Source organism: Bacillus sp. SD088 (genome assembly GCF_017355205.1).
In the GTDB taxonomy this organism is placed as follows: domain Bacteria; phylum Bacillota; class Bacilli; order Bacillales; family Bacillaceae_C; genus Lederbergia.
This window is the reverse complement of sequence record NZ_JADIJK010000003.1, coordinates 173014-268788: the sequence shown is the minus strand read 5'-3', so window position 1 is coordinate 268788 and position 95775 is coordinate 173014. Positions and strand designations below refer to the sequence as shown.

The following is a 95775-nucleotide window of genomic DNA, read 5'->3' as shown; positions in this document are numbered from 1 at the left end:
ACCCATAACTCATGGAAGAAACCCATAACTCATGGAAGAAACCCATAACTCATGGAAGAAACTCATAACTCAGAGGAGATTAGATCTTCCGAAGCAAGATTGGAATTAAAACGGGGACATTAGTATTACACTAGGCGGAGTGATATTCATGGATGTACGCAGAGTTGAAAAGACGGGGATCCATCAAGTTCAAAAGAAGATAGAACAAGCAACGGAGTCTGTTCGTTTTTCTGAGATGATGACGAAGGGACGAGAACAAATTGTCTATGAGCGGATGGATCAGATGCGCCAAGATATTGAGGCGCAAGGGCAGAAACTTGCCAAATCACAAACCATCGAGGATTTTAAAAAGTATAAACAACTTGTGAAATCATTCATGGAGGATGCAGTAAACAATGGACTGCAGCTAAAGGAGCAGCGTGGGCTTGACTGGCGCGGCCGGACAAAAGTCTATAAAATTGTTAAAGACGTGGACAAGAAGCTGATCGATTTGGCAAATACTGTCCTTGATAAGGAAAAATCCGGGCTTAATATTCTAAGTCTTGTCGGAGAAATTGAAGGGTTATTAATCAATATCTACACTTAAATTAGGAAGTGACGTACGAATGTCGTCTCAGACACTCATTGAATCTATGGAAAATTTGCTTGCTCTCCATCGACAGCTACTGACGTTGACGATCGAGAAGACTGAGGTTTTGCAAAAAAATGATATAGAAGCATTATCACAAATGCTCCGTGAAGAACAAAAGATTCTAACGGCCATTCAAGTTGCAGATCAAAAAAGGGAAAAGGCGTCCTTGCTAATAACCAATCAAAAAGAGACAACCGTTTCCGAGATTTTAAAAGAACTAGATGATGCGGATCAGGAAAAATTGTCTGAATTACAAAGCACACTTATTGATGTGTTAGGTGAGCTCCAAAATGTGAATAGTTTAAACCAGCAACTCCTGCAATACTCTTTACAGTTTTTGAATATGAATCTGGATATGCTGGCACCGGAACAAGAAGTTCCCAACTACACAAAAGAGCAAGGAAAAGCCAATCCCTATTCAGAAAGCAATCGATCAATGTTTGATTCCCAAGCATAATGAAACTATTATGAACAATTTCTATCTAAAGGAGGAGCTTCCATGCGTTCTACTTTTATGGGGCTGGAAACAGCCAAAAGTGGTATGTATTCGCAACAAAGCGCCATATATGTCACCGGCCATAATATTGCGAATAAGAACACACCTGGTTATTCACGGCAACGTGTTAATTTTGAACAAACGACGCCATATCCAGCTGGATCGATGAATCGACCACAAATCCCTGGACAATTAGGGACAGGTGTACAAGATGGTTCAATTCAGCGGATTCGCGATACATTTATTGATAGTCAATATCGAGGTGAGAGAAATCAATTAGGTTTCTATGAGTCGATGTCTAATTCCATCAAGCAAATGGAAGATATTATGAATGAGCCTAGTGATAATGGTCTTTCGGCCGCAATGACACAGTTTTGGCAATCCCTGCAAGACTTGAGTACTAATGCAGAAAATGAAGGGGCGAGAAGGGTTGTTTTGCAACGGGCTCGCTCTGTGGCGGAAACCTTTCGATATTTACATTCTTCCCTGACGACGGTGCGGAACGATATTAAAAAAGAGATGGACTTAACAGTTACGAGAGTTAATGCACTTACACGAGATATTGCGGCCATCAATGAGCAAATCAGTGAGGTAGAACCGCATGGTTATTTACCAAATGATTTATATGATGCCAGAGATCAATTATTAGATGAACTCGCAAGCTATCTACCTATCTCAACTGAAACGGTGGCAAATGGCGGAAATACATTGGCCATTGCTGAGGGAGGAAAGAAAGTCTACGCTATGATTAATGGTGAAAAGACACTTCTTGTTGATGAACAAGGGGCCCGTTCAATGGAATGGAAAGAAGGAACGGGAGAACTCTATTTAGGTGAAAAAGAACTTTCCTACAACACACTTGGTGAAGGTAATGGAGAACTAGCTGCTTTATTCAAAGCATATAATGATGACTATCCCGAAATGCTCGAAAATCTTGATAAATATGCCTTTACCTTTGCGAAAGTGTTTAATGAAGTACATAAAGGTGGAGTCGACCTAAACGAGGAGACAGGGGAAGACTTTTTTGCTGTAGGTGATACATATGAAGGTGCAGCTGCCGCAATCAGTGTCCTTTTAAAAGATCCCGATAAAGTGGCCGCTGCTTTAGCTGGTAAGGAGAGCGGAAACGGTGAAAATGCCTTAAGGCTAGCGGATATGAAAAATTGGGTGATTCGTGAAGGCAGTATGGAAGAGTTGCCCGAACTGACCGATTTAGATATTAAATCAGGCACACTCCAATCTTTTTATGAAGGAGTAATTGGAGAGATGGCGGTAAAAGGTCAGCAAGCGAATCGCATGGAATACAATACGACTGTGCTCCTCCAATCGATTGATAAAAATCGCCGTTCGGTCAGTGAGGTATCTTTAGACGAAGAGTTCTCAAATTTGATTCAATTTCAACATGCCTACTCAGCCTCTGCGAGAATGATCTCGGCGATTGACGAAATGCTGGATAAAATTATTAATGGCATGGGTATGGTAGGGAGATAAGGGGGGATATTGAATGCGTGTAACAGAAGGCATGATTGCCAATAATGTTATGTACAACATTAATCAAAGCTATTCGCGATTAGATAAATTATTTGAACAAGCGCAAACACAGAAGAAGATTTCCCGCCCATCTGATGATCCAGTTGTGGCGATGAAGGGGATGTTCTATCGGACAAATGTGACCGAGATTGAGCAGTTCAAACGCAATTTTACAGAAGCACGGAACTGGGTAGAGACAACGGATTCTGCGATCGGAGAAGCGAGCAAAGCAATGGAGCGGATCCGTGAATTAACCGTTCAAGTCAGCAACGATACGTATGATGAAAGTCAACTTAAGTCTGTAGCTGAGGAAGTTGCCCAGTTAAAAGAACATATCAAAACCATCGCTAATTCCAAAGTTGGTGATAAGTATATTTTTAATGGAACAGACACTTTAACTGCACCTGTGGACGGGGACACAATTGAATTTAATTCAGATGATGTCGAGTTTGAATTAGCAAAGGGGATTAAAGTACCTGTCAATATGCAAGGGGAAGCTGTATTTGGGACTGGAGAGACAAGCGTATTTGCTGTGCTTGATCGTTTGGAAACAGCTTTAAAAGAGGGCGAAACTGATTTAAATGGTTTTTTGGATGATCTAGATGCAAGTAGTGATAAAATGCTATCTGGGAGAGCGGAATTAGGAGCCCGGACGAATCGACTTGATTTTATGGAGGATCGGATTGATAATCAAGAGGTTATCGCTAACCGTATTATGTCTGATAATGAAGATGTTGAATTCGAAAAAGTTGTCATGGACTTTAAAGCCCAAGAGGCAGTCCATCGGGCAGCCATGTCGATTGGCGCACGGATTATTCAACCGACCTTGATGGACTTTTTAAGATAATAAGAAAGGGTCAAGCGTCCGTTTAGCGACGTACAAAATTGGATAATAGAGTTCAAAGGCTAAAGACGCGCCGTCCTGGCGCAGCGCCTTTGTGACCAACCTCCTGTTGGCCTGAGATAAAGGAAACACAGTGAGCCTGAGGCGAGCTGATGTTGACTTATCGTAGGAAGGCACCAAAAGGGCGCTGGAACTAGATCCGTTATAGGTAGTTTAGAGGAAAAGGGATGGTCTTTATAAGGACATCCCTTTTTCATAGAAAGGGGAAACGGTATGCGAATCCCACAGATTCAACTGGAATCACACCAAGCAAAAATTGCGATTCAGACGGTGACGGCAAGACAATCAATCCAACAGCCAAAAGCGGATTTACAGATTGAGCAACCACGAGCTGATCTGAAAATGCGAACCACCCCAGGAAAGTTAACGATTGATCAGTCGCAAGCTTGGGAAGAAATGAATCTAAAGAGTACGTTTAAAGCAGTAAAGGAAAATGCGGTGAAGGGAAATCAAAAAGTAATGGAAGGCATTGCCCGGGTAGCCCAGGAAGGCGATGAAATGATTGCGATTCAGAATGGGCAAAACGCTTATGTGGAGCAAGCGAGACGCCAAGCGAATCCACCTATGCCAGAGGTGAATATTACGTGGATCCCATCCCCTTTTGCGGTTAAAACGCATTATCAACCTGGACGTGTAGATATTCAATTCCAACCAAGAAAACCAAGGATTGATGCAACGATCCGAAAACCTATCATGAACTATTCACCGGGAGATGTACAAATTCAGTTAGCACAAAGAAACCACTTGAAAATTGATCTTGTAAAATAGGAGTGTGAAAGATGAACATCCAAACGAAATACCATGGCGAAATCGACATCCAGAAAGAATCAATTCTTATTTTTGAAAAAGGGATCCCCGGTTTCCAAGATGAAAAACAATTCACTTTATTGCCATTACCAGAGATGGACTCGGTTTCAGTCTTGCAATCAGTAAAAACACCAGAACTAGCCTTTGTTATTGCTGATCCATATAGCTTTTTTAAAGATTATACTTTTTCATTAGATGAGAACACCATTGAACTGTTGAATATTGAAAGTGATCAAGATGTCAGTGCCTTTGTAATCTTAACGGTGCAAGATCCATTTGAAAAAACAACTGCTAATTTACAAGCGCCAATTATTATGAATGTGAAGACTAGTCATGCTAAGCAAGTGATTCTCAATCAAGAAAACTACAAAACCAAAACGCCACTCTTCGGCGAAGTGGTAGAGGGGTGATTCGATGCTCGTACTAACAAGAAAAAAAGGCGAATCCATTCAAATCGGTGATGACATCGAAATCACCATCACTCAAGTCAAAGGCGACCAAGTCAAAATTGGTATCAACGCTCCAAAAAATGTGGAAATTCACCGGAAGGAAATTTGGGCAGAAATCCAGCAGGAGAATGCAGCAGCATCCGCTGGTGTGGGAAATCTGTTTGGTGTCTTGGCGAAGGCGAAAAAAGAATAGTACATGAAATGAAACTGTTAATGGTGTTCATTGGCAGTTTTTTTGTTGCCTATAAAAAATTCTACAAAGAACAGCTATCGACTCCCAAAAAATTACAAAAAAAGATAGAAAAATTAACAAAAACCATTAAACTTTCCCGAATCATGACGATATTATAAGTGAAGCGGATGAGAGGAGCGCGGCCGATCCTCAACTCCGTGAAAACACAAGAACAACCATCCACAAGGACGTGGCTGGCACATTCAAGGAGGAAAATATACTATGATTATCAATCACAATATCGCAGCGTTGAACACGCATCGTCAATTGGGTGCTGCTTCAAACGCACAATCTAAATCAATGGAGAAATTGGCTTCTGGTATGCGTATCAACCGTGCTGGTGATGATGCTGCTGGGCTAGCAATTTCAGAGAAAATGAGAGCACAAGTTAAGGGACTGGATATGGCTTCTAAAAATGCTCAGGACGGTATTTCTTTGATTCAAACGGCTGAAGGTGCATTGAATGAAACACATTCAATTCTTCAACGTATGCGTGAATTGGCGGTGCAATCTGCGAACGATACGAATACAAATTCAGATCGTGCGGAATTACAGAAAGAACTGTCACAATTAAATGAAGAAATTGACCGTATTTCTAATCAAACTGAGTTTAATACCCAAAAACTTCTTGATGGCTCTGTCGAAGAAGGATTCACTTTCCATATTGGAGCTAACAAGGGGCAAAACATTAATCTTGAAATTGGTAAGATGGATGCTGCAACACTTGAGGTTAGTGAACTAGACATTAGCACACAAGAGGGTGCTGACATGGCAATTGAAAGTCTCCAAGCAGCAATTGATAAGGTTTCTGGTGAGCGTTCTAAACTTGGGGCTGTTCAAAACCGACTTGAGCATACAATTAACAATTTAAACACTTCTTCTGAAAACCTAACTGCAGCGGAATCCCGTATTAGAGACGTCGATATGGCGAAGGAGATGATGGAACAAACTAAGAATTCCATCCTCGCACAAGCATCTCAAGCTATGCTCGCACAAGCGAATCAAGCTCCACAGGGAGTATTACAACTACTTCGATAATTTTGCCAAATCTGGTTATTCGATTCCGAATAACTGGATTTTTTCTTTTCACACTATTCTTTCCTAACTTATAAAAACTTTTCAAATATAATACCCATTTTTCCGACCCTACTACTCCAAATTTTTTATATTTCTCCGATATTATAGGTGGATATACCTCAACTTAAAGCAAAGTAAAATTAGCAATTACCGAAAACAATTATAAAAAGCAAGGAGCATTAAAAAATGAGAGATATACTAGACAGGAAGCATACTCAAACACTTAATATAATTGATACCTTAATTGAGGCAACAGAACATTTTTCAGTTTTAATAAGAAAAAAGGAAACAAATCAAGGTATATTTATATTTAGCTCCATTGTAGAAGGGTTTGAAGCTATAAAAAAGATCGTATTAAATGATACTGAATTGAATGCAAGTAACCACTTGGAAAATATAGAGAGTACAATACTTTTAGTTGCCAAAACACTAGAAAAAGGAAATTTACTGAAAGTCTCTGAGATAATACAGTTTACGTTAATGCCACAATTTAAGAGCTTGAAAAGTTGTTTTTTAACAAATCAAGATAGCGAACAAGTACAAAAAAGTATAAGGATAGGGGTTTATCTATGTGAGACCAATCCACGAAATGGATATCCGGAAGCAAGAATCAACGCTTTGATTAAACAAAGCGTGCAACAAGAAGTAAAACTGTACTTTTTTTCTTCTGGCGATGTAGATTTTGAAAAGGAAGAGATAACGGCCGATACATTTAATAATGAAGAATGGGAAAGAGAGAATATTCCTTTCCCCGATGTAATTCATAATATAGGCATAAGATCCCGCGCACAGCAATCACAAGTAGAAAGAAAGCTGAGAAAGATTCTTCCATTTACCAGTTTTGGTCTTGGTAATAAATTTTCTCTACCGAAAAAGTTAGTGAAATCAGGCAGATACGCTGAATTATTAGTTCCTTTTAAAGTAATAACAGATAGATCTATCGTCGATGAGTTTCTAAAAGAAAATAAAAAGGTTGTATTTAAGCCATTATTAGGTAGGCAAGGTCGAAATATTTATTTCTTAGAAATAAAAAATAATAGATATACCCTTTTAGAACATAAAAAAAAGCAAGTTCTAACCCAAGAAGAATTCGATGTATGGGTTAAAGAGAGAATATTAAAGGAAAGGAATAGCTATTTACTTCAGCCTTATGTAGAATGTCGTACCAAGAATGGTGAACCCTACGATATTAGAGCTCATGTGCAAAAAAACGGAGAAGGAAAATGGACATTGACCAAAATTTATCCTCGTGTTGGTAACAAAAAGAGTATTCTTAGTAATATTAGCCGAGGAGGTAGAACTCAGGATCTAAAAGCATTTTTTGAAAATGAGTTTGGTCAAAATAGTAAGAAGTATGAAGAAAATATCAAACAGCTGGCGATGGACCTTACTTTTCATCTTGATAAATTACACGGATTGGCCCTTGACGAATTAGGTTTAGATTTAGCTATTGATAAAAATGATCGGATTTGGCTACATGAAGTAAATAACGGTCCTCAAACTACTTATCATGAAGAAGAAAGAGCTGTTAATACCATTGCTTATGCAAAATATATTGCTGAAAATGGAATATATTTAACTAATGAATCACAGAAAGTAAGAAGAGACAATGGACATTTTGAAGCTCAACACACAAATTTAGTTCATGCAAAATTAGATCAACGTTACCGTATTGCTATGCTAGTGGATGAAAATGAAATCAATGATCTAACCGTCGCATGTGCTTATGTAGCTAAATTTGAAAATGTCCATTTTTATTACTTTACTCCAAAAGACATTGATTATGATGAAATGCGTATTAGAGGATACTTTTATGAAAATAAACAATGGGTTCCTAGAGTTGTTGAATATCCCGATGTTATTTATGATCGCTTACGCTTAAGAGGCATTAAAGGGTACAAGACAATTTACGAGGAACTAGAAGGAATTCCATTTACAAATGAATTTTTTGGCAATTCCATTAGTAAACTGGAAGTATATGATAAATTGTCATCTACAAATTTACTAGAGGATGCTATAATCCCATATCAAAGAGTAGATCGTGTAAAAGACATCTTTCATTATATTCAACATTATGGCAGGGTGATACTTAAACCAGAAGTTGGATCCTTTGCAAGTGGAGTTCATTATATTGAGAAAAAAAATGCTTTGGATTACTTTGTGGCGATTGGTGAAAAAGAGACACACTTTAATGAACTTACTCTTGGGCAGTATCTAAGGGAATTAATTAAAAAAGGACCTTTTATTGTACAACAATATATCGAGACACGAACAATGGATGATCAACCGTTTGATATAAGAGTTCATATGATGAAGGATGGAAACGGTGAATGGTCATTTGTTAATATATACCCTCGTATTGGAATTCATAATGCAGTTATATCTAGTACTGGAAACGGTGGGTATATTGGCGAGATTTTAGGTTTTTTAAAAAGAAATTTTAAAGAAGTAGATGCAGGAAAGTTAAAAGAAAAAATAGAAAAAATATCGCTTGAAATCTGTACACTAGTTGAAAATTCATATGATATAAATAACAGTGAGCTTGGTTTGGATATAGCAATTAATAGGGAAAATTCTAAACCTTATATTATAGAAGTAAATGTAAATAAGCCCGGCATCATTTACTATGAATTTGAAGTAGCAAATCATGCAATTCCCTATGCAATTCATTTAGCAAAAAGTAGTGAAATGGAAAGATCTCATTTTGAAAGATAATAGTTTTTATCTAAGTGAAATTTCGGCAAAGATTTTAAATTTAGAACTAAGTTAGAAGTTGTGTAGGTCCTGTACCCACACAATTGTCGAGACCTGTTTCACTTACATTGTTGCTACTGAAAGCGGAAGCTGATTTAGATCATTATGGATTTTCTTTGATGCAAAAGTGAGAGAAGGAAACAATGAACATAAATGCGGTTACATATAAAATAATGACTGAGGAATTTAAATCCAAGTCAGTGAAAGTCTATCCAAACAACTTTTCCCGGTAAAATAACAGTCAGCCGTTATTTTACCGGGATTTTTTTTCAGAGTGTATGACGCTAAGGAAGGATTTGTTGTAAAGGTTGGTGTACGGTCTTATAAGTCTGTAGTATTTCAATCTGAGTGTTCTAAATATATAGCGGAATCAACAGGACTTCCCTTACTTTTGTCGAAAATAACTACAGTAATGTATTAACGTAATTGAAGTTTTCAACAAAGAAAAGGAGGTTAGTAGTTTGGAACACCGTTGGTTTCGCTTTGATTACAAGAAAAATAAGCATCATTCCATGAATTATCATTCACATCGTGAATTTGAAATTTTTTATTTTCATGAAGGGAAGGCGAAAATCATTATTCAGCATCGTATTTTTGACTTACAACCTGGCGACATTGTATTACTAAATGGATTAACGCCCCATCATACATGTACGATGCCACCCCATCCTTATGTACGAACAACAGTAGAATTTTTACCAGAATTTATTGCTTTGATCTTAAAATCGATGAAATCGATCGAATTATTTGATATATTTTCAGTGTTGAATAATTCGATTATTCGAATGAAGGACCAAGCGGATTTAGTCTATTTTCAGGATTGTATTGCAAGGCTAAATCATTTGATCAGCCGCAAAGATAACAATCAACTTAATCATTCACTAGTTGAAGGACAAGTGAAAAATACGATTATCGATCTTTTATTTGAAATCAATCATTTAGCTCAAACACCGCTTGCTGAAATTATATTAAACAAAAGTGAAAAGGATACATTAATGGAAAAAATGGTAGCGTGGATTACGAAAAATCATATGAAGCAGCTAACGTTGGATCGCTTATCCAAAGAGTTCCATATATCGAAACGTCATATTACCCAGCTATTTAAAGATATTCTAGGAATAACTGTTATGGAATATGTCATGCGTTGCCGAATTGATCATGCGAAAATTTTGCTTGAAATAGAACCAAATAAACAAATATCTGATATTGCATTAGATGTTGGGTTTAAAAATAGTGCTCACTTTAGTCGCTACTTCAGTGAAAAAACGGGCGTGCCCCCATCTCAGTTTAGACGTGAAAGAATCTCTCCACAATACAACAATTAATATATTGGATTACTTCCTTTATAGACAGATACTTGTTTCATCATCTCCATTACAGACAAGAAGTTATCGGAATATTATAATATAATAATACTAGAACATACAAAAAGTCGGTTAAAAATAAAAGGGGGGAGAATAACGGTTGAAAAGAGAGCGCTTACTTGTTATTTTAGGTCTTTTATTAAGTATAATGCTATTAGCTGCATGTTCTAATTCGTCAGAACCAGGAAGCTCGAATAACACAGATAATGCAAGTGAAAATCATTCGTCGGGTGAAGGAAATAACGCAGAGGATGAACCAAAAGAAGATATCACGATGCGTTTCTGGTATCCAGGTGAGCCTGAAGCAGTTGAAAAACGTTTGAAAGAAGTTTTCCCACATATTACATTCGAATGGGAGAATATCCAAGTAGTAAATGCGTATAAGGAGACAATTGAAGAGGAAATTTCAAAACAAAAGCTTCCAGATATTATGGTCTTAACAGACTATAGTTTAAGTATTTTAAAAGGATACGAAATGCTGTTTGATTTAACGTCATTAATTGAAAAACATCAATTAGATATGAGTGATTGGCCAGAATATCGAATAAAAGCGATGCATGCACATAAACCTGATGATGATGGAATTTATTCATTACCTGGTCAGTTAACATACCACGGATTGGCATATAATAAGGATGTATTTGATAAGTTCGGTGTACCCTATCCGACAGATGATATGACATGGCAAGAAGTGATTGATCTTGCTCGTAAAGTAACAGGTGAACGAGATGGAACACAGTACCGTGGATTAGACATTGCGTTAGATCCGCAAATGGTAGGGATGCTTGATGATTGGCTTGTTGATGCAGATGATGAAGTGCATTTTGAAAACCGTGAAGATGTAAAAACGGTACTTTCTTTAATAAAAGAAGTTGCGTCTATTCCTGGGAATATCCCAGATAATGGGAAAGAGGATTTCTTTGATCCATGGAGCTATGGGATTTATAATGAGCGAAATGTGGCGATGGCACTTCATGCACGTTATATTGCTCAAGGGTTAGCAGAGTCGGCTGAGGAAAGTGATATTAACTTTGACTTTGTAAGCTGGCCACTTTTAGATGAAAATAATCCAACTCAACCATATACGGACGGTACTTTCTATGCAATTTCACCATATTCTGAATATCCTGATGAGGCATTTAAAGTGATTGAATATTTAATTTCAGACGAATGGATTCATGACACCGATCCACTTGATTACAATTTGGACATTCTTAAGGACAAGAATATAGAAGCCTTTACGCGTCATCCATTAAATGTTCCTGAAAATAGAGCTTCTGAGCATCAAGTAACGGGTAGATGGTTATTTGGTAAGAGTGCCAATAGGATTATTTATGAAGGTGTTGATATAAACACCGCGATTCGAGAGGCTCAAGAAGAGGCTGAAACATTGATTAAAGAGGCAAAAGGTTCTGATTAAAAAAAGTGAAAGTACTGGCCGTATTTTGCGCCATTGCTTTTTTCAAAGCTATAAAAATACACCTCAATTGTTAAATTGATTAACAATTGAGGTGCAATGGGTGTTTAATATGGAAACCATCTAGGATTCCGTCCTTACACAAAATGCTTAAACGTCCTCTTTCCCGGCTATTCCATTGATTGAATAGCTAACGGACATATCTACATTTAAAGAATGGGCAACGGAACAATATTTATCCTTTGATAATTGAATGGCCCTTGCGACCTTACTGTCAGGTAATTCTCCTTCTAAGGAGTAATGGATATGAATATGGGTATAACGTTTTGGTACTTCTTCCGCACGATCTCCATTCACATCCATACTAAATGAAGTTGGTTCTATGCGCATTTTTTTCAGAATGGAAATGATATCAATTCCCGTACAGCCTGCTACAGAGAACAAAAGCAGTTCCATCGGTCTAGCCCCAGAATTTTGGCCACCTATCTCTTCAGCAGCATCCAAGCGAATTTCATGTCCTGAAGCAGTTTGACCAGAAAAGGCCATATTGCCTTGCCAATTTATTGTCGACTTCATCGTTATCTCCTTTCATCTCGATATTTTAGTTTTCCTGTTGGGAAGTCTTTTGATTCGGATCAATTGCGTTTTTCGCTTCCCACTTATCTAACATTACCGCATTTGCCGTATTTCCTACAACATTTAACAATGTTCTAAAACCATCAGTTAGACGGTCAACACCAGCAACAAGTGCAATACCTGCAAGTGGAAGGTCTGCAGCTGTTAACACAGTGGACATCATGATAATCCCAGCGCCTGGTACACCAGCTGTACTAAATGAAACAACGAGTGCACTAATAATAATCGCAACAATTTGTGTAGCCGTTAATTGGACATCAAATAACTGTGCTACAAACAATGCGTTAAAAGTTTGCAAAATACAAGCACCGTCACGTTTTAAAGCTGTTCCTAAAGGAATAGCAAAACCTGCAATCTCCTCTTGCATTTTAAATGAAGTTTTTCCATTATCGATGGCGACAGGTAATGCTGCATTCGAACTGGCAGTACCAAAGGCGATGCCAAATGTTGGTTGAAAACTTTTCCAAAAAACGGATGGGTGAAATCTTTATTAGACTCAAGATTAAAGCATAGGCGATGATCATAATAACGATGGCGATGATTAATCCCAGGATATACATAAGCAATTTTTGCACGATATCAAAGCCCTGGGTTGCAATAACCGAACTAATTAACGCAAAAATCCCTATTGGTGAGAACTTCAGGGCAATTAAAGTAATTTTTTCTACAACTCCATGGAAGCTCTCAATAAATGAGAGAAACGGTTTGGATCGATCGCCAGCCATCCGAATTCCAATCACAAAGAGAATCGCTGTAAAAATAATTTGCAACAAATTCCCAGTTGAAAAAGAAGCGAATGGATTGGTAGGGATAATCGAAACGAGCCAATCAATAATACTTTGTCCTTCCGCAGCCTCTTGAGCTGCTACATCACCTAAATCACCAACTGATTTTCCAGGTTTTAAGATGTAGGCAGTCACAAAACCAATAACAAGCGCAAGAATGTTGGTAATAATATATAAAAATATAATTTTCCACGTCAATCGGCCTACTTTTTCAGAATTGCCAATACTGGAAAAACCAACAATCAATGAAGTAAATACGATTGGTACAACAACAAATTGAATAACATTTAAAAAGGCCGTGCCTACTGGCGACAGCACATATCGATCGAGTTTTGGTACAATTTGTGGGAAAAAGAGATTTATAATAACGCCAAAAATAATCCCCAAAACCAAACCAGCTGTGATTTTCGTTGATAATTTCATCTTCGTTCCTCCATAATTCCTATCAAAAAGATAGGAATAATATATTAAATTCTGATAGACTTGTCAAGTATAACCGCTAAACCAAAATCTGAGCTTTTTGTCCCCCGATATTTTCGATATACATCAAGATGTTAAATTTAGACACCTGTAATCTTCCTACTAACATATAAAAATAAGTACACTGCGAAAAATGATTATTGTTTTTCTTCTTGTCCACGTATCGTGCATTGTGAATGGGGATCCTCTTCAAAAAGGGCTTTTTCCTCTTTTAAATGGGTTTCTTCAGTGCATAATGGGTTTGCATGGGGAAAAATGGGTTTCTTCCGCGTATAATGGGTTTCTCCATACTTGAAAAAGGCCTTTTCCCTTTTCGAATGGCTTCTCAACTTTTACAAAAAATTTAGCATAATAAAAGAGCTTTGGTGAGATAAATCACATTAATTTATCTCTAGATAGGTTATGGTAAACTATAACTGTATAAGGAGGAGTAGAAGTGACAGAACCCCGTTTACAAACGTTATATAACCAAATTGGTGCAGATATGATCGATCGATTAGTGCAGACCTTTTATCCAAAGGTTTATGCGAATCCTGTAATTAGTCCGCTTTTCGAAGGGGACATGGAGGAAATTATGGAGAAACAGCGGATGTTTCTAACTCAGTTTCTTGGTGGACCTCCTTTATATAGCCAAGTCTATGGTCCGCCTGCGATGAGGAGACGGCATCTCCCATTTGAAATTACCCCAATCCGTGCTGAAAATTGGTTATTATGTATGAAAGAAGCTTTTGATGAAGCGGGATTAAGTGATCATCCAGCAGGGGAGTTTTTCTTTCAGCGTCTTACACAGGTGGCAGCCATTATGGTAAATAGTGAAGAAACAGAGAATTCTCAGGAGTAAAGGGAAAATCTTAATATTTGTAAGGGAAGAGGAGTACTAATTGAATACCGTTTATACAATACTTGTTTTTATACATATCTTCTCGGCGATTCTTGGAATGGGACCTGGTTTTGTCTTGAGTTTCATTCCAAAATCGGCCAAGACGATGACAGAACTGCGCCATGCTTATAAGATAAAACATCACTTGCATATTTTAGTCATGATCGGTGGTACATTATTGCTTATTACTGGTTTACTTATGGGGATGATGCATCCCTATCTTTTTCGGATGGGCTGGTATATTGTAAGCTTGATCTTGTTTTTTATTGCCCTTGCGATGGGACCATTCGTTTTAAAACCTTTTGCGATTCCTGTAAAAGAAATTGTCAACCAGCATCAAGGAGAAGAAATACCAAAAGAATACTTTCGCTTATCTAAGAAGCTCAACCGCTATGAAAATCTCGAAAATCTACTCTTTTTGATCATTATTGCTTTGATGATCCTCAAACCCTTTTAACGATCCCTCTCTATTAGGATCGTTATTTTTTTGAAAAGAGACCAGAGCACACTCATAAAGGAATAGTTTCAAAGCCAAGAAGGAAAAGTTCACTTGGATGGTGAAGTGATACATAGGAAAAATAAAAAGGGGAGCAAAAGAGATGAATAAAAGTTTAACGTTTCGAGATGATGGTACATTTACGATCGTCCAATTTACCGATGTCGAGTTTATTGATGAATTTGATTATGATCCTGATTCGCCTAAGCTGGATAAGGAAACACAAAGCTTAATGGAGATGGTGATTCGCGAGGAACGCCCTGATCTAATTGTCTTCACGGGGGATCTCATTGCGAGTGCAAGAACAAAAGATCCCATCCAATCATTCCGCCGTGCAGTAGCAGTGGCGGAGGATTATCAAGTTCCGTGGGCTGCTGTTTTTGGAAACCATGATTCAGAAGGAAGTGCGACAAGGAAGCAACTACATAAGGTTCAATTGGAGCATAAATATTGCGTGGCTAAGGAGGATCCACCAGGGGTAAGTGGTGCCGGAAATTATGCATTGACGATTATGAATGATCAACAAGAGGTAGCCGCTGCGCTTTATTTTTTGGATAGTGGTGATTATTCCCCGTTTGGTGGATATGATTGGATTCGGAGAGATCAGATTAACTGGTATGTTGAAACATCTCAGGCTTTTACAGAAAAAAATGGGGGGAACCCTTTACCAGCACTTGCCTTTTTCCATATACCATTACCGGAATACAATGAAGCTTGGGAGAATCAAGTTTGTTACGGCCATCGATTAGATGGAAAATGCCATACGCCACTGGTGAATTCAGGGCTTTTTTCGGCAATAGTAGAAATGGGTGATGTGATGGGGACGTTCGTTGGTCATGATCACGCGAATGACTTTTGTAGTACACTCCATGGTATCCGCCTTTGTTATGGCCGAGCAACGAAGTATGTGAGTTACATTGACAATGAACGGAATGACTATTTTCCAACAGGAGCACGTGTGATCCAATTGAAGGCAGGGAAACGTGAATTTGATACGTGGATACGCGAAAATGATGGATCTATCGTGCGTGAGCAACCAGTACACGATCCAGAAAAAAAGGTCAAATGAACTACCCCCCTTTTAAAATAGTTCGCCTAAAGAAATCTTCTTTTTAGTCGATATATTCATTAGAATAATCATTCCGAGTAGTAGAAAGGAGGAATGAGATTGGATATTGCGGGTCTATCAATGGCATTAAATCAGACTCAGCTTAAGCAACAGGCGTCCGTTTTGGTAACAAAAAAAACGATGGAAATGATGGGGCAACAAGGAGAAGCGTTGAAAACATTGTTACAATCATCAAATGTTTCAGCGATTCAGCATGCAGCTCAACCTCATTTAGGTGGGAATATTGACCTTACACGCTGAAAACTAGTTAAATAAATCGAGGGGATTAGTAGATATCTACTAGTCTCCTCGATTTTTTGCAGATAGAGATAATGGATATCGATTGAAAAGGAAGGATACTTGTCGTATGATGTTTATTATTGGAAAAATATGTATATTGAAAGATTGTTTGTTCGAACTTATGGACATAGGGGTGAAACATGACATTGCAAGAGCGATCAAGATTTGATGTATTACAATCACAATTTAAAGTCGATGATTTAGGAATTCCGTCAAAAAAACAAGAATCATTGGATAGAATGTTTCATTTTTTATATGAATATTCAGATCTTCTATATTTATCGTTTATTCGTGAGGAAGTACTTATTCAATATTTACATTATCATGCAAAAAAACATTTCAAAATCCTTCCATTTTGCGAAGTCATCAAAGATATCAAATTCTTTACTTGGTTTTTGAAAAACAGAAAAGAGATTAACTGTGTGGTAAATTTGGATCTTACTTTACTTCATGTCGACTTGTGGAAAGAATTATAACCACTATACAAAGTTGATGGCTGTGCTCATATTTTTCTTTTGATAAAACTTCATCGTGTCGAACGTAGCAATCCACTCCAACACTTCAAGAAAGGTCATCTAGTAAATGGGCAATCAACCAATTTGAAGTTAGACAAACACGTTCTTTGCTAAAAAATTATTACCTATCCTATTGTTTAAATGGAGATGGCCGAATGTCCCCTTATTAATTCCCTTATAACGCGTTAAGTTTGGAAGCAACTGGAATTCATCACCAGTTGTTTTTTCCTCGGATTTATTCCACTCAATTTCTCCTGTTGAAAAAGCAAAATGACTAAATAAATGTTACAAATATAGAAGGGAGAAGAAAATGTTAGCTAGAAAAATAATAACGGCAACAATATCTGGAACTTTATTTGCCCTATTATTAGGATTTATTTCTCCCAATCCCTTTGGAGACTCAGGACAAAATTATTTTTACACCACAATTACGGTTGTAAATGTGTATTTATTGTATAGCTTTCCTGTTATTTTGTTTTATGGTGTGCTCACTTCTATAGCCAGTGATAAGATAGCGGAGTTCCTAGTGAAAAAGAGCGGAAACAACAAGAAGGAAATGTTGCTTTCAGGCATTTTACACATTATCTTCGGGCTTGTTCTTCTGCCATTTAGTTTAGGTGCAGCTATTTTGTTTTTTGTTACCGATAGACTTCTACAAAAACGTAAGAAAAGCTTTCATTGGTTGCAAACTTTGAAAAGTTTTGCTATTCCAGCTTTCGTTTGGATCGCTTCACTTGGAGTAGATTGGATCGCTCACCTTATTACCGAGTTGATGTTTCAAGGGTAAAAAATTTCCCGGAAGCATATTATCAAATAGGAATGAATGGAGTTTGTTGTGGTATAGAAAGAATACAGTAGAAGAAAGGAGAGGTGCATGCTGTTTAAAAAATTGTTCGAAAAACGGGATAGGGTGACGCTGATGCAGGGTGGAGTGTTTCCTATAGAAGAAGCACCTGACCCCGTTTTTAGTCAGAAAATGACTGGGGTTATGTTAGTTTGGAAACGGTTTCCTTGAACGGTGACAGTAGAAACGGTTATTTTAACAAACACGGAATTATAAAAAATTACTTATAGGAGAATCTATCGATATGAGGAGGTTATGGATATGATGAAATTTCTGCAAAACCTTGGACGATCCCTGATGTTACCAGTTGCTGTTTTGCCGGCAGCCGCCGTCTTAATGGGGATTGGCTTTTGGATTGATCCTAGCGGGGGAGCTGAAAATGTCGCTGCTGCCTTTTTGGTCAAAGCAGGAGGATCCATTATTGATAATATTCCCATTCTTTTTGCTGTTGGTGTGGCGTTAGGGATGTCAAAAGAAAGGGATGGTTCTGCCGCATTAAGTGGATTAGTTGCATTTCTCGTTGTAACAACCTTACTATCTCCTGAATCGGTTGCATTGTTCCAGGGAATAGAAGAAGAAGCTGTCGATCCTGCCTTTGAAAAAATTGGTAATGCCTTTATTGGAATTCTTTCGGGGATTATGGCTTCTCTGATGTATAATCGCTTTAGTCAGGTGAAGTTACCTGATGCTCTTGCTTTTTTCAGTGGAAAACGATCTGTTCCGATTATGACCTCTGTTGTGATGTTAATCGCCGCAGTGGCATTGTTTTTCATCTGGCCGGTTGTGTATTCATGGTTAGTTACGTTCGGAACCGCCATTAGTAAGTTAGGATTTGTCGGTGCCGGTTTATATGGATTTTTCAATCGATTATTAATTCCAACTGGACTTCATCATGCTTTAAACGCCGTTTTCTGGTTCGACACCATCGGGATTGACGATATTGGTAAATTCAGAGATGGTACAGGAATTAAAGGGATTACCGGCATGTATCAAGCGGGATTTTTCCCGATTATGATGTTTGGTCTGCCGGCCGCAGCACTTGCCATGTATCATACAGCTAAATCAAAGAGAAAGAAACAAGCCGCTTCGCTTATGCTGGCCGCTGGTTTTGCTTCATTTTTTACAGGGGTTTCGGAACCGCTTGAATTTTCATTTATGTTTTTAGCGCCAGCCCTTTATGTGGTCCATGCGGTTTTAACGGGATTATCCCTCGGAATTGCGGCCTTTTTCCATTGGACATCAGGATTTGGTTTCAGTGCAGGGTTTGTCGATTATGTCTTAAGCTTACGGATCCCGCTCGCCAATCAGCCTTATATGTTACTGTTACAGGGATTGGTCTTTGGCGTAATCTACTATTTCCTATTCCGCTTCTTAATTCTCAAATTTAATTTAAAAACACCGGGAAGAGAAGATGAAACAGCAGTTGCTCCTAAAGACGAAACGGATTCCAACAAAGGAGAAGACCGCTTTTCCAAAATGGCCACCGTGATTTATGAGGGACTTGGTGGAGATGAAAACGTGACAGCCGTTGAAAATTGTACGACGCGTTTACGTGTTGAAGTAAAAGATATGGACGCTGTCGACCAAGCCAAAATAAAATCAACTGGTGTTCCTGGTATTAACGTCGTGGGTGCCCATAATATTCAGGTTATCGTTGGCACGCAAGTACAATTCGTTGCAGACGAAGTAGAAAAACTTCGAAAAAAAGATTAGATCACGATTTTCCTTGTGCGCCATCCCTAAGTCCCCCACTGATGGCGTCTCGCTTTATAATGAAAAACTACCCTTCCATTTTGAAAAGGGTAGTTTTTCATGTATTGGAGAGTCAAAAGAGTGAAAGGACCATAGATGTCTAGAAAATTTGCTTTGAATGATTTACACTTAAAGAGGATGTTCAAAAAGTCCGGTAAAAATGACACTTCGAGATAAAGGATCTTCGACTAAGTGCAGACACGTCCTATGTCGAACATCGAAGTCACCACACACGCGCAAGTTCGTTGGCTGGCCTCTCCGCTACTCAAGGCTGCGCGGCCTTACAGGATGTACTAGTGTCGGCCGTTTGCGATTGACGTCAGCGCTCTTAGCCGACTTGGTCCTTTTTATCCTCCCTTTTGAACAGCACTTAAAGAAAAGCATGATGAGGTGACAATGTGATTTATCAATTTAAAGTACAATTGCTTGGCTTCCGACCGCCAATTTGGCGGCGATTACAGGTTGAATCCAATATGACTTTTTTAGATTTTCACCAAGTTTTACAACTTGCCTTTGAATGGGAAGATTATCATTTACATACGTATAGGATGACAAAATCCAATGGAAAAAGCATCGAACCATTGGAAATTGGTCCTGAGGACGAATATGGTCTTTTTTCACCTTCGTACGATGAAGCAGAAATCGTACTCGCAGATTTCTTTAAAAAGGAGAAAGACCGAGCAGTCTATACCTATGATTTTGGTGACGATTGGAACCATGAAATTATTTTGGAAAAAGTGCTGGCACCCGAAAAAGGAGTGGCTTATCCTTTTTGTGTCAAGGCGATGAGAGAGGCACCAGAAGAGGATAGTCGAGGTATGTACGTAGATGATGTTTCTCCTGAAGAGACCATGACTACCGATGATTTAACAGATTATGTCAATGAAGCGTTAGCCAGCTTTTATTTAGAACAAAATAAACCCGATTTTGATTGGACTCGTCTATTGCTTGCGGCAAAAGAGTTTAACAAGCTAGCCCCTTGGACCATAGTAGAGGGGGATGATATTTATATTATTACGGACCCCCTCACAAAAGATCAGGTGTTTTGCAGTGTGCTTGGGAATGCCCATGAACTGTATGGACTTGCCATCTATATTGGGAAAGAAGGCTTTGAATCTTTATTACAAATCTTGAATCAAGGTGCGGAGAGTGCATTTGAACTTTCTCAGAAACAACGAGCTGTTTTAGTTTCATTTGTGAATCGGAATGAACTTGAAAAAGCGGATTATGAGCTGATTAAAGAAGCTGATGTTTCTTTTAGAGGGAAAAATCAGTGGCCTGAATTTCGTAGTTACCAGCCAGGTTTTTTTCCATGGATGATTGATCATGAAGAAGCGAGACTCCTTTTATTGGCGCTAGAGCAATTACCCTATTTAGTGGAAGATATAAAAAAACAGCATCCTCGTTTAGAAGAAACAGCGCAAGGAGCATGGTTAGCAAGGATTCCAAAAGAAAATTCACAAGGAGAAATACGATGGACATCTGAATATGTCACATCCTCTATCTTTAACTGGGATGTCACCAGTGAGGAGGAATATCCATCCTATCTTTCAGAGTTGGAAATAAAACGTTTATCCAAGTATAAACAAGATCAGGGAACCGTCGAATTTGATTTCTTTCCTGTCAATATGCCAATTCAGGAACAGGAAGGAGAGCGTCCGTATTTTCCTAATTTAAGTGTAGCGATCGATCAAGACAGTGGCATGGTTCTATTTCAAGAAATGCAAGCCGGTGGAAACAGGGTGCAACAATGCCAACAAGCTTTTTTAAAGTTTTTGCAAAATCGAAATGCAGTTCCGAATAAAATTTTTGTTTCAGAGACCATTTATGAGATGTTACTTCCACTAAAATTCCTCTATGCATCAAATCTTATAGAGAGTGAAGAATTATCTAGTGTGGAAGAATTTAAACGAATGTTAGAACAAATGCAGAAGTAAAAAAGAGGCCGGGACAAAGGTGTTTTACCAAAGAAAAAACCGAATATCGTGCATATCACCCGCTCCGGAAATATACTTCGCTAAGCTAATGCATTGTTCGTCTTTGGAGCTTAACATATGAGTTTTGTCCCAGCCTCTAATCGCTTTATCCCATATGAAGCTTCACTTTATGCACGATCAAGATAATCCTTAATGGCTTTTCGATGACTACCGACCATATTTTCTGGTAATGGATGTAATGGCAAAAACTTTATTTGCAGGGACTCATCGTCATGGACTTGCGGTTTTCCTTGAACAATATCCTTTGTCACATATACAATTGTCACGACATAAAATTCATCGCCATTTTGTGCTTTGACATAATGACTTTTCCCAGAGGAAACGTTGATCAGCTCTAACTCCCCAATCGTGAGTCCTGTTTCTTCCCAAACCTCTCTCCGCGCACATTCTTCTGTAGATTCGCCTAATTCCATTAACCCGCCAGGCAATCCCCAAACACCATATGGATATTTGCGCTGTTGTAAAAGCACTTTATTTTGCTTATTCAACACGATCACAACAGAGCCTGTGAGTATTAATGGCCTATGCCCTACTAATTTTCTCAAATCCTCGACATACCCCATATCTATTTCATTCCTTTCGAAGCATTAACCCTATTCTTATTATATCGCTTCCTTCGTCAACTTTCCTTAGGTGTATGGCTGATTCTTAAGAATAGCATAAGTGTTCGAAACAGGAAGTGGTTGTTGGTAAACTTCGATGGGGCTTACTTCGGGATAAAAGTACATAATTTTCTTAATCAAATTTCTACTTTATTTTGTAAGGATTTTACAGAGTCACGATAGACAATATTAGCCTTGATTTGCACTCTTCCACCAATATCTGGCTTGCCCTTTATTTTTTCATGGATAAATGTCACAGCCGTCTGTGCCATTTCCTTAATATCGACTTCAATGGTGGTAAGTTTAGGGTCAGTGATCGTAGCAAAAATATCATTATCAAAGCCAACAACTGAAAAATCGCTTGGTATTTGGTAACCTAAGTTTTTTAATTTACCTACCAATAGATGGGCGACTTGATCGCAGTTGCAGACAAATGCTGTGGGAAGCTTACCTTCAGGAAGTTGAATTTCTGTAAGGGTTCCGTGTTCATCCCGATCACTTAAGATAAAAGTGTCATCTAATTTTATTCCATGTTCTAATAACGATTTGTAATAACCGAGAAACCGATCTTGGATACTACTTGTCGAGTAAATATTACCGACAAAGGCAATATCTCGATGACCGTGATGAAAGAGATAGTTTGTTATCTCATAGGCACCGAAAAAATTGTCAGTTGTAACAGCAGTGATATCGGAATGCTCATCATAAAAATCCATAAAGACAATGGGGAGCTCTATCGTTTTCAATTTTTTTATATAGGGTTTGTGAATCTGTCCGAGAACGATATATCCATCAATTTTTTGTTCCATATATGTTCTTGGGAGATTTTGACTTTCTTCATCCTGTGCCGACAGAATATGTAAAATTCCATAATAACCTGCATTTTCTAGAGCTTTTGAGATGGATTGGTAAAAATGCATATAAAAAGACTGAACAACATTTGTATAGCGTTCAGGAATAATAACTCCAATATTATAGGAGAGCCCATCTTTAATCGATCTCGCGGCTGTATTAAATCGATAACCCATTTCCTTTGCTACTTTCTTAATTGTAGTCTTGAGCTCCTCACTAACACCTTCCTTATCATTTAATGCCTTTGAAACTGTGACACTACTAACACCAACCTCTTTGGCAATTTCCTTCATGGTTACATTATTTTTCATGCGGCATCACTCTCCATTTCGTATTCTCTCTATTCAGATAAAAGCTATGACAATCGTTATAAGCTAATCGATAAGTTCATTTTTTAATGATATCAAGGTTTGTTATACAAATCAATTTTGGTATTCTCAGAATATAAATAACTTTACTATTACTTTTTTGTGCATAATATATTAAACTATACCTAATAGGAATAAAGGAGGGGTTAAAGGTTGCGAACAGAACAAAAGGATGAAGTGACTGTAGTAGTAACGGATGGAAATTTAAATGAAAATGAGTGGGTCGAAATATCGTTCACGCTATCGAAGACGGGATATTATAAGTTAGTTATAAAGCAAAAAGCTATGCAAGGATATTCGCGAAATAATTTATTTATTAATGGTGATAGTTATGGTGAAATTGAGTCTCGATTGTCGCCAGGGCAGATTGGCGATATGGATATTATGACTTTGAAACTTGGTAAAGGAATTCATTCCATTCAGTTTGGCAAAGATTGGGGCGGCATTGATATTCAAAGTATTACACTTATCCCGAGTGAAGCTCCTGCAAAACTAAAGCCGTCGTTCACATTAACGAATCCATCTGCATCCAAGGAATGTAAAGCGTTAATGAATTATTTTAAAAAGATATATGGAAAGAAAATTATCACAGGTCAACATACAGCCTATGCACGTGGCCCGGAGTTGGACTATATTGAAAAAATCACGGGCAAACTTCCTGCTTTAAGAGGATTTGATCTTCTTAGTTACTCCTTACATACAGAGACCGAAAATCCGACAGAAGATAAGATCGTCGAAATCAATGAGAATAAGGGCTCCATTGAAGAAGCGATTGAATGGGGAGCAAAACATCGAGGACTTGTGACATTCTGTTGGCACTGGTATGCGCCTCTAGGAGGTAAGGATAAGGCTTTTTACACAGAGCATACAGATTTTGATCTTGAGCAGGCATTGATTTCTGGAACGAAAGAATATGAGGCCCTTTTAGCGGATATGGACGAAATTGCTGAACAGCTAAAAAGATTGCAAGCAAAAAATATTCCCGTTCTTTGGAGACCGCTTCATGAAGCAGATGGGAAGTGGTTCTGGTGGGGAGCGAAAGGCCCTGAAGTGTATAAGAAATTATATGTTTGGATGTATGACCACTTTACAAACGATCATCACCTAAACAACTTAATTTGGGTTTGGAACGCGCCAGACGCTGAATGGTATCCGGGTGACGAATATGTAGATATAGCAAGCGTCGATATTTATGTTCCTGATGGAAACTATGGCCCTTTAAAACTAGCGTTTGAACAGGCAGTTAATCTTGTTCAATATAAAAAGCCTGTAACCTTATCAGAAAATGGTCCAATACCAGATCCGGATAAGCTAATAGAAAGTGAAACCTCGTGGCTATGGTATATGCCATGGTATGGAGACTTCGTAACAGGTGGTAAAAGTACGACAGATAAGCAGTTGAAAAAAATATACAGTCATTCCTATTGCGTCACATTGGATGCGCTTTCTAATATAGAAAAAGAGGATTAGACCAAACATAGAGGAGAAAATATAATAACGATTCAATTCAACCAATCGCTAATCCTTCCTCGTTAAAAGCTTTCGAGGTTCTAAAAATTGTGAAAAGTAGTGTTATATGGTGATAATTGGTCAGGGAATTAGACATTTGTGCATCTTCTAGTCAATAAAATGCCGGGCATTGTCTTTGCCTGGTATTTTCTTACTAAAAGAAAATCTTGGCGGAGTCCATGGACATGACCTTCATTCACAGCCAAATATAAGCTTATAATCAGAACTAGATAGAATGATATAATATCGTGGTTCTTCTGATGACATCAAGATGAATGTGGGTGATATCAATGAATCTCTTTCCAACCAGGAAGAGGATAAATGACATGAAGTTAAGAAATAAGCTATTTTTCTCCTTTGTGTTGGTTGTATTTGTTCCAGTCATGATCGTAGGAGGGTTTTTAACCAATGAGTTAAGGCAATTTGCGCTTTCAGATGCGGTCAAACAAGAAACGGCTAATATTGATCGGGTGAAAAAAAGAACTTTAGAAATGTTAAAGATCCCCATCTATTTATCAAATAATATTCTCTTTGATCAGCGATTTAAAGAAATTGTCAATACTCAATATGAAACGAATTATGATGTGGTGGCAGCTTATACCGATTACAATACTTTTTATCATTATATCAATACGTATCAACAAGAAATAAATAGCATTCGGTTTTACATGGACAATCCTACCCTACTGAATAATTGGCAAATTATACCTGCTTCTGAACAGACGAAAGTATCTTCATGGTATACCAGTGCAAGAAAAGGAAAGGGATTAGCTAGCTGGATGTATATAGAAGACGAAACAAGACATCATGAAAAATATATAAGTTTAGTTCGACGAGTTGATTTTATAGATTTAAGGACGTATGGTGTGTTAGTCATTAGTCTAAATACAGAGCAAATGAATTTAATCTTGTCTCAGGAGTCATCGCCGATGCTGATCATTGATGATAAAAATAATATTATTGCGACGAATCAGCCGGAGTATACGACAAAACAATTGAATAAAATAATTGATCCCAAACAAATAAGCGGTGAGCAAACAGGAACATTCCGTGGAAAAGTAAATGGGGAAGAATCACATATCTTTATGGAGAATATTTCGATAGAGGATAGCTTGAATGGTCTTAGAATTGTATCTATTATTCCAAACGATGAGATTGTAGAAAATGCGAAACGATTTGGCAAAATGGGATTGTTAGTGGTATTGATCAGTGTGTGTATTGCATTATGTTTGATCTACTATTTTTCAAGATTGTTATCAAATCGAATATTGTCACTAAGTGAACAGATCAATGAAGTCGGAAGGGGAAACTTCGATACGCCGATTTTCGTGGATGGAAAAGATGAAATTGGTCAACTTTCCAAGCAATTAAATGTAATGGTGATCAATACAAAGCAACTTCTGCATGAAGTGGAAGAATCAAATAAACAAACAAGATTGATGGAACAGAAACAAAACCATATTAAGTTTAAAATGATGGCTAGTCAAATCAATCCGCATTTTTTATTTAATGCGCTTGAGTCGATTCGGATGAGAGCGAATTTAAATGGAGAAAAGGAAATTGCACAAGTTGTAAAATTATTAGGAAAACTGATGCGCAATAGTATTGAAGTTGGGACAAGTAAGGTCAAGCTTAGGAGCGAAATGGGAGTAATCCAATCCTATTTGGAAATTCAAAAATTCCGCTATAGAGAGCGGATCCATTATGACTTACATATTGATCCTTTGACGAATGAATTGGAAATTCCCCCACTTATTATTCAGCCGCTAGTAGAAAATGCGGTGATTCATGGAATAGAGAATGAAACAGGGGGAGGGGTAGTGACTGTTCATACAAGAAGAACAGAGAGAGGCGTCTATGTTGAAGTAACTGATAGTGGCCAGGGGATTAGTGCGATCAAATTGGAAGAAATTCACCAAATGTTAGCTGAGAATGAAGAAAAAGAAGGCATTCGTATCGGCTTACGCAATGTACATCAAAGACTACTACTTACTTATGGGGAGTCTAGCGGTTTGAAGATTGAAAGTGAGTTAGGGAAAGGAACGAAAATATCCTTTTTAATACCTATACGAGAGAGGGATACAGATGTTTAAGGTATTGATTGTCGATGATGAACCAACCATTCGCGAAGGTTTAGCAGCGCTTATACCATGGGAAGAATACGGATTTAACCAGGTGGAAACAGCTGGAAATGGGGGGGAAGCAATCAAAAAGCATGAACAGCTGTTACCGAGTCTGATGATTGTGGATATCAAAATGCCGGGAATGTCAGGAATTGAACTAATAGAGGAAATAAGGAAAAGGGATTCATTTGTTCATTTCATTATATTAAGTGGCTATGCTGAATTTGAATATGCCAAAAAGGCGATCTCCTTTGGTGTGGAAGGATATTTATTAAAACCGATTGTTGAGGAGGAATTAATAAGCTATTTGGAATCGCTTAGATCAAAAATGAAAGCAGAAAAGGTAGCGCAACAGTATGAAGTAAAAGTGAGGGAAGAAACAAAAGAATGGATGATTCAGACTGTTTTAAGTGGGAAGGTCGAAAAGGAAGCGGTAAATTATTTTGAGCAGCTAGAGTGGAAGAAATATCGTCTGTTATTATTGAGTTTAGATGAGTCATTGGATGGGATGAAATGTAAACAGAAACTGAAAGAAAAGTTCGAAGAGCGGGAGAAGACAGGGATCGTATTTACCTATAAACGATATTTAGGTGTCATCATGAATGGTCAGCTTGCTTTCCATAATAGCGAACATTTATATGAGCAGTTAAAATTATGTATTTCGAGTGAACAGGGGAGTTTTACGGCTGCTTTTACTGATACAGCAGTACAGCTAAAAGAATTAGCAAATGCTTATCAAACTAGCGCTTTACTGATCTCAAGAAAATTCTTTTATGATGAAGATACCATTTTAACTCCACAATCAAAGCCCGTTTTACCCACTCAAAGGAATGGTGATACGAAACAGAAGTCTTGCCAATCAAATGCGACACTTGATAAACTATTTTACACAATTGAACTAGCTGATTTAGAAGAGGTAGAAAATATTTGTCTGGAGATAGCGAGTCAATTGATTCAGGAAAATCCATCAGAAGAATGGATTAAACAGAAATTTGTGCACCTTATTTCTATTTTAGTCAATAGGTTTTTACATGAATATCAGGAAATATCAGGAACCTTAACAAGTATTGTCTCAAACATTATTGAAATTGAAAAACAACCAACCATTGGTCAATTATTGTCATGTGTAAATGCCTTATTAGCGGAAATAGTCGAGCAAATGGATGGCGAACGTTCCGATATGATTGTTAAAAAGATGATGCGGCTGATTGAACGCCATTATCACTCCAATATTAAACTTGATACTTTAGCAGAAACGCTTAATTATCATCGGGCTTATTTAGGAAAATTATTTAAAGAACAAACCGGCGAGTATTTTAATACCTACTTAGATAAAGTAAGAATTGAAAATGGAAAAAGACTCTTATTGCAAGATTTAAAGATCTATCAAGTGGCCGAAAGAATAGGCTATGCTAATGTTGATTATTTTCATAGTAAATTTAAAAAGTATGTTGGAATGCCGCCTACTGAATATAGAAAAAATAAAATGAAAGAGAAATCACCATAATTTTTATGGAGATTTCTCTTTTTTTAGGCCTACAGGAAGCAGGTCAGAACAGCATTGCGCCAGGACGGCGCGAAATTAGGCCCACAGGATGTGGGTCAGAACGGCGTTGCGCCAGGACGGCGCGAAATTAGCCGTTCATCCTTATTGAATTAAAGCGCTTTCTTGCATTTTGATATGATTTTTGTCTTCATTATCGTGGTATTTTTACCTTTGCATAAGCGTTAAAATAAAGTTATCGATAAGGAGGGGGGATGAAATGGAGACGGTAAAAAAGAAACCGCATCCAATAATGGATACAAAGAATAAAAAAATAAAAACACATAGTTTCTGGAAGACCTTTTTCTCCCAAAAAGTGTTGTATATGATGTCACTTCCTTTTGTTTTATGGGTTTTTGTATTTAATTATCTCCCTGTTTGGGGATGGACAATGGCGTTTCAAAATTTTAGGCCTGGAAGAGCTTTTTTTGAACAAGAATGGGTAGGTTTACAGCATTTTATTACCTTATTAAGTGATGAACGCTTTTATTTAACTCTTAGGAATACATTGGCAATGAGTTTACTAGGCTTGACGATTGGCTTTGTTGTCCCGATTATCTTTGCCGTGTTACTAAATGAAGTTCGTCATAGTTTATTAAAGCGAACTGTACAAACGATTACGTATTTACCCCATTTTGTTTCATGGGTGGTTGTAGCTGGGATTGTGACCAAAATGTTATCAACTGATGGTGGGATTGTGAATGATCTCCTTGTAAATTTCGGCATCATCGATAAGCCCTTTCAATTTATGGCACAGGGATCATGGTTTTGGGGGATTGTAACAGCTGCAGACTTATGGAAGGAAATGGGGTGGAATGCGATTATCTTTTTAGCAGCCATTGCCGGCCTTGATTCCCAACTTTATGAAGCAGCAAAAGTAGATGGGGCTGGACGGTTAAGACAAATGTGGCATATCACATTACCGGGTATTCGACCAACCATTTTGGTTGTATTGATTTTAAATATTGGCCATTTAGTCAGTATTGGATTTGAAAAACAAATGCTATTAGGGAATTCTCTCGTTGTGGATTATTCCGAGGTATTAGAATTATATGCGCTTAATTATGGGATTGGTTTAGGGCAATTTTCTTATGGTACTGCGCTCGGAATCTTTAATTCAGTTGTAAGTATCTTCCTATTATTCCTTGCAAACGGAATATTTAAGCGTTATTCAAATCAGAGTGTGATGTAAGGTGGGATGATGTATGGCAACGAAAAGTGTGTTAAATAAATCAACATATAAAGATTATCTATTCGACATTTTGAATTATACCTTTTTACTCATTGTAATGATTGTGACACTTTATCCTTTTTTAAACGTCTTGGCCATTTCTTTAAATGAATCAACGGATACGGTTCGAGGTGGAATTTATTTATGGCCACGCGAATTTACATTCAATAATTATCTAGAAATTGCCAAATACGATAACTTAATAACTGGTTTTACAAACTCCGTTTTACGAACCGTTATCGGGACCCTTTTAGGTGTTTTTATTCAAGCGATGGTGGCCTTTACGTTAAGCCGAAGCGATTTTCAAGGCAGAAGATTTGTTTCAACTGCCATCGTGTTAACGATGTATTTTTCAGGAGGCTTAATTCCAGGATATATGCTGATTAGAGATTTACACCTAATGAATACTTTCTGGGTATATATTTTACCAGGATTAGTCAGTGCTTTTAATATTATCATTATACGATCATTTATGGATGGGCTTCCATATTCGCTTCAGGAATCGGCGAAGATGGATGGTGCCAATGATTTTACTATTTTTTACCGGATTATCTTACCACTTTGTAAGCCGGTGCTAGCAACGATTGCACTATTTGTTGCGGTTGGCCAATGGAATAACTGGTTTGATAACTATCTATATAACAGTATGAATGAAAATTTAACGACCTTACAGTATGAACTTATGAAGATTCTAGAAAATACGACTGCGGGAGGAAACGTAGATGCTAATCAAATGCGGCCAAACGCGGCGCAACAATCACAAATGGTATCTCCTGAATCGATTAAAATGGCGATCACGATGGTAACAGTTGTACCAATTGTTTTAGTTTATCCTTTTCTACAAAAATACTTTATCCAAGGTATGACTTTGGGAGCAGTGAAGCAATAATCATTTCTGGTAAAGACAGGATTACCTGTTTGCACAATATATATATAAGGGGAGAAAAAAGGGATGAAATCTTTTAAAAAGATCTTTAGTTTGGTTTTTATTGCTGCTTTAATCACTTTCACCGCTGCATGCCAAAATTCAGAGAATGGAGCTTCCAAAGAAACGAATAGCTCATCTGGAGATGACAATGCAGAGATTACCTTAACTGTGTTTGATTCCGATGCTAATGCAGATTGGGAAAAAATGGAGAGCCCAATTGGCCAAAAGGTTAAAGAGGATACGGGGATAACACTGAAACCGGAGTTTGATATCGATGGCGGGCAGCAAAAGATCGCCTTAATGGCTGCTAGTGGAGAATATCCTGATATGATTTTGCCGAAGGGTGAAGCTGGAACATTGGTAGATGCTGGTGCATTAATAGATCTTACCGACCTTATTGAAGAGCATGCCCCAAACCTGAAGAAAATGATTGGTGATAATATGAATCGCTTGAAATGGAGTAAAGATGATCCGTCCATTTATATTATCCCGAATGCTAGTGTGGATAATCAAGCTATGTATCCTGGCTACGGTGCACTTGTTCAACATGCTGTCGTGAAAGAATTAGGTTATCCAGAGATGAAAACGCTTGAAGACTTAGAAAATGTACTTCGTGAATACTACAAAGCACATCCAGAAATTGATGGACAACCAACCATTCCATTCACACTTCAATCAGATGGTTGGCGTTTCCAAGCTTCTACTCTAAATAGTGGATTTATGATGACGGGTGCTGGGGATGATGGTGAATATTATGTAGATCCCGACACTTATGAAGCCACACTACATTATCGTCGTCCAGTTGAAAAGGATGTATTCCGTTGGTACAACCATATGAATGATGAAGGATTGTTAGATCCAGAATCATTTGTGCAAAAACAGGAGCAATGGTTATCCAAGCTTTCTACAGGCCGAGCATTGGCAACAATTGCTCCAGATTATATGGTCGGGGAAGCTCAAAATGCCCTACGTGATGCAGGTAAGTTTGAGAGAATGTATGGAATGTATCCCATTACATTAAGTGAGGAGTATCAGTCCCATGTTTATCAAAGCCCTGGTTTCCAAGCGGGATGGGGAATTGGTATAACAGTTGATTGTGAAGATCCTGTTCGTGCGATTAAATTTCTTGATTACTTAGTATCAGAAGAAACGCAAATCATGTTGAACTGGGGTCTTGAAGGCGAACATTATGAAATAGTGGATGGCAAACGTGAAATTCCAGAAGATGTATGGGAATACCGTAATAATAATAAAGACTTTGCTAAGGAAACAGGAATTGGGTATAACTTTCAACGTTTCGCTCCACGATATGGTGATGGTGTGTTGGATTCCACTGGACAAACGTTCACGGTTGCTACTCGGGAACAACAAATTGAAAATCAAACTGACATGGAAAAAGAAGTTCTAGAAGCATATAGTGTTGAATTATGGAAAGATTTATATCCGCAAATGGATGAATTCGAAGTGAAGCCATGGGGAGCGGCCTACAATCTTGCCATTCCAGGTGGTTCTGATCTTGAGGTGAAGAATCAAAGAATGCTAGATGTGACATTTAAACGGATCCCAGAAGCTATTCTTGCAGATCCCGCTGATTATGATGATGTTTGGGATACATTTATGAAGGATCTAGATAAAGTTGGGGTCGAAGATGCAGAAGATGAATATACAAAAATTATTCAAGATACAGTAGAATTATGGAGTAAATAAGAGATTTTTAGAATAAAAACTAAGAAAGAGGTCCAATTTTACTGGGCCTCTTTCCGTAATTTTTAACAAGGTGGAGATTGTTCATGAAAATTAAAACTAAGAATTTAAATGAATGGAAGTTCAAGCAAAGGGATCCTCATGGGGAATACTACTTCCAACGTATGAAAGAGATCGATCTTGCTGAACCGACGATCACGATAGAAGAAGTGAATGGAAGTAATGGACCCGAATTTATCTTAAATACGGATTATCTCGCCAAAAATGTTTGGCTTGATGCCCAAGAAGAGGGGATTTTCAGCGATAATTACTTTGATTTAATTCCAGGTATCCCAAAAAAGGTTAACTTTTTTGCCCACTCTGATCAAGATCAACCATTTGTACTCGCAAGTCCGAATCAATTGACAGCACGCTCTATGGCTCAATTTATAAAGTGATTAAAAAAACAGAGTGAATGGGCTAGCCGAATAATATAAAAAACGAGAAAAGAATGAAATCGCTTTTCATAAAGTGAAACTTCAATCAGCGGGGGATTACTGCCCGTTAATGCGGGATAAATCAATTCATAAAGGGAATCATATTCATATCACCCAATGATTGGAGGGATTTTTTGAAAAAGCAACTGGTATTTGTTCTTATTGCGTTTGTTGTCATTCTTGCCATTTCTACCCCAACTGCTGCCGCTGAGCAAGGAAAGACGATTTTAGAATACAAGCATGATGTGACAGGGGATGGAAAACTGGACGATATTATCGTCTATGGTATTCCATTTAAAGGCGACTCTCCTTATTACCAAAAGATCTGGGCTGAAATTAAGACTTTCGAAGGCAAAAAATTAAAAATTGATTATGAGGGTGGTTATGAGCCAAAGCTTGATTTTGCAGATCTAAACCATGACGGAGTAGATGATATTTTATATTCCAGCGCAACCGGGGGAAGTGGCGGGCTTTATAATTACGCTTTGCATACGGCTAAAGGGGGAGAGATAAAAGAAATTCCTCTTCCAACTCCGCTAGCGGTCCAAGGTCATTTTGACCAAGACTTTGTCGCTGTGATCGAGATTCCAGGATTAGGGAAGCCGATTATTCTCGATTTATGGGATCGTAGAAAGGATTATATTTCGATTGGCTTATATCAAAAAAATGGGCAGCTGAATGAACCGACAGAATTAATGATTGATCCTATCGCCTTTTTTGAAGTGGTTAAAATAAAGGGAAAAGATGGCTATGGATTGAAAGGCTATCGACAGATTAGTGGTGCTTATCACGCGGATCAACTTGGAGTTGTTGAAACAGATTGGTATTTTGAAAATGGTGACTGGCAGCCTGTTCATATCGAATGGAAACCATCTGAAAAATCAAACTTGAGAAAAAGGCGCTAATCAAACAAAAAGAAGCTAATTTCCTTCATACTAGTTGGTCATTAGCTTCTTTTTTACTGACTAACACTTTAATTCATTATTTTCTCAAATCAAGCCACTGAATCTCGTCTTCTGTTAGACGGATATCTGCAGCCTGACGACAGGAAACCATTTCTTGCTTGTTTTGTGGTCCAATAATAGCAGCTGTCGGGAATGCTTGATTTAATACATAGGCAAGACTGATTTGAATCGTTTCCACGCCTTTTTCCTTTGCGAGCTGTTCAGCCCGGCGATAACGCTCCCAATTTTCATCATTATAGAAAACACGGACTAAATCTTCATTTGAGCGGTCTTCTGGTGTAAAACGCCCAGTGAAAAATCCACGTGCCTGCGAAGACCATGAAAATAGCGGCATATGGTTATTTTCGTGCCAAGACATAATTGGATCATCGACAGAAACACAGCCAGCCCAATAAGGTTCCTGCGCTTTAGCTAAACTAAGATTAGGACTACTGTAACTAAAGCCAATTAACCCATGTTTTTCAGCATAATCATTCGCTTCTTGTAAACGCTCAAAAGACCAGTTCGATCCACCGAATGCACCAATACGACCTGCTTCTACATGCTCGTTAAGAATTTCTAAGATCTCCCCAACAGGTACATTTGGGTCATCACGATGGAGGGCATACAATTCCACATAATCTGTACGCAATCTCTCTAAACTAATTTTTAATTCATTATCAATGGCTTGTTTATTAATTTGTGGTCCTTTCGCATTAGGGTGACCACCCTTTGTTAGAATGATAACATCATCGCGACGTTTATTTTCTTCCATCCAAATGCCAATCGCTTCTTCACTTCTTCCACCGGCATAGATAAAAGCGGTATCAATTGTGTTGCCACCGATTTCAAGATAGTCATTTAAAACCTCAGTAACTTTTTCCATTTTATCGGGTGTGAAATAATCTGACCCCATTACTAGACTAGATATTTCCTTTTCAATCCCTTTGACACGAATATTTTTCATAGAGCTGTCTCCCTTTCTATTAAAAAGTCAATCTGTCACTCTTTCAGCATAATTTAGTACAGTCTTACCAGATTTTATTCCCTTGATAAGATTTTATACCAAAGGCAATTGTTTTTTCACATCCTCTTTACCGCTTTATGTAAATGGTTGGGAGATGGAATGTAAACGACATCAATTTCTAGAACTTGCAATTATCACGACTTCATTCAGAATAAGCCGTTCTCATAACTCCCAAACGTCCTTTTTTTCAAAATCAACTCCTTTGCTATTTTTAATGTTTAGTATAGCACATCATCTATTGAGTAACAGTAGAGAAGTGCGTGTTTTCTGAAATTCACTTTAAATTTAATAGAAGAATGTGTGGAATTCGTCGAAATTTTACCGATATTAGAAAAGAAGTACAGATTCACAAGGACGTGTTTATAATGGACTTAACTCCGAGTAGCTCTTCTAATAATCGTCTTAATAAACTTGTTGCTACCTATTCATTAATGGGGTTGTATCCCTACGATGACTTCTTGATGCTAGCCGATGATTTTGGGAAAGCTTTTAAAGCTAAAGAAAAAGCTTATTTTATTTATCTTCAACTAGATCAGTTTCCTGAAATAAGGAATGTTCTCGGAGACAGATATACTGAACAAGTATTAGCCATTACGAGAGAGCGATTGCAAAAGATGATGAACCAACGAGGCTTTGCTACCCATATTGCAGATGGTTTTTTTGGTCTGTTTCTGTTAGACCGATGTTTGAAAAAATCTGTACAGCTCTTAATGGATGAAATGATAGAGGTTTTAGGCTTATCGATTTCAGCTTATGATCAGGAGATTTTTGTTACCTGTAGTTATGGGATCAGTGTTTTTCCCGAGCACGGGAATACGCCAAAAGATTGCATAGCGAAAGCAAAAGCAGCTTTAAATCAAAAGAATACAATGGTCGTTCGTGATTTACGGGTGGAATATAATGACGGAATAACGCGAAAAATGAGGAATGACTTTCGCACAGAAATGAGTTTAAGAAAAGGGCTTGAACAAGAGCAATTCGAATTATATTATCAGCCTCAAATGGATGCAATGTCCGGAGAATTAATTGGTTTGGAGGGATTAATTCGCTGGCAACACCCAGAGGAAGGAGTGAAGATGCCAGGAACCTTTATTGAACTAGCTGAGGCTACAGGACTTATTTTTCCGCTTGGGGAGTGGGTAATTGAACAAGCATTTAGACGATTAGAAACATGGAAAAAACAAGGATGGGAAGCAATAACCATTTCCATTAATATTTCATCTAGACATTTTTTGGATCCATCCCTCCAGCATTTTCTAGCAGCTTGTTTGCAAAAGTATGATGTGAATGCCCAGCAATTAATTGTTCAAATTACAGAGGATGTGGCTATCGAAGATTTAGAAAAAGCGAAGCAGCAAATTTTAGCCATCCGGGCACATGGGTTTCAAGTGAGTATTGATGATTTTGGAACAGGGTTCTCTGCCTTTCATTATTTACAGCATTTTCCTGTTCAAGAAATAAAAATCGATCGACAATTCATTCAGGATATTACTTATAATGAAGTAAGCGTGAGAATTGCAAAATCAATCATTGATCTTGCCAATATGTTGAAGTTAAAAGTCGTTTGTGAAGGTGTAGAAACAGAAGAGCAATATAAGATTTTACAACAGATCGGCTGCCCGATCTTACAAGGATATTATTTTTCTAAACCAATGCGTTATCAGGATGTTTGGGATTGGTGGAAGAATAAGAAAACATAACCTATCCGTCGGAATAAAAACTGACGGATAGGTTAAATTGTTTACTTCATTACTGAAGCCATGCTTTTAAATTGATTCATTAATTTATTACGTGATTTTTCATTTCTGAGTAGATAAGCAGCACCAAGGGCAACCGTTGCCATAATCGCTGTGCCTTTCATGAAGGTCACTCCTTTTATGAAAATTTTCCTTCCCTTTTGGTATTCCCATTCACAAATAAATTACCCCATCTGCAAAATAAAGTTTTTACCATAAGGTTTATCATCTGGAGAATTTTCATATTTCAACAAAATCCGCCATTTCCCGGGAAATCCTTGCTTATCATCTCAGCTGTTTACCAATAATAGCCTCCATATGGATAAACAGGGTAATAAGGATAAGGGTAAGGTTGGACCAAGGAGCCGAGTGCCAAACCACCTAAAAACCCTCCAAGCAATGGAGCACCAAAGCCAAATCCATACGGTCGCCCAAAGCCTGGTCGAAAACCGAATGGTCTGCCAAATCCAAATGGGCGGCCAATTAATCTGTGATCCGTATGACCAAATTGATCATGAAATTCTACTGGATAGTGCATTTGATTCATAGGGGAACCTCCTCTTTAATTAAAGTTTTTGGAGTGAAATACCCAAATCTCCTCCATTGCATAATATGTTTCCCATGAAAAAAAGACGCAATCTCAAGCGGGAAATAGGCGATAGCCATAAAGCGCGCGAATAAAATTAGTATAGATTATCTATAAACAAAAAGGGTTTCATGCCGATATTAGCTGTAAATAAACCAATGTGTGAAAGGGAGTAAAGTGATGTCAGGACCAATAGGGGGAAGTCTCTCATCCACATCAACAAATAGTGGGAGTATGACCAGCAAATTTGAAGAAATACCAATAACTACAAATAACACAATAGAAAAGATTGTAACGAAGGACCAGGCAATCAAAATGGATTCACCTTCTTCAAAAGATGTTGCAAATGTTGTTAATGGAATGAATGAATTTCTTAAAGCCTCTCCACAAACACATTTGAAATTTCAATTCCATGATCAATTGAATGAATACTATGTCACCCTTGTGGATGAAGTGACAGATGAAGTAGTGAGAGAAATTCCACCGAAAAAATTACTGGATATGTTTGCGGCAATGACCGAGTATTTAGGCATCATGGTCGACAAAAAAATATAAGGATAGATGGAGTGAGGTAGATGAGAATTGCCGGTTTGGCAAGTGGAATGGATATAGATCAAATTGTAAAGGATTTAATGAGTGCCGAACGTATTCCACTCGATAAATTGAAACAAAAGAAACAAATCCTAGAATGGCAAAGAGATGACTACAGAGCACTTAATACACAATTACTTAGCTTTCGGGACAAGCTTGCAAATTTAAAATTAACAACCAACTACCGAGCGAGAACAGTTTCCTCATCAAATGAACAATTCGTCACAGCCACGGTTTCAAGTGGTGCTGCACAGGCGTCGTATTCGATTTCGAAGGTAGAACAGTTGGCGGAAGCGGCGAGGTTGGTGAATAAAGGGAAAATTTCTCTAGATCCAACTAAAGGATTAAAAAACCAGGTAGATGCTGACTGGAAAACGGGTGTTGTCGAATCGGAAACCTTAACTGTAGATGAGGTAGGGAATGTACCGCCATTGAAATTAAATGGAGAACTTAAAGATGGAGAGGAAATAAAGGTTGTTGTTAATGGACGTGCTGTTACTGCAAAGATTGATCTCTCAGAAAATGCCGTCGCATCTGAGAATCAAGTAGTAGTAAATAGTAAGGGGGAATTGATTTTCGGGGATAATATCATCCCAGCAAAAGGCAGTGTCGTTAAGGTTGATTATGTTTTAGATAAAAAAACACAAACATTGGAGATTGGTGAAAAACCAGCTACTACTTGGAACCTAGGGAAAGGTTCGTTAACTGAAGGAATTACAGTGGCTGTTGATAGTGCTGAATACATTGTCGCAACAGATGAACAGGGGAACAGCACACTTGTAAATAGTGATGACTCAGCAGATGTGTTAGGACATATTAACCTAGATACAGGAATTATTACTTTCAACTCCGAGAAGTTTAAAGAGGATGAGGAAGAAAACTGGCCGAAAAAAATGGAAGCCACTTTCACCCAGGATTATGCCTCTTTTGGTATTAATACACAAACATCAAAAGGTGAAGTAAACGAAACTATCTTTATGACAGGGACAGATACTTTAAACAGCGTGATCCGCAAAGTCAATGAATCGAGCGCAGGAGTTACGATGTTTTATGATTCATTCACAGATCGAGTGACTTTAACACGTAAGGAAACCGGTAAATTTGGCGAGGATGGAACTGGCGATATCTCTGTAACTGGAGCTTTTATGGAAGATATTTTAAATTTTAAGGACGCAGAATTACAGGACGGGCAAAACGCCAAATTCACGATCAACGGACTCACAACCGAACGTAGTTCTAACACTTTTGACATGAATGGTGTCACCATTACCTTAAAACAAACATTCGAATCTGACTCTGCTAGTGGTCAACAACCAACAACCATCTCAGTCGGAAATGATTCAGAACAGGTACTTGAAAATATTAAGGAATTTGTCAATCAATACAATGAATTAATTAAAGAAATTGGCGGTAAATTGAATGAGGAACGTTTTCGAGATTATAAACCTTTAACAGATGATGAGCGGGACGAGCTTTCTGAAAAGCAACAAGAAAAATGGGAAGAAATGGCGAGAAGTGGTCTTTTAAAAGGCGATATGGTGCTATCAGGCGTATTATCCAGTATGAGAATGGATATGTACAGCACGGTGGAGACAAACGGCATTTTTAAACAATTGGCCAGTATCGGCATTAAAACAACCGCTAATTATCTTGAAGGCGGAAAGCTAGAAATCGATGAAGCGAAATTAAAGGAAGCTTTAGAAGAAGATCCCGAATCTGTTGAAAATTTATTCCGCGGCAATGATTCTGAAGCCGGGAAAGGGATCGTCCACAGACTTTATGATACAGTGGATGCTTCTATGAAAAAGGTGCAAGAAAAAGCTGGACGTGCTACTTCCACCAATCAACAATTCACACTTGGACGTGAATTGATTAATGTAGACAAAAGTATTGATCGCTTTGAAGAAAGGCTAAAAATGACGGAAAATCGCTATTGGCGTCAATTTACCGCGATGGAAAGAGCGATCCAACAGGCTAATCAGCAATCGGCGTATCTAATGCAACAATTTGGTGGATTTTAGAGCAACATTTACATTTTAGAGGAGTGAAAAAATGGCTAGTGCAAACCCATACCAGACGTATCAACAAAATGCCGTAACAACGGCTGCTCCGGGAGAGTTAACATTAATGCTTTACAATGGCTGTCTTAAGTTTATCCATTTGGCTAAAGTGGGCATGGAAAAAAATAATATTGAAGAAAAGAATACGAATATCCAAAAGGCGCAAAATATTGTTAGTGAGCTAATGGTCACCTTAAATATGGAATTACCGGTAGCCAAAAACATGATGACACTTTATGACTATGTGAATCGGCGTTTAATGGAAGCGAATATTAAAAATGATGTTGAAATCCTGACCGAAATGGAAGAAATGATCAAGGAATTTCGTGATACTTGGAAACAAGCAATCCAATTAAATCGTCAACATCAACATGCAGCAGGAAGCAGTGGCATTTAATGGATACTCTACAACAATGTTTAGCCATCACAGAGAAAATCATTGTATTGGCTCAAATAACTGCTGTTCAACAAAGAGAGGCTACTATTAAAAAAATCGAAACCCTATTACAACAACGTTCGACTTTTTTCGCAGATCTCCAAGCCCCATATTCAGATGAAGAGCAAGAACTGGGAAAAGCCTTGCTCGCTCGGGATCAAGAAATGAATACTCTGTTAAAACAGTTCTTAAAAGATATTCAAATGGACCTTAAAACACTAAAGAAGAAAAAGAAGTCTGTTAGCCATTATGCTAATCCGTATGCGGCAACAGATAGTTTGGACGGAATGTTTTATGATAAACGGCAGTAATAGAGAAAATTAAGTCCATTTGGAGAGTAGTTTTGCGCTTTAGTGTCGATATGCTCTCCATTTTGTTAAAATGTAAAAAAATCGACAAATTTTTTATTGGATTAAGCAGGAGTTTGAAAGGGAATGTAGAAGTATATATACATAGGCATTATATAAGGAGGAGTTAAAATGCTGAAATATAATATTCGCGGTGAAAACATCAACCTTACAGATGCAATACGTGATCACATTGAAAAGAAAGTAGGGAAACTGGAAAGATATTTTAATGAAATCCCTGAAGCAAATGTTCACGTTAATTTAAAAGTTAATCCAAATAAAAAAGCAAAAGTTGAAATAACAATTCCCCTTCCACAATTAGTCCTTCGCGCTGAAGAAGAGCATGATGACATGTATGCAGCCGTAGACTTGATTGTTGATAAATTAGAGCGACAAATCCGTAAACATAAAACAAAAGTTAATCGTAAATTTAGAGATCAAGGAAGCGCCAAGGAGTTTTTCAAAATGAATGGAAATGGGCTTCCAGCTAATGACGAGGTAGAAGATGAGCTTCAGATTGTCCGTACTAAGCAGTTTAGTCTTAAACCAATGGATAGTGAAGAAGCCGTTTTGCAAATGAATATGCTTGGGCATAGCTTCTTTATCTTCACAGATGCTGAAACCAATGCGACAAATATTGTGTACCGCCGTAAAGATGGAAAGTATGGATTGATTGAAACAAATTAAGAAATAATCTATCTGGAGCACGCTGCCTCAACGGTGGCGTGCTTTTTATTGTTTGGTAATTATAAAATTCTTGGCTAGTGTTTTTGATCTAGCTCCAGCGCCCAGCAAACTTTCAGCTTCTTCCTACGATAAACATCGGCTCATGCTTCGCCGTACTGTCTAGCTACAGACGGCAGGAGCGAGAGACTCGCAGGATGCGAGTCCATCGGTGTTTCGACAGGACGTCGAGCCTTTAACCGATGTTCCGCAAAATAACCTTGAATCGTAGAAGGGGAAATTCACCCTTTTCGTTTCAGGAACATTTGCTTGTCGCTTCTAATCAGCCGTCTTTCGCATTTCATGTATCCTTTATCTCAGGCCAACAGGATGTTGGTCAGAACAGCGTTGCGATGTACAGGAGGTACTAGTGCAGGCGAAGCGACAGGACGGCGCGTTTGAGTCTGCCGCCAGGATGCCAGGATGGCACGTTTTTAGCCGTTCATCCTTATTAAGAAAGTTTGTACGTCGCTAAACGGGCGCTTGCGCTTTTCTTATTTTTTAATCAGAAAGTCATCTTCTCGGCATAGTTATCATTTGTTATTCTTATAGGGTGTTTTAGAGGAGGGGATTGGTTTGAAACATGTACATATTTTTATCGCCTTTTTTCGTTCTGGCATACTTGGGTTTGGGGGAGGGCCCTCTGCCATTCCGTTGGTTCAACATGAAGTAGTCCGTGTGTATAAATGGATGGATGACGATGAGTTTGGCGATGTTTTGGCTCTTGCAAATGCCTTGCCAGGGCCAATCAATACAAAAATGGCCGGGTATATCGGCTGGCGAGTTGGCGGATGGCTTGGCATGATCAATGCCATTTTTGCAACAGTTGTGCCAACAGTAGCTTTGATGATTATATTTTTATCTTTATTAAGTGTTTATAAAGATAAACCCTGGGTTACTGGGATGTCGCAGGCAGTTCTTCCAGTAGCAGGTGTTCTAATGGGGATCCTCACATGGGAATTTATTAAAAAATCCAATCAATCTTTGGGATGGATTTCTACACTTCTCCTTATTGTTGGCAGCTTTATTGTGATGCAATTATTAGGTATTCACCCAGCAATCGTGATCGCTCTTTTATTAATTGTTGCTCTTTCAGCACGAAATAAGAAGAAATCAACTGTAAACGCAGAAAATGAAAGGAGTTCACTATGATATACTGGCAGATCTTTATTGCCTTTTTTATTCCGGGGATTCTTGGGTATGGCGGTGGGCCTTCTTCTATTCCTTTGATTGAGCATGAAGTAGTGGGACGTTATGAATGGGTTACTGTTCAAGAGTTTAGTGAAGTGTTGGCTTTAGGAAATGCCTTACCAGGCCCTATTGCTACGAAGATGGCCGGTTATATCGGTTATCAGCAAGGTGGTGTGTTAGGCGCTTTTATCGCTTTATTTGCCACAGTCGCTCCTTCTTTAGTTCTGATGATTCCATTGTTAGGCCTACTTTTAAAACATAAAGATTCGCCAAAGGTTAAAAAAATGACTCAATTGGTTCGGCCTACTATCGCTGTGCTTTTGGGTATAATGACCTTTGATTTCTTTGCAAATTCTACAAAAAGTGCTGGTCTTCCGCAGACAATTTTTATTGGACTTATGAGCTATCTATTATTAGCAAAATGGAAAGTACATCCCGCCCTTGTTATTGCTGGGGCTCTAATTTATGGAGCGATTTTCCTCTGAAGCTTTTGGAGTTTTTCCAATGTTGTCAGAGAAAACCGATAGTGATATGATAGATAATTAGGTAAAAGGTTTTAGTTTTGACAACTTGTTTTAATTAATATTTTTTTCAAAAGAAGTATGCACTTTTAATAGATAGGGGAGCGTTTAAATATGGCAGCTTTTCTTAATAAATTATTTGATCCCAATAAGCGTGATTTGAAACGATTAGAAAAAATGGCAGAGAAAATTGATCAACTAGCTACAGAGATGGAGCAGTTATCGGATGAGGAAATTCGCCAAAAAACCGATGAATTAAAGGAAAGATATCAAAATGGTGAAGCGTTAGACCATATGCTAGAAGAGGCTTTTGCTGTAGTACGAGAAGGCTCTCGCCGAGTGCTAGGACTTTATCCATACCCAGTCCAACTTATGGGGGGCGTGGCATTACACGAAGGAAATATAGCGGAAATGAAAACAGGTGAAGGAAAAACATTAACCGCAACAATGCCTGTTTATTTAAATGCGATTACTGGAAAAGGTGTCCACGTTGTGACAGTAAACGAATATTTGGCCAGTCGTGATGCAACAGAAATGGGTGAACTTTATCAATTTCTTGGTCTAACTGTTGGACTTAATTTAAATAGCATGTCAAAGGAAGAAAAGAAAGAAGCATATGCCGCAGATATTACGTATGGAACGAATAATGAGTTTGGCTTTGACTACCTCCGCGATAACATGGTGCTGTACGAGGAACAAAAGGTTCAGCGCCCTCTTCATTTTGCGATTATTGATGAAGTTGACTCGATCTTAATTGATGAGGCACGAACACCATTAATTATTTCAGGACAAGCTCAGAAGTCGACACAATTATATTTACAGGCAAATGCTTTTGCAGAAATTTTAAAAAGAGAAGAAGATTATACGTACGATGAAAAAACAAAAGGGGTTCAATTAACAGAAGAGGGAATCAATAAAGCCGAACGTTTTTTCAAAATCGATAATCTATTCGATTTGTCTCATGTTGTCCTTAACCACCATATTAATCAAGCTTTAAAGGCACATGTCAGCATGCAGCATGATGTGGATTATGTGGTTCAAGAAGGCGAGATTGTTATTGTCGATCAATTTACAGGCCGGATGATGAAAGGACGTCGTTTTAGTGACGGATTACATCAGGCGATTGAGGCGAAAGAAGGCGTTGAAATTCAAAGTGAGTCAATGACCATGGCCACGATCACATTTCAGAACTATTTTCGCATGTATGATAAATTGGCGGGGATGACTGGTACGGCCAAAACAGAGGAAGAAGAATTCCGCAATATTTATAATATGCGAGTCATTTCGATTCCAACGAATGTGGAGGTTGTTAGGGATGACCGTTCTGATTTAATTTATTCTTCTATGAATGGTAAATTCAATGCAGTGGTAGAAGATATTTATGAAAGATATCAGAAAGGGCAGCCGATCCTTGTCGGGACAGTGGCCATTGAAACGTCGGAGTTAGTCTCTTCTCTACTAACTAAAAAAGGTGTAAAGCATAATGTATTAAATGCGAAAAACCATGAGAGAGAAGCGGAAATTATTACCGGAGCTGGACAACAAGGAGCCGTTACGATCGCGACAAATATGGCTGGTCGTGGTACAGATATTAAACTGGGTGAAGGTGTAACAGAGCTAGGTGGCTTAGCCGTAATTGGTACGGAACGTCATGAATCCCGAAGGATTGATAATCAGCTAAGAGGTCGATCCGGACGTCAAGGGGATCCAGGGATTACACAGTTTTATCTTTCAATGGAAGATGAATTAATGCGCCGATTTGGATCTGAAAATATGAAATCGATGATGGAAAAGTTGGGCATGGATGATTCTCAACCGATCCAAAGTAAAATGGTTTCCAAAGCAGTTGAATCAGCACAAAAACGAGTAGAAGGAAATAACTTTGATGCTCGGAAGCAGCTTTTACAATATGATGATGTTCTTCGTCAGCAAAGAGAAATCATTTATCAGCAGCGTGATGATGTAATGAGCTCAGAAAATCTCCGAGATATCGTTGAAAAAATGATTCAATCTGTGATTGATCGGGCGGTTGCTAGCTATACAGCGGAGCCAGAAGAAGAACAGTGGAATATCCAAGGATTAATTGATTATTTAAATGCGACCGTTCTGTTTGAAGGTGACTTGGCAGTTGAAGATTTAGAGCGAAGAGAACGAGAAGAAATGAAAGAAATCATCTTTGACATAGTGAAAAAGCATTATGATGAAAAAGAAGAATATTTAACACCGGAACAAATGCGTGAGTTCGAAAAAGTCATCTTGCTTCGTTCTGTTGATACTAAATGGATTGATCATATTGATGCAATGGATCAGCTTCGCCAAGGTATTCATTTACGTGCTTATGGGCAAATTGACCCACTTAGGGAGTATCAAAGTGAAGGATTTACCATGTTTGAAAGCATGGTGGAGGCTATTGAGGAAGACACAGCTAAATATATCATGAAGGCAGAAATAAGAAATAACTTGGAACGGGAAGAAGTTGCAAAAGGGCAGGCAGTGAATCCAAAAGAAGATGGTGGAGAGGTTAAAAGAAAACCAATCCGAAAAAGTGAAAAAGTTGGTCGGAATGATCCATGCCCATGTGGAAGTGGTAAGAAATACAAACAATGTCATGGTCGATTAACGTAAGTGCGTTTATCGCTATTCCCATCAATGAAATAAAGTGAAACTTCAATCAGTGGGGATTTTCTTTCAATCCCCCACTGATTTCAGAGGATCAAAGGCTAAAATCGCGACATCCTGTCGGCAGGTTCAAAGCACGACATCCTGTCGTTTCGCCTGCACTAGTACGTCGTGTACGTCGCTACGCCTTTGTGACCAACATTTTGTTGGCTTGAACCAATCGGGCTTTTACGGGCAGTGTATCCCCACCTATGCTTCTCCGTATTCTCTAAAGTCTTGAGGTGGGGGAATTACTGCCCGTTAATGCGGGATAAATCTGACACAGTTGAGGTGCTTGTAATGGAATTATTTGAGGTAAGAACAGAGCTTGAAAAAACAGCGGAGCGATTAGCTGAATTTAGGGGGTCTCTTTGACTTAGAAGAGAAGGAAACAAGGATTGCTGAGCTGGATGAAAGAATGCTTGAGCCTGGCTTTTGGGATGACCAACAGTCGGCTCAAACGGTCATTAATGAGGCGAATAGTCTAAAAGACATAGTGAATGAATATAAGGAATTGCTAGAGATCCATGAAAATTTGGAATTGACCCATGACCTCGTCAAAGAGGAAAGTGATCCTGACCTCGAAGCCGAGCTTGAAAGAGAACTACAGGAGCTAATCCACCGTCTTAATGATTTTGAATTGCAATTATTATTAAGCGATCCTTATGATAAAAACAATGCTATTATCGAACTTCATCCAGGAGCAGGTGGAACTGAGTCGCAAGATTGGGGATCGATTCTCTTGCGGATGTACACACGCTGGGCAGAAAAGAAAAATTTCAAAACAGAAATCCTATCCTATTTACCTGGAGATGAAGCTGGCATTAAAAGTGTAACGATGTTGATTAAAGGTCATAACGCATACGGATATTTAAAAGCTGAGAAAGGTGTCCATCGTTTAGTACGAATTTCACCATTTGATTCTTCTGGGCGTCGTCACACATCCTTTGTATCCTGTGATGTTATGCCTGAATTTTCGGATGATGTCGAGGTAGATATCAAACAGGATGACCTGAAAATTGATACGTATCGCTCAAGTGGTGCAGGTGGACAACACGTCAATACAACAGATTCCGCTGTTCGGATTACCCATATCCCAACGGGGACGGTTGTAACATGCCAAAATGAAAGATCACAAATTAAAAACCGGGAAAAAGCGATGAACATGCTAAAAGCGAAACTTTATCAGCGCGAGTTAGAAGAAAAGGAAAAGCAATTAGCAGAAATTCGAGGGGAACAAAAGGAAATTGGTTGGGGAAGTCAAATCCGTTCTTATGTTTTCCACCCGTATTCCATGGTGAAGGATCATCGCACGAATGAAGAAACAGGCAATGTTCAAGCAGTGACAGATGGAGAGATAGATGCCTTTATCAATGCCTACCTGCGTTCAAGGGTTTAAATAATAAAAATAAAAGGGTTGAAAGGAGCTTATTCTTTCAGTCCTTTTTTGGTTCACAAACTTGTGCTAATTACCCAAGCCCGTGCCTCTGTTGGAGTCCCATCGCTTTTGGAAGATTATACCTATTTTCACACCGTTTTTTTGCGTTTAATTAATGTCTGTTATTGGTATACTAAAATAGATCAATCTAGAAAAGGAGTTGTTCCCATGAGAAAAAAATGGATGGGGTTACCACTAGCACTTATGTTAGCGATTGGTCTAGCTGCTTGTGGCGGTGGTGGAGATAATGCTGATAATAATAATACTGGCAACGATACAGGCGGCGAAACCGCAACAAATGATGCAGAGGAAATCGTGAAAAACAATTGTATTTCTTGTCACGGAGAAAATCTTGAAGGTAAAAACGGACCAGAGTTAGCTCATATTGGTGCAGAATTATCTAAAGATGACATTTTAGAAGTTATCGAAAATGGGCGAACCGGAATGCCTCCAAATATCATTACAGGTGATGACGCTGACAAGGTAGCTCAATGGTTATCTGAGAAAAAATAAGTGAGAAACAAAACGACAGTGAGAAACAACTGTCGTTTTTTATTATCACTAAAACGACAAAAGCCTCTATTCTTTTGTGCGGAATTCCCCTTCTAATGTCATATAGTGATGACGAAACTCTTGTTAATATACCACTATTATTCCTATGGAGAACACCGATAGATATAGGCCTTTTGACTCTATTTATTTGTGGAACATGAGATAAATAAACAAAATTTAATGAAAAATCACTTGAAAAATAATAGTTTTTATCGCAAAAGATAAGAATTTAGAACTAAAGCTCTAAAATGAAATATAACTGTAATATAAAAGCGCAAATTGGGATGTTATAATGAATTTGTTATGAAATTTCGTCATAGTTTGACGGGAAATCTCTTTATTTGACAGCATATTAAGTGCATGTTCAAAAAAGAGGATAAAAAGGACCAAGAAGTTCAAGGCGGTGTAACTTTGAGTAGCGGAACGTATGCAGTTAATACGTGAGCAACGGAAAGCAAGCCAACGAAGAAATTCGCTGTGTCATTTTTACCGGAATTTTTGAACAACCTTTATAAATACAGCTTTTTTTAAGGTCGGGTGAGAAAATGATTAAAATGCAGGATATTGTGAAAAAATACCCGAACGGCATTATAGCCGCTAATCGTTTTAATGTTGATATACAGCAGGGTGAATTTATATATATTGTTGGTCCAAGTGGTGCTGGTAAATCCACTTTTATCAAAATGATCTATAGAGAAGAAAAACCTACATCGGGAAAAATACTCGTAAATGGGATTAACTTATCCACATTAAAAAATAGAAGAGTTCCTTTTTTAAGACGTAATATTGGAGTAGTCTTTCAAGACTTTAAATTATTGCCCACATTGACGATTTTTGAAAATGTGGCTTTTGCTTTGGAAGTAACAGAACATCGACCGAAAGACATTAAAAATAGAGTGATGGACGTTCTTTCCATGGTCGGGCTGAAACATAAAATGCGCATGCTTCCTTCAGAGTTATCAGGCGGAGAACAACAACGTGTTTCGATTGCGAGGTCAATCGTCAATAATCCTAAGTTGATTATAGCGGATGAACCTACTGGAAATTTGGATCCTGATACAGCGTGGGAAATCATGGGTATTTTAGAAGAAATTAATTTAAATGGAACAACCGTTATAATGGCCACCCATAATAAAGAGATTGTAAATACTATTACACATCGGGTTATTGCCATCGAAAACGGAAGAATTGTCCGTGATGAGCATCGGGGGGAATATGGCTATGAAAATTAGAACCATCGGTCGCCATCTGAGAGAAAGCTTCAAAAGTCTGCGCCGTAATGGTTGGATGACGTTTGCGTCAATAAGTGCAGTCACGGTGACATTGCTGTTGGTTGGTGTCTTTCTTGTCATTATGATGAATATGAATAAATTTGCAACGGACATAGAAAATGATGTGGAGATCCGTGTACATATTGACTTGACGGCGAATAAAGATGAACAAAAGGAATTAGGGGAAAACATTGAGGGAATTCCCGAAATAGAGTCGGTTGTCTTTTCGTCGAAAGAGGACGAGCTCAATCATCTTATTCAAACAATGGGGAAAGAATGGAGCCTTATTGGTGATGACGAAAATCCTCTTCACGATGTCTTTATTGTCAAAACGAGGCAACCAGATGAAACACCTGTTGTGGCACAAAAAATTCGTGCATTAGATTTTGTATATTCCGCTGAATTTGGCGAGAAAAAAGTTGAGAACTTGTTTAGTTTATTAAGGACAAGCCGCAATGTTGGGGCCGTTCTCGTCGTTGGATTATTGTTTACAGCTATGTTTCTAATCTCAAATACGATTAAAATTACTATTTTTGCTAGAAGAAGAGAAATAGAAATTATGAAACTAGTAGGAGCAACGAATTGGTTTATACGTTGGCCATTTATTTTTGAAGGTATTTGGTTGGGGATACTAGGTTCTGTGATTCCTATTGGCATTGTTGCAACAGCATATAATTATGGATATGACTTTTTGTCACAACGTATTCCAGATGATTATTTTATGTCCCCGCTTGAATATACACCATTTGTCTATCAGGTAAGTCTCTTACTTTTACTGATCGGCGTCATTATCGGAGCATGGGGGAGTTTCATTTCTGTTCGACGCTTCTTAAAAGTATAAGCAAATTTCGAATAAGCATCTTGAAGAAAATTGCATTGGTCTAGACAGCGGATACCGTCAAACTTCATTCAGTAGGGTTCTTTCATCCCACTGATTGGAAGGTAATCCAGGATAAATGCAAGGGGAGAAAGGGGAAACGATTCTTGAAAAAAAGTTCAGTACTTTCGGTGACACTGGCAGCAACGTTGGTTTGTGGAGGTTTATTTTCGAATACGGGAAAGGCACAAGCCACTTCTAAACTGAATGATCTCGAGCAACAACAATCCGATATTCATAATAAGAAATCGAATGTAAATGAATCGATCAATCAAAAAGACGGGGAAATTTCTAATATTTTAAACCAGCAACATTCGGTTGAAGACGAAATTGAGAAATTAGAAATGAAGATTGCCGATACGGATCAAAAATTAAAAGAAAAAGAACAGCAAATTGACGATACAAAAGCAGAAATTGAGCAATTAAAAGAGGAAATTAAAGAGTTGAAAGAACGAATTGAAAAGAGAAATGAAGTACTCAGAGACCGCGCAAGAAATATTCAACAAAATGGTGGTTCTGTTAAATTTATTGATGTTGTATTAGGCGCTAACAGCTTTGGAGATTTAGTGGATCGTGTCTCAGCTGTTTCGACATTAGTTAGTGCGGATAGAAAGATTTTAGAAGAGCAACAGGCAGATATGGAAAAGTTAGAGGCTGATCAGAAGAAAGTAGAAGAGAAGCTTGCTAGCTTAAATGAAATGCTGGAAGAATTAGAAGTTATAAAAGCGGACTTGAAGTCACAGAATGATGAAAAGAAAGTGTTAATGGATGAACTAGCTGCTCAGAAAAAGCATGCTGAAAGCGAAAAAATGTCTCTTGAGGAAGAAGAAGCACTATTAAGCACTCAAGAGGAGACTTTACAAAAAGCGATTCAACAGGAAAAAGATAGAATTGCGGAAGAAGCCAAAAAAGCAGAAGAAGCTCAAACAAATGAAGCGCCTGCGGTGACAAAGAGTCAAACACCTCCACCTGAATCCAGTAGTTCTGGTAGCTCAAGTGATTCTAATAGTTCTTCTACAAGTCCGGAGACCCCGCCAGCAAGTTCGGGTACTTTCTCTTGGCCGGCTGCTGGAACTGTTTCATCTGGTTTTGGAGGAAGATGGGGAGCAACCCACTTTGGGATTGATATTGCCAATAGTGGGGCCGTACCAATTGTAGCGGCTGCCGATGGGGTTGTACATAGATCCTACCAATCTTCCAGCTATGGAGAAGTCGTGTTTGTAATTCATCATATTGACGGAAAAACCTATGAAACAGTGTATGCACATATGAGAAGTCGCAGTGTATCAGAAGGACAATCGGTGAAAAAAGGTCAAAAACTTGGCGTTATGGGAAATACAGGACATTCTTTTGGTCAACATTTGCATTTTGAAGTTCATGCAGGTGGATTATGGAACGGTTCAAAATCGAATGCTGTAGATCCATTAAACTACTTAAATTAATAAAGGGAACAACTTATTACCAGGTGCTCCTTTTCCGATTGAAAGTCGTATCAAGATGATGCGGCTTTTTTCGTTTCTTAGCAAATAAATTACTGTAATATCGCGTTAGTTGGCAAGGAAGTAGAAAGGTGAATCGCTTAGATGATCTAATTACCGACAAAAGGTGAATTCAAACGCTCAATCCTCGTGTTTTCATGTAAAGAGTATGCTAAGATATAGTGGAGTATTTTTTGTGAAAAATTAGCCATTCATATGGTAAATAAACCAGAACTGAAAAGGATGTACCTCTGAAATACTTAAGGAGGGGAATCTGCTTTCAGAAAATAAATGATGTGGGGAGCCTATATGACTTTTACAGCGATTAGTGCAGCTTTGGTTAGTTTAGCACTTTTATTAAATATTATCTTGGCTGTCTTCGTAGTGTTTTTGGAAAGAAGAGATCCTGGCTCAACATGGGCTTGGCTATTAGTTCTATTTTTTGTCCCTGTAGCTGGCTTTATTTTATATCTTATCTTCGGACAGAATTTAAGCCGTAAAAAGCTTTTTCAATGGAAAGATTCGAATAAAATTGGCATTATGGAGATTACTAAAAATCAAATTGAACTATTACAAACTGGAGAATTTCCTTTCCACGATACGAAAACAATTCAATATAAAGATCTCATCTATATGTTGCTTGTGAATGATCGTTCCATATTAACCCAAGATAATAAGGTAGAGATTTTTATTGATGGAAAAGATAAGTTTCAATCTTTATTACAGGATTTAGACAAAGCGAAAGATCATATCCACATGGAATATTATATTATGAGGAATGATAAACTTGGCAATGAGTTACTGCAAATGCTTGTCAAAAAGGCGAAAGAAGGCGTAGATGTAAAAGTCTTATATGATGCAATGGGCTCAAGACGATTACCAAAAAGATTTTTCCGACCTTTGCTTGAAGCTGGTGGAAAGGCAAGTGCTTTTTTTCCTGCTTTAATCCCCCACTTAAATTTACAGGTGAATTTTCGCAACCACCGCAAGCTAGTGATCATTGATGGTGAAAATGGTTATATCGGAGGATTCAATATTGGCGATGAGTATCTTGGGCTAAATAAAAAATTTGGTTACTGGCGAGATACCCATCTAAAAATCAGCGGTAAGGCTGTTTTTAGCATGCAGACGAGATTTATTCTCGACTGGAACCAAGCTTCATCGGCAAAAATTCGTTATGAGGACAGACTTTTTCCAGAAATTGGTGCAAAAGGAGATACAGATGTCCAACTTGTTTCAAGCGGCCCTGACTCTGAATGGGAGCAAATTAAATATGGGATATTAAAACTTATCTCATCAGCCAAAAAATATATTTACATTCAGACACCTTATTTTATTCCAGATGCAAGTGTGCTTGATGCAATCAAAATAGCCGCTCTTTCAGGGGTCGATGTAAGATTGATGATTCCAAATAAACCAGATCACGCTTTTGTATATTGGGCGACCTATTCGAATGTCGGAGAATTACTAAAGACAGGGGCGAAAGTTTATATTTACGATAATGGGTTTATTCATGCAAAAACGATTATTGCAGATGGTAAAATTGCCACAGTTGGTACGGCAAATATTGATGTTCGTAGCTTTAAATTAAATTTTGAAGTGAATGCCTTTTTATATGATCGAGCACTTGTCCAACAATTAGTCGATATCTTTCATGAGGATGTTAAGCATTCTCATGGATTAAGCTGGGAAGAATACCAAAATCGTTCTCTTTACATTCGCTTTAAGGAATCATTTTCTCGCCTGTTATCACCGATTTTGTAGAGGATGTTCAAAGGCGACATCCTGTCGCAACGCTTTTATAACTTCCTTCCTGTAGGTCACTGTAAAAATGGCCCTGCGAGCTAAAGGATCTCCCGCTAAAATTGCCCACGTCCTGTGGACAACACGGAAGTCAGTACATCCTATACAAGTCCGCCTCGAACTTTCGACATACATGACGTACTAGTGTCGGATGTTTACGATTGACGCCGACTTGGTCCTTTTTGAACATGCATTTATAAGGCGATATTTGTCTTTGGAAAGTGAGGGATGATTCATTAAGTGGTATACCATTGGTACATTAACGATTCCCGCTTCTTGGATTGCGATTGTCGGTGCCTGCATCCTTACAGCTGCAGGCCTATATTTCTGTAAAAAGAGGTTGACGGCAGAGTGGTATGGAAATGCTGTTTTTATATGGCTGGTAACATGGAAGTTCAGTGTCCTTCTTTTCCAATTTCCGATGATATGGGCTCACCCCTTATCTATTTTATACTTTAATGGCGGTGTGAAGGGATACTGGCTTGGTTTTGCAGTAACAATTTTTTATACATTACATAAGGTTAGACTTCGGAATTTGCAAGTAGCGAATATGTATCAAGCTTGGATTTGCTCCATGATTGTATATGAGGTACTCCAGGCTATTTTGAATCAAGGGTCTTTCCTATGGACGGGAATGCAATTATTCATCGGTGGAGTATTCATATTATTCGTGTCGAATAAAAATCAGTTATTATGGAAAGAACAATTACTAATTCTTTATACAGCTGTGCAGGCGATATTTTATTCCCTTCATCACTCTTTACTATCCATTCCAATGGTCACTTATTTCCTCATGGCTATAATCTTAGTGATAGCTTTGCGAAAATGGGAGGTTTCATCATGACGAAGAAAATATTTGGCTTTAGTCTTTTAGCGATTTTAGCAGGGGTTTTAGTCATTAATATTGTCCAAGAAACACAAGCGAAGAAAGAAGTGGAAGAAATTCAAGAACAAGTTCTCCAGCAAAGGCTGGAGGCTGCCACCGAAACATCCAATGGCGTTTATTCGGAAGGCTTAACCGAAGGGGATATTCCACCTGATTTTGAATTAGAAACATTAACTGGTGAAAAGTTCAAACTATCTGACCTACATGGAAAGAAAGTATTATTGAACTTTTGGGCAAGCTGGTGTGGTCCTTGTAAAGCAGAAATGCCCCATATGGAGAAATTTTATCAAGAAAAAGCGGAAGAATTAGGTGTAGAAGTGATTGCTGTGAATCTTACTTCCGGTGAACGTGTTGGCAATAAGCGAGAAAAAGTTGAAAAGTTTGTCAAGGAGTATGGATTGCATTTTCCTATTCTGTTAGATGAAAAGGGAGAAGTGGGCGATAAATACCAGGTTATCTCTATTCCGACAAGTTACTTTATCAATTCCAATGGATTGATAGCGAAAAGTATTATTGGTCCTATGGACGAAGAAATGATGGAAAGGCTTGTAAAAGATTTAAAATAGACAGTAAACAACAAGATAATGGATATATTATTTGAAAATAAGGTTGACTTCTTAGAGAATAATAGACTATACTTGATGTTAATAACAGTGAATCGTAATACTCTTATCAAGAGTGGCGGAGGGATAGGCCCTGCGATGCCCAGCAACCTTCAGAGGAATTATTCTGAAAAGGTGCTAATTCCTACAGACTGCATGGTCTGAGAGATAAGGAGCGGAAATACAATCAAACCCTCTTCTTATCAGAAGGGGGTTTTTTGACTAGTGTTAGCGATGAGGATGATATCATTAAGGAGGACGAGAGGAAATGTCACAAGAACAATATAAACCAGAAACCTTATTATTGCACGGAGGACAAGAGCCTGATGAAACAGGAGCACGCGCTGTTCCAGTACATAGAACAACCTCTTATGTATTTAAAGATTCGGAGTATGCGCAAAAGGTATTTGGATTAGAAGTACCGGGAAATATCTATACAAGGATTACCAACCCAACGGTTGATGTATTTGAAAAAAGAGTCGCTTTGCTTGAAGGGGGTACGGCTGCTGTTGGTCTATCATCTGGAATGGCTGCCATTGCTTTCTCGATTTTGAATATTACACGTGCTGGTGATGAAATCGTTGCGGCCACGGATCTATATGGAGGTACGTATAATCTATTTGCTGTGACACTGCCAAAATATGGAATTAATGTGAAGTTTGTAGATCCGAAAGATCCGGAAAATTTCCGCAAAGCGATCACACCAAAAACAAAAGCACTTTTTGGCGAGATTATTGGAAACCCAAGCCTGCATATTCTTGATGTGGAAGCTGTTGCAAAAATTGCGCATGAAAATGAGATTCCACTTATTGTCGATAGCACTTTTTCAACACCGTATCTTTGTAAGCCGATTGAGTGGGGAGCGGATATTGTCATCCATTCTGCAACAAAATGGATTGGCGGCCATGGCACTGTAATCGGTGGAGTTGTAGTTGATTCAGGAAAGTTTGATTGGAATAACGAGAAATTCCCTGATTTTGTCGAACCAGATGAAACTTATCATGGGCTTCGTTATGGGATTGATGTACCTAACGCTGCTTTTGCAACAAAATTACGTGTGCAATTACTGCGTGATTTCGGACCATGCTTAAGCCCAGATAATGCTTTCCAATTATTACAAGGGCTAGAAACATTACATTTGAGAATTGATAAACATATAGAAAATGCAAAAGCCGTAGCGGAATTTTTAGAGAATCATGAAGCGATTGAGTGGGTGTCATATCCTGGCTTAGAAAATCACCCTTCCAATGAACTAGCGCAAAAATATCTACCAAAAGGTGCTGGCTCAATCATCGTATTCGGCATTAAGGGTGGAAGAGAAGTAGGAAGACAAACCATTGACCATGTGAAATTATTTTCCCATGTTGCGAATGTCGGAGATGCAAAATCATTAATTATCCACCCTGCTTCCACAACGCATCAACAATTAAGTGCGGAAGAGTTAAAGGTTGTTGGGGTAAAGGAAGAATTAATTCGCATCTCGGTTGGTCTTGAAGCTGTCGAAGATATTATAGCTGATCTTAATCAAGCGATCGAAAAAGCCGTAGAAAAAGTGTCTGTAAAGTAAGGACAAAGAAAGCTAGGAGGCTGGCGCCATGCGTTTCAGTCTCCTTTTTTAAATGACATCCATGAATAAGGGGGAGAAATAGGTGCGAATCATTAAAGCAGCACTATTAGGACTTGGCACAGTTGGAGCCGGCGTTTATGAGGTTATATGTAATCAGCAAGAAAAATTAAAGGAGCTTATTGGAGCCGAAGTGCAGGTAGTAGCGGTACTGATCCAAGATGAAAAGAAAGAGCGTGAAGTAGCAGAAGATGTTATGGTGACCAATAATATTGAGGAAATTTTGTCAATCCCAGGGCTTGATGTCCTCTTTGAATCGATTGTCGGTGCTGAACCTGCGCATCATTACCTGGATGAAGCCATTAAACACGGATGCCATATTATTACAGCCAATAAAGAAATGTTCGCTAAACACGGAGAAGGTTTGTTGGAAAAGGCGCGAGAAAACAATGTTCAAATTGGCTACGAAGCGACCGTTGCAGCCGGGGTCCCCGTTATCCGCACCATTCAGCAGCAACTACAGTTGAATAAAATTGAGCGGGTTCAAGCATTGCTAAATGGTACTTCTAATTTTATTTTAACGGAAATGAGAAAGAAACAACTTCCGTTCGCCGAAGTGTTAAAAACAGCTCAATCCCTCGGCTTTGCCGAAGCTGATCCAACGAATGATGTAGAGGGAATCGATGCTTTCTATAAAATTATGATCTTAAGTCAGCTGATCTACGGGAAGCAACCACCATGGAAAACAGTTGAACTCCAAGGAATAGCAAGCCTTTCACAAGATAAGATTTCCAATTCTAACGGCCGTTTTAAGCATATTGCAGAGTTGGAAAAGGTAGGAGATCGTATCCAGGCTTCTGTTCGTCCAGTTGAAATCGATAGCAGGCATCCTTTATATTCTGTTGAAGGTGTAGATAATGCAGTCGTGCTGGAAACTTCCTTGGCTGGAAAAATCATGATTCAAGGACCGGGAGCGGGGAGTAAACCAACAGCTAGCGCTATGTTAGAAGATTTTATTAGTATTTTTCAAAGCAATAAGGCAGCTGTCCTAAATTAGTTATAACTTGTCCCCTCATCGCATAGGCTTTATAGAGGCTATTCATAAAGGAGAATGGATGAAGAGATAAACGGCTAAAATGGATAAACGGTTAAGTTCGCGTCGTCCTAGCGGCAGGCTCAAAACGCAACATCCTGTTGCTTCGCCTGCACTAGTACGTCCCTGTATTCGCAACACCGTTTTGACCGTCGTGTGGGCCTCCGTCCGCATGTCTTCGCCGTTTTGACCAACATCCTGTTGGCCTAATTGCGGTGAGGAGGAAATGTATGAAGAAAAGGTGGCTGGTTATTATTTCCGTTTGTTCATTCCTTTTAGGGGCGAGCGGTATATATGCGAGTATGGTGTGGATTCTTCCGAATTGGCAAGAGACACAAGGGAATCAAGAAGGAAAAACAGTGCAGATACTACCAGCTATGGAAAAAGTAGCAGAAGCCTATGAGTTAATCCAACAGGCTTATGTAGAAGAAGTAGATACGAAGAAATTAACTCAAGGCGCGATTCAAGGAATGGTTGCGACATTGCAAGACCCCTATTCTGTGTATATGGATGAAGAGACCGCAGAAAGATTTAATGAGAGCATGGATTCTAGCTTTAATGGAATCGGAGCTCAAATTGCCATTCAAGAAGGAAAGCTTGTGATTATTTCCCCAATAAAAAATTCCCCAGCTGAAAAGGCAGGGCTAAAAGCAAAGGATCAAATTATTAGAATTGATGGGGACCCTGTTGATGGGTTGGATTTATACGAAGCATCGAGTAAAATTCGTGGAAAAAAAGGAACAACGGTGACACTGGATATAACGAGGACTGGTGTATCTAAATCGCTCACATACGAGATAGCCAGAGACGAAGTCCCGATTTTGACCGTTTTTTCCGAAGTGAAAGAGAGTGGTGGAAAGAAATTTGGCTATGTTGAGATCACTTCTTTTGCGGAGGCAACAGCGAGAGACTTTGAGGCAGAATTAAAGGAACTGGAAGCGGAAAAGATCGATGGCCTTGTGATTGATGTACGGGGAAATCCGGGTGGCATGTTAATTAGTGTGCAAGAAATCCTCGCTCAATTAGTGACAGGGGATAAACCATATGTTCAAATCGAGGAGCGTTCAGGTAAAAAGCAAACCTATTATTCGGAATTGAAACAGCAAAAAAACTATCCTATTACTGTACTTATGGATGAAGGCAGCGCCTCTGCATCAGAAATCCTTGTGGCCGCTTTAAATGAAATCAATGGTACAACCTTAATCGGTACAAAGACTTTCGGCAAGGGGACGGTGCAGCAACCAATTCCATTGGAAGCTGGAGGTAATTTAAAATTAACAATGGCGAAATGGTTAACCCCTGATGGAAACTGGATACATGGTAAAGGGGTTGAACCTACGATTGAGGTTCAGCAGCCAGCCTATTTTAATGTACATGCCATTGAATACAAGGAACCATTCAAAATAAATATGAATGATGAGAATATTAAATTTGCTCAAGAGATGTTGAAGGGATTAGGGTTCTCTCCAGGCAGAATCGATGGTTATTTTGATGAACAAACAGAAAAAGCAGTGAGAGCCTTTCAATCGGTTGAGGAACTGCCAGTAACAGGGGAAATCGATGATCAGACAGTAGCAAAATTAGAAGGAAAAATTGCTTCTTTTATAAAAGATGAGAAAAATGATATTCAATTGCAAGTTGCCTTAAAATCCTTACAAAAAAATAAATGATGAATGAACATATTTTCAGTTGAAACGGATGTTCAAAAAAGGCAGGCTAGACATTTTTGAAAATTTCAGATGTCTAGCCATATTTTTATCCTTTTTCTTCTAATGTCTGGTAAAATAGAAGTTATATTAATGTTCGGAAGGGATGTGGAGGGACTTGGAATGGACCATAGAGGTTGCTAAAGGGATAGGGCGAGTGTTACTTCATCCTATTTTCTATTTCTCAATAACATGGGTGGTATTGGCGGGGTTCTGGAGAATAAAGCGAGAACGACGTGATTTTCATATGAGAGTACATCCTATTTTTCTTGAGCTGAGACATTTATTTCCTGTGGGGATACTCGTTGGAATACTTCTATCCATTGTAACTATTTTGCTAGGTTTGACATTTCCGTTACAACTGCTATTGATAGTAGCGGTTACTACGATTGTATTAACTATTATTGGAAATGCTAGATTGCTATCAGCTGCTTTCACGATTGGCATCCCTTTACTACTAGTAAGCTCATTGTCTCTATTTTCCATTGAATGGGACTTCCTTGATTCGTTGGATTCGAATTACCTGCTTGGCGCATCTGTTATGTTGGGCTTATTAATGGTTGCTGAAGGGATACTCATGATAAAAAATGGGTTGAAGGATGTCTCACCTAAATTACGGACAAGCCGTAGAGGATTAATAGTAGGGGCTTTGCAAACAAAAAGATTTTGGCTTCTTCCTACTTTTCTTTTTCTTCCTTCTGGTGTCTTAACATTGCCTTTTGATTGGTGGCCTGTTATATCGTCTGGATCTGAGGGATATTCTCTTGTGCTACTGCCATTTTTGGTCGGTTTTCAACAGCAGATTCAAACGGAATTGCCTGGTGCTGCTGTTAAGCGAATGGGGAAAAATGTCTTAAGCCTTGGCTTGCTTGTTCTCATCGTAGGAATTGTGGGTGTTTTCCTCTTACCCGCATACGCTGCAATCATCACATCGGTATTTGCTCTAATAGGAAGAGTTTGGCTTGTTTACCGACACCGTATAAGGGAAAATAACAATCCGTACTACTATGCTCCAAGAAATTCTGGTGTCATGGTTTTGGACGTGCTGCCAAATTCTCCAGCTGAGAAAATGGGACTCAAAACAGGCGAAGTTATTCAAACCTGTAACAAAGTAAATGTCAATAGTCAGGAAGAAATGTATCAGGCTCTATCAAAAAATCGAGCATATTGTAAATTAGAAGTGTTTGATCATAATAATGAAATCCGGATTGTTCAAGGAGCTTTATATGAGGGAGATCATCATGAACTCGGCATTCTTTTCATAGAAAATCAGAAAATTGGTCAGCCTAATCAGGTTGGTTAAGAAGAAAATCGCAGAGCCTTTTTTTTGAAAGATAAGAAAGTATAAAGTTTTTCTTAGATTGCTTTAAGGCTGGGCAGTTGTTGCCCAGCTTCATGCGCCATCGGCTCGCAGGAGCGAGTCCATCGGCGTTGCGACGTACAGGATGTACTAGTGCAGACGAAGCGACAGGACGTCCTGTTTTGAGTCTGCCGCCAGGACGTCGAGATCTTAGCTGATGTTCTGCATAATAACCTGAGACAAAGAAAGGCAAAGAACTCCTTTCTTTGTCTCAGAACATTTGCTTGTCGCCGATAGGCGGGCGCCTTGCGCTTTTCTTAACATCCTCTATAACAGAAATAACGGAAAAGTTCACGAAGAAGACATTGTTTTGTAACGGAATGTTAGTTTACCTACCTTCCAGGGGTATGATAGGATTAACAAAGGAATTGAAGTGATGTTTCCCTACAGTGGAAAATGTTTGTTTCATTGGTGGCCTAAACCCCATATTGACAATTCTCTAGTTACTGTGAAAAGGGAATATCGTGAACTAAAAGGGGGAGAAACCCCATTTCTTTACTAGAAAAAACCTGGAGAGGTGCCAAATGAATAATAAGAAATTAATGATCATTACGATTGCCGTCGTAGTGATTGCCGTCGCTGCTATTATCATCCTGAATCAGAAACTAGATCAAACAGATCAAGAAAATGCGCCAAAAGTCGAACACCCCAATATTGATAATCAACCTACCATGGGGGAGGAGGATGCCCCGGTTTCCATTGTGGAATTTGGTGATTATAAATGTCCAGGCTGTAAAGCGTGGTCCGAAAGAGTACTACCACAGCTTGAAGAGGATTATATTGATACCGGACAGGCAAAGCTTTCTTATATAAATGTTCTATTTCATGGAGAGGAATCTGTTCGCGCAGCATTAGCTTCAGAGGCTGTTTTCAAACAAGATCCTGAAAACTTTTGGGCATTTCATGAAGCTCTATTCGCAGCACAGCCCGCAACTGAACAACATGATGAACAATGGGTGACAAATGAAACATTAGTAGAGATTGCTCAAGAAACAGCACCTAATGTTGATTTAGATATAGATCAATTTGACAAAGAGATTGAAAAGTATAATGAGGAGCAGCCATTAGAATCACCAGAGGTCAACCTTGATAATCAGTTGAGAATAAAGCATAATATTGAATCGACTCCAACTGTTATCATCAATGGTATCGTTGTTGAGGATCCGTTTGATTATAAATCTATTGCAAATCTCATTGAAAAAGGATTGGAGTAAGAGGATGAAGAATACCAAGTCGAGCTTTCAGGATTATCTTCTTTATTTTGCTTGGATTGTATCGCTTGTCGCCACATTAGGGAGTCTTTATTTTAGTGAAATCAAAGGCTTTATCCCCTGTGAGTTTTGCTGGTATCAAAGAATCCTTATGTATCCTTTAGTTGTGATCATTGGGATCGCCGTATTTGAGCAGAATAAAAATATAAAAAAATACGTGTTGCCTTTTTCCATTATTGGAATCGGGGTATCCTTTTATCATTACCTAATTCAAAAGGTACCTGGGCTAGTGGCTGCGAAACCATGTGTTGGTGGAGTTCCCTGTAATGGTCAATATATTAACTGGCTGGGATTCATCACCATCCCATTTTTAGCCCTGATTGCCTTTATTCTCATTACCGTTTTTATGTTGTTGCTTCGTAGAACAAAAGATTAAGCTTATATTCATTGCAAAGGAAAAGAGGGAAGTGCTTTTTTGGCATTTCCCTTTTTTTGCAATTAACGTATGAACAGCGATTGAGTTTTTTAAAATAGATTTGCTTGCCTTACTCCTTTTTATCTTCGGAATGTTCTTCCACCGCTTCTTCTTGGTTTCTTCCCCAAAAGAAATTCCAAGGGTCTCGATGATGAGGGGGTTTACCCTGCCCTTCTTCTTTTATTTCCACATTTTTTGCGTGAATAACGAGGTTTTCCACATGTATTTCTTTCGGCTTCTTTTCATGTTCATGGGACATGTCCATCCTCCTTTCTAAATAACGATTTCGCTTTATCCCGCATTAACGGGCAGTAATCCCCCCACCTCAAGGCTTTAGAGAATACGGAGAAGCATAGGTGGGGGATACACTGCCCGTAAAAGCCCGATTAGTTCAACTAACAATCAGTGGGGGATGAAAGAAAACCCCCACTGATTGAAGGTTCACTTTATCCTATTCAGGTTTTGGGAAGGTGTATAGGCAAAAATATAGATCGACAAATGTTTTATACCTGACAATAATGTATAATTTTGAAAAAAGAAGGGATTCCATTATTGTCAATGTGGAATCCCTCTTTTGCATATACGTTAAAAGAAGGGGATGAAAGCTAAGGCAGCGATGGCTCCTAAAGCAACTCCCCAGCCAAATCCCCAACCCCATCCCCAGCCATAGCCATATCCTCCATAATTGGATCCACCCAATGGACGAAGATAAACTCGATTGGAAGAGACACGGTCAATAATGCCACGATGCACTTGACCATCTCTGGTTGTAATCATCACAGGACGGCCAATACCACGGCGACAAGCATGATAATATTGATTCACTGGCAAACTTAACACCTCCCTAACTCTAAGTGCGTGTTCAAAAAGGAGGATAAAAGGGACCAAGAAATTCGCAGCATCGATTTTACCGGACTTTTTGAACAACCTCTGTAATCCATCCTTTATTAGACTATGTGCCTTTCTAAGCTTTTGAATGGACAAACAACTTAGTTGTTAAGCGGAAATAATAACATCACGCTCAGGAGCAACTATCATATCTTATTGTATAAATAAGCAATGAAGGAGCGGAAAGGATGGCATTCAATTATCATGATGCATTGGCAAAAGGGAAAGTACATGGGGCTCATCCAGGTGGTTTTTATTTGACGAAAAGGCTACTTGAAAATATAAAGTTAACTAAAGAAATGAAAGTGCTTGATATAGGTTGTGGAATGGGGCAAACAACTTTATATATAGCTGAAACCATTGGTTGTCAAGTTGTCGCAGTTGATAAACATCCAGAAATGATTCACCATTTGCGTCAGCACGCAGGCGTACAAGCTTTACCAATCGATATTATTGAAGCTGATATCGAAGAACTTCCATTTGCTGATGAACAATTTGATTTAATTGTTTCGGAATCGGTTATCGCTTTTACGAAAATAGAAAAATCTTTAGACGAATTGAGAAGAGCTTTAAAACAAGCGGGAACTTTTATTTGTAATGAAATGTGTGTGCAAGAACAAATGAAGGTTGAAGAGCTAGAGCAATTTAAAAATCTGTATCAAATTCAGGAAATTTTAACGAAGGAAGAATGGCTATCGAAGCTAAAAAACGCGGGCTTTCAAAACTTTACCATTATAAAAGATAGAAAAATGACAGAAGAATTATCAGAGTATGCAGATGAAGAAAAAATGTTGGATAACGGAGGAACCGTGGTCTACAGTGAAGATGTTGAACAAATTTTAGTAGAACAAAGCCTTTTACTAATGGAGTATGCTGATAAGATTGGCTATATGGTAATACAAGCAGAAAAAAGGTGAACTTGGGCAAGTCCACCTTTTTTTCTAAAATACATTAATCTGCAGCTGCGAAGAATTCCTTTGCTTTATCGAAGTATTTTTCATCTTCTGGAAGGATATCTTCCTCATGATAAATTGCTTCGACAGGACAAACGGCTTGACAAGCTCCACAGTCTATACAAAGATCAGGATCGATGAAAAACATCTCATCCCCCTCTAGAATACAATCGACAGGGCAAACTTCGACACATTCGCCGAATTTTTCTCCTATACATGGTGCCGTAATAACGTAGGACATATAAAAACCACCTTTAAAATAGTATCTTATGGTAAAGTGAGAATTCAATCATTGGGGAATTTCCACTGATTAAATAAAAGTCAAAGACTAAAGAAGCAAAATTTGGTCACTTTTGTAACCAGTATCCTCCAATCCTTCAATACAAATATAGCAAATCTCTTTCCTATTTTCAATTGGACAAGCAAACTCTCTTGATGAAACTGAAGTAATTTTTGTATATTGTCACAAAAAAGGAAATCTTTTTTGAATTAGTTGACAAATTATGTGGTTGAAATATAATTGATATATGAACATGTATGCATATAAATAGAAGAGTAAATGGTAGTCGTTCAGTAAAACCTATCTACACTAAATGAATTAGATAAGGAACCATTTTTAATTTATCCCGAATTAACTGGCAGTAGGACCCCCATTTCAAGAATTCGAGATAAAAACGAGAATTGTAAGTGGGGGACAATTGCCAGTAAATCCACGATTGGTTCAGGCCTGCAGGACGCAGGTCACAAAGGGTACAGGATGTACTAGTGCAGACGAAGCGACAGGACGTCCGTTTGAGTCTGCCAACAGGATGTTGCGAATTTAGCCTTTGATCCTTAACATTCAGTGGGGGATGAAAAAAATCCCCCGCTGAATGAAGTTTCACTTTATCGTGCCAGACCTATAGAGCCTTGTCTGAAGTAACACGCACTAAGATCGAAAAGAGTTGATCAAAAATGGCAGAATACAAATTACAAGGATTGTCTTGTGCCAATTGCGCAAGGGAGATGGAAGAGGATATTCAAAAGCTGGAACATGGAGAGGATGCGAAGGTCCTATTCAACTCCAGTAAATTAATTGTTTCAGATCAAGTCGAATTGCAAAAAATAGAAAAGATATTAGCGGGTGATGGGGCGGTTCTCGTCAAGCAAGAACCAGATCCACAGGACCATCGTTCAGTCCAGCATTTAATATTGCTTATTGGATTATCCGTTTTATTATTTGCTAGTGCACTGCTCGTAGAACATGCTAGCCAGAGCTGGATAGCGATTCTTCTTTTTCTTTTTGCGGCTGCTCTAAGTGGATACACTACCTTTATAAAAGGATTAAAAAACATTGTCAAATTCAAGTTTAATATTGATACATTAATGAGCATTGCTTTAATTGGTGCATTTAGCATTGGCGAGTGGAAGGAAGGAACCTTAGTTGCGATTCTGTTCGGAATCAACGAATATTTAGAGGGGCTAGGGATGCAAAAAGCTCGTAAATCAATGGAGGCTTTATTAGAGGTTGCCCCCAAAGAGGCTATACGCATTTCGGAGAATGGCGAAAACATTGTCCCGATCTCAGCCTTACAAGTAGGGGATGTCGTCCTGGTTAAATCAGGTTCGAAAATCCCTTCAGATGGGATCGTCATAGAGGGAAAAAGCTCTGTGAATGAGGCGGCGATTACCGGAGAATCGATGCCCGTAGAAAAAGAGATAGAAGACTCTGTTTTTGGCGGAAGTATTAACAATGAGGGCGTTTTGCGGATAAAAATCGCGAAGGCTTATGAAGACTCTTCCTTAGCTAAAATTCTTCATCTTGTTGAAGAAGCTCAGGAAACAAAAACGCCCACAGAAAAGTTTATTAATCAGTTTGCCAAATATTATACTCCTGCGATTATGATGATTGCAGTTATAGTGATCGTTGTTCCTCCGCTGTTTGGCGGAAGTTGGGGAGAGTGGATTTATCAAGGGCTTGCTGTTTTAATTGTTGGGTGTCCTTGTGCATTGATTATTTCTTCACCAATTGCCTTAATCTCGGGCATCACAAGAAATGCTCGACATGGTATTTTAATCAAGGGTGGTGTCTTTCTTGAGCAATTGGGCAAAGTCGACACCATTGCTTTTGATAAAACAGGGACATTAACAAAGGGAGAGCCGTATGTTGAGAAAATGGTCATTTATGATCAAAACACTTTTTTAACGACTGCCGGAGCAATTGAAAAAAACTCTTCCCATCCACTGGCGAAAGCCGTGATGAAAAAAGTAGAAGAATACGATGTGGCTGTTCAAGAGCCTACCTACATCGAAACGATTACCGGTCAAGGTGTGAAAGCCGTGATTGCTGGTTTCAATTATACGTTAGGAAATGAAAAAAGTATTCCGGCTCCTGCTCTGACAGCGGCTGTTCAAAATGATTTAAAAACTTTGAAAAACGAAGGGTTTACGTTAGTAGCTGTATCCGATCATGAGAAAGTATTGGGCTTATTCGGAATTGCCGATGAGATACGCCCTGAGAGTAAGGAAATTGTTGCAGAGTTATATAAAGCAGGGATTAAGAGGACAACGATGTTAACAGGAGATCACCAACAAACGGCTGAAAAAGTCGCTGTAAATATTGGACTCACTGATTATTATGGAGGATTATTGCCAGATCAAAAGGTGGAGAAAATCAAAGAATTAACGGGGCAAGGAATCACTGCAATGGTCGGAGATGGAATTAATGATGCTCCAGCTTTGGCTACGGCCGATTTAGGGATTGCAATGGGCAAGGGGACCGACAGTGCGATAGAGACAGCTGATATCGTGCTGATGCAAGATCATCTTGGCAAACTACCTTCTGCCATTAAAGTTGGAAAACAAGTCAATGCAATGATTAAACTCAATATTGGTTTAGCCTTAGGATTAAAGCTAATTGCCTTGCTTTTAACGATTCCAGGTCTCCTAACTCTATGGATTGCCATCTTATCTGATATGGGAGCGACTGTGCTTGTCACACTATTAAGCTTGACTGTTTTGATGGAAAAACGTACATTAAAATCATAAGTTCAATTAGGCTGTCTCAAAAAGTAAAGAGGCAGTCTTTTTTTACCGGAGGCCTGCAGACGCAGGTCATAAAGGCGCATTTGGCCTTTGATCCTTTTTTAACATCCTGACAAAGGGGGCGAATTAAATGGAAAAGGTGCTTGTGATTGATGATGAGCCTTCCATTGTTACATTATTAAAATTTAATCTAGAAAAAGCAGGCTTTGCGGTGATTACAGCAGGAGATGGAAATACGGGTTTACAGAAAGCTCTGGAAGAAAATCCTACCTTAATTATTCTGGATTTAATGCTTCCTGGTATGGATGGTATGGATGTTTGTAAAACCATTCGCCAGGAAAAACTGAAAACTCCCATCTTAATGCTAACTGCGAAGGATGATGAATTTGATAAGGTATTAGGGCTAGAACTTGGGGCAGATGATTATTTGACAAAGCCCTTTAGTCCACGTGAAGTCATTGCAAGAGTGAAAGCTATTTTGAGACGATCGCAAATGAATGAATCTTCTGAGACACCAAAGCAGGAAGCAACGATGATTCGCATCGGTGATCTCGCTATTTTTCCCGATCAATACGAGGCAGAGCTTGCTGGTGAGAAGCTTGATTTGACACCGAAGGAATTTGAATTGCTTTTGTATTTGGCGAATCATCAGGGCAAAGTTCTTAATCGTCATCAATTATTAGATGCCGTTTGGAATTATGAATTTGTTGGAGATTCACGGATTGTCGATGTCCATATTAGCCATTTACGTGAAAAAATTGAAAAAGATACGAAGCAGCCACTGTATATTAAAACAGTGAGAGGATTCGGGTACAAACTGGGGCAACCGTGATGATTCACAAATTATGGGTTCGGATCACATTTTCCTTTTTACTATTGATTTCCGTTTTATTAGTCCTTTCGGGCTTGTTTTTATCAAGAATGATGAAAGATACATATTATGATTTAAAAGAAACCCACTTACTTCAAACATCAAAATTAGTAGTAAATGTCATTGAGAGGGAAGGCTTGCTTGCCACTCCGCCAGAACTTCAGGAAGAAATGGATCTGCTGGCTGAATCGATCCAATCACGATTAACCGTTTTGGATCAGGCTGGAAATGTATTAGCTGATTCAGAGGATTCTCCTGCGGAGATGGACAACCATTTAAATCGACCAGAAGTAAAACAAGTCCTCAAGGATCATGCTTCCTCAGGGCTATCTATTCGCTATAGTAAAACACTCGGCTTTCATATGATGTATGTGACCGTTCCGATGATGGAAGAAGACGAAACAGCTGGAGCCATTCGAGTGGCTTACTCTCTTCAGAAAATTGATCTTGCTTTACGCAAGTTATGGATTAGCATCAGTATTTCCTTACTTACCGTTTTTCTTCTTACCGGAATAATCGGGATGAGATTAGCGAAAAGCATCTCTAAACCGATTGAAGAAATGATTAGCGTTTCGGCAAGGCTAAAAGAGAAAGATTTTTCTGCCAGAGTCCATCACCAACCACGAGGTGAATTAGGACAATTGGCAACGTCCATTAATACGCTAGCTTCGAGCTTGAAAAATCAAATGGAGACGATTCAGGAAAATGAACAGCAGCTTTCAGGTGTATTAGCGAATATGACGAGTGGTGTCTTATTAGTGGATATGCAAGGCAGAATATTATTAGCGAACAAGGCGATGGCGCAATTTATGGGAGAGGATCCGCAAGCTTTTCCAGGGAAAATGCATATGGATGCTAGTCGAAATTTAGAATTCAGTTCCTTGATGGAGGAATGTTTAAAAACCGGACAAGAATTAAGAAAAGAAATCACTTTCTATTATCCAAGGGAGCGAATCATGGATGTCCATCTTGCCCCATATGTCCGCGAGAATCAGGTACGAAAAGGGATGATCGCGGTATTGCATGATGTAACGGAAGTGCGCAGGCTAGAAAATATGAGAAGGGACTTCGTCGCCAATGTTTCTCATGAATTAAAGACGCCGATCACGTCGGTAAAAGGATTTGCGGAAACTCTATTAGACGGAGCTATGCACGATGAAGATGTCTGTCGAGAATTTCTTAGTATTATTTATCAGGAGAGCGAGCGGCTCCATCGACTAATTAGTGAGCTATTATATTTGTCGAGAATTGAACAGCATCATATTCCTTTAAAACTTGAACAAATGAATATGACAGAAGCTGTCTGGAATATGGTGAACACGATTCAAAAAGAAGCGAAGAAGAAGAAACTAACCCTTGTCCTTCCAGAACAGAAGCACGATATTTGGATGGAGGGAGAAAAGGATCGAATTCACCAGATTGTCTTAAACCTCCTTTCTAATGCGATCGCTTATACACCCGAAGAAGGGAAGATTGTTGTGGAGCTGTGGGAGGAGGCCGATCAAGTAAAACTTAGTATCTCGGATACCGGGATTGGTATTCCAGCATCTGAGCTGCCGCGAATATTTGAACGTTTTTATCGAGTTGAAAAGGCTCGGTCTCGCCGTTCTGGTGGAACGGGCCTTGGATTAGCGATTGTAAAGCATTTAACGGAATCCCATCATGGGAAAATTGAAGTGCAAAGTGAAGAAGGAAAAGGGACAACCTTTATTATTACATTACCAAAAACACATGAAAACCATGACAAACCCTCGCTTTCATAAGCGGGGGTTTTGTCATGGAAAGATCGATGGGAAAATTCTATCTTGTGGATAATTTGCATGATGGTGCGGGTGATTCCTGTTCTAGGCGCATCGGCAGTGCGGATTAGTGCAGACCAAGCGACAGGAAGCCGTGCCTAGCTGTTCATCCTTATTATTAAAGTGTGTACGTCGTTAAACGGGCGCTTGCGCTTTTGTACTTGTTTAGGAATTTATAAAATTCTAGCTTGTAGATAAGTTGTAATTTTGAGTTTTGTCATCTAGCTCCAGCGCCTAGCACCAAGAGGCTTGCAGGATGCGAGTCCATCGGCGTTGCCACAGGACGTGCGTCCTTAGCCGATGTTCCGCTAAATAACCCTGAACCTAGGAAGGGAAAAAGCTCTTTCCTGGGTTCAGGAACATATGCTTGTCGGGGCTGATCAAGGCGCTTGCGCTTTTATTCTTTACAAATTCCAAACAAAGCTTTACATAAACTTCACATACTATTTATAGGCACTTAAAAGAGATTGTTTATTGTATAGATAAGCAATCAATGATTGCAATCCAAACAGAAAAGGTGGCTCACTCATGAATAAGAAATGGATCGCGTATCTCGGATGTCTCTTTATGTTTACAATGCTTCTGGCGGCTTGTAGTAATACAGAGGCAGGTTCAGAATCGGCATCAGAGACTAGTAAACCTAGTACAGAAACAAGTAAAAAAACATCAACAGAGAGTGACGAATTAACAGGTTCCATTACTGTGGTTGGTTCGAGTGCTATGCAACCTTTAGTTGAAGCGGCTGCTCAGCAATTTATGCAACAACACCCCGAAGTAACTGTTAATGTCCAAGGGGGAGGAAGTGGAACGGGTCTAAGTAAGATTAGTGAAGGAGCCGTTGATATAGGAAACTCAGATGTGTTTGCTGAAGAAAAAGACGGGATTCCAGCTGACAAACTTACAGACCATAAAGTTGCCGTCGTTGGCATGGCACCTGTTGTTCATTCAGAAGTTGGTGTTGAAGATGTCACGCAAGATCAGTTGATTGATATTTTTACAGGAAAAATCAAAAATTGGAAAGAACTTGGCGGTGCTGATCAAGAAATCATTGTCGTCAATCGAGCGCAAGGTTCAGGTACGAGAGATACATTTGAAACATTTGCTTTAAATGGTGAAGAAGCGATTGAAGCACAAGAACAAGATTCATCAGGTACGGTTCGAAAAATTGTTAGTGAAACGCCTGGTGCCATTAGTTATCTAGCATTCTCTTATATTGATGATTCTATACAAGCCTTGAAAATGGATGGCGCTGAACCAACGGCTGAAAATGTAGAGACGAATAGATGGAAAGTCTGGGCTTACCAGCATATGTATACGAATGGTGATGCAGTGGATGTTACAAAACAATTTATTGATTATATGTTAACAGAGGAAGTCCAAACTAAGCTACTTCCGAAAATGGACTACCTTCCCGTCACAAGCATGAAAGTCGATCGAAATGCTAACGGGGAAGTAAGTAACCAATAATAAAATAAGCTTGATAAGAGGCTGAAACATAGGGTGCATATACCTCCGTTCTGGAAATATACTTCACTTTCCCCGGGCGAGTAGCAACTCTCACTCCCCGCAGGAGTCTACGTATATTTGTTTGGCTAAGGCAATGCATTCTTCGTCCTTGGAGCTTAACGTATTAATTACGTCGCAGCCTCTTTCTTATCTCTAATTACACATTGCTATTAAAGGAGTCGATCGCTTTGGCTAAAGCGGAAAGTGAAATGTATATGGATATCACGAAGCCAAATAAGAAGCTGAGATTGGAGAAGATGGGAAAGGGCGTCACTTTGATTGCAGTGGGAATCACGATTTTACTGACCGTGATGATTCTTGCTCTTGTTGTTTCTAAAGGAGTCACGATCTTCCTCTTTAATAAAGGGAGTATTATAGAATTTTTGACAGGCTTAAAGTGGAATCCTGGAGCGGTAAGTGAGCTGGGAAAACCGATTATTGGAGCACTTCCATTGATTACAGGCTCCTTTATTGTCACGCTTCTCTCCGCCCTCATTTGTACACCAATTGCGATTGGGGCAGCGGTGTTTATGTCTGAGATCTCACCGCGATTCGGGAAAAAAGTATTACAGCCTGTCTTGGAACTATTAGTAGGAATTCCTTCCGTTGTTTATGGTTTTATCGGTCTCTCTATCGTGGTTCCGTTATTGAGAGAGTCTTTTTCAGGAAGTGGATTTGGCATTGCCGCGGGGACAATCGTACTTTCAGTGATGATTTTGCCGACGATCACAAGTTTATCGGTTGAGGCGATTGCTTCTGTCCCCCGTTCGTTGAGGGAAGCATCCTATTCATTGGGAGCGACACGTTGGCAAACGATTTATCGAGTAATTTTAAAAACAGCTAAATCTGGCTTGCTGACAGCGATGATTTTTGGAATGGCGCGTGCCTTTGGAGAGGCTTTAGCAGTCCAAATGGTGATAGGCAATTCACCTGTAATGCCAACCTCCCTAATGGAACCTGCATCCACACTTACAAGCATTTTGACAATGGGGATGGGCTATACCGTATTAGGACAAGCGGAAAATAACGCTCTTTGGTCTTTAGCCCTTATTTTATTAATGATGTCATTTCTATTTATTATGCTCGTAAGATGGATTGGAAGAAAGGAGCGAGGAGTATGAATGCAAAATGGATCGATCGGATCGCAACAACCGTTTTTTACGGGATTGCCTTTCTTATTCTCGGGCTTCTTATTAGTTTACTAGGCTATATCCTTTTTCAAGGTGTACCGAAACTAAGTTGGAATTTTATCACATCTTCACCACAAATTTTTGAAGAGGGTGGAGGGATTGGGCCCCAATTATTTAATTCCTTTTACCTACTAGTGTTAACTATTGTAATGGCAATTCCGATTTCTCTAGGGGCGGGCATTTATCTATCGGAATATGCACCTAAGAACAAGTTTACAGATTTTATTCGTTCGATGATAGAAGTACTATCTTCTTTGCCTTCTATCGTTGTCGGGCTCTTTGGTTTTCTGTTCTTCGTGATTTATATGGGGTGGGGCTTTTCCATTCTGTCAGGGGCCTGTGTTTTAACCGTATTTAATTTGCCAATAATGGTTCGAGTTGTGGAAGATTCACTTCAAAATGTATCTGATGAACAAAGGAAGGCAGGATTAGCTTTAGGTGTTTCGAAATGGGAGATGATCACAACGATTATTTTACCAGCTGCCTTACCTGGTTTAATAACAGGGGTTATTCTTGTAGCAGGTCGAGTCTTTGGAGAAGCAGCCGCCCTCATTTACACAGCTGGGATGAGCAGCCCACAACTTGACTTTTCCAATTGGAACCCATTTTCGGCTGCATCTCCGCTCAATCCATTACGACCAGCAGAAACGCTAGCAGTGCATATCTGGAAAATTAATGGGGAAGGGATCATGCCTGATGCTGCAGCAATTTCAAGTGGTGCGTCCGCGCTTTTACTAATAGCAATCTTACTATTCAACGGATCAGCACGCTGGATTGGTCATCTTGTATTTAGAAAAATGACTACAACATAAGAGAGGTGGTATGAAAATGGCGGTTGCTAAAGTAGTAAATCAAAATACGCAAGTGGATAGATTTACGCCAAATAAAAACATAGTTTTCCTTCCGACACGTTCGATTGTAGCGACTGAAGGAGTCACTGTTGCTTATGGAGATAAGATTGCTGTACAAAATATTGATCTCGCTTTTCCTGATCAGGCAATTACAGCTTTGATTGGCCCTTCAGGTTGCGGGAAATCAACCTTCCTGCGTTCCTTGAATCGAATGAATGATAGTATTGACCATTGCCAAGTAACAGGCAAGATCCATTATCGTGATATTGAGATTCATTCAACGGAAGTAAATGTGTTTGAATTACGAAAGCAAATTGGCATGGTTTTTCAAAAGCCCAATCCTTTCGCTAAATCCATTTATAAAAATATTGCGTATGGTCCTGCTCACCATGGAATAAAAAAGAAACAGCAATTAGACGAAATCGTTGAAACGGCGCTACGAAAAGCGGCTTTATGGGATGAAGTAAAGGATAAACTCCACTCGTCTGCGCTAAGTCTTTCAGGAGGGCAGCAACAACGTCTATGTATTGCTAGAGCGATTGCGATGAAGCCTCAGGTGCTCTTACTCGATGAACCAGCATCAGCATTAGACCCTATTTCCACTAGAAAAATTGAAGAACTAATGTGTGAATTGAAAAAAGAATATACGATCATTGTTGTGACCCATAATATGCAACAGGCAGCTCGAATATCTGATTACACAGCTTTTTTCTACATGGGAGATTTAATCGAATTTGGGGCAACAGAAGAAATGTTTACCGACCCTCAAGATGAACGGACAGCAGGATATATTGCTGGAATTTTTGGATAAGGGGTGGAATTGATGGTTTTAACATTGCATCAGCCGCATAAAAAAGAAACCGTAATGAAAGCAGAAAATCTTCAATTTTATTATGGAGACTTCCAAGCGCTTAAAAATATTCATCTTGAAATTAAAAAGAACCAAATTACCGCATTAATTGGTCCCTCAGGATGCGGAAAATCGACCTTTCTACGCACACTCAATCGAATGAATGATTTTATACCAGAAAGTCGAACAGAGGGAAAGATCTATCTAAATGAAATGGAGATCACCAACCCTTCTGTCGATGTTGTTGACTTAAGAAAAAAAGTCGGCATGGTATTTCAACAAGCTAATCCCTTTCCAGTTTCCATCTATGATAATATCGCTTATGGACCAAGGATTCACGGACGAAAGGAAAAACAACAACTGGATCACACAGTAGAATCTTGTCTTCGCTCCGCTGCTTTATGGGATGAAGTAAAGGATGATTTACGTGCTCCTGCTACAAGCTTATCAGGAGGACAACAGCAGCGATTAGTGATTGCAAGAGTACTAGCGATTCAACCAGATGTAATATTAATGGATGAACCGACCTCTGCCTTAGATCCGATTTCAACAAAAAAGCTGGAAAGTCTTATTTTAAAATTAAAAGAAAAATATACGATTATCATTGTTACTCACAATATGCAGCAGGCGGCTCGAATTTCAGATCAAACGGCCTTTTTCCTCCATGGTGAAATTGTTGAATATGGGCCGACCCAAAGTCTTTTTTCGAACCCAGAACATGAAAAAACAAAACAATATATTATGGGACAGTTTGGTTGATAGCTGATTGGAAAGTTAGAAATTATTTTATAAAACTTCTGCAATTTTGGATCATTGGTTAATATTGCGTTTTACCTACAGTTAAAACTTGCTTTTTTTTTGTAATTGAGAAAAACTAAGAGAGAAGCTTTAATTATAGAGTAGGTGAGACAATGGATAAAATTTTCTCAGCCATTTTTATTCCGGCGATACTAATGGTTCTGTTTACTAGAGTGACATATAGAAGAAGTGTTGGCTTTTTTTTAACCTTGGCCTTAATTATTGTTTCTGCTTATAAAGGGTACATTCATGGTTGGGGTTTAATTGCGATTGAGGCTGCATCGTTAACAATAGGCCTGTTTATCACGGATCGAATGGTAAATAAGAATAGACCACCTAAAAAGGAGTCTAAGACAAAGGATAACGATTGAAGGATAGAATTGAAATATGACTATGAACACAGAAGGCAGGCCCACTAGGAGGTCCTGTTTTTTTCTATTATCTATAGCAGTGGGTGGCTATTGAAAAAAATATCGAAAATACGTTCGCTTTTCACTGGTTATCTTTATAGGAATTGTGGTAAAATGTAAGACATGTAAAAATAAATCACTATTAGTGCGTGTTCAAAATGGAGGATAAAAAGGACCAAGAAGTTCAAGGCGGCGTAGTTTCGAGCCGCGGAATGTATGCTTTTAATACATGAGCAGTGGAGAAACAAGCCAACGAAGAAATTCGCAGTGTCATTTTTACCGGACTTTTTGAACATCCTCTATTAGACTATATATAGATAAAAATCGAGTTAGGAGGAAGAATGATTGGACAATACTTTTGAATTGGTATCAAGATACAAGCCATCAGGTGATCAACCAAAAGCGATTGAACAGCTTGTCGAAGGAATTCATAATAAAAAAAAATACCAAACTTTACTAGGAGCGACCGGAACTGGGAAGACTTTTACTATCTCTAATATGATTCGGGATGTAAATAAGCCGACGCTTGTGATTGCCCACAATAAGACACTTGCCGGGCAACTGTATAGCGAGTTTAAAGAGTTTTTTCCAAATAATGCTGTGGAGTACTTTGTCAGCTACTATGATTATTATCAGCCGGAAGCATATGTGCCACAAACAGACACGTATATTGAGAAAGATGCCAGCATTAATGATGAAATTGATAAATTGCGACATTCTGCGACGTCTGCACTATTTGAACGGAAAGACGTAATTATTATCGCCAGTGTTTCTTGTATCTATGGTTTAGGATCACCATTTGAATATCGCGACCATGTCTTATCAATGAGAACAGGAATGGAAATTGAGCGAAATCAATTATTACGTCGTTTAGTTGATATTCAATATGCTCGGAATGATATTGACTTTCAACGCGGGACATTTCGCGTTCGCGGAGATGTCGTGGAGATCTTTCCTGTCTCGCGTGATGAGCATTGTATCCGGATTGAGTTTTTCGGAGATGAAATAGACCGGATTCGAGAAGTGGATGTCCTCACAGGTGAAGTGTTAGGAGAACGAGATCATGCCGCTGTTTTTCCGGCTTCTCACTTTGTTACTGGTGAAGAAAAAATGACGGTAGCGATTGCTAATATTGAAAAAGAATTAGAGGAGCAGTTGGCAATATTAAAGGAAAATGACAAATTATTAGAAGCACAACGACTGGAACAGCGCACAAGATACGATTTGGAAATGATGCGTGAAATGGGCTTTTGCTCTGGAATCGAAAACTATTCACGACATTTGACACTAAGGCCGGCTGGCGCTACTCCCTATACATTGCTTGATTATTTTCCAGAGGATTTTCAAATTGTGGTTGATGAATCGCATGTGACCCTACCGCAAATACGAGGAATGTATAATGGTGACCAAGCGAGGAAACAAGTGTTAGTGGATCATGGTTTTCGCTTACCATCTGCCTTGGACAATCGTCCTTTGAAATTTGACGAATTTGAAAAACATATTAACAATATTGTCTTTGTATCTGCTACCCCAGGCCCATTTGAACTAGAACATACACCGAAAATGATCGAGCAAATTATTCGCCCAACAGGATTGCTAGATCCGAAAATTGAGGTCCGCCCAATCGAAGGGCAAATCGATGATTTGATTAGTGAAATTCAATTACGGGTAGAACGAAATGAACGAGTTCTTATTACAACCTTAACGAAAAAAATGTCCGAGGATTTAACCGATTATTTAAAAGAAGTTGGCGTGAAAGTGCAGTACTTGCATTCTGAAATTAAAACATTAGAACGAATTGAAATCATTCGAGATTTGCGAATGGGTACCTTTGATGTATTAGTAGGGATTAACTTATTAAGAGAAGGTTTGGATCTACCCGAGGTTTCACTTGTTGCGATATTAGATGCAGATAAAGAAGGATTCTTGCGTTCAGAGCGTTCTCTTATTCAGACGATGGGACGGGCGGCAAGAAATTCGGATGGACATGTAATCATGTATGCTGATAAGATGACCGATTCCATGGAAAAGGCGATATCTGAAACGGAACGGCGTCGTTCTATTCAAGAAAAATATAATCAAGAACATGGCATCACCCCGATGACGATTCAGAAGGATATTCGCGATGTTATTCGAGCTACAGTTGCAGCAGAGGATCCAGCAGAATATACCGCTAAAGGGAATCTGAAAAAGATGTCTAAAAAAGAAAGAGAAGAATTTATTGAGACAATGGAAATGGAAATGAAGGAAGCGGCAAAAGCATTAGACTTTGAACGTGCAGCACAATTACGTGATGCTTTATTGGAATTGAAAGCGGAAGGATGAGCAAACGATGGCACAAGACCAAATAATCATTCAAGGGGCAAGAGCTCATAATTTAAAAAATATTGATGTGACAATCCCAAGGGATAAGCTCGTTGTTTTAACGGGCTTATCAGGATCTGGAAAGTCCTCCCTCGCCTTTGACACTATCTATGCTGAGGGACAAAGAAGATATGTAGAATCTCTATCTGCTTATGCGCGGCAATTTTTAGGACAAATGGATAAACCGGATGTAGATGCCATCGAAGGTCTTTCACCAGCTATTTCGATTGATCAAAAGACAACAAGTCGTAACCCACGTTCGACCGTTGGAACGGTCACAGAAATTTATGATTATCTTCGCTTGCTCTTTGCACGAGTTGGTAAGCCAATCTGTCCGATCCATGGAATTGAAATTAGCTCGCAAACGATTGAACAAATGGTTGATCGCATTATGACCTATCCTGAGCGCACAAGATTACAAGTACTTGCACCTGTTATTTCCGGACGTAAGGGATCCCATGTAAAAGTATTAGAAGGAATAAAAAAACAAGGATATGTGCGTGTGCGAATTGATGGAGAAGTCGAAGACCTGAGCGAAGAGATCAAGCTTGAAAAAAACAAAAAACATTCGATTGAAGTGATTATTGACCGAGTTGTTGTGAAGGAAGGCGTAGAAGCAAGACTTGCTGATTCACTAGAGACAGCTCTTGGCTTAGGGGAAGGAAAAGTGATTATCGATATCATTGATCAAGAGGAACTTTTATTCAGTGAGAACCATGCTTGTCCTGAATGTGGATTTTCAATTGATAAATTGGAACCAAGAATGTTCTCTTTTAATAGTCCCTTTGGAGCTTGTCCTGATTGTGATGGGCTTGGTTCTACACTAGAGGTGGATCCTGATTTGGTGATCCCGGATCGTTCCCTCACCCTTAATGAAAATGCTATTGCTCCGTGGGTTCCCGTAAGTTCACAGTATTACCCACAGCTTTTAAAAACGATCTGTACCCATTTTAAAATTGATATGGATACACCTGTAGAAGATTTACCGGAAAAACATTTAAACATTATTCTCCATGGTTCCGGAGATGAAGTATTTACATTTCGTTATAAAAATGACTTTGGTCGTATGCGTGAAAGCAGTATCCGTTTTGAAGGTGTGCTTCATAATGTGGAACGACGATATCGTGATACAAGCTCCGATTATATCCGTGAACAAATGGAGAAATACATGGCGCAGCAGCGCTGTCCTCGCTGCAAGGGACATCGTTTAAAAGAAGAAAGTTTAGCTGTGAAGATAGCTGGCCGCCATATTAGTGAAGTAACAGAGTTATCGGTAAATGATGCCAACCAGTTTTTTCAGGAATTGGTATTATCAGAGAAAGATGCGCAAATTGCGAAATTAATTTTGCGAGAAGTTGGGGAAAGGCTCGGATTTCTTGTCAATGTTGGACTTGATTATTTAACATTAAACCGTGCTGCTGGTACTTTATCAGGTGGAGAAGCCCAACGAATTCGACTAGCTACTCAGATTGGTTCAAGATTAACGGGTGTTCTCTATATTTTAGACGAGCCGTCCATTGGTCTTCATCAACGGGATAATGACCGCTTAATTGCGACACTAAAAAACATGCGAGATATAGGCAATACTTTAATTGTTGTCGAACATGATGAAGATACCATGCTTGCGGCTGATCATTTAGTTGACATTGGACCAGGTGCTGGTGTACATGGTGGGGAAATTGTTGCTCAAGGAACACCGAAAGAAGTAGCTGAAAATAAGGCATCCTTAACAGGTCAGTATTTATCAGGTGACAGGTTCATCCCTCTACCGATTGAACGTCGTAAGCCGGATGGTCGTTATCTTGAAATTAAAGGGGCAAAAGAAAATAATTTAAAAAATGTTCAAGTGAAAATTCCCCTTGGCTTGTTTACTGCGGTAACAGGTGTATCAGGCTCAGGGAAGAGTACGTTAGTGAATGAAATCCTTTATAAAACTTTGGCGCAACGGCTTCATAAGTCCAAAACAAGACCAGGCAATTTTAAAGAAATCAAAGGGATTGAACATTTGGAAAAAGTCATTGATATTGATCAATCCCCGATAGGAAGGACGCCACGCTCAAACCCTGCCACGTATACAGGAGTGTTTGATGATGTGCGTGATGTTTATGCCTCAACCAATGAGGCGAAGGTTCGCGGATATAAAAAAGGTCGCTTTAGCTTTAATGTAAAAGGAGGACGCTGTGAAGCTTGTAAAGGGGATGGCATCATCAAAATAGAAATGCATTTCCTTCCTGATGTATATGTTCCCTGTGAAGTTTGTCACGGTAGTAGGTATAACCGGGAAACATTGGAAGTAAAATATAAAGGGAAAAATATTGCAGATGTATTAGATATGACGATTGAAGATGGATTAGAATTTTTTGCTAATATTCCTAAAATCAACCGTAAACTGCAAACCATTGTCGATGTTGGGCTTGGGTATATGAAGTTAGGGCAACCGGCCACAACGTTATCTGGAGGAGAAGCCCAAAGGGTGAAGCTTGCCTCGGAACTTCATCGTCGTTCCAACGGTCGTTCTTTGTATATTTTAGATGAACCAACAACTGGATTGCACGCAGAGGACATCGCCCGCTTATTAGGGGTTTTACAGAGACTTGTGGACAATGGCGACACCGTTCTAGTTATAGAGCATAATTTAGATGTGATCAAAACAGCTGATTATCTCATTGACTTAGGACCTGAGGGCGGAGACAAAGGCGGAACGATTGTCACAAAAGGAACCCCAGAAAAAGTAGCACAAACAACTGACTCCTATACGGGACACTACCTAAAGCCGATCTTAGAGCGGGACAAAGAACGAATGAATCGAAAAATCCTTGAAAAAATGAACGTTTAAAGTGCCTGGCACGCCTCGGTTTTTGTCGAATAGATAATTTTTTAGTAATGGAATCAGCTTTTTTTGAAACCTACAACGGCCTATATCCGTAAATTCTGTTAGAACCTAAAAGGAGGAAGCTGACGTGAACGAGGAAAAGAAACGAATACTTGAAATGGTACAGGATGGAAAGCTTTCAGCACAAGAGGCAATTATTTTGTTAGAAGCACTTGAAGGAGAGCCGACCAAGGGTTCTTCGACTTCCAAGCCAAAAGAACCGAAGAAAGAATCTCAAGCACAACCAACTACTTCTCTTCAAAAGGGTACGCAAGAGGAACAGACTTCTCAAGATGATCAGCAAACAGATGAAAGGAAGGAAAAGGAAAAAACAGATTCTGCTGAAAATATCTATTCCCAGCTTGAGTCGGCTGGTGAACGATTATTCGATTTTGTTCAAACTACCTTTAATAAAATGAAGGATTTTGATTTTCAATTTAATCAAACAGTTGAAATTCCCCATGCTTTTCAGCAAGCGGGAGAACAGGTTGAGCGAATTGATATTGATGTGGCAAACGGTCCTGTAAGAATCAAGACCTGGGATCAGTCGGAAGTAAGAATAGAGTGCCAAGCCAAGGTTTACCGTACGGAAGACCGCGAAGAAGCGAGAACCTACTTCCTAGATCATAGCCTATTTAAGTATGAGAATGGGTTACTCGTCTTCGGAACTCAATCTAAGTTGATGAAGGTAGAAGCAGTCATTTATATCCCTGAAAAAATGTATAAGAAAATCTCGATTCGTGTCTTTAATGGCGGAGTAAGAGGCACAAATTTACAAGCTGAATCCTTCGTTATTAAAACAACAAATGGAAAAGCGGATCTTACAAACATTCAAGGAGAAAAACTTGATTTAGATACTGTCAATGGTCAAGTTGCGCTAGTTGAATCGCAAATTGAAAAGGTGGAAGCCGAAACAGTCAATGGTACGATTAAAGCAGAAGGTGTTTATAAGGATCTAAGCTTGCAATCCTTAAATGGCAATATTGACTGTATTGTTACAAAACAAGCTCCAAATATCATTGAAACAAAATCAGTGACAGGAAATATTCATGTTACGCTTCCCGATGGAATCGCGATTGATGGAGACGTTCAATCCAATGTTGGGAATTATAAACTGCAATTAAATAATATTGATATCATGCATGAAAAGAATGAAATCATTCAAAAACAAGTAAAATTCAAACGGACGGGTACAGATAACGAAAAAGCTCATTTGTTCGCTAACACGAAGACAGGCTCTGTCTATATCCAGGAAGAAGAAGGTCAGTAAGATGAAGTGGAGTATAGGGATTCTTGTCAACGCCCTTTTATTTCTCGCTTTTGCGGGGTATTTTGAAGGGGTTGAGGTGTCAAGTATATGGTCAGCCATTGGAGCTAGCATCATTTTGTCTATATTAAATATGCTTGTACGTCCGATACTCATTCTTTTCACTTTACCCGTTACTTTACTAACGTTAGGATTATTTTTATTTGTGATTAATGCATGTACATTGTTAATGACAGATGCTTTAATGGGAAGCTTGTTTGAAATCTCTGGATTTGGTGTAGCCTTGCTTCTCGCTGTGATCATGTCATTAATCAATCTCCTGATTCAAAAAATCATTATAGAACCGAGAAAAAGAAATTGACATGTAAATGAATCCTTTAAATGGGAGCACTGAAAAAGTCATTTCCATTAAGAGAGTGTATAAACTAAGTTGTTGATTTTCGTTCCAGGCGGCTTCGCTTTCCACGGGAGTTTTCGCCGCCTTCTGCTCCAATTAATAGAGTCCTTAACGTAGGTTAATTTTGAGGACGCTAATAAAACAGTCCATAAAGGATATGATTCCCGAATTAAAAATGGGAGTCATATCCTTTTTTAGTTACAATAAAAGTATCTAGTAGAAGTGGGCGGCTATCATGATTCAACAACAAGAATTGATGATCTCGAGCTCATATTCGGATATTTATGATTTAGTAGTGCCAAAGGATAATTTCTTACGAATGCTGAATGAATTGGTAGAAATAATAGAAAGGAATTCGATCACTGTTGACTCCTGGGGGATTAGCGTGACAGGTGAAATTCATATTGAACAAGATGTTTTTTACAAAAGGAACTAGTATCTGTCAATATTCATAGAAACTTAAATCGAATAGTGGTTTTTATATCATATATAATGATAAAATAGTCAATGATGTCTAGATAGCTTATTCATTAGAAGTTTATTTAAACGGCAAGGAGTGATGGACTTGTCCAAAGTTCGGACAGAAGATATCATAGAGCGTTTCGATTTGGAGCTTATAAGTGGAGAAGAAGGTGTTCATAAACCGATTACAACCACGGATATTTCCCGCCCAGCTTTAGAATTAGCAGGCTTCTTTAATTATTACCCTGCAGAACGTGTTCAATTGCTAGGCAGAACAGAAATTGATTTTAGTAGCAGATTATTAAAAAGTGAAAGAAAAGAACGAATGGAATTGCTTTGTAATGATATAACACCTGCTATTGTTATTTCGAGAGGACTAGAAATCCCCAAGGAATTAGTTGAGTCGGCAGAACGTAATAGTGTTCCTTTGCTGAGAACATCGATGAAGACAACCCGTTTTTCCAGTAAGCTGACGAATTACTTAGAAAGTGAGTTAGCCCCTACAACGGCTGTGCACGGTGTTTTAATTGATATTTATGGCATTGGTGTTTTGATCACAGGACAAAGTGGAGTCGGGAAGAGTGAGACGGCATTAGCCCTCATTAAACGTGGCCATCAACTTGTCGCAGATGATTGTGTGGAAATTAGTGAAATTGAGGAAAACATGCTTGTAGGAAGCCCGCCCCCGTTATTAAAACAACTTTTGGAAATTCGCGGATTGGGCATTATCAATGTAATGACTTTGTTTGGGGCAGGTGCTGTTCGCTCAAGTAAAAAGATTACCTTATCTGTTCATTTAGAGCTTTGGGATGAGCAAAAGCATTATGATCGAGTAGGTCTTGATGAGGACAAACTAAAAATCATTCATACAGAAATACCGAAATTAACCATCCCTGTAAGACCAGGGCGTAACCTTGCTGTTATTATTGAAGTGGCTGCAATGAATTTCCGTTTGAAGAATATGGGAGTGAATGCGGCGAAGCAATTTACAGAAAGATTAGCTGAAGTTATTCAAAATGGTAATGATCATGATATGATGACATAACGATTTAGAAAGGAGAGGAAGAATGAGCATTGAACCAATTAACCCGATAGCGATTGAATTAGGACCTTTTGCTATTCGCTGGTATGGCATTATTATTGGGGTAGGAATTGCTCTGGCTCTTATTGTTGCTGTACGTGAAGCGAATAAGAGGGGACTTCCAAAAGATACATTTACGGATCTTTTGATCTGGGCGATTCCGATTTCAATTATTTGTGCGCGGATTTATTATGTACTGTTTGAATGGGGCTTTTATTCCCAGCACCCAGAAAAGATTATTAGGATCTGGGAAGGTGGGATCGCCATTCATGGAGCTCTAATCGGAGCCGTTGCGACCGCAGTAATTTTTTGCCGCAAAAAAAATATATCTTTTTGGAAACTGGCAGATGTTGCCGCCCCAAGTCTTATTTTAGGACAAGCGATTGGACGTTGGGGGAATTTCATTAATCAAGAAGCACATGGGGAGGCTGTTTCTAGAGCATTCCTAGAAAATCTCCGTTTACCACAGTTTATTATTGATCAAATGTATATAAATGGAGAGTATTATCACCCCACTTTTTTATATGAATCTGTCTGGAATATACTCGGTTTTATCATCCTGCTTCTTTTAAGGAGAAGCTCATTGCGACGTGGGGAACTATTCTTAAGTTATCTTATTTGGTATTCAATTGGCCGTTTTTTTGTGGAAGGACTGCGTACGGACAGCTTAATGCTGGAATCATTACGGATGGCTCAAGTCATTTCACTTGTCATCATTTTAATTGCCATTGCGATTTGGTTCTATCGTCGTTACACGGGAATGGCCAAACAAAAATATAAGGATCAAGGTTCGTGACACCAGAGAAGGACAAGATAGGAAGGGGCTTTGGCATGCGACAGAATCTTACAACATTATTATTTGATCTTGATGGAACCTTAATTGACACGAATGAATTAATCATTTCTTCTTATTTACATACATTGGAACAATATTTTCCTGGCAGGTTCCAACGTGAAGACGTGCTTCCGTTTATGGGGCCATCCTTATTCGATGTGTTTCATGGGCTAGACCCTGAGAAAGCCGAAGAAATGATTCAAGTGTATCGAAAACATAATCTTGAACAACATGATTTGCTTGTGAAGGAATTTGATGGCGTTTTTGAAACGATACGGACTTTACATGAAAATGGCTATAAATTGGCAATTGTTTCAACAAAGAAAAGAAATACAGTCTTAAAAGGCCTAAAATTAACCCATTTAGAGCCATTTTTTAAAGTGGTGATTACAATGGATGAAGTGGAAAATGTAAAGCCAGATCCTGAACCATTAAATAAGGCCATGCATTTACTTGATTCACAACCAGAGGAAACGATCATGATTGGAGATAATTATCATGATATTCTTGGTGGTAAAAATGCGGGTACCACTACTTGCGGGGTTGCTTGGTCTTTGAAAGGGAAGGATCATTTACAAAGTTATCATCCTGATTTTATGTTGGATCATATGGCTGATTTATTGAATATCATTGGGGTTAAACCTCAATGAGACGCACGGAGCGCTTTCCGGTAGAAAGAGCGAACTCACTTTGGCATGTGTATAAAACCGTTCCATTTTGGAAAGTAATGAAAAACTTCATCGTCATTCAAGCAGCTAGATACACCCCTTTTTTAAAACTAAAAAATTGGCTGTATCGACGTTTCCTAAAAATGGAGGTCGGTCAAAAAACAGCTTTTGCTTTGATGGTTATGTTAGATGTGATGTTTCCAGAGAAAATCAAGGTTGGGGAAAATACTGTGATTGGTTATAATACCACGATTCTAGCACATGAATATTTGATTAAAGAATATCGTTTAGGGCAAGTGAGTATTGGTGACCATGTCATGATTGGAGCCAATACCACGATTTTGCCAGGAATTACAATTGGGGATCATGCGATTGTCTCAGCAGGTACTCTTGTGCATAAGGATGTGCCCGCAGGAGCATTCGTAGGGGGAAACCCAATGAAAGTGATCTATACAAAGCAAGAGCGGGAAGAGCGTTGGAAAGATGACCCCATTTATGGGATGAATGAGGCTAGGAAAAAACTAAAAAAATAAGCTCTAAAACCGAACAATGCATTACCTTAGCGGAGGAAATATACGTAGACTCCAGCGGGAGGAAAGGCATCGGTGAGATTCCGGAGTGCGATAGCACGAGGAAGCTCACCAGCCGCCCGCGGAAAGCGAAGTATATTTCCGGAGCGAGGACATGCATCATACTAGTTCGGTTTTTTCTTTGGTGAAACCACTTTTGTCCCAGCCCCATTTATGCTTTTAGCCTGTCTCTGTTTTGCAATATATAAAGCAAAAGAGGCAGGCCTATGTAGTTTTACCTGGTCTACATTTTTCTATAAGGTAAGAAAGTATAAAATTTTCCTTAGGATTTGCTTTAAGCCCGAGTTTTGGAGTTGTCCAGCTCCAGGCGCCATCGGCTCGAGGCTCGCAGGAGCGAGTCCATCGGCGTTGCGACGTACAGGATGTACTAGTGCAGATGAAGCGACAGGACGTCGCGTTTGAGTCTGCCGCCAGGACGGGGCGAACTTAGCCGATGTTCTGCTTAATAACTCTGAACCTATAAAGGGAAAATGCACCCTTTCTAGGTTCAGGAACATTTGCTTGTCGCCGATAGGCGGGCGCTTGCGCTTTTCTTATAAAAAATGGTATAAAAGTAGAAAAATTTCCAAAATTCGAGGTGTGTCAGCGTGGGTGTCGTATGATATACTACAAAAAGCGACAAGGAATACAGCAACGGAGGATTTTGATGTTTAACAACTCGAAAGGAAAATTAGATAAAGCCAAAATATTTTCTTTTATCCCAACAGGAGAATACTATTTTAATAGAGGTATAAAAGCATATGATCGTTTTGATATGAAGAAAGCGAAAAAATATTTGAAAAGAGCTTTTGAATTAGAGCCCTTGGAACCGATCATTGCCTGTCAATTAGCTATTGTTCACACTGAAATTGGAGAATATGAGGAGTCCAATAAGCTGTTACAAATGGTGTTGGCAGAATTAGATGAAAGTTTAACCGAATGTTATTATTTTATGGCTAATAATGATGCCCACTTGGGGCTATTTACAGAAGCCTATAAGAATGCGCAACTCTATCTTGAGTTAGACGAAGTAGGAGAATTTGCGGAAGAAGCAAAAGAGTTATTAGATTTAATTGGTGTAGAAGATGATGAAAGCTTTTCTGAACTTGTTAAACAAGATGAAATGATTGCCCAACTTGATCAAGCCAGAGATTTATTGCAAGAAGGTTTAATGTCACAAGCAATCGAAATACTTGAACAAACTGTGAAAGATTATCCTGAGCTTTGGCCAGCATACAATAATTTGGCTCTGGCGTATTTTTATGAAGGTAAAACAACAAAAGCATTTGAAATCATTCAATATGTATTGGAGCAAAGTCCAGGCAATTTACATGCTCTCTGTAACTTAGCTGTATTTCTTTATTATGAAGACAAGCTAGAGGCGTTAGAGGAATTACTCCAAGCATTGGATAAAGTCCAACCGATTCATTTTGAACATCGTTATAAACTAGGCGCTACCTTTGCTTTGGCTGGAAAGTATCATCAAGCCTATTCTTGGCTACGTCATTTACAGAAATATGGATATGAAGGAGATTCTTCTTATTATTATTGGTTAGCGAAATCCGCTTATTTTTCTGGAAATCATAAAGTAGCCTTGGAGGCTTGGGAGAAATTAACCAAAATCAATCCTGCGCTTTCACAAAAGGAACCTTGGAAGGTCACAGAAGAAGCGATTACTCATTTTGAGAATGAGGATGTGACCATTATGAAATGGTTGACTAGTGAGCACCTTGAAAATAGGTTATATGGAATCTTTTTAATCTCTGTGTCCACATCTAAAGCAGAAATTTATAAACAATTGGAGCAAATGGACTTAGACAAATTTACGCCATTTGAAAAAAGATATTTAAACTATATTTTACAAACAGAACTAAATCCTGAATTTATTTCGCATGAAGATGAGATCATGCAAGGACATGAAGTGGCAATGGTATTATTCGAGAAATATCAAGCACAAGCATGGGAAAGACGTAGCTTACTCCTATTATGGTTTCGTGCTTTTTTTAAAATGCTTGAAAATCAAACTGCGATTAAAAATCCCTTCGCCTTAGCGGGTGCAATAGAGTATATTTGGTTAAAAACGCGCCATAATAAAAAAACACAATTGGAAATAGCTAAGGAGTATGCTATTTCGACTTCCACTTTACGGAAGTATGTCCGTATTTTGGAAAACGAATTAGAATGAGCAGATAAATAGACGAAACTGGCGCTCTTTAATACGATAGAAATAGATCAGTAATAATAAATGTATGTTCAAAAAGAAGGATAAAAAGGCTCAAGTCAGTGACTAAGCACTAGTACATCCTATACGGTGAAAATTTGCTGGATTAATTTTTACTGGTCTTTTTGAACATTCTCTATGGAATAGATAACAAAAGGAGTGTACAGCATGTCAGATGAGAAAATATATGATGTGATTATTATAGGAGCAGGACCAGCTGGAATGACAGCAGCTGTTTATACATCAAGATCCAATCTGTCTACACTAATGATTGAACGCGGTATTCCGGGCGGGCAAATGGCTAATACAGAGGATGTGGAAAACTACCCAGGTTTTGAACATATTCTTGGTCCAGAATTGTCCACAAAGATGATGGACCACGCAAAGAAATTTGGCGCTGAGTATGCTTACGGGGATATAAAAGAAGTAACGGATAAAGAAACGTATAAAGTGATAAAAGCAGGTAACAAAGAATATAAAGCACGTGCTGTGATTATTACAACAGGTGCCGAGTACCGTAAAATCGGCATTCCAGGTGAAACTGAGCTAACCGGTCGAGGTGTTTCTTACTGTGCTGTGTGCGATGGAGCCTTCTTTAAGAATAAAGAGCTTGTTGTTGTTGGCGGTGGAGATTCAGCGGTTGAAGAAGGTGTTTACCTTACTCGTTTTGCTAGTAAAGTGACAATTGTCCATCGTCGTGATGAACTGCGAGCTCAAAAAATCCTCCAAGATCGTGCTTTTGCCAATGACAAAATTGAATTTATCTGGAATCACACCGTAAAAGAAGTCAATGAGGAAAATGGAAAAGTCGGTTCTGTCACGCTCATTTCTACTGAGACTAGGGAGGAATCCAATTTTAAAACAGATGGTGTCTTTATCTATATTGGAATGGATCCATTAACAAAACCATTTGAAAACCTAGGAATTACTAACTCCCAAGGATATATTGAAACAAATGAAGACATGGAAACGAAAATTCCCGGTATCTTTGCAGCTGGAGATGTACGTGATAAACTGCTTCGCCAAATTGTTACTGCAACAGGGGATGGGAGTATTGCTGCGCAAAGTGCACAAATTTTTATTGAAAATTTAAAGGATAAAATAGGTACTGCTCAATAATAAAGCCTGTTTTAACAAGGGGGAAATGCTGTCCGTTCTTGCAATTTGGACGCAATAAAAAAGTTACACTGAATTAATCTGTTTGTAACAGTAGTGCAATGATTTTCGGGTACATTATATATATGAGATATTGACCCCCTTTTTATACAATATCCCTTTTTTGAAAGCACAGCCTTAGGGCTTGTGCTTTTTTTTTTACAGCTTTTTATAGCTGACAAAAAATAACTCCCACTTTTAAAAGAATTGACAGGCTGTTATTTACACCTCATTGATAGTATAATAATATCATGAGAAAGAAAGCGAAACGGAAAACGGAGTGGAATGCATGAGCACAATAGGATCTGAAGACATACAACTAGTCATAATTACCGGAATGTCAGGGGCAGGGAAAACAGTCGCCATTCATAGCTTCGAAGATTTAGGCTTCTTTTGCGTGGACAACTTGCCTCCTGCATTGATGCCAAAGTTTCTGGAATTAATGAAGGAATCTGGAAATAAGATGAATAAAGTAGCGCTTGTTATGGATTTACGAGGGCGTGAGTTTTTTGATACTTTATTACGTGTGTTGGATGAATTTTCTGGTTCAACATGGATGACTCCCCAAATTCTTTTTCTAGATGCAAATGATGCGGCTCTTGTAAGACGCTATAAAGAAACACGTCGTTCCCATCCGCTTGCAACAGAGGGGTTACCTCTTGAAGGAATCAGACGAGAACGTCATATTTTAGATGAATTAAAAGGTCGTGCTCAGTTAATTTATGACACATCCAATATGCAGCCGAAAGAATTGCGTGAAAAAATTATAGAAGATTTTTCCGCGAACAGAAAGACCGCCTTTACGGTCAATGTGATGTCATTCGGGTTTAAACATGGGATTCCTATTGATGCAGATCTAGTATTTGATGTACGTTTCTTACCAAATCCGCATTATATTGATCACATGCGGCCTAAAACTGGAATGGAAGAAGAAGTGTATCAATATGTTTTAAAATGGAATGATACACAGAAATTCCTTGCGAAAACGACAGATTTACTCACTTTTATGCTGCCCCTCTATAAACGGGAAGGGAAAAGCCAGCTTGTGATTGCGATTGGCTGTACGGGCGGACAACATCGTTCTGTCGCCCTTTCTGAATATATTGGTAAATTTTATGAAAATGATTATCACGTATCGATTACTCATCGAGACATTCAAAAGAGAAAGGGAAAAACACTATGACAGAAACATCAAGTCCCAAGATAGCTGTCGTAGGAGGGGGTACAGGGTTACCCGTTCTATTGCGCGGCTTAAAAAATCTCCCTGTTGATTTATCTGCCATTGTGACAGTGGCAGATGATGGTGGAAGCTCAGGGCGCTTAAGAGAGGAAATGGAAATACCGCCACCAGGGGATGTAAGAAATGTCATTGCTGCTTTATCTGATCAAGAACCTTTGATCATTGAAATGTTTCAGCATCGTTTTAATTCAAATAGTGAGCTTTCTGGCCATTCTCTAGGAAATTTAATTCTCGCCGCACTCACGTCCATCACTGGGAATTTTGTTCATGCTATCCAAGAGATGAGTCGGGTATTAAATGTACGCGGTCATGTTCTTCCTGCAGCCAATCAATGTGTAGTATTGAATGCTGAAATGGAGGACGGTTCGATTGTAAGTGGTGAATCGAAAATTCCTGAATCAGGGAAAGCTGTTAAAAGAGTTTTTTTAACTCCTGAGCCGATTAAGCCCTTGAGGGAAACCGTCCAAGTGATTCGTGAAGCGGACCTGATCGTGCTAGGACCTGGAAGTTTGTATACCAGTCTTTTACCAAATTTATTAGTTCCTGGAATTGGGGAAGAAATTTGTAAAGCAAAAGCCAAAAAAGTATATATTTGCAACTTGATGACACAGCCTGGAGAAACATTGAATTTTTCCGCAAGTGATCATATTCGCGCGCTATATTCCCATATGGATCGTCCCTTTATTGATCTTGTGCTTGTCAATAATAAACCAATCCCAACCCATTTAAAATATCGATACCAGGAAGAGCAAGCGAGACCGGTTGTTTTTGATGTAGAGAACTTGGCGAATTTGGGAGTTGGCGTTATTGCAGAAGAAATTATTGGCTTAGATAAAGGACTCGTTCGACACGATACTGCAAAAGTCGCTCAGATTCTTTATTCTCTTATTGAAAAGAAATAGGAGTGAACGAAAAGGAATTGTTGCGAAAACAGTTCATTTATCGGTTATCTAATGACTTACATATATCCTCATGCAAATGGAAAAAGCTTTCATCATGAATATGCTTAGAGGATGTTATGCATTAGCCGTATAATGATGGGCGCTTGCGATTTTCTTAGGAGGTGGCAGAGGTGTCGTTTGCTTCAGACACAAAAAAAGAATTAACAACATTAGAACCTGCAGATTGCTGTGCAAAGGCTGAATTATCTGCCCTGATTAGAATGAATGGCTCACTCTCCTTTTCCAATCGTATTCTTGTTGTAAATGTGCAAACCGAAAATGCAGCCATTGCTAGAAGAATTTATATTTTAATAAAAAGGATTTATGCAACTGAAGTAGAATTATTAGTTAGGAAGAAAATGCGTCTCAAAAAAAATAATGTCTATATTGTCCGTCTGAAAAAACAGTCAGAAACCATTTTGCGCGATTTGAAAATTTTAGGGGAAGGTTTTACCTTTATACACGACATTGCACAAGAATTAATTGTAGATGAGTGTTGCAAACGTTCGTATTTACGAGGGGCATTCCTAGCAGGTGGTTCTGTCAATAATCCGGAGACATCTTCCTATCACCTTGAAATTGCCTCTCTATATAAAGAGCATAATCAGGCACTCAGTGAACTCATGAATGAATTTTCATTGAATAGCAAGTTTTTAGAGCGCAAGAATGGGTATATTACCTATTTAAAAGAAGCTGAGAAGATTGCTGATTTCCTTAGTGTGATCGGAGCTCATAATGCCTTATTGAAATTTGAGGATGTCCGAATTGTTCGGGATATGCGAAATTCCGTGAACCGGCTTGTGAATTGTGAAACAGCTAATTTGAATAAAACGATTGGTGCTTCATTAAGACAAGCGGAAAATATCCGCTATATACAGGAAACAGAAGGCTTAGATATCTTGCCTGAAAAACTTCGAGAGATTGCCATTTTGCGTATGGAGCATCAAGATTTAACCTTGAAGGAATTAGGCGAAATGGTTTCCGGAAATTCAATCAGCAAATCGGGCATTAATCATCGATTAAGAAAAATCGATGAAATTGCAGAAAAAATACGCAAAGGTGAAACAAGCAACACATATAAATAAGGAAAGGGGTGAGGAACTATGGTAGCTAAGGAAATAGAAGTTAAATTGCCAGCTGGGTTACAGTCTCGTCATGCAGCTGAATTTGTGCAAGAGGCAAGCAATTTTGCCGCAGATGTTTATCTGGAAAAAGGCGGTCGAAATGTCAATGCAAAAAGTATCATGGGTTTAATGAGTCTTGCGATTGGACCAAATGAACTTGTAACACTTTCTGCTACAGGTAGTGATGAAGAAGAAGCAGTTGCGCAGTTGTCCAACTTTATTGAAAATAATAATTAGTGTGCTTGAAAAGGAGTGTTGAATGCATTGTTTAACACTCTTTTTCTTTGGAAAAAAATAGGGATGGACCATACATAAGAAATGAGGTAACATGGACGATATATTCAATGGATTCACTATAAAAGATAGTAGAATTGGATTTAATGATTGAAGGAGCTAGACGATGTTAAAACAGTTTTTTTCTTACTATAAACCACATAGACGTTTATTTATTATCGACTTTTCAAGTGCGGTGATCGTGGCTATTCTAGAATTAGCTTTTCCGGTAGCGGTTCAATGGTTTATTGATCAACTATTACCGGAAGGCGATTGGAATAAAATATTTACGGTGGGTGTTCTGTTACTCATTGTATATTTATTGAGCACATTACTTCAATATATCGTCAGTTATTTAGGACATAAGCTGGGAATTAATATTGAAACAGATATGCGCGAGCAATTATTTACCCATGTTCAGCGCCAATCGTTTCGCTTTTTTGATAATACGAAGACAGGCCATATTATGAGCCGGATCTCGAATGATTTATTTGATATCGGCGAGCTTGCCCACCATGGTCCAGAGGATTTCTTTATTGCGATCATGACCTTTGTTGGGGCTTTTGCGATCATGTTCCAAATTAATCCTAGCTTAGCCGTAATAACTTGCATTATGGTGCCTTTCCTCATTTGGTTGGTGACGTATTGCAATATTAAAATGAACCATGCATGGAAAAACATGTACAGCCGGATTGCGGACGTCAATGCTCGAGTGGAAGACAGTGTCTCTGGTGCCCGAGTTGTCCAGTCTTTTACAAATGAGCAATTTGAAATTCATCGCTTCAAAAAAGATAATGGGTTATTCCGGATCGCCAAGCTCGCGGCATACAAAGTCATGGCAGGAACTCATTCCAGCATTTATATGATGACAAGACTGGTTACTTTATTGGTGCTTGTTGTAGGAGCATGGTTTAGTTTTAATGGAAAACTAACATACGGAGAATTGGTTAGCTTTGTTCTTTATGTAAATGTATTGATCAAACCAGTGGATAAAATTAGTGCTTTGCTTGAATTATATCCGAAAGGGATGGCTGGATTTAAACGATTCAGGGATCTTATCGATCAAGAGCCAGAAGTGCAAGATCGTCCTAATGCTGTTGCGATTGATTACTTAAGGGGAAATATTTCTTTTGAGGATGTTCACTTTCAATATGATGAACATAAAGAGGTATTGAAAGGAATTGACTTAAATATTCGCACAGGGGAGACTGTTGCTTTTGTCGGACCTTCTGGTGCAGGAAAAACGACGATTTGTTCTTTGATCCCGCGTTTTTATGATGTAAACAAAGGGGCCATTAAGATTGATGGAATAGATATTCGAGATATGACCAAACATTCGCTACGCTCTCAAATTGGGATTGTTCAGCAAGATGTCTTTTTGTTTACAGGGACAATTCTTGAAAATATTGCTTATGGAAAACAGAATGCTAGTGAAGAAGAAATACGTGAGGCAGCCAGGAAAGCTCATTTAGAGGACTTTATCGACTCACTTCCTGAAGGCTTTGAAACGCAAGTTGGTGAGCGAGGCTTAAAACTATCTGGTGGTCAAAAACAGCGCTTGGCCATTGCTCGCATGTTTTTGAAGAATCCACCAATCCTAATCTTGGATGAAGCCACTTCAGCTCTTGATACGGAAACAGAAAAAATTATTCAATTAGCATTGAATGAACTAGCTGTGGACCGTACGACATTAGTGATTGCTCATCGCCTGGCGACGATTCGCGATGCAGACCGTGTGATTGTCGTAACAGAAAATGGCATTGAAGAAGATGGAACATATACGGAATTAGTCCAACAAAATGGACTATTTGCGAGATTGCATAATATCCAATTTCAAGAAATAGGTTCTTAATAAGCCGGGTTCTAATTTAGAAGTAAACAAGCCAATCAAAAAGGTGATGAAGATCATTATGTAATCTTCATCACCTTTTTGAAATTTTAGGTAATATTATTTTTTCTCCTCAATTTCTTCTTTACGTTCGATGATTCTATCAATTAGCCCGTATTCTTTCGCTCTTTCAGCTGTCATAAAGTTATCGCGGTCTGTATCACGTTGAATGACTTCAAGTGGTTGACCTGTACGATCAGCTAAAATTTGGTTGAGCTTTTCACGTAAGAATAGAATCCGTTTAGCCGCAATTTCAATTTCAGTTGCTTGCCCTTGGGCACCACCAAGTGGTTGGTGAATCATCACTTCACTGTTAGGCAAAGCAAATCTTTTGCCTTTTTTACCAGCGGCGAGCAAGAAAGCCCCCATTGAGGCAGCCATCCCCGTACAAATTGTAGAGACATCTGGTTTAATATATTGCATGGTATCATAGATCGCCATTCCTGCTGTAATACTTCCGCCAGGACTGTTAATGAAGATCGTAATATCTTTTTCAGGATTCTCCGCTTCTAAGAATAAAAGCTGTGCTACAATGGAATTTGACACATTGTCATCAATACCACTTCCAAGCATAATAATACGGTCTTTTAGCAAACGAGAATAAATGTCATAAGCTCGTTCCCCTCTACTTGTTTGTTCAATAACTGTAGGAATTAAATTCATTTATTTCTCCTCCTTTTTTAAAAAAACAGATTCCCTAAAGTGTTGAAAACTTTATGTATTCTTATCATACACTGATGGTCAATAAAGGTCAAATAATCAACCTGACATTTGACTTTTGGAAATTTGTTCCTATAACATACCATATTCTCCATTTGAGATGATTTTAAACAAAAATATGTGATTTTTGTTAACGCAAAACTTCGCGTCAATGCGGGGCAGCTTTCCTTGTCCCTCCTTCTTAATTTGGGATATTGTTTTTATATATGAATGAAAAATCCACTTACTTGGTCAACAACATAAAAAAACACCAACAAAAGTTGGTGTATCAGTATTATTACGCCCTCGGCAGGAATCGAACCCACATTTTAAGAACCGGAATCTTACGTGTTATCCGTTACACTACGAGGGCAAAAAAAGAAGCGTACGATATGAAATTATAGAACAAGTTTCAATAGAATGCAAGCTATATTTTTTGTGTGTTAGAGCGGTTTGTTTAATAAAAATTTCCAATCCATTAAAGGAATCGGCCTATTGCTCCTTTTAATATGGTATAATATAAGAACAATAGATCGGCTTCGCATGAGGGAATTTGGTAGCACTGTTGCTCTGCCGTAAGTCTTCGGATGAGAGACTTCCCGGGAGGGAGGTGATGCCAATGGACATTGTTAGTGAGTTAACGCTTATGATAT

87 protein-coding genes, 1 tRNA gene and 1 riboswitch are annotated in these 95775 nt (G+C 38.8%); of the genes, 76 read left to right on the top strand and 12 right to left on the bottom strand.

The features are described 5' to 3' along the window. The first annotated feature begins 148 nt into the window (after nt 1-148). The 11 genes from IPU53_RS04210 to IPU53_RS04160 all read left to right on the top strand — a co-directional run bounded on the left by IPU53_RS04210 (nt 149) and on the right by IPU53_RS04160 (nt 11664). Nucleotides 149-586 (top strand): YaaR family protein, encoded by a 438-nt coding sequence (locus IPU53_RS04210; protein ID WP_207448046.1) that lies wholly within the window; start codon nt 149-151, stop codon nt 584-586. 19 nt (nt 587-605) lie between these two features. After that, nucleotides 606-1088 (top strand): flagellar protein FlgN, encoded by a 483-nt coding sequence (locus IPU53_RS04205; RefSeq protein WP_207448044.1) that lies wholly within the window; start codon nt 606-608, stop codon nt 1086-1088. A 42-nt stretch (nt 1089-1130) separates the two neighbouring features. After that, complete coding sequence (gene flgK / locus IPU53_RS04200; RefSeq protein WP_207448042.1) at nt 1131-2618, top strand: flagellar hook-associated protein FlgK; 1488 nt, start codon at nt 1131-1133, stop codon at nt 2616-2618. 13 nt (nt 2619-2631) lie between these two features. Beyond that, entirely contained in the window at nt 2632-3504 is an 873-nt protein-coding gene (flgL, locus tag IPU53_RS04195) for a flagellar hook-associated protein FlgL (RefSeq protein WP_207448040.1), read from the top strand. A gap of 270 nt (nt 3505-3774) precedes the next feature. Further along, complete coding sequence (locus IPU53_RS04190; RefSeq protein WP_207448038.1) at nt 3775-4329, top strand: DUF6470 family protein; 555 nt, start codon at nt 3775-3777, stop codon at nt 4327-4329. An 11-nt stretch (nt 4330-4340) separates the two neighbouring features. Continuing rightward, nucleotides 4341-4778, top strand: coding sequence for a flagellar assembly protein FliW (fliW, locus tag IPU53_RS04185; RefSeq protein WP_207448036.1), 438 nt, complete (start codon nt 4341-4343; stop codon nt 4776-4778). Nucleotides 4779-4782: 4 nt separating this feature from the next. Next, on the top strand, nt 4783-5010 hold the full coding sequence (gene csrA / locus IPU53_RS04180; protein WP_207448034.1) for a carbon storage regulator CsrA: 228 nt from the start codon (nt 4783-4785) through the stop codon (nt 5008-5010). 261 nt (nt 5011-5271) lie between these two features. Then, entirely contained in the window at nt 5272-6087 is an 816-nt protein-coding gene (gene hag, locus IPU53_RS04175) for a flagellin Hag (protein ID WP_207448032.1), read from the top strand. 225 nt (nt 6088-6312) lie between these two features. Continuing rightward, on the top strand, nt 6313-8841 hold the full coding sequence (locus IPU53_RS04170; RefSeq protein ID WP_207448022.1) for a YheC/YheD family protein: 2529 nt from the start codon (nt 6313-6315) through the stop codon (nt 8839-8841). Between the two features lie 500 nt (nt 8842-9341). Further along, entirely contained in the window at nt 9342-10205 is an 864-nt protein-coding gene (locus tag IPU53_RS04165; RefSeq protein ID WP_207448020.1) for a helix-turn-helix transcriptional regulator, read from the top strand. A gap of 139 nt (nt 10206-10344) precedes the next feature. Next, the gene (locus IPU53_RS04160) at nt 10345-11664 is read left to right on the top strand and encodes an ABC transporter substrate-binding protein (protein WP_207448018.1); all 1320 of its coding nucleotides are present in this window, start codon (nt 10345-10347) and stop codon (nt 11662-11664) included. Nucleotides 11665-11811: 147 nt separating this feature from the next. Here IPU53_RS04160 and IPU53_RS04155 read toward each other — a convergent pair whose 3' ends face one another. Genes IPU53_RS04155 through IPU53_RS04145 form a run of 3 tightly spaced genes read right to left on the bottom strand, consistent with a single transcriptional unit; the run spans nt 11812 to nt 13505 of the window. Beyond that, on the bottom strand, nt 11812-12237 hold the full coding sequence (locus IPU53_RS04155; protein ID WP_207448010.1) for an OsmC family protein: 426 nt from the start codon (nt 12235-12237) through the stop codon (nt 11812-11814). 25 nt (nt 12238-12262) lie between these two features. Next, nucleotides 12263-12736 carry a dicarboxylate/amino acid:cation symporter gene (locus IPU53_RS25220; RefSeq protein WP_207448147.1) on the bottom strand — a complete coding sequence of 158 codons (474 nt, stop codon included), beginning with the start codon at nt 12734-12736 and terminating at the stop codon, nt 12263-12265. Beyond that, on the bottom strand, nt 12684-13505 hold the full coding sequence (locus tag IPU53_RS04145; protein ID WP_207448008.1) for a dicarboxylate/amino acid:cation symporter: 822 nt from the start codon (nt 13503-13505) through the stop codon (nt 12684-12686). Before IPU53_RS04145 ends, IPU53_RS25220 begins: the two co-directional genes overlap by 53 nt. Before the next feature lie 493 nt (nt 13506-13998). Between IPU53_RS04145 and IPU53_RS04140 the strand changes: the two genes are divergently transcribed. From IPU53_RS04140 to IPU53_RS04105, 8 genes are all read left to right on the top strand, one after another. Further along, nucleotides 13999-14403 (top strand): globin domain-containing protein, encoded by a 405-nt coding sequence (locus tag IPU53_RS04140; protein WP_313886440.1) that lies wholly within the window; start codon nt 13999-14001, stop codon nt 14401-14403. Between the two features lie 40 nt (nt 14404-14443). Next, nucleotides 14444-14899, top strand: coding sequence for a DUF2269 family protein (locus tag IPU53_RS04135; RefSeq protein WP_207448006.1), 456 nt, complete (start codon nt 14444-14446; stop codon nt 14897-14899). 142 nt (nt 14900-15041) lie between these two features. Next, a complete protein-coding gene (locus tag IPU53_RS04130) occupies nt 15042-16007 on the top strand; it encodes a metallophosphoesterase family protein (RefSeq protein ID WP_207448004.1) in 966 nt (321 codons plus the stop codon). A gap of 99 nt (nt 16008-16106) precedes the next feature. After that, nucleotides 16107-16307, top strand: a complete 201-nt coding sequence (locus IPU53_RS04125) for a YjfB family protein (RefSeq protein ID WP_207448002.1) — start codon at nt 16107-16109, stop codon at nt 16305-16307. A 179-nt stretch (nt 16308-16486) separates the two neighbouring features. Next, entirely contained in the window at nt 16487-16822 is a 336-nt protein-coding gene (locus IPU53_RS04120; protein WP_207448000.1) for a hypothetical protein, read from the top strand. Between the two features lie 349 nt (nt 16823-17171). Further along, entirely contained in the window at nt 17172-17648 is a 477-nt protein-coding gene (locus IPU53_RS04115) for a hypothetical protein (protein ID WP_207447998.1), read from the top strand. 318 nt (nt 17649-17966) lie between these two features. Next, nucleotides 17967-19418 carry an N-acetylglucosamine-specific PTS transporter subunit IIBC gene (gene nagE / locus IPU53_RS04110; protein WP_207447996.1) on the top strand — a complete coding sequence of 484 codons (1452 nt, stop codon included), beginning with the start codon at nt 17967-17969 and terminating at the stop codon, nt 19416-19418. A 437-nt stretch (nt 19419-19855) separates the two neighbouring features. Then, nucleotides 19856-21394: a plasmid pRiA4b ORF-3 family protein gene (locus IPU53_RS04105; protein WP_207447994.1), complete on the top strand. Its 1539-nt coding sequence runs from the start codon at nt 19856-19858 to the stop codon at nt 21392-21394. 167 nt (nt 21395-21561) lie between these two features. Here the strand turns inward: IPU53_RS04105 and IPU53_RS04100 are convergent, their stop codons facing one another. Together IPU53_RS04100 and IPU53_RS04095 are read right to left on the bottom strand one after the other, a co-directional pair. Next, nucleotides 21562-22017, bottom strand: coding sequence for an NUDIX hydrolase (locus IPU53_RS04100; protein ID WP_207447992.1), 456 nt, complete (start codon nt 22015-22017; stop codon nt 21562-21564). A 176-nt stretch (nt 22018-22193) separates the two neighbouring features. After that, nucleotides 22194-23219 carry a substrate-binding domain-containing protein gene (locus tag IPU53_RS04095; protein ID WP_207447991.1) on the bottom strand — a complete coding sequence of 342 codons (1026 nt, stop codon included), beginning with the start codon at nt 23217-23219 and terminating at the stop codon, nt 22194-22196. Between the two features lie 210 nt (nt 23220-23429). Here IPU53_RS04095 and IPU53_RS04090 point away from each other — a divergent pair, with 210 nt between their 5' ends. The 8 genes from IPU53_RS04090 to IPU53_RS04055 all read left to right on the top strand — a co-directional run bounded on the left by IPU53_RS04090 (nt 23430) and on the right by IPU53_RS04055 (nt 33695). Next, complete coding sequence (locus IPU53_RS04090; RefSeq protein WP_207447989.1) at nt 23430-24746, top strand: glycosyl hydrolase; 1317 nt, start codon at nt 23430-23432, stop codon at nt 24744-24746. Between the two features lie 365 nt (nt 24747-25111). Beyond that, nucleotides 25112-26878 (top strand): sensor histidine kinase, encoded by a 1767-nt coding sequence (locus tag IPU53_RS04085; protein WP_242698059.1) that lies wholly within the window; start codon nt 25112-25114, stop codon nt 26876-26878. Beyond that, nucleotides 26871-28415, top strand: a complete 1545-nt coding sequence (locus IPU53_RS04080; protein WP_207447985.1) for a response regulator transcription factor — start codon at nt 26871-26873, stop codon at nt 28413-28415. The genes IPU53_RS04085 and IPU53_RS04080 overlap by 8 nt, the downstream gene beginning before the upstream one ends. Before the next feature lie 256 nt (nt 28416-28671). Next, nucleotides 28672-29643, top strand: coding sequence for an ABC transporter permease (locus IPU53_RS04075; protein WP_207447983.1), 972 nt, complete (start codon nt 28672-28674; stop codon nt 29641-29643). Between the two features lie 13 nt (nt 29644-29656). Beyond that, nucleotides 29657-30571, top strand: a complete 915-nt coding sequence (locus IPU53_RS04070) for a carbohydrate ABC transporter permease (protein ID WP_207447981.1) — start codon at nt 29657-29659, stop codon at nt 30569-30571. Between the two features lie 63 nt (nt 30572-30634). Continuing rightward, complete coding sequence (locus IPU53_RS04065; RefSeq protein WP_207447979.1) at nt 30635-32317, top strand: ABC transporter substrate-binding protein; 1683 nt, start codon at nt 30635-30637, stop codon at nt 32315-32317. Nucleotides 32318-32400: 83 nt separating this feature from the next. Continuing rightward, nucleotides 32401-32751 (top strand): glycoside hydrolase family 2 protein, encoded by a 351-nt coding sequence (locus IPU53_RS04060; protein ID WP_207447977.1) that lies wholly within the window; start codon nt 32401-32403, stop codon nt 32749-32751. Nucleotides 32752-32924: 173 nt separating this feature from the next. Continuing rightward, entirely contained in the window at nt 32925-33695 is a 771-nt protein-coding gene (locus tag IPU53_RS04055) for a hypothetical protein (RefSeq protein ID WP_242698058.1), read from the top strand. Between the two features lie 76 nt (nt 33696-33771). Here the strand turns inward: IPU53_RS04055 and IPU53_RS04050 are convergent, their stop codons facing one another. Next, a complete protein-coding gene (locus IPU53_RS04050; protein WP_207447975.1) occupies nt 33772-34701 on the bottom strand; it encodes an aldo/keto reductase in 930 nt (309 codons plus the stop codon). 425 nt (nt 34702-35126) lie between these two features. Between IPU53_RS04050 and IPU53_RS04045 the strand changes: the two genes are divergently transcribed. Then, nucleotides 35127-36461 carry a bifunctional diguanylate cyclase/phosphodiesterase gene (locus IPU53_RS04045; RefSeq protein ID WP_207447974.1) on the top strand — a complete coding sequence of 445 codons (1335 nt, stop codon included), beginning with the start codon at nt 35127-35129 and terminating at the stop codon, nt 36459-36461. 334 nt (nt 36462-36795) lie between these two features. On the opposite strand, the gene IPU53_RS04040 is transcribed toward IPU53_RS04045, so the two are convergent. Then, nucleotides 36796-37035, bottom strand: coding sequence for a hypothetical protein (locus IPU53_RS04040; protein WP_396019898.1), 240 nt, complete (start codon nt 37033-37035; stop codon nt 36796-36798). A 228-nt stretch (nt 37036-37263) separates the two neighbouring features. Here IPU53_RS04040 and flaG point away from each other — a divergent pair, with 228 nt between their 5' ends. The 22 genes from flaG (at nt 37264) to IPU53_RS03930 (ending at nt 61887) form a co-directional block, all read left to right on the top strand. After that, entirely contained in the window at nt 37264-37638 is a 375-nt protein-coding gene (flaG, locus tag IPU53_RS04035) for a flagellar protein FlaG (protein ID WP_242698057.1), read from the top strand. A gap of 20 nt (nt 37639-37658) precedes the next feature. After that, nucleotides 37659-39695, top strand: coding sequence for a flagellar filament capping protein FliD (gene fliD / locus IPU53_RS04030; RefSeq protein ID WP_207447970.1), 2037 nt, complete (start codon nt 37659-37661; stop codon nt 39693-39695). 31 nt (nt 39696-39726) lie between these two features. Continuing rightward, on the top strand, nt 39727-40131 hold the full coding sequence (gene fliS / locus IPU53_RS04025) for a flagellar export chaperone FliS (RefSeq protein WP_207447968.1): 405 nt from the start codon (nt 39727-39729) through the stop codon (nt 40129-40131). Continuing rightward, nucleotides 40131-40481 carry a flagellar protein FliT gene (locus IPU53_RS04020; RefSeq protein ID WP_207447966.1) on the top strand — a complete coding sequence of 117 codons (351 nt, stop codon included), beginning with the start codon at nt 40131-40133 and terminating at the stop codon, nt 40479-40481. Before fliS ends, IPU53_RS04020 begins: the two co-directional genes overlap by 1 nt. Before the next feature lie 168 nt (nt 40482-40649). Then, the gene (gene hpf, locus IPU53_RS04015; protein ID WP_242698056.1) at nt 40650-41204 is read left to right on the top strand and encodes a ribosome hibernation-promoting factor, HPF/YfiA family; all 555 of its coding nucleotides are present in this window, start codon (nt 40650-40652) and stop codon (nt 41202-41204) included. A 612-nt stretch (nt 41205-41816) separates the two neighbouring features. Further along, nucleotides 41817-42392 (top strand): chromate transporter, encoded by a 576-nt coding sequence (locus IPU53_RS04010; RefSeq protein ID WP_207447964.1) that lies wholly within the window; start codon nt 41817-41819, stop codon nt 42390-42392. Next, entirely contained in the window at nt 42389-42916 is a 528-nt protein-coding gene (locus IPU53_RS04005) for a chromate transporter (RefSeq protein WP_207447962.1), read from the top strand. Before IPU53_RS04010 ends, IPU53_RS04005 begins: the two co-directional genes overlap by 4 nt. Before the next feature lie 150 nt (nt 42917-43066). Then, nucleotides 43067-45577, top strand: a complete 2511-nt coding sequence (gene secA / locus IPU53_RS04000) for a preprotein translocase subunit SecA (protein ID WP_207447960.1) — start codon at nt 43067-43069, stop codon at nt 45575-45577. 333 nt (nt 45578-45910) lie between these two features. Continuing rightward, nucleotides 45911-47009, top strand: a protein-coding gene (prfB, locus tag IPU53_RS03995; protein WP_207447950.1) for a peptide chain release factor 2 whose coding sequence is annotated in 2 segments (ribosomal slippage) — nt 45911-45982 and nt 45984-47009 — 1098 coding nt in all. Because the reading frame shifts where the segments join, the coding sequence is not laid out codon by codon here. 207 nt (nt 47010-47216) lie between these two features. Next, nucleotides 47217-47561 (top strand): cytochrome c551, encoded by a 345-nt coding sequence (gene cccB / locus IPU53_RS03990; protein ID WP_207447948.1) that lies wholly within the window; start codon nt 47217-47219, stop codon nt 47559-47561. A gap of 584 nt (nt 47562-48145) precedes the next feature. Further along, nucleotides 48146-48832 (top strand): cell division ATP-binding protein FtsE, encoded by a 687-nt coding sequence (gene ftsE / locus IPU53_RS03985; protein ID WP_207447946.1) that lies wholly within the window; start codon nt 48146-48148, stop codon nt 48830-48832. Then, nucleotides 48822-49712: a permease-like cell division protein FtsX gene (ftsX, locus tag IPU53_RS03980; protein WP_207447944.1), complete on the top strand. Its 891-nt coding sequence runs from the start codon at nt 48822-48824 to the stop codon at nt 49710-49712. The genes ftsE and ftsX overlap by 11 nt, the downstream gene beginning before the upstream one ends. 143 nt (nt 49713-49855) lie before the next feature. Next, nucleotides 49856-51190: a murein hydrolase activator EnvC family protein gene (locus IPU53_RS03975; RefSeq protein ID WP_207447937.1), complete on the top strand. Its 1335-nt coding sequence runs from the start codon at nt 49856-49858 to the stop codon at nt 51188-51190. Between the two features lie 345 nt (nt 51191-51535). Continuing rightward, nucleotides 51536-52990: a cardiolipin synthase gene (cls, locus tag IPU53_RS03970; protein ID WP_207447935.1), complete on the top strand. Its 1455-nt coding sequence runs from the start codon at nt 51536-51538 to the stop codon at nt 52988-52990. A 379-nt stretch (nt 52991-53369) separates the two neighbouring features. Further along, nucleotides 53370-53873: a hypothetical protein gene (locus IPU53_RS03965; protein ID WP_207447933.1), complete on the top strand. Its 504-nt coding sequence runs from the start codon at nt 53370-53372 to the stop codon at nt 53871-53873. Further along, nucleotides 53870-54481 (top strand): TlpA disulfide reductase family protein, encoded by a 612-nt coding sequence (locus IPU53_RS03960; protein ID WP_207447931.1) that lies wholly within the window; start codon nt 53870-53872, stop codon nt 54479-54481. The genes IPU53_RS03965 and IPU53_RS03960 overlap by 4 nt, the downstream gene beginning before the upstream one ends. Before the next feature lie 100 nt (nt 54482-54581). Continuing rightward, nucleotides 54582-54692, top strand: a riboswitch (SAM riboswitch). A gap of 93 nt (nt 54693-54785) precedes the next feature. Further along, entirely contained in the window at nt 54786-56084 is a 1299-nt protein-coding gene (locus tag IPU53_RS03955; protein ID WP_207447929.1) for an O-acetylhomoserine aminocarboxypropyltransferase/cysteine synthase family protein, read from the top strand. A gap of 82 nt (nt 56085-56166) precedes the next feature. Continuing rightward, entirely contained in the window at nt 56167-57138 is a 972-nt protein-coding gene (locus IPU53_RS03950; protein WP_207447927.1) for a homoserine dehydrogenase, read from the top strand. A gap of 266 nt (nt 57139-57404) precedes the next feature. Continuing rightward, nucleotides 57405-58844, top strand: coding sequence for a S41 family peptidase (locus IPU53_RS03945; RefSeq protein WP_207447925.1), 1440 nt, complete (start codon nt 57405-57407; stop codon nt 58842-58844). Between the two features lie 154 nt (nt 58845-58998). Continuing rightward, on the top strand, nt 58999-60183 hold the full coding sequence (locus IPU53_RS03940) for a PDZ domain-containing protein (protein WP_242698055.1): 1185 nt from the start codon (nt 58999-59001) through the stop codon (nt 60181-60183). 581 nt (nt 60184-60764) lie between these two features. Continuing rightward, entirely contained in the window at nt 60765-61454 is a 690-nt protein-coding gene (locus IPU53_RS03935; protein WP_207447921.1) for a thioredoxin domain-containing protein, read from the top strand. Nucleotides 61455-61458: 4 nt separating this feature from the next. Further along, nucleotides 61459-61887, top strand: a complete 429-nt coding sequence (locus tag IPU53_RS03930; RefSeq protein ID WP_207447919.1) for a disulfide oxidoreductase — start codon at nt 61459-61461, stop codon at nt 61885-61887. Between the two features lie 109 nt (nt 61888-61996). On the opposite strand, the gene IPU53_RS03925 is transcribed toward IPU53_RS03930, so the two are convergent. Next, nucleotides 61997-62185: a hypothetical protein gene (locus IPU53_RS03925; protein ID WP_207447917.1), complete on the bottom strand. Its 189-nt coding sequence runs from the start codon at nt 62183-62185 to the stop codon at nt 61997-61999. Nucleotides 62186-62511: 326 nt separating this feature from the next. Next, complete coding sequence (locus IPU53_RS03920; RefSeq protein ID WP_242698054.1) at nt 62512-62757, bottom strand: hypothetical protein; 246 nt, start codon at nt 62755-62757, stop codon at nt 62512-62514. Nucleotides 62758-63002: 245 nt separating this feature from the next. On the opposite strand from IPU53_RS03920, the gene IPU53_RS03915 reads away from it, so the two are divergent. Continuing rightward, nucleotides 63003-63731: a class I SAM-dependent methyltransferase gene (locus IPU53_RS03915; protein ID WP_207447915.1), complete on the top strand. Its 729-nt coding sequence runs from the start codon at nt 63003-63005 to the stop codon at nt 63729-63731. 34 nt (nt 63732-63765) lie between these two features. Here the strand turns inward: IPU53_RS03915 and IPU53_RS03910 are convergent, their stop codons facing one another. Beyond that, entirely contained in the window at nt 63766-64008 is a 243-nt protein-coding gene (locus IPU53_RS03910; RefSeq protein ID WP_207447913.1) for an indolepyruvate ferredoxin oxidoreductase subunit alpha, read from the bottom strand. A 713-nt stretch (nt 64009-64721) separates the two neighbouring features. Here IPU53_RS03910 and IPU53_RS03905 point away from each other — a divergent pair. The 25 genes from IPU53_RS03905 (at nt 64722) to IPU53_RS03785 (ending at nt 94387) form a co-directional block, all read left to right on the top strand. Then, nucleotides 64722-66794, top strand: coding sequence for a heavy metal translocating P-type ATPase (locus IPU53_RS03905; protein WP_207447911.1), 2073 nt, complete (start codon nt 64722-64724; stop codon nt 66792-66794). 127 nt (nt 66795-66921) lie between these two features. Beyond that, complete coding sequence (locus IPU53_RS03900; RefSeq protein WP_207447909.1) at nt 66922-67623, top strand: response regulator transcription factor; 702 nt, start codon at nt 66922-66924, stop codon at nt 67621-67623. Further along, on the top strand, nt 67623-69425 hold the full coding sequence (gene pnpS / locus IPU53_RS03895) for a two-component system histidine kinase PnpS (protein WP_242698053.1): 1803 nt from the start codon (nt 67623-67625) through the stop codon (nt 69423-69425). Before IPU53_RS03900 ends, pnpS begins: the two co-directional genes overlap by 1 nt. A 564-nt stretch (nt 69426-69989) precedes the next feature. After that, the gene (locus tag IPU53_RS03890; protein WP_207447907.1) at nt 69990-70928 is read left to right on the top strand and encodes a phosphate ABC transporter substrate-binding protein PstS family protein; all 939 of its coding nucleotides are present in this window, start codon (nt 69990-69992) and stop codon (nt 70926-70928) included. A 248-nt stretch (nt 70929-71176) separates the two neighbouring features. Then, nucleotides 71177-72088, top strand: a complete 912-nt coding sequence (pstC, locus tag IPU53_RS03885; RefSeq protein ID WP_207448119.1) for a phosphate ABC transporter permease subunit PstC — start codon at nt 71177-71179, stop codon at nt 72086-72088. After that, nucleotides 72085-72969 (top strand): phosphate ABC transporter permease PstA, encoded by an 885-nt coding sequence (gene pstA, locus IPU53_RS03880; protein ID WP_207447898.1) that lies wholly within the window; start codon nt 72085-72087, stop codon nt 72967-72969. Before pstC ends, pstA begins: the two co-directional genes overlap by 4 nt. Before the next feature lie 10 nt (nt 72970-72979). After that, nucleotides 72980-73819: a phosphate ABC transporter ATP-binding protein PstB gene (gene pstB, locus IPU53_RS03875; protein WP_396019895.1), complete on the top strand. Its 840-nt coding sequence runs from the start codon at nt 72980-72982 to the stop codon at nt 73817-73819. A gap of 12 nt (nt 73820-73831) precedes the next feature. Beyond that, the gene (gene pstB / locus IPU53_RS03870; RefSeq protein WP_207447894.1) at nt 73832-74617 is read left to right on the top strand and encodes a phosphate ABC transporter ATP-binding protein PstB; all 786 of its coding nucleotides are present in this window, start codon (nt 73832-73834) and stop codon (nt 74615-74617) included. Nucleotides 74618-74769: 152 nt separating this feature from the next. Further along, entirely contained in the window at nt 74770-75027 is a 258-nt protein-coding gene (locus tag IPU53_RS03865; RefSeq protein ID WP_207447892.1) for a CsbA family protein, read from the top strand. A gap of 384 nt (nt 75028-75411) precedes the next feature. Beyond that, nucleotides 75412-77391: an excinuclease ABC subunit UvrB gene (gene uvrB / locus IPU53_RS03860; protein ID WP_207447890.1), complete on the top strand. Its 1980-nt coding sequence runs from the start codon at nt 75412-75414 to the stop codon at nt 77389-77391. Between the two features lie 7 nt (nt 77392-77398). Continuing rightward, complete coding sequence (gene uvrA, locus IPU53_RS03855) at nt 77399-80266, top strand: excinuclease ABC subunit UvrA (RefSeq protein ID WP_207447888.1); 2868 nt, start codon at nt 77399-77401, stop codon at nt 80264-80266. A 124-nt stretch (nt 80267-80390) separates the two neighbouring features. Further along, a complete protein-coding gene (locus tag IPU53_RS03850) occupies nt 80391-81572 on the top strand; it encodes a DUF4097 family beta strand repeat-containing protein (protein ID WP_207447878.1) in 1182 nt (393 codons plus the stop codon). A 1-nt stretch (nt 81573) separates the two neighbouring features. Then, nucleotides 81574-81930, top strand: a complete 357-nt coding sequence (locus tag IPU53_RS03845) for a phage holin family protein (RefSeq protein WP_207447876.1) — start codon at nt 81574-81576, stop codon at nt 81928-81930. Nucleotides 81931-82201: 271 nt separating this feature from the next. After that, nucleotides 82202-82402 carry a hypothetical protein gene (locus IPU53_RS03840; RefSeq protein ID WP_207447875.1) on the top strand — a complete coding sequence of 67 codons (201 nt, stop codon included), beginning with the start codon at nt 82202-82204 and terminating at the stop codon, nt 82400-82402. A gap of 129 nt (nt 82403-82531) precedes the next feature. Continuing rightward, nucleotides 82532-83473: an HPr(Ser) kinase/phosphatase gene (gene hprK / locus IPU53_RS03835; protein ID WP_207447873.1), complete on the top strand. Its 942-nt coding sequence runs from the start codon at nt 82532-82534 to the stop codon at nt 83471-83473. Between the two features lie 22 nt (nt 83474-83495). Further along, nucleotides 83496-84305 (top strand): prolipoprotein diacylglyceryl transferase, encoded by an 810-nt coding sequence (gene lgt / locus IPU53_RS03830; RefSeq protein ID WP_207447871.1) that lies wholly within the window; start codon nt 83496-83498, stop codon nt 84303-84305. Between the two features lie 35 nt (nt 84306-84340). Further along, the gene (gene ppaX, locus IPU53_RS03825) at nt 84341-84994 is read left to right on the top strand and encodes a pyrophosphatase PpaX (RefSeq protein ID WP_207447869.1); all 654 of its coding nucleotides are present in this window, start codon (nt 84341-84343) and stop codon (nt 84992-84994) included. Continuing rightward, a complete protein-coding gene (locus IPU53_RS03820) occupies nt 84991-85545 on the top strand; it encodes an acyltransferase (protein WP_207447867.1) in 555 nt (184 codons plus the stop codon). Before ppaX ends, IPU53_RS03820 begins: the two co-directional genes overlap by 4 nt. A 703-nt stretch (nt 85546-86248) precedes the next feature. Continuing rightward, nucleotides 86249-87766: a tetratricopeptide repeat protein gene (locus tag IPU53_RS03815; protein WP_207447865.1), complete on the top strand. Its 1518-nt coding sequence runs from the start codon at nt 86249-86251 to the stop codon at nt 87764-87766. A gap of 204 nt (nt 87767-87970) precedes the next feature. Further along, complete coding sequence (gene trxB, locus IPU53_RS03810) at nt 87971-88921, top strand: thioredoxin-disulfide reductase (protein ID WP_207447863.1); 951 nt, start codon at nt 87971-87973, stop codon at nt 88919-88921. A 325-nt stretch (nt 88922-89246) separates the two neighbouring features. After that, nucleotides 89247-90140 carry an RNase adapter RapZ gene (gene rapZ, locus IPU53_RS03805; RefSeq protein ID WP_207447861.1) on the top strand — a complete coding sequence of 298 codons (894 nt, stop codon included), beginning with the start codon at nt 89247-89249 and terminating at the stop codon, nt 90138-90140. Then, nucleotides 90137-91099: a gluconeogenesis factor YvcK family protein gene (locus IPU53_RS03800; protein ID WP_207447859.1), complete on the top strand. Its 963-nt coding sequence runs from the start codon at nt 90137-90139 to the stop codon at nt 91097-91099. Before rapZ ends, IPU53_RS03800 begins: the two co-directional genes overlap by 4 nt. A gap of 170 nt (nt 91100-91269) precedes the next feature. Next, complete coding sequence (gene whiA / locus IPU53_RS03795; protein WP_207447856.1) at nt 91270-92223, top strand: DNA-binding protein WhiA; 954 nt, start codon at nt 91270-91272, stop codon at nt 92221-92223. A gap of 18 nt (nt 92224-92241) precedes the next feature. Next, entirely contained in the window at nt 92242-92499 is a 258-nt protein-coding gene (locus tag IPU53_RS03790; RefSeq protein ID WP_207447854.1) for an HPr family phosphocarrier protein, read from the top strand. 163 nt (nt 92500-92662) lie between these two features. Continuing rightward, nucleotides 92663-94387 carry an ABC transporter ATP-binding protein gene (locus tag IPU53_RS03785; RefSeq protein ID WP_207447852.1) on the top strand — a complete coding sequence of 575 codons (1725 nt, stop codon included), beginning with the start codon at nt 92663-92665 and terminating at the stop codon, nt 94385-94387. Nucleotides 94388-94483: 96 nt separating this feature from the next. Here the strand turns inward: IPU53_RS03785 and clpP are convergent, their stop codons facing one another. Both clpP and IPU53_RS03775 read right to left on the bottom strand, forming a co-directional pair. Beyond that, nucleotides 94484-95086 (bottom strand): ATP-dependent Clp endopeptidase proteolytic subunit ClpP, encoded by a 603-nt coding sequence (gene clpP / locus IPU53_RS03780; protein ID WP_207447850.1) that lies wholly within the window; start codon nt 95084-95086, stop codon nt 94484-94486. 337 nt (nt 95087-95423) lie between these two features. After that, nucleotides 95424-95495 (bottom strand) — tRNA-Arg (locus IPU53_RS03775). Nucleotides 95496-95775 lie beyond the last annotated feature (280 nt).

What these genes read in the sequence shown, in the direction of transcription:
- IPU53_RS04210 (WP_207448046.1), top strand. Translation starts at nt 149, where the DNA reads ATGGATGTACGCAGAGTTGAAAAGACGGGGATCCATCAAGTTCAAAAG.
- IPU53_RS04205 (WP_207448044.1), top strand. Translation starts at nt 606, where the DNA reads ATGTCGTCTCAGACACTCATTGAATCTATGGAAAATTTGCTTGCTCTC.
- flgK (WP_207448042.1), top strand. Translation starts at nt 1,131, where the DNA reads ATGCGTTCTACTTTTATGGGGCTGGAAACAGCCAAAAGTGGTATGTAT.
- flgL (WP_207448040.1), top strand. Translation starts at nt 2,632, where the DNA reads ATGCGTGTAACAGAAGGCATGATTGCCAATAATGTTATGTACAACATT.
- IPU53_RS04190 (WP_207448038.1), top strand. Translation starts at nt 3,775, where the DNA reads ATGCGAATCCCACAGATTCAACTGGAATCACACCAAGCAAAAATTGCG.
- fliW (WP_207448036.1), top strand. Translation starts at nt 4,341, where the DNA reads ATGAACATCCAAACGAAATACCATGGCGAAATCGACATCCAGAAAGAA.
- csrA (WP_207448034.1), top strand. Translation starts at nt 4,783, where the DNA reads ATGCTCGTACTAACAAGAAAAAAAGGCGAATCCATTCAAATCGGTGAT.
- hag (WP_207448032.1), top strand. Translation starts at nt 5,272, where the DNA reads ATGATTATCAATCACAATATCGCAGCGTTGAACACGCATCGTCAATTG.
- IPU53_RS04170 (WP_207448022.1), top strand. Translation starts at nt 6,313, where the DNA reads ATGAGAGATATACTAGACAGGAAGCATACTCAAACACTTAATATAATT.
- IPU53_RS04155 (WP_207448010.1), bottom strand. Translation starts at nt 12,237, where the DNA reads ATGAAGTCGACAATAAATTGGCAAGGCAATATGGCCTTTTCTGGTCAA.
- IPU53_RS04145 (WP_207448008.1), bottom strand. Translation starts at nt 13,505, where the DNA reads ATGAAATTATCAACGAAAATCACAGCTGGTTTGGTTTTGGGGATTATT.
- IPU53_RS04130 (WP_207448004.1), top strand. Translation starts at nt 15,042, where the DNA reads ATGAATAAAAGTTTAACGTTTCGAGATGATGGTACATTTACGATCGTC.
- IPU53_RS04120 (WP_207448000.1), top strand. Translation starts at nt 16,487, where the DNA reads ATGACATTGCAAGAGCGATCAAGATTTGATGTATTACAATCACAATTT.
- IPU53_RS04115 (WP_207447998.1), top strand. Translation starts at nt 17,172, where the DNA reads ATGTTAGCTAGAAAAATAATAACGGCAACAATATCTGGAACTTTATTT.
- nagE (WP_207447996.1), top strand. Translation starts at nt 17,967, where the DNA reads ATGATGAAATTTCTGCAAAACCTTGGACGATCCCTGATGTTACCAGTT.
- IPU53_RS04100 (WP_207447992.1), bottom strand. Translation starts at nt 22,017, where the DNA reads ATGGGGTATGTCGAGGATTTGAGAAAATTAGTAGGGCATAGGCCATTA.
- IPU53_RS04095 (WP_207447991.1), bottom strand. Translation starts at nt 23,219, where the DNA reads ATGAAAAATAATGTAACCATGAAGGAAATTGCCAAAGAGGTTGGTGTT.
- IPU53_RS04085 (WP_242698059.1), top strand. Translation starts at nt 25,112, where the DNA reads ATGAAGTTAAGAAATAAGCTATTTTTCTCCTTTGTGTTGGTTGTATTT.
- IPU53_RS04080 (WP_207447985.1), top strand. Translation starts at nt 26,871, where the DNA reads ATGTTTAAGGTATTGATTGTCGATGATGAACCAACCATTCGCGAAGGT.
- IPU53_RS04075 (WP_207447983.1), top strand. Translation starts at nt 28,672, where the DNA reads ATGGAGACGGTAAAAAAGAAACCGCATCCAATAATGGATACAAAGAAT.
- IPU53_RS04070 (WP_207447981.1), top strand. Translation starts at nt 29,657, where the DNA reads ATGGCAACGAAAAGTGTGTTAAATAAATCAACATATAAAGATTATCTA.
- IPU53_RS04065 (WP_207447979.1), top strand. Translation starts at nt 30,635, where the DNA reads ATGAAATCTTTTAAAAAGATCTTTAGTTTGGTTTTTATTGCTGCTTTA.
- IPU53_RS04060 (WP_207447977.1), top strand. Translation starts at nt 32,401, where the DNA reads ATGAAAATTAAAACTAAGAATTTAAATGAATGGAAGTTCAAGCAAAGG.
- IPU53_RS04050 (WP_207447975.1), bottom strand. Translation starts at nt 34,701, where the DNA reads ATGAAAAATATTCGTGTCAAAGGGATTGAAAAGGAAATATCTAGTCTA.
- IPU53_RS04045 (WP_207447974.1), top strand. Translation starts at nt 35,127, where the DNA reads ATGGACTTAACTCCGAGTAGCTCTTCTAATAATCGTCTTAATAAACTT.
- IPU53_RS04040 (WP_396019898.1), bottom strand. Translation starts at nt 37,035, where the DNA reads ATGCACTATCCAGTAGAATTTCATGATCAATTTGGTCATACGGATCAC.
- flaG (WP_242698057.1), top strand. Translation starts at nt 37,264, where the DNA reads ATGTCAGGACCAATAGGGGGAAGTCTCTCATCCACATCAACAAATAGT.
- fliD (WP_207447970.1), top strand. Translation starts at nt 37,659, where the DNA reads ATGAGAATTGCCGGTTTGGCAAGTGGAATGGATATAGATCAAATTGTA.
- fliS (WP_207447968.1), top strand. Translation starts at nt 39,727, where the DNA reads ATGGCTAGTGCAAACCCATACCAGACGTATCAACAAAATGCCGTAACA.
- IPU53_RS04020 (WP_207447966.1), top strand. Translation starts at nt 40,131, where the DNA reads ATGGATACTCTACAACAATGTTTAGCCATCACAGAGAAAATCATTGTA.
- hpf (WP_242698056.1), top strand. Translation starts at nt 40,650, where the DNA reads ATGCTGAAATATAATATTCGCGGTGAAAACATCAACCTTACAGATGCA.
- IPU53_RS04005 (WP_207447962.1), top strand. Translation starts at nt 42,389, where the DNA reads ATGATATACTGGCAGATCTTTATTGCCTTTTTTATTCCGGGGATTCTT.
- secA (WP_207447960.1), top strand. Translation starts at nt 43,067, where the DNA reads ATGGCAGCTTTTCTTAATAAATTATTTGATCCCAATAAGCGTGATTTG.
- cccB (WP_207447948.1), top strand. Translation starts at nt 47,217, where the DNA reads ATGAGAAAAAAATGGATGGGGTTACCACTAGCACTTATGTTAGCGATT.
- ftsE (WP_207447946.1), top strand. Translation starts at nt 48,146, where the DNA reads ATGATTAAAATGCAGGATATTGTGAAAAAATACCCGAACGGCATTATA.
- ftsX (WP_207447944.1), top strand. Translation starts at nt 48,822, where the DNA reads ATGAAAATTAGAACCATCGGTCGCCATCTGAGAGAAAGCTTCAAAAGT.
- cls (WP_207447935.1), top strand. Translation starts at nt 51,536, where the DNA reads ATGACTTTTACAGCGATTAGTGCAGCTTTGGTTAGTTTAGCACTTTTA.
- IPU53_RS03960 (WP_207447931.1), top strand. Translation starts at nt 53,870, where the DNA reads ATGACGAAGAAAATATTTGGCTTTAGTCTTTTAGCGATTTTAGCAGGG.
- IPU53_RS03955 (WP_207447929.1), top strand. Translation starts at nt 54,786, where the DNA reads ATGTCACAAGAACAATATAAACCAGAAACCTTATTATTGCACGGAGGA.
- IPU53_RS03945 (WP_207447925.1), top strand. Translation starts at nt 57,405, where the DNA reads ATGAAGAAAAGGTGGCTGGTTATTATTTCCGTTTGTTCATTCCTTTTA.
- IPU53_RS03935 (WP_207447921.1), top strand. Translation starts at nt 60,765, where the DNA reads ATGAATAATAAGAAATTAATGATCATTACGATTGCCGTCGTAGTGATT.
- IPU53_RS03930 (WP_207447919.1), top strand. Translation starts at nt 61,459, where the DNA reads ATGAAGAATACCAAGTCGAGCTTTCAGGATTATCTTCTTTATTTTGCT.
- IPU53_RS03925 (WP_207447917.1), bottom strand. Translation starts at nt 62,185, where the DNA reads ATGTCCCATGAACATGAAAAGAAGCCGAAAGAAATACATGTGGAAAAC.
- IPU53_RS03915 (WP_207447915.1), top strand. Translation starts at nt 63,003, where the DNA reads ATGGCATTCAATTATCATGATGCATTGGCAAAAGGGAAAGTACATGGG.
- IPU53_RS03910 (WP_207447913.1), bottom strand. Translation starts at nt 64,008, where the DNA reads ATGTCCTACGTTATTACGGCACCATGTATAGGAGAAAAATTCGGCGAA.
- IPU53_RS03905 (WP_207447911.1), top strand. Translation starts at nt 64,722, where the DNA reads ATGGCAGAATACAAATTACAAGGATTGTCTTGTGCCAATTGCGCAAGG.
- IPU53_RS03900 (WP_207447909.1), top strand. Translation starts at nt 66,922, where the DNA reads ATGGAAAAGGTGCTTGTGATTGATGATGAGCCTTCCATTGTTACATTA.
- pnpS (WP_242698053.1), top strand. Translation starts at nt 67,623, where the DNA reads ATGATTCACAAATTATGGGTTCGGATCACATTTTCCTTTTTACTATTG.
- IPU53_RS03890 (WP_207447907.1), top strand. Translation starts at nt 69,990, where the DNA reads ATGAATAAGAAATGGATCGCGTATCTCGGATGTCTCTTTATGTTTACA.
- pstC (WP_207448119.1), top strand. Translation starts at nt 71,177, where the DNA reads ATGTATATGGATATCACGAAGCCAAATAAGAAGCTGAGATTGGAGAAG.
- pstA (WP_207447898.1), top strand. Translation starts at nt 72,085, where the DNA reads ATGAATGCAAAATGGATCGATCGGATCGCAACAACCGTTTTTTACGGG.
- pstB (WP_396019895.1), top strand. Translation starts at nt 72,980, where the DNA reads ATGAAAATGGCGGTTGCTAAAGTAGTAAATCAAAATACGCAAGTGGAT.
- pstB (WP_207447894.1), top strand. Translation starts at nt 73,832, where the DNA reads ATGGTTTTAACATTGCATCAGCCGCATAAAAAAGAAACCGTAATGAAA.
- IPU53_RS03865 (WP_207447892.1), top strand. Translation starts at nt 74,770, where the DNA reads ATGGATAAAATTTTCTCAGCCATTTTTATTCCGGCGATACTAATGGTT.
- uvrA (WP_207447888.1), top strand. Translation starts at nt 77,399, where the DNA reads ATGGCACAAGACCAAATAATCATTCAAGGGGCAAGAGCTCATAATTTA.
- IPU53_RS03845 (WP_207447876.1), top strand. Translation starts at nt 81,574, where the DNA reads ATGAAGTGGAGTATAGGGATTCTTGTCAACGCCCTTTTATTTCTCGCT.
- IPU53_RS03840 (WP_207447875.1), top strand. Translation starts at nt 82,202, where the DNA reads ATGATTCAACAACAAGAATTGATGATCTCGAGCTCATATTCGGATATT.
- lgt (WP_207447871.1), top strand. Translation starts at nt 83,496, where the DNA reads ATGAGCATTGAACCAATTAACCCGATAGCGATTGAATTAGGACCTTTT.
- ppaX (WP_207447869.1), top strand. Translation starts at nt 84,341, where the DNA reads ATGCGACAGAATCTTACAACATTATTATTTGATCTTGATGGAACCTTA.
- IPU53_RS03820 (WP_207447867.1), top strand. Translation starts at nt 84,991, where the DNA reads ATGAGACGCACGGAGCGCTTTCCGGTAGAAAGAGCGAACTCACTTTGG.
- IPU53_RS03815 (WP_207447865.1), top strand. Translation starts at nt 86,249, where the DNA reads ATGTTTAACAACTCGAAAGGAAAATTAGATAAAGCCAAAATATTTTCT.
- trxB (WP_207447863.1), top strand. Translation starts at nt 87,971, where the DNA reads ATGTCAGATGAGAAAATATATGATGTGATTATTATAGGAGCAGGACCA.
- rapZ (WP_207447861.1), top strand. Translation starts at nt 89,247, where the DNA reads ATGAGCACAATAGGATCTGAAGACATACAACTAGTCATAATTACCGGA.
- IPU53_RS03800 (WP_207447859.1), top strand. Translation starts at nt 90,137, where the DNA reads ATGACAGAAACATCAAGTCCCAAGATAGCTGTCGTAGGAGGGGGTACA.
- IPU53_RS03790 (WP_207447854.1), top strand. Translation starts at nt 92,242, where the DNA reads ATGGTAGCTAAGGAAATAGAAGTTAAATTGCCAGCTGGGTTACAGTCT.
- IPU53_RS03785 (WP_207447852.1), top strand. Translation starts at nt 92,663, where the DNA reads ATGTTAAAACAGTTTTTTTCTTACTATAAACCACATAGACGTTTATTT.
- clpP (WP_207447850.1), bottom strand. Translation starts at nt 95,086, where the DNA reads ATGAATTTAATTCCTACAGTTATTGAACAAACAAGTAGAGGGGAACGA.